The organism is Gluconacetobacter asukensis (assembly GCF_014174375.1).
Lineage (GTDB): Bacteria > Pseudomonadota > Alphaproteobacteria > Acetobacterales > Acetobacteraceae > Gluconacetobacter > Gluconacetobacter asukensis.
Map to the genome: position 1 here is coordinate 343,018 of NZ_JABEQE010000002.1, position 102,478 is coordinate 445,495.

Genomic DNA, 102,478 nt, shown 5'->3' on the forward strand with positions numbered 1-102,478 from the left:
GTCAAATGCCGAACGTGGATCTCGTGGTCCGTCATGCCGTGCGTGATCTCCCACTTCGGACATCGATAACGAAAACGTCATATTCTGTTCACGGTGAATTTCAACCCTGAGGGGTCATTTTAACGGGCATGGAACAATTACGCTCGTCAAAGGTTCAGGTTCATGGCAGTTGCGCGGCGCGCGACCGGCAGGGCGTGCTGCTGCTGGGGCCATCGGGCATCGGCAAGTCGGATCTGCTGCTGCGGCTGGTGGATTCCGGCTACGATCTGGTGGCGGATGATCGCGTGGTCCTGGAAGGCGACCGGGCATCGGCCCCCCCGGCGCTGGCCGGGTTGATCGAGGTCCGGGGCATCGGGATCGCCCGCCTGCCGTTCGTGGCGGAAGCCCGCGCGGTCCTGGCCGTGCGGCTGGTCAGGCCGGAGGACAGGCCCGACCGGCTGCCAGCAGCGGCGCACGATCCTTTGACTGGCCTGCCGGAAATCCGGCTGGACCCGGCATTGCCCTCGGCTGTGGCGCGGATCAACCTGGCTCTTGACGGTCTGGCGGGGCGTTGCAAAATTTTAACCTTCGAGCAATTGTAATCCCTGCACCTCTTCCCATGTCGGTTCTTTCAGTGTCCCATGCTTGGGGGACGGTGTCGTGAGCCCGCCTGATATCCAGGCCGCTCCCGTGCCCGAAGGTGTCCGGCCCTTGTTCAGCCAGGATTTCCCGTGACGGATTCTTCACTCGACGGAGTACCCGCGCCGCGCCGCATCCTGCTGGTCACCGGCCTGTCCGGGGCGGGAAAATCGTCGATCCTGCGTATCCTGGAAGATCTGGGATACGAGGTGATCGACAATCCGCCGCTGGGCATGCTGGACGAAATCGTGACCCGCGCCGAACAGCCGGTGGCGATCGGCGTGGACTCGCGCACCCGGGGTTTCGACGCGGCGGCCGTCATGGCCGCGCTGGGGCGCCTGCGCGTCAATCCCGGCCTGCAGGCCGAACTGATCTACGCCACCGCCGAGGAAAGCGTGCTGCTGCGCCGCTACACCGCCACCCGGCGCCGCCATCCGCTGGCGATGCGCGGCGCGGTCAAGGAAGGGATCGAGGCCGAAATCGAACTCACCGCCCGCCTGCGCGCGGCGGCCGATATGGTGATCGACACGTCGGACCTGCCGCCGCCCGAATTGCGGCAGGTGGTCGAGACGCGGTTCGCCCCCCGCAGCGACCGGCGCGGCGGCGGCCTGACGGTGGCATTGATGTCCTTCGCCTTTCCCGCCGGCCTGCCGCGCGAGGCCGACATGGTGTTCGACGCCCGGTTCCTGCGGAATCCCTATTACGTCACCGAGCTGGCGGCCAAGACCGGCCTGGATGCCGAGGTGGCGGATTATGTCGCCGCCGACCCGGATTATCCGCACTTTCTGGAGCAGATCGACGCCATGCTGGGGCTGGTGCTGCCCCGCTTCGTGCGCGAGGGCAAGAAATACGCCACCATCGCCATAGGCTGTTCCGGGGGCCGGCATCGTTCGGTCACGATCGTCGAGGCCCTGGCCGAACGTCTTGCGGAATGCGCGGGAACATGCGAGAGGCCAGCGAAGGCGCCTCGTATTGACATTGGTGCGGCGCCGTCCGATCTCCCTTCATCAGGGACGGACGAGCAGGGTGCATGGTCGGTTATCGTCATGCATCGCGAACTGGCGCGGCAAGGCAGATATCGTTGGCGATGGGCCAGCCGGCCGAAGGAGCCTGTGACGGACGTCGTGGAAGGGCGATATTCTTCATGATCGGTATGGTCCTCGTTACCCATGGCGCGTTGGGCGAGACACTCAGGCGCGCGATGGAGCATGTGGTCGGACCGCAGGAACAGCTCGCGACGCTGAATGTAGAGGCCGGGGATGACCCGGTGCTGCGACGCGTGGACCTGGAAAAGATGATTGCCGGCGTCAACACGGGCGACGGCGTCCTGCTGCTGACCGACATGTTCGGCAGCACGCCCTCCAACCTGGCCATTTCCATGATGGAGAATGCGCGGGTCGAGGTCCTGGCCGGCGTCAACGTGCCGATGCTGGTCAAGCTGGCGCAGATCCGCAACGCCCACACGCTCGAGGAATGTGCCGATCTGGCCGAAGGCGCCGGGCGCAAATACATCTCCACCGCCTCGCACCTGCCGCCGCAATGTCTGGGCGGCGCCCGGAGCTGCCTGCTGGGCGAGCAGCGGGCGGCGGTCGGCTGAGGACACATGTCCGGCACCGACACGTCTTCTGGCGGGCTTGATCCCCAGGACCCGAATGTCCTGTCCGTAACCGCCGCGATGGTCAATCGCCGGGGCCTGCATGCCCGCGCGGCCGCCCGTCTGGTGACGGTGGCCGAACAGTTCGATGCGAATGTCGAGGTCCGGCGTGGCGACCAGACGGTGTCGGCGCGCTCGATCATGGGGCTGATGATGCTGGGCGCCGGTCGTGGGGAATCCGTGACGCTGATGGCCACCGGATGGGATGCCCATGCGGCGATCGAGGCCCTTATGGCTCTGATCGAGGCTGGCTTCCATGAAGACGACTGACGGTCCCGACCAGACTTCACCCCGCCGCCGGCGGCGCCCGCGCGCCGCGGCTCCCGCGACCACGCCGCCCGAAATCCGCCTGAGTGGTGATGCCACGGTCCGGGGCATGGCCATCGGTCCGGCGATGCTGGTGCTGGAAAGCCCCGCGCCGGATATCGACGCCGCCGCCCGTACCGACAATCCGGAGCATGAGCTGGAACGGCTGGGCGAGGCGATCGAACGCTCGGTGCGCCAGATCGAACGGCTGCGCGACCGGCTGGCGATCCTGCCCGAGGACGGCCAGATCGAGATTGGGTCGCTGCTCGAGGTCTATCGCCGGATGCTCGGCCCGTCGCGCCTGCAACGCGGGATTCACGAACGCATCGTCCGCGACGGACGCACGGCCGAACTGGCCGTCCGCGAGGAGACCGAAAGCCTGGCCCAGGCCCTTCTGCGTGACGGGGCCGAAATCGGCGGCGAAGACGCGGCCGCCGCCCAGCGCCGCGCCGGAGAGTTTCGCGAAATCGGCCAGCGCCTGGTGCGCAATCTGGGCCGTACGCCCTTTCGTTCCTTCAGCGCGATGCCCGCGGGTACGGTGCTGGTGGCCGAGCAGTTGCGCCCCGCCGACGCGGCGCTGATCGATCCCTCGCGCATCGTCGCGGTCGCGACCGAGGAGGGCGGATCGACCGACCACACCGCCATCATGCTGCGCGCACTCGGGATTCCCACCGTGCTGGCCGCCCATGGGCTGACCGCCCATGCGCGCGACGGGGCGACCATGGTGGTGGACGGCACGACCGGCCACGTGGTGATCGATCCCAGCGCGGAGACGCTGGAGGCCGCGCGGCGCGGGGTGGCCGACCATGCGCGCGAACGCCAGGCGCTGGGTCGCCTGCGCCGTCTGCCCGCCCGCCTGTCCAGCGGCGAGAAGCTGCAATTGCAGGCCAATCTGGAACTGCCGGCCGAACTGCCGCTGATCGCCCAGTCCGGGGCCTCGGGCATCGGCCTCCTGCGCACCGAATTCCTGTTCATGAATGCCGCAACCATGCCGGACGAAGACCGGCAGGCGGCGATCTATGCCGAGATCATCGGCACGATGGCGGGCGACACGACCACGATCCGCGTCGTGGACTGGGGGGGCGAGAAGCATAGCGAAGCCCTGGAGCGCGCCGGGCTGAACCAGGAAGGCGATACCATCAATCCCGCGCTGGGGATGCGCGGGCTGCGCCTGCTGCTGCGCTATCCCGCGGTGCTGGAAACCCAGTTCGCCGCGATCCTCAAGGCCTCCGTCGCCGGACCGGTGCGGGTGATGCTGCCGATGGTGACGGTCGTGCCCGAACTGCGCGAGGCACGGGAGATCTATCATCGCGTGGCCCGCCGCCTGCGCCGCAAGGGCGTCCAACTGGGCGACACCCTGCCACCGCTGGGCATCATGGTCGAAACCCCGGCAGCGGCCATCATGGGCGACGCTCTGGCGCAGGAAGCCGAATTCCTGGCCATCGGCACCAACGACCTGACGATGTACACGCTCGCGGTCGATCGGGGCTCGGCGGAGGTGGCGCCGCTCTATCACCCGCTTCATCCGGCCGTGCTGCGCCTGATCCAGGCCGCGACCGAGGCCGCGCTGCGCCAGTACCGCCCGATTTCGCTCTGCGGCGAGATCGCGGGCGACCCGCGGGTGGTGCCGCTGCTGATCGGGCTGGGCCTGCGTTCATTCTCGATGACGGCTTCGGCCGTGCCCCGGGTCAAGAAGGTGGTGCGCGCCCTGTCCTTCGAGGATTGCCGCCGCCTGGCCCACCGGGTGATGGAAGCCTCGGACGTGACCGAGGTGACGGGCCTGATCGACGATTTCGCCGCCGGGACCTGAAGGCGATGGACCGGCCATCCGGCACCGTCCGGACCATGGGCCTGCCCTGGCGGGACCCGGACGATGTGCTGTGGGCATGGCGGGACGAGCCCTGGCTGGCCTGCCTGGACAGCGGTGGCGAGCCCGGACCCCGCGCGCGCTGGATCATCCTGTGCCGCCATCCCGTCCATGTGCTGGACTGGCGCACCGGGTCCGGTACCGATCCTCTCGCGGCGCTGCGCGACCTGCTGGCTATGGCACCGGTCGCGGATGCCGGGCCATGGCCGTTCGCCGGCGGGGTGATCGGCTTCGCCGGTTACGGCGTGGGGCAATGGGCGGAAGGCATCGCGACCCGCCATGCAGCCGATCCCACCCGGCCGGACCTGGCGGCGGCCCTTTATGACCACGCGGTGCTGTTCGATCGCGCGCAGCACCAGGTGCATCTGGCGACGATCCGTCCGGACCCGGAGAGGTTGTTCGCCGCATTCCATGCCGAATGGGCCGCGCTGCCACCGGCCCCGCCGCCGGCAGCCCTGCCGCGCACCATGTTCGTTCCCGACCGCACGCCGGGACAATATGCCGCCGCCGTGGCAGCGGCAGTGGAGCGGATCGCGGCCGGCGAGATCTTTCAGGTCAATATTACCGGCCGGCATGTCGCCAGACGGCCGCCGGATCTGGCCGATATCGACATCTACCGGGCGCTGCGCCGGGCCTCGCCGGCTCCGTTCGGTGCCTGGCTGGCCTGTGGGGGCGCATTCAGCCTGCTGTCGGCCTCGCCCGAGCGGTTCGTGCATCTGGGGCGCGACCGGGTGGCCCGCACAAGGCCGATCAAGGGCACCCGTCCACGCGGCACCACGCCGGAACTGGATGACATCCAGCGGGCGGAACTGGCCGCCGACGACAAGGAGCGGGCGGAGAACCTGATGATCGTGGACCTGATGCGCAACGATCTGGGCCGCGTGGCGCGGATCGGCAGCGTCGGCGTGCCGGAACTGCTGTCGGTCGAAACCTTCGCCCATCTCCACCATCTGGTCTCCGAGGTCGCGGCAACGCTGGCGCCAGGACAGGATGCCATCGACCTGCTGCGTGCCTCCCTGCCGCCCGGATCGGTGACCGGCGCCCCGAAACATCAGGCCATGCGGCTCATCGATGAATTGGAGGCTTCGGATCGTGGGCCCTATTGCGGGATCGTCTTCCGCATCGGAACCGACGGTGCCATGGACAGTTCAGTCATCATCCGTGCCCTGGCCGCGACCCCCGACACGATCGTGGCGGCGGCGGGCGGCGGGATTACGATTCTGTCCGACCCCCAGCGGGAATATGCGGAAATGTGCCTGAAGATCGCCCCCCTGCTGGCCCTGTTCGGCGATCGTCCGGCCGAGCCTGCGCCATGAATGTCCTGTGGCTGGACGGCCGGCTGGTCCCGCGGCACCAGGCACGGATCGACCCCGCCGATCGCGGCCTGACGCTGGGCGACGGGCTGTTCGAGACCATGCGTGTGTCCGGCGGCCATATCGCCCATCTGCCCCGCCATCTCGACCGGCTGCGGCGCGGTGCCGAGATGCTCATGTTTCCGGCACCCGATCTGGATGCGATCGAGGATGCGCTGGGCCAGGTGGTGCGCCGGAATGCGTTGGACGAGGGCGCGTTGCGCCTGACACTGACGCGCGGCTGCGGCCCGCGCGGCCTGCTGCCGCCCCCGCGCCCACAACCAACGCTCCTGATCGTGCCCTTTCCCTCCGCCCCCGCGCCAGGGCCGGCGCACCTGATCATCAGCTCCCGCATCAGGCGCGATGCGGATTCCCCCCTGTCACGGATCAAGAGCCTGAATTACCTGCCCAATATCCTGGCCCGGCTGGAAGCCGAACAGCGCGGAGCCGATGACGCACTGCTGCTGAACGGCGCCGGCCGGGTGGCCGAAAGCACCGTCAGCACCGTACTGGTCGTGAACGGAGGGGTTGTGCGGACCCCCCCGGTCACGGACGGCGCACTGCCCGGCATCGCCCGTGCTGTGCTACTGGCGGCAGGCATGGTTCAGGAAGCCCCCCTGACGCTTGACGATTTGCTGAGAGCTGACGGCGTGATCCTGGTCAACAGCTTGTCGGTGCGCCCCGCTGTCAGCCTGGATGGCACCGTGCTGGCCTGTCAGTTGGAACTGACCGAGGCTATTCGTGCGTGTGTGAGGGCCTGAAGCACGAGAGCATCATGTCCATGCCGCAATCAGGCCGTTCGCTGCCTTGCCCGTACGGTGAGCGCGTGGAATCATCGTTTTAACTACGGACCATGTCGCGCAATTCATTGGATGGCGACTTTATTACAGAGGTAAGATATGCAGAATACCGACCATAATGAGAATATGAAAAACATTATTTTAAAAAGAACAACTATTGAATCAAAAAAAGAACCTCCATACGATGATATTGAAAATACAAGATCAGGAAATATCTGGAAAAACATACCGGGTGGCCATAAATGGCTAGATTATTTCAAGATATATGACAAGGAATTTTCCAGGTTCGTAAATACCAAACCTCGGGTTCTTGAGATCGGCGTCTACCGGGGAGCGTCGTTGAGATTGTGGAAGAATTTCTTTGGTGAGGGGAGTTTCATCCTCGGGATCGATCTCAACGAGCAATGTCTTAAACATCAATCGCCAGACGAAAATATATTCGTGGAAATAGGGGATCAAAGTAATCAAGATTTTCTGAAAGATATTATTAACCGTTATGGACCGTTTGATATCATTATCGATGACGGTAGCCATATGGCATCCCATCAGATCATATCTTTCATGAGTCTGTTTTACGAAGGACTGAAAGTAGGTGGCATCTATCTCGTCGAAGATCTTGAGTGTATGTATTGGGGATCTACAAACACGTATAGAGATTTGCCATCGACATCGGTTGATTTTTTCAAGAAATTGATTGATTTTCAAAATGAAGTTTTTTCAAGATATAGTTGCAATGATTTGTCAATAAATAGTGAAGATTTCAAAAATCAAGTTGATGTTATCAATATATCAAAATTCCTATATAGCGTGACTTTCTATCAAGGTGTCGTGGCTATTGAAAAAGAAGAGAAGAATCCACCAAGGGTTCTGCATATTTAGGGCGCGTCCTGACGGCGACAACGCTTATCAGGGTATCGCTGCAGTACGGACTCGCTGACGATCAGCGGCATGGATCGCGACGCGTTGCGTGGCGATCCGTGCCGACTGTGTTTTTTGATAACGTCCATCCGTGCCGCCACGAAATTCCCGTCTTCCGCCCAGTGGACGCGAAGCCCGCCGACATGAAACCGTCATAGAATTGTTGCCCCCCAGGACCCGGTTGGATTAAGGACGCGGGCTTTCCTGCCCGCCCCATCCTGAAAGGCCGCCCCCGCGATGACCCAGACGCCAGTGCCGGTCCGCCGTGCCCTGATTTCCGTTTCCGACAAGACGGGGTTGCTCGACCTCGCCCAGGCCCTGGTGGCACATGGGGCTGAGATCCTCTCGACTGGCGGGTCGGCCCGCGCCCTGCGCGAGGCCGGGGTGCCCGTAACCGAAGTGTCGGACCATACCGGCTTTCCGGAAATCCTCGACGGCCGGGTCAAGACGCTGGTGCCGCAGATCCATGGCGGCATCCTGGGCCGTCGCGACCTGCCGGCGCACGTCGCGCAGATGGAACAGCACGGGATCGCGCCGATCGACCTGGTCGCGGTGAATCTCTACCCGTTCGAGGCCACGGTGGCCTCCGGCGCCGGCGCCGAGGATTGCATCGAGAATATCGATATCGGCGGTCCGGCGCTGATCCGCGCCGCCTCCAAGAACCATGATCACGTCGTGGTGCTGACCGACCCCGCGCAATATGGCGCCATCATCGCGGCGCTGTCGGAAGGCGGCACCACGCTGGAGGCCCGGCGCGCGCTGGCGGGTGCTGCCTATGCCCGCACCGCCGCCTATGACGCCGCGATCGCCGCCTGGTTCGCGGCCCAGCGCGGCGACGCGCTGCCCGAGCGCCTGACGGTGGCAGGCCAGCGTCGCGAAAGCCTGCGCTATGGCGAGAACCCGCACCAGCAGGCGGCCTTCTACGCCGATGGCAGCAAGCGCCCCGGCGTGGCCACAGCGCGGCAGATCCAGGGCAAGGCACTATCCTACAACAACCTGAACGACACTGACGCGGCATTCGAGGCGGTGGCGGAATTCGACGCACCGGCGGTAGTGATCGTCAAGCACGCCAATCCGTGCGGCATCGCGACTGCCGACAGCCTGTCGGCGGCATGGGACCTGGCACTGCGCTGCGACCCGGTCTCGGCCTTCGGCGGCATCGTCGCTTTGAACCGGACGCTGGATGCCGAGGCCGCCGCACGCATCGCCGCGATCTTTACCGAGGTGATCGTGGCGCCCGACGCAACGGACGAGGCGCGGGAGATCCTGGCCCGCAAGAAGAACCTGCGCCTGCTGCTGACCGGCGCGATGCCCGACCCGGCCGAGGGCGGGGTGATCATCCGCTCGATCGCCGGCGGCTTCCTGGCCCAGACGCGCGATAATGGCCGCATCGTCCCCGGCGAACTGAAGGTGGTGACGCAGCGCGCCCCCACCGAGGCCGAGATGGCGGACCTCATCTTCGCTTTCCGCGTGTGCAAGCATGTGAAGTCGAACGCCATCATCTACGCCAAGGACCAGGCCACGGTCGGGATCGGCGCGGGGCAGATGAGCCGCGTGGATTCCGCGCGCATCGCCGCGATCAAGGGGGCGGAAGCGTCGCGCGCCGCAGGCCTGGACCAGAAGCTGACGGCCGGCAGCGTGGTGGCCTCCGACGCCTTCTTCCCGTTCGCCGACGGGCTGGAGGCCGCGATCGCGGCAGGGGCCACCGCAGTGATCCAGCCTGGCGGGTCGATCCGCGATGACGAGGTGATCGCCGCCGCCGACCGTGCCGGCATCGCCATGGTGTTCACAGGTATGCGTCACTTCCGGCACTGATCCTCTTCCTCAGGGGATTGTCGCGTCGGCCGGGATGGATTTCAGTATCCAGCCCGGCCGAACCGTACCGGGACGACATGACAAAGACGATCAGGCAGAGACGAGAGCAGGCATGGCGAGTTTGCGGCATTCCCACCTTCTTCCGGCGGTGGCCGGCCTGTCAGCCCTGATCGCCGGACCGGCGATGGCGGCCAGCCAGCCGGTCTCGGCCTATGATTTTTCCCCTCTGCCGGTCACCACCGGCACGGTGGCGCATTATCTGCCGACGCCGGGCGGCGATATCGACGGGCTGATCCTGACCGACGGCACCGAAATCCTGTGTTCGCACGAACTCGGGCTGGCCGTGGCCAGCCTGGTCAAGCCGGGCGAGAAGATCTCGGCGCGCGGCTTGCGCGGTCGCGACCTGCCGATCGTCCGCGCCTACGAGATTGAGGACCAGCGCGGCCGCGCGGTCGAGGACGCCGAGACAATTTCGGCCCGGCTGCCGGTCACCACGTCCGGGCCCGATATCGTGGTGGACGGCACGGTGCGCGCACCGCTCTACAGCCTGCATGGCCGGCTGGTGGGCGCGGTCATGCAGGATTACAGCACGGTTCATCTCGCCCCTGCCGAAGCGGCGCGGCTGACCGCCTGGCTGAAGCCCGGCCAGACCCTTCATGCGGTCGGCAATGGCAGCACCAGCGCGTTGGGAACCGCCATCGATGCCCGCGAGATCGGCCCGTCGATGGAGCAGACCATCCATGTCGCCCCGGCGGCCGCGCCGGTGGCCGGCCCCTTCCCCGGCAGCGCGGCCTATGATGAAATCCCGGGCGGCAGCGTTCATCCGTAAGTTATTTATGCAAAAATAGCGCCTCTGCTATTCGTTTTTCGCATTTATAGGGTGCCGTCCGTGCCCTTGGGGGCGTGCATGCCGGGAACTGTCACCCATTCCGCGCGTGACAGACCAAGGGCGCCTCTTTTCCGTGTCCTGAAACAAAAGCGTTTGCTTGACAGGTTTCTGCCGCGTCGTTAGCTAGCGCCTGCACCCGCCTGGAGGTGTAAAAATTGGGTAAGGAAACGGACAGCTCCCGTCAGACCTTCGACAGGCGCCTGAAGCAGGCCATGGATCGGAACAATCCCGACCGGGCGGCCGAGGCGGCGTTGCAAGGCAGCGATATAACCACCGTGGGCACTGTTCTGCGGGCCGGCACCGAAATGGTGGCGGGCCTGGCGGTCGGGGTCGCGATGGGATGGGGGCTTGATCGATGGCTGGGCTGTCGCCCGGTATTCCTGATCCTGTTTTCGTTGCTGGGCGGGGCCGCGGGCGTACTGAATGTCTGGCGTCTGGTCAGGCCACAGGATGCCCTGGAGGACAAGCCGGGCCCGCACGCGGGGCCGGAGCGGTAGAGGGAAGACGAAGTTGGCGGCCGGATCCACCATCGACGCATTGGGTCAGTTCGAGCTCCATCCCGTTCTGGGTGGCCTGGGCGAGGCGCTGCGTTTCAGTCAGTCGCCCCTCATGATGATCGTGGCGTCGGTCGCGGTGCTCGCGTTCCTGTATGTCGGCATGCGTCCCAAGGCCGTGGTGCCCGGGCGCCTGCAGGCCGCCGCCGAAATCTGCTATGATTTCATTCACAACATGGCCGTGGACACGATCGGTCCGGAAGGGCGCGCGTTCTTCCCGTTCGTCTTCACGCTGTTCTTCTTCATCCTGGCCGGCAACTATCTGGGCCTTCTGCCCTTCTCCTTTGCCTTCACCAGCCATGTCGCCGTCACCGTCGCGCTGGCGCTGATGGTGTTCGTGCTGTCGGTGATCGTTTCGCTGAAGGCGCAGGGCGCGAAATTCTTCGCGCATTTCATGCCCGCCGGCGCGCCGGTCGCGCTGGCGCCGCTGCTGGTGCCGATCGAAATCCTCTCGTTCCTGTCCCGTCCCGTGAGCCTGTCGATCCGTCTGTTCGCCAACATGGTGGCCGGTCACGTGATGCTGGAAATGTTCGCCGCCTTCACGATCATGCTGGCCGGGCTCGGACTGATCGGCGATGCGCTCGCCGTCGGTCCCGTGGTCATCAATGTCGCGCTGATGGCGCTCGAATTGCTGGTGGGTGCGCTGCAAGCCTATGTCTTCGCGATCCTCACCTGCATCTATCTGCGGGAGGCGGTCGCGCACTGACCGCGGCGCCGCCCCAGCCCTTTTGAACGCCTGAACCAAACAAGGAAAGCCTCGCTATGGACATCGCTGCAGCCCGGGAAATTGGTGCCGGTATCGCCGTTATCGCCCTCGCCGGCGTCGGCATCGGCCTGGGTAACATCTTCTCCACGCTGGTCAGCAGCATCGCCCGCAACCCCGCCGCGCGCCCGCACGTGTTCGGCCTGGGCATGCTCGGCTTCGCCCTGACGGAAGCCGTGGCCCTGTATGCCCTGCTGATCGCCTTCCTGATCCTGTTCGTCTGAGACCGGAGACCAACGTGGCACGTTCCGCGGCCTCAAGCATCCGCCGGGTGGCGTCTCTCCTGACGCCGCTCGCGCTGGCCTTGCCCGTGATGGTAATGGCCGCGCCGGGCGCGCGGGCCGTGGGCATGCCTCAGCTGGATTTCTCCAACCCCCTCGTCATCGGCCAGGTGGTCTGGGGCGCCGTGATCTTCCTGGTGCTGTACCTGCTGCTCAGCCGGTCGGCGCTGCCGAAGGTCGAAGCGGTGCTGACCAGCCGCCGCCAGACGATCGACAACGATCTGGATATCGCCCGTCGCGCCAAGGCCGAAGCCGACAGCGCGGTGGACGAACTGCACCTGGCCCGTCGCAGCGCGATGGCCGAGGCCCAGGCGAATGTCGACAAGGTGATCGAGGACGCGCGCCTCGCCGCCCTGCGGCAGACCCAGGACATGAACGCCCGCCTGGCCACCGAGATTCACGAGGCGGAAACCCGCGTTGCGGCCGCCCGGACGGCGGCCCTCGGGTCGCTGCGCCAGATCGCGGACGAGACAGCGCAGGTGCTGGTGCGCCAGGTGACTGGTACGTCGGTGCCCGCCGATGTGGTGGCCCGGACGGTCGATCACGCCGCCACGGCGCGCGGCCTCTGATCGCGACACAGTAAGGAACAGGTTCAAGACCATGCTGCACGAACCCCGTTTCTGGACGGCCGTCGCCTTCTTCCTTTTCTTCGTCCTGTTCGGCAGGAAGATCTGGGCACCGCTGGCCACCGCCCTCGACGCGCGGGCCGAGCGCATCCGCGCCGACCTCGACGAGGCCGCGCGCCTGCGTCGCGAGGCCGAGCAGATGCTCGAGGATGCCACGCGCGAGCGTGAGACCGCGCTGGCCGAGGCCCGCGCCCTGGTCGAGCATTCGCTGGCCGAAGCCAGCCGGATTGCCGAGGATGCGCGGCGCGAGGCCGAAGCCGTGGCCGCCCGGCGCGAGCAGATGGCACGCGACCGTATCGCCGCCTCCGAGCGCAGCGCGGTGCGCGAGGTCCGCCAGGTTGCGATCGACGTGGCGGTCCAGGCCACGCGCGACGCGCTGGCCCTGGCACTGCCGGCCGAGACCGGGCAGCAGATCGTCGACCGTTCGATCGCCGACCTGCCGGCCGCCCTGTCGCATCGCGCCGCCTGAGCAGGACCGGTTTACTGGCCGCGCCCTCCAATCCTGACCGTTCCGAACCGCTCCTGTCCATTGTGGCGGCGGTTCTGAACGAGGTGGAAAATATCCGTCCGGTCTGTGTCGAACTGGCCGAGGCCGCGCGCGCACTCCCTCCCTGCGAAATCATATTCGTCGATGACGGCAGCACCGACGGCACGGTCGAGGCCCTGCTCGCGGCCCGGGCCGAAGGGGTGTTGCCGGATTTGCGTATCCTCAGCCACGATCGTCGGCTCGGCAAATCCGCGGCGGTGCGCACCGGGGTCGAGGCCGCGCGCGGCCAGTGGGTCGCCACCCTCGATGGTGACGGGCAGGACGATCCCATGGAAATCGTCCGCATGCTGGACCTGGCGCTGAAGGCTCCGGGGCCAGCGCCTCTGGTGGTCGGCGTCCGCCTGCGCCGGCAGGACAGGCTGTCGCGTCGCCTGGCGACACGCTTTGCCAATGGATTGCGTCGGCGTCTGCTGCGGGACGGGTGCCCCGATACCGGCGCGCCGCTGAAACTGTTCCGGCGCGCGGACTTCCTGCGCCTGCCGCAATTCGAGGGCGTGCATCGCTTTCTGCCGGCCCTGTTCGGTCATTACGGCACACCGCTGCTCTGCCAGCCGGTTCGCCACCGCAACCGGCTGCACGGATCGTCGAAATACACCAATCTGAATCGCGCGGTGGTCGGAATCCGGGATCTGCTCGGCGTGATATGGCTGATCAACCGCACGCGGTTGCCGCGCCAGGTCACCGAACGGTAAGAACCTGTTTCAACAGGTCCGCCGGCGGTAGCCTGACGGCACCTTCCTGTGCTCCGATGCGCGAAAGCCCCCGTCAGACGCATGGTTCGCGCTCACCATAAGGGGCTTTTGAAACAGGCTCTAATCGGTGCCGTGACCGGCGCGGTCCGGCACCCTCGACCGGGCACTACCCTGTCCCGATCCTTCCCGAGGAGACGTGCCGGATGACACGGCTGACCGTGCGTCATTATCTTCTGCTCGCTCTGGGCGCCTTCCTGCTTCTGCTTCCCGGGCGGGCAAGCCTGCCGCCCCTGGACCGTGACGAGCCCCGTTATATGGAAGCCAGCGCGCAGATGCTGCGCAGCGGCGATTTCATCGATGTCCGTTTCCAGGACAAGCCGCGCTATCTGCAACCCGCTGGAATCTACTGGCTGGAGGCCGCCTCGGTGGCCGCCACCGGCACGCTGGAACAGCGCGCGGTCTGGGCCTACCGCATTCCCTCCCTGTTGGCGGCCACCGCCTCGGTGGTGCTGACGGCATGGATCGGCGCCACCTTGTTCGGCCCGGTCAGCGGGCTGCTGGCGGCTTCCCTGCTGGCGGTGTCAGTCCTGATGACGGCCGAGGGCCGCATGGCCACCATCGACAGCACCCTGCTGCTGACGGTGCTGCTGGCCGAAGCCGGCCTGCTGCGTGCCTATCTGGATCGCGAACGCGAACGGGACACGCCCGTTTCGGCGGCCCTGCTCTATTGGGCGGCATTGGGGGCGGGCCTGATGCTGAAGGGCCCCGTGGTCCTGATCCCCGGTTTCGGTACGCCGCTGGCCCTGGCGCTGGTGGAGCGGCGCATCGACTGGTGGCGCCGGCTGCGGCCCGCGTGGGGATGGCTGGTGATGCTGGCGATCGTCCTGCCCTGGTGCATCGCGATCGGTGTGGTCAGCCATGGCGATTTCTTCTCGCGCGCCGTCGGCACCAACTTCCTCGGCAAGGTTGCCAGCGGGCAGCAGGCACATGGCCTGCCGCCGGGTTATCATCTGGCGGTCTTCGCCCTGGCCTTCTGGCCGGGGTCCATCTTCGCGGCGATGGCGCTGCCCTTCATCTGGGCCCGGCGCCATGCGCCGCCGGTGCGGTTCCTGCTCTGCTGGATCGTGCCGCACTGGCTGGTGTTCGAGGCGATCGCGACCAAGCTGCCTCACTACGTTCTGCCCACCTACCCGGCGATCGCCCTGCTCGTGGCGGCGGCCATCCTGACGACGCAAGACCGCTGGCACTGGCCCGCGTCGCGCCTCGCGCGCGCGGGGCTGGCGCTGTACGGCGCGCTGTGGCTGGCGGTTGGCGTCGCCCTGTCCGTCGCCGGGCCGGTGCTGCTCTGGCGGCTGGAACATGGCGTCGTGCCGGCCTCGCTGCTGGTGCCCGTGGGCGCATTGCCGCTGCTGGCAGTCGCCTCCTGGCTCCTGTTCCGTGGTCGGGCCCTGCAGGCCGCCATGTCGGCGGTGGCGGCGGCGACCATCATCCATGTCGGCCTGTTCCTGACCGTGATTCCGGCCTTGAAGACAATCTGGCTCAGCCCCCGCCTGGCGGCCCTGGTCGACGATTACCGGCCATGCCCCGATACGCTGGTCGTCTCGCCCTCATTCTCCGAGCCCAGCCTGGTTTTCCTCGTGGGGCAGAACACCGTCCTGGTCGGCCCCAGGGAGGCGGCGGACGTGCTGCGCGACAACCGGGCCTGCGGCCTGGCACTGGTGGACCGGAAGGACGAACCGGCATTCCGCGACCGCCTTCACGCGGATGGGCTGGATGTGATCGAATTCGGCCGGGTGGCCGGGTTGAATTATTCGACGGGAAAGCATCTTGATATCGGCCTGTTCGGCCCGACGCCGCCGTGAAGGAAGAATGTTCTTTTTTGAAAAAAAGAACCAAAAAACTTTGATTCGTTCAGGAGCCTTGTGCTTGCGACAGAAGATGTCCCTGAACGGATAAAAGTCTTTTTGCTTCTTTTTCTTCAGAAAAAGAAGAAAGAGAGAACCAACGTACATGCCCTCCCTGTCCCGCCTGCTGATGATGGTGCCGCTTCTGTTCCTCAGCCTGCCGGCGGCACGGGCCGACGCGCCGGAAACGGTGACGGTGATCCTCGACTGGTTCCTCAATGCCGATCACGCGGCCCTGCTGGCTGCCGATTATAGCGGCGCCTTCCGCCGGCACGGGCTACAGGTGCGCCTGATCGCACCGTCCGACCCCGGATCGCCGGCGCGGCTGGTGGCGGCGGGCCAGGCCGATCTCGCGGTCTCGTACGAAACCCAGCTCGGCATGCTGGCCGACCAGGGCATTCCGCTGGTCCGGGTCGGTACGCTCATCGACACGCCGCTGGATACGCTGATCGCGGCCCCCGGCCTGACATCATTGAAAGACCTGAAGGGCAAGACGATCGGGATCTCGATGGCCGGGGTCGATGACGCGGTGCTGGCGGCGATGCTGGGGTCGGTCGGCCTGTCGCTGTCCGACGTGCGACAGGTCAACGTCAATTTCCAGCTTGAACAGGCCCTGATGTCGCATTCGGTCGACGCGGTGATCGGCGCCACCCGGACCTATGAACTGATCGACCTGCGACAGAAGGGGTTCGCTCCGGTCGCCTTCTACCCCGAGGAACATGGCGTTCCGCTGAATGACGAGCTGATTTTCCTGGCCCCGCGCGATCATGCCCGTGACGGGAAGATCGTCCGGTTCATGCAGGCGCTGGAGGAAGGCACCAACGCCCTGCTGAACCACCCGGACGAGATCCAGGCGCAGGCGGTGCATGATCATCCGGAGCTGGACACACCCCTCAACCGCGCCGCCTGGACGGCGACGCTGCCGCGCGTCTGCAAGCAGCCGGCCCTGCTCGACGGGCGGCGCTATCGGACGTTCATGGATTTCCTGCGCGCCCAGGGCGTGGTGCATCGCACGCTGGACCTGTCCACCTACGCCATGGACCCGACCGACAGCACGCCATAACAACGGGCGGCCCGAGCAAATCCGGGGAGCGTGCGGCGGTTTCTCGTCAGGGGACGGCCCGCCCCAAGGACAGAGCCAGCCGGGGGGCCGCTCATCCAGGGCTGGGCGTGCGGCGTCGAGGATGACGCCGGATGGATGGACAACCATCCGGATCCGGCACAGGCCGGATCATATGCCCGCCATCAGGCAGGCATGCAGGCCACGGTGCGGGTCACAAAGGGACCGGCCGCCGTGGCCGCCGCATCAGGCGACGCGGTCGGCGACGGCGGTGGCCACCATCAGCATGGCAACGATCGGCAGAAACGCGACCAGCGGCAGGAACGACGCGACGTTCATCGAGCTGGCGACGAGGTTACCTATTTCCTGAATAAACATTATCCGAAATCCTATGGGTTGGTGTTGGGGCGGAACCAACACCGAAATTCGGCCGCTCGCAATACAAAAGAAGATGAGACCAGATGGCTAAAAAACGCATAGTAACCGAACGATGAATATTCTGTTCACTTCGTAAACAGTGCGCTGTTTATTTCGGTGGGTCAGAAAAACGAATCGGGTCAATTTTGGTGATTTTTTGTGCGGGGCACGTACGGGCAGCCAGGGAGTCCGACAAATAAGGCTACAAAATAGGCAATTTGCCTATTTTGTAGCCTGTCGCATTTTTAATGAGGAAATCGGGCTGCTGTCAGGCCGGGGTATTCAGCCTTTCGGATGGGCGGATCGTGCCCACGATGTGGTCATGCGCAGGCCGTGCCAGGCAAGCAGGCTGTCGCACAGGAACGAGGCCAGCGCCCCGACGGTGCAGACCAGCGCCATGCCGAACATCACCACCAGCCACGACGCCACCGAGGAATCCCGCAGACTGCCCAGAAACAGCACGAAGGCAGCGCCGCAGGTCGACGCGCCGCCGACGGCCCCCAGCAGGATCGATGCATCCAGCAGCAGGGTGCGCCGGTGCAGATGCCGGATATGCTGGCGCAGATGGCGGCGCCCCGTCGGCGCCTTTGTCGTCTCCAGCGTTTCGTTGGCCTTTTCGATATGGTCCGACACCCGGGCCAGCCGGGTATTGAACAGGTTCAGCAGCGTTCCGATTCCGGACAGCATGAAGATCGGCGTCAGCGCGGTCTGGATCAGGTGGGCGACGCTGTCGATCGGTTCGTCGGGCAGGATTCCGGGGAAGGGGGACACGGAGACTCCTTTTACTCTGCTTCTGCGCCTGTGGTCGGGGGCGGACGGCGGGGGACAATGCGTGTTGAAACCGGTCGGGGCGCCGGATGCAACCGAAACCGCTTGCCCGGGGCTGCCGGACGCGCCAGCCTCGCTGCCGGGAGAAAGGCCGATGTCTCATAATTACGCAACACCCATGACGCCGGAACGACGCCTGGCCCGCCTGCTGTCGCGCATCCCCGAGGATCGGATGGTGCGTATCGAGCGCCTGCCGGGCGCAGCGGGGGCCCCGCGCTGGCGCGCCGCGATCGGCGAGGCGGGCAGCACCGACTGCCCGGCAGAGCAATGGAGCGCACCGTTCGATACGATGGCCGATGCGCTCGATGCCGCGTGGAAAGCGGTGCGCCCCCCGGCGGACCGCAGCCGGGGGGCTTGAGTTCCGGCAGGCGACGCCTATGGTATCGCGCGTGAGTTTTTCGGAGCGGCTGTTCGTGGATTGTCCGGCATGACGGATCATGGGGGGCAGGAATCGGCGACCTGGACATTGACCTTGTCCTGCCCCAACCGGCCGGGCATCGTGGCGGCCGTCGCTACCACCCTGTATGAAGCCGACGGCAATATCATCGAAGCCCAGCAGTTCGATGATACCGAAACCGGCGTGTTCTTCATGCGTGTCGTCTTCACCGGCCGGGCCGATGCCGAGCGCACCGAATGGCTGCGGGCGCGGCTGGATGCCGTGGCATCGCGTTTCCGCATGAACTGGACGCTGCATGACCGCGCGGTGCGCCGCCGGGTCCTGCTGATGGTCTCGAAATTCGACCATTGCCTCGTGGACCTGCTCTATCGCTGGCGGATCGGCGAACTGCCCATGCTTCCAACTGCAATCGTTGCGAATCACCCGCGCGAGACCTATGCCCATATCGACATGGGCGACATTCCCTTCCACTATCTGCCGGTCACGCGCGACAACAAGGCAGAACAGGAAGAAGAATTGTGGAGCCTGGTGCAGCGGACCAATTCGGAACTGGTGGTACTGGCCCGCTACATGCAGGTGCTGTCGGATTCGCTGTCCGCCCGGCTGTCAGGGCAGTGCATCAATATTCACCATTCTTTCCTGCCGGGCTTCAAGGGCGCGCGCCCCTATCATCAGGCGCATGCGCGCGGGGTAAAACTGATCGGCGCCACGGCACATTATGTGACGGCGGACCTCGATGAAGGGCCGATCATCGAACAGGATGTCGAACGTGTCAGCCACAGCGATACGCCCGATGACCTGGTGCGCAAGGGGCGGGATATCGAACGGCGGGTCCTCTCGCGCGCCGTGCGCTGCCACCTGGACGACCGGGTGATCCTGAATGGTACCAAGACGGTTGTGTTCGGAGACTGATCGCATTTCCACCGTAGATTGGTAGGCAAACGATATATTTTCTTAATATTTTTTTGTTGTGGTTTTCGGGTTCGATTGCCGCGACACGGTGCGGAAGGCATTGGGGCATGCACGTACGATTTGGGTTTTGTAATTGTTTCTCGACAGAGATCTGAATCGGGTGACTGGCCGTGATGTTGCGGTCCCCGCTCTGGGGATATGCGCCCATGTCTGAGCATTTCGTCTGCCTTCTGGACCCGGCGGAGCGCGTCACGGGCTGGACGCGGGACGCCGAGCGGCTGACCGGCCACGCGGCCGACGATGTCATCGGCAGCCCCTTTGCCGATCTGTTCCTCGTCACCCCTCGCGCTCCGGCCCCCGACGCGCATGCGCCTGGCGGCCATGCGGGGCTGTTCATCCGCCAGGATGGCCTGCATCTATGTGTGCGTGTCCGCCGCCATGCCCTGTCCGGCACGGCGGCAGAGTCCGATGTGCCGGTGACGGTCGCGATCTCGCAGGACGATCCGGGCGCTGTGGCCCAGGCGGAGTCGGACCTGCCGGCGACACTGGACGCGCTGCCGGATGGCGTCGCGCTGTTCGATGCCAGTCAATGCCTGTCATATTACAATGCACGCTTCGGTGCGCTGGCCGGTCTGGCGGAGGATATCCTGGAGCCGGGCGGGCCCGCCCGAACGATCCTGGCCGCGCTCTGCCGTGCGGAATGGAACATGGCAGAAGCGGCGCGGCCCGTCGTGCCCGAAGGCTGGTCGACCGAAATCCTGCGGCTGGGCCGCACATTGGCCCTGTCCTGGATCGGGCTGCTGGACGGGCGGTTCCTGTTGCTGTGCCGGGACGTCACCGATCTCCGGCGGCTGGAAAATCGCGCGCGCTTCCTGGAACAGCATGACGACCTGACGGGCCTGGCCAATCTCCAAGGGCTGCGCCTGCAACTGGGCGCGCTGTGCGAACGGGCATCCGAACCGTTTGCGATGCTCTATTTCGACCTGTTCGGCTTCAAGCGCGTCAATGATTCGATGGGCCACGCGGCGGGCGACGAATTGCTGCGGATCGCCGCGTTGCGGGTCCGGCGCACGGTGGGGGTCGGTGATATCGCCGCCCATATTCGAGGCAACAAATTCGCGCTGATCTTTCGTTCGGAACAGGGCGACCAGGCGATCCGCCGGTTTGCCCGGATGCTGCGCAGTGTCCTCTCCCGCCCCATGTCGGTCCTCAAGCATGAGGTGACGGTGGGGGTCGCGATCGGGGTCGTGCGTTTCCCGACCGATGGCGACGACCGCGACACGCTGATGGCAAAGGCCGATGTCGCGCTCCATTGCGCCAAGGGCGGCAGCGATGACGGGATCTGTTTCTACGATCCGGAACTCGACACGCTGCGCCAGCGGCGCATGGACCTGGAACGCGACCTGCACCACGCGCTGGCGAGAGAAGAATTCGTATTATTCTACCAGCCGTTCCTCAATGTCAGCAGCGGGCGCATCGTCGGGGTCGAAGCCCTGATCCGCTGGCGGCATCCGCAACAGGGTCTCATCCCCCCCAACGATTTCATCCCGGTGGCCGAGCGGATGGGCCTGATGCACGAAATCGGCGCCTGGACGCTGGAGACGGCATGCCGGCAGGCGATGAACTGGCCGGACAATATCATGGTCTCGATCAACGTATCGGCGGCGCAGTTCCGTCATGACGGCCTGGTCGACAATGTGGAGACGGCGCTGCAACGCACGGGCTGCCCGCCATCGCGCCTTGAGCTCGAAATCACCGAAACCGCGATGATCGACGACGTACCACGGGCCGCCTGCGTTCTGAATCGCCTGCGCGAGCAGGGGATACAGATCGCGCTGGATGATTTCGGAACCGGCTATTCGTCGCTCAGCTTCCTGCACAGCCTGCCCTTCACGCGGATCAAGATCGACCGCAGTTTCGTCAACGACCTGCATAAGGGCGACAGCGACGGCGCGGCGATCGTCCGGGCGATTACCAGTCTGTGCGGAAGCCTGAATGTCGTCGCCACGGCCGAGGGCGTCGAGACGCAGGAACAGTTCGATTACCTCAAGGGGGTCAATTGTTCCGAAATCCAGGGCTACCTGATCAGCCGGCCCTGCCCGGCGGACGAGATCGGGCCGTTTCTCGAAAAGATCAACCAGCCCAATCGGTCGCACTGACTGCGCGTCTTTCCAACGCGCTCCAGCACGATCACCTTGGGGCGTCCTCGGCGGGTTCCGGCCGCAGGCCGCAATGGCGCAGGTAATCGCTGGGCGTCAGCCCGGTCAGGGCGCGGAAACGGGCCGTCAGGTGGCTGTGGCTGCTAAATCCGCATAATTCGGCGATCTGCGCCAGCGGTGCGCCTTGGCGCAACAGGTGTTGGGCGCGTTCGATACGCAGGCGCGTCAGGAAATGATGCGGCGTTTCGCCATGCGTCTGGCGGAAGGCCCGCGCGAAGTGAAAGCTGCTGAGTCCTGCCGCGTCCGCCAGATCGTCTAGGCAGAGCGGCTGGTCCATCCGCGCATCGATCAGGGCCCGGACCCGGCGGGACGCCGCCTGCGACAGCCCGCCCCGGTGCGGCATGTCCGGCCTGCGGTCGGTCATGTGCGCCAGCAGATAGGTCATCAGGTCCGTCCCGGCCTGTGTGACCGCCACCCTGTCCGCAGGCTGGGTCCAATGGCGTGACAGGATCGTCGCACGCACCCGTGCCTCGATCCTGGCATCGCGGAAATAGGCGTCGTCACGCAGCGTGACGCGGGCGGGGTCCATGCCGAACAGCTCGACCGTCGCGCGATCGAAGGCCCGCGGGGCGATATAGAGATGGAACATCCGGATCGGCCCGGATACATCCCAGTCGCTGGTCGAGCGCGCGGGCATCAGGCACAGGTCGCCCGCGCCGTTGCTGCATTTCCAGCTATTGCCCAGACGTTTCCGAAACCCTTCGCCATGTTCCAGATACAGGCTCAACGTATGGTGGTTGGGCGTGTCGTACCGGGTCTGGGCGACCTCGTCGCGATCCCAGACCGCGACGGCCAATCCCTGGCCGACATGGGCCGCCGAACGCAGGATCGCGCCGGTCGCATGCAGGGTGCGGACAATCGTCAGGTCGGCCAGGGCGGTCATGATGGATGGGGCAGGCAGGGCTGGTGGCGGAAGGTGAGCGGATCGGACGGTCGGAGCCGCCTTCCCTGACAATAGACCGCGATCGGCGCCCGCGCGCTATGCCGGGATGCAGGAAAGCGCAGGATTCTGACAGTCGCCCCACGCGGCGATGATGGCGGCCCGATAGAATGCCCTTTTTTAGGGAGAGGGAACCGCATGCTGGGCCTGCTGTTTTTATGTGTCGTGCTGATCTGGGGCACGACCTGGTTCGCCATCCACGTGCAGGTCGGCGTTACCGTCCCGGGGACGGCGATCTTCTGGCGGTTCCTCATCGCTTCGGCGGCGATGGGCGCGTGGCTCTTCCTGTCCGGCCGGCTGCGCCCGGTCGCATGGCGGACGCATCTGTGGCTGGCCCCGATGGGGGCATGCATGTTCTCATGCAATTTCCTGGCGATCTACGCGTCCGAGACGTATCTGGCCAGCGGCACCGTTTCGGTGATCTTCAGTGTGGCAACCCTGTTCAACACCTTGAACCAGTGGCTGTTCTTCCGCCTGCGTCCCAGCGCCCGCAGCCTTGCCGGCGGCTGTATCGCCATCGGCGGTGTCGCATGCCTGACCGGGCTGGGCAGCGTGGGCGGCATTTCGCAAACCGGCGCGGCCCTGGCGCTGACGGGGACCTTCCTGTTCTCCTGCGGCAATATCCTGTCGCGCCGTGTGGCGATGGCGGGGGTGGACCTGCCCAACGCGGTCTTTCGCGGCATGCTCTGGGGTTGCGTGGTTCTGGGGCTTTCCCAGGTCATTCGCGGGGAATCGCTGGCCGGCTCGACCGACCCGGCCTGGATCGCGGCCCTGCTCTATCTCGCCCTGCCCGGATCGGTCGTCGCCTTCCTGGCCTATCTGCATCTGGTCCACCGCATCGGCGCCGATCGCGCGGCCTATACTACCATCCTGTCCCCGGTCGTGGCCCTGCTGATCTCGATCCTGTTCGAGGGCACGCAGTGGACATCGGGCATGACGCTGGGGGTTGGGCTGGTCCTGCTGGGCAATCTCGTGACCTTTGCCCGGATGGACCCGGAGAACTTTCGTTCTTTTTTGCAAAAAAGAACCAAAAAACTCTGATTCGTTCAGCAGTTTTGTGCCGGGGACACGCGATGGCCCAAAACGATTAAAAGTCTTTTTGCTTCTTTTTCGGAAGACAAAAGAAGAGACCTTCACTCCACCGCCCGAGGAACCGACTGCCCCCGCGTCAGGTCGGCAATCCGGGCGATTGCAGTGTCCATTTCCCCTTCGGGCACCGCAATCACCAGCCTGGCGCCCTCCGCGTCGAACGCCTCTTCCTCCACCACCGCATCCAGCGATGGCAGGCGCGCCTGCAAAAGTGCCAGATCGCTGAAGCCGCAATGAAAGACCAGGCGTGTGCGCCGCACGATCGGCACGCGCGGCGCCAGGCGCAGGCATTCCGCCGCCGTGCCGCCATAGGCGCGGACCAGCCCGCCCGCACCCAGCTTGATGCCGCCGAACCAGCGCGTAACCACCACGATGGTATTGTCGAAACCCTGCCCGTCGATCACCTGCAGGATCGGCCGGCCGGCCGTGCCGCCGGGCTCGCCATCATCGTCGCTGCGATAATCCTGCCCGATGCGATAGGCCCAGCAATTATGGGTGGCATCCAGGTCCGACACGGCGCGGACAAAGGCCAGGGCTTCGGCCGGTGTCGTGACCGGCGCGGCCTGCGCCAGGAACAGGCTCTTGCGCACGTCCCGTTCCAGGCGGGCAGGTTCGGCCAGCATCACCAGGCCGTCGGCGCTCATGCCTCCTCGCCGTCCGTGCCGCCAAACAGGGCCACCAGATCGCCCAGATGGCCGATTTCATTCAGGTGCAGCCCTTCGGGCGCGACCAGCCGCGTATTGCCGCGCGCGATGCGCCGGGGCAGGAAAGCGGCATCGAATCCCAGCTTCTGGGCCTCCTTCAGCCGCGCATCGACCTGCGCCACCTGCCGGATTTCGCCCGACAGCCCGATCTCGCCGAAATAGACGGCGCCGGCATGGGTCGGCTTGCCGGTGGCGGCCGAAACCAGCGCCGCCGCCACCGCCAGGTCGGCGGCCGGCTCCAGCACGCGCAAGCCGCCCGCGATGTTCAGATGCACGTCCATGCCGTGCAGCTTCAGCCCGCACCGCGCTTCCAGCACCGCCAGCAGCATGTTCAGGCGCGACGTATCCCAACCCACCACCGCGCGGCGCGGCGCGGAATCGCCCGATTTGGGCGACAGCAGGGCCTGCACCTCCAGCAGAACCGGCCGCGTGCCCTCGATCCCCGCAAACACCGCCGATCCCGCGATATTCCCCCGCCGTTCGGCCAGGAACAGCGCGGAAGGGTTCGGCACCTCGACCAGTCCCTGGTCGGTCATGGCGAAGACGCCGATTTCGTCCGTCGCGCCGAACCGGTTCTTGGCGGCGCGCAGAATGCGGAACTGGTGGCCCCGATCGCCCTCGAAATACATCACCGCGTCGACCATGTGCTCCAGCACGCGCGGGCCGGCCAGGGCGCCTTCCTTGGTCACATGCCCGACCAGAATCAGGCTGAATCCCCGCTGCTTGGCCAGACGGATCAGCTCGAACGCGGTGGCGCGCACCTGGCTGACCGTGCCGGGCGCGCTCTCGACCGATTCCAGCCACATGGTCTGGATCGAATCGATGACGACCAGCGCCACGTCGGGTTCGCTCTCCAGCGTGCCGGCAATGTCGGTCACGTTGATCGCGGCGGCAATCTCCAGCCCCGGCGCATCCAGCCCCAGCCGGCGCGCGCGCAGGCGGATCTGGTCCACCGCCTCTTCGCCCGAAATATATTTCACCCGCCGACCGGCGGCCGCCAGCGCACAAGCCGCCTGCAACAGCAGGGTCGATTTGCCGATTCCCGGATCACCGCCCACCAGCACGACGGAGGCCGGCACCAGCCCCCCGCCCAGCACGCGGTCCAGCTCGGCCATCCGCGTGCCGATGCGCGGCGGCGGCTCGGCAGTGCCGGCCAGGCTGACGAACGCCACCTTGGCCCCACGGGCGCGACGCGGCGCGGCGCCCCCGGTGGCGGCAGGCTCCACTGCCTCCTCGACGATGCTGTTCCACGCGCCGCAGCTTTCACACCGCCCGGCCCATTTGGGAAAGACGGCGCCGCAGGACTGGCAGACATAATGGGCGGAAGGACGGCGGGCCACGGTGACTCCGGAAGGAAGGGAAGTCGGTTCTTTTTTACAAAAAAAAGAACCAAAAAACTCTGATTCGTTCAGCAGCCTTGTGCTGGGGACATGCGATGCCCCTGAACGGATAAAAGTCTTTTTGTTTCTTTTTCTTCAGAAAAAGAAGAACTCTTCACCGCCGCAGCTCCATACTGATCGGCCCCTCACGCCGCCCATGGGTAAACTGGTCCACCATGGGGTTGCCGCTGTTCAGCAGCGACGCCGCCGGCCCCTGCCAGATCAGCTTGCCCTTGTAGAGCATGGCCGCCTGGTCGCCGATGCGCTGGGCGGATGCCATGTCGTGCGTGATCGCGATCGCGGTCGATCCCAGCTTGCGCACGCAGTCGACGATCAGCCCGTCAATCACAGCACCCATGATCGGGTCCAGCCCGGTGGTCGGCTCGTCGAAGAACAGGATGTCGGGCTGGCCGGCAATGGCCCGGGCCAGGCCTACGCGCTTCTGCATGCCGCCCGAGAGTTCGGCCGGCGACAGCGCGCCGACCGACGGGTCCAGCCCCACCTGTTCCAGCACCCGGCCGGCCGTAGCGCGGGCTTCGGCGCGGCTGGGGCGCCTGCCATGCCGCCGGCCGGCCGCCAGCAGGCCGAAGGCGACATTCTCCCAGACGCTGAGGCTGTCGAACAGGGCCCCGTTCTGGAACAGCATGCCGATCGTCTCGATCACTTCCTCGCGCCGCCGGGGCGGCAGCGTCAGCACGTTCACGCCGTCGATCTCGATCGTGCCGGCATCGGCCGGGATCAGGCCCAGGATGCAGCGCAGCAGGACCGACTTGCCGCTGCCCGACCCGCCGATGATCACCATCGAGGTCCCGGGCATGACGTCGAGGTCGATCCCGTCGAGAACAACTTTGGGCCCGAATGCCTTGCACAGGCCGCGAATGCGGATCTTGGGCGTGGATTGGGTCATTGCGAGAAGAACACGTCGGTCAGGAGGTAATCGGACGCCAGCAGCAGGATCGACGCCGCCACGACGGCGGCGGTGGTGGCCGACCCAACGCCCTGCGCGCCGCCACGGCTGGTATAGCCATGATAGCAGCCCATCAGCGTGATCAGGAAGCCGAACACCGCCGCCTTGGCCAGCCCCACGGTGACATCGATCGTCTTCACCGCCGCGAATGTCGCGGCAATATAGGCCGGCGCCGAGAAATCGAGCTTGACGACCGATACGATGAAACCGCCCATCACACCCAGCATGTCCGCCACCAGGACCAGGCAGGGCAGGGCGATCGTGCCGGCCAGCAGCCGGGGCGTGACCAGATATTTCATCGGGTTGGTCGACAGGGTCGTCAGGGCATCGATCTGGTCGGTCACGCGCATGGTGCCGATTTCGGCGGCCATCGCCGCCCCCACCCGTCCGGCCACCATCAGCCCGGCCATCACCGGCCCCAGTTCACGGGTAACGGCCAGCACGACGATGCCGGCGATCGCGCCTTGGGCATGATACTGGGCGAAGCCGGTATAGGATTGCAGGGCAATCACCCCGCCCGAGAACAGCGCCGTCAGCGCCACCACGGGCAGCGAGAAGAAGCCGATCTCGATCAGCGCGCCAAAGAAGATCCGCCAGTAGAAGGGCGGCCGGACCAGATGCGACAGGGCCGTCAGGCCGAACAGGGTCAGGGCGCCGGCGGTCCGGACCAGGTTCAAGGCGGCACGCCCCAGCGCCGCGATGAAATCGAGCACGGCGTTCACGCGTGGGGCAACCGGCCGGCCGACCGGACAACATGGGCGGATCGATCCATCATGTCTTCTGCCGTAGCGCGGCATGGCCGGCGCGTCAAAGGAAGGGCAAAGCAGGCACTGCCAAAAAAAACGGCGCACCGAAGCGCGCCGCCGTAGTTTAGGGAGGAAACGTCCATGAAGCGCGTACCAGTACTGCTTCGACTCTATCTCATGATCGTGAGGACGGCCCGAGTCAAGGAAATTGTGCGATGCAATATATTGCCCCCCGCTTCAAACGCGCCGGTCACTCCGCGGCGGCGGCATGCCGCCGGTGCCACAGCATGCAGGCCAGCATGCCGGCAATGCCACCCGTCATCGTGGCGGCCACCGGCACGGCGCTGCTCAGCGGCAGATAGCCCAACAGTACGCCGCTCAGCGATCCGATGGTGAATTGCAGGGTGCCCAGCAGCGCCGAGGCGCTGCCGGCATGGTGCCCATGCCGGGTAAAGGCCAGCACCGTGGCATTCGGGTTGACGAAGCCCAGCGAGCCGGTGATCAGCCCGATCATGGCGCAGACCAGAAACGGGTGGCGCGGTCCGGCAAGGCCGGCAATGGACAGGATCAGGAACAGCCCCGCCGACAGCGTGATCGCCACCACACCCCGCTGCATCAGCACATGCGGCGCGATCCGGTGGACCAGCCGGCCGTTGATCTGGGCGCCGGCGATGAACAGCGCGGCATTCATGCCGAAGAACAGGCCGAATTGCTGCGGGGTGAAGGCCAGGATCTGTTCGAACAGGATCGGCGCGCTGGCCAGGTAGGCGAACATCACAAAGGCCGAGAACCCCAGCAGCAGCGCCGCCGAGAGGAACATCGGCTCCCGCGCGATGCCCACATAGCGCCACAGCACCGTGGTCACCGACAGCGCGATGCGCCGCTCGCGCGGCAATGTGTCCGGCAGGGTCCAGGCAATGGCCACCACGCCCAGCACGCCATAGAGCGTCGCGAACCAGAAGATCCAGCGCCAGTGGCCGACCGACAGCACCAGGCTGCCCAGGCTGGGCGCCAGGATCGGCATCAGGCCGAACACCAGGGTCAGCTGGGCCATGATCCGCGCACCCTGGGCGCCGGTCGCGATATCGCGCACGATCGCGCGCGGCACCACGACGCCGGCCGATCCGCCCAGCGCCGCCAGAAAGCGCCAGATGCAGAACATGTGATAATCCGCCGACAGCGCGCAGCCGGCCGAGGCGATGCTGAACAGGGTCAGTCCGCCCAGCAGCGGCACGCGCCGCCCCAGCCGGTCCGACAGCGGCCCCTGCGAGAACTGCCCGATCGCCAGCCCCGCGAACCAGGCCGCCAGCGTGATCTGCGCCGATCCGGGGCCGCCGCCCAGTTCGCTGTCCACCGCCGGAAAGGCCGGCAGGTACATGTCGGTCGCCAGCGGCCCGATCGCCGTCACCAGTCCCAGCAGGATCACCAGCCACGCGGGCAGCGAACCGACGGGAATGCGATGGCGATAGGCAAGGGCGGAGGAGGAACTGGAAAACGACATGGGGAATGCGCAGTGAACCCGAATGGCAAGGGGACCGTATGTCACGGTTTCCGCGCCGCATGTCCATTGCATTCGGCACACGTGACGCCGCGCAGAGACATGGCAGACACGCGCCGGCGGTTGGATTGGCGGCCGCGACCCGCTATGTCACCTCCGCTGTCTCAGCGCCTGTAAACCACTCCGCATAAGGTCCCTCCGATGAGTGATACGCCCCCCGATCGCCTGTCCGCCAATGCCGAAAGCCCGTTCCACGATGCAGCCCTGCTGGAGCGCGGGATCGGCGTGCGCTTCAAGGGGGTCGAGAAAACGAATGTCGAGGAATATTGCATCAGCGAGGGCTGGGTGCGGCTGGCCGTCGGCCGGACGACGGACCGGCGCGGCAACCCGATGACGATCAAGCTCCAGGGCCCGGTCGAAGTCTGGTTCAAGGACAAGGAATGATCCTGCCGGCCGTCCGGCTGACCTCCGAAATTCGCCTACGCACTTCGCAGGCAAGAGACTAGGATCGCCCTCCGTACGGATACCAGCGTAAGGAGACATCCATGGCCCCGACCCAGACGGATATTCCGGACAGCGACCGCTTCACCGTCGTCATCGTCGGCGGCGGGGCGGCGGGCCTGACCGTCGCCGCGCGCCTGCGCCGTGCGCGGCCCAACCTGTCGATCGCGGTCATCGACCCCGCCACCACCCATGCCTACCAGCCCGGATGGACATTGGTGGGGGCCGGCGTCATGGCCCTCAAGGACACGCTGCGGCAGGAAGGCGGGCTGATCCCCAAGGGGGTACGCTGGCTGCGGGCGGCCGTCGCCTCTTTCACCCCGGAAGAGAATATCGTCACCCTGACCGACGGCCGGCATATCTTCTATCGCCGCCTGGTGGTCTGTCCCGGCCTGCAACTGGATTGGGGCAAGATCGACGGCCTGGTCGACACGCTGGGCCGCAACGGCGTGTGCAGCAATTATTCGCGCGACACGGTCGAATATACCTGGGCCTGCATCCAGTCGCTCAAGGGCGGGACTGCGCTGTTCACCCAGCCTCCCATGCCCATCAAATGCGCCGGCGCACCGCAGAAGATCGCCTATCTGGCCTCCGACCACTGGCGGCGCGAGGGCGTGCTGAGCCGCATGAAGGTGGAATTCGATGTGGCGGGCGATGCGCTGTTCGGCGTGAAATATTTCGTGCCGTCGCTGCAGGATGCCATCGACTATTACGGCATCGACCTGCATCTCAAGCATAATCTGGTGGCGGTCGACGGGCCGAAGCGCGTGGCGACCTTCGCCGTCACCGCACCCGACGGCAGCAGCAGCATGGTCACGCGCAGCTTCGACATGCTGCATGTCACCCCGCCGCAGAGCGCGCCGGATTTCATCAAGTCCAGCCCGCTCGTCAACGCCGCCGGCTGGCTGGATGTCGATGCCACGACCCTGCGCCATGCGCGTTTCGACACCGTATTCGGCCTGGGCGACGTCATCGGCACCAGCAACGCCAAGACGGCTGCCGCCGCCCGCGCCCAGGCGCCGGTGGTGGTCGAGAACCTGCTGGCCTCGCTCGACGGCCGCCCGCTGGCGGGGGCGTATGATGGCTATGGCGCCTGCCCGCTGACCGTATCCTACGGGCGGGTGGTGCTGGCGGAATTCCTCTATGGCGGCGTGCCGGCCCCCAGCTTCCATTACGACCAGCGCAAGCCCAGCCGCTTCGCCTGGTTCCTCAAGACGAAACTGTTTCCGCAGCTTTACTGGAACATGATGCTGACCGGCCGCGACGTGCAACTGCCGCACAAGTCGGTCAAGGACGCCTGATACTGTATCTGTTCCCTCTGGAACGCGCGCTCGCTCGCCTGAACGAAGGCTGGGTGCGGCATGTCGCGCATCCTGATGACGAACAGTTGCGGGACGGCCTGATCCAGCGTTTCGCATTCACCTATGAATTGAGCCATAAGGCATTGAAGCGGTTCCTGGAAGAAAACGCGGCCTCGCCCGAGGAATATGACCGGATGGGTTTTCCGGACCTGGTCCGTTCCGCCAACGAGGCAGGCCTCCTCAGGAGTTCCTGGGCGGAATGGAGCGTGTTCCGCAAGATGCGGAACCTGACCAGCCACACTTACAACGAGGCATCTGCAAAGCAGGTCGTGGCGATCATTCCAACCTTCAGCGAGGAGGCGGGGTTCCTTCTGGCCCTGCTGAAGGACCGCGTGCCGTGACGGTGGAACCCGTCATGTCGTCGGTCGAGCGGGCCGTGGTCATGCGGATATTGGACGAGATCGTGCCCGAACGGGAGGTGCGGGCTTTCGGGTCGCGCGTGACCGGAAAGGCCAAGCCCTATTCCGATCTCGATCTGGCGGTCATGGGCGACGAACCGTTGCCCCTGGCGACGCGCGCCCGGCTGGAGGAGGCGTTTACCGACTCGATCCTGCCTTGGAAGGTCGATGTGCTGGACTGGGCATCGACCGACGAAGGCTTCCGGGGAATCGTAGAAAGGGAATGTGTGGTCTTGAAGGAGAAGAATCCCAAGCCGTAGGGCGGTCTCCCGTCTACCGCTCGTCGATCGCCCGCTTGGGCAGCAATGCCGGTACGAAGATCAGCGTGGCCAGCAGGGTGCAGGCCAGCGATAGCAGCAGCAGCCTGCCCATGCTGGCGGTGCCCGGATGGTGCGACGCCGCCAGCGAACCGAAGGCGGTGCTGGTGGTCAGGGCCGAGAACAGCACCGCCCGCGCCGTGGGGCTCGACAGCGGCGCCCGCACGCCCGCGCGCCAGTTCATCACGAAATAGATGTTGAACGACACACCCACGCCCAGCAGCAACGGCAGGGCGATGATGTTCGCGAAATTCAGCTGTTCCGGCACCATGATGATCAGGATCACCGTCATCAGCGCCGACAGCAGCAGCGGCGCCAGCACCAGGGCCATGTCCAGCACGCGGCGCAGCGCCACCAGCAGGATCACCGCGATCATGCCGATAGCCGACAGCGCGGCGAAGACGAAGGCCCGGACCATGGTGGCGGCGCTCTCCACCACGTCCACCGCCGGGCCGCCGGCATCGGGCGCGACGCTGGTGATTTGGGTGACGTAGCGGCGCAGGTCGGCATTGCTGTCCATGCCCGCCTTGGGATGCACCGAGACGATGGCGCGGCCGTCGGGCAGCAGATAGTCCTGCCGGATCGACGGCGGCACGTCATCCAGGGTCACGGCATGGGCCCCCAGCATCTGGCGCAACTGGTCGAGCTGCGCGGGCAGGAAGCGGACCAGCGCGGTATTGGCCGCCATCAGCCGCTCGTCCGGCGCGTGCGACAGCCGATCCAGCGCCGACTGGATACGGCGCAGCGGGTCGTGCGGGTCCAGCCGGTCCAGCACGGCGCCCAGATCATGCGCCGCCTTGGCGGCCGAGGCGCGCAGGGCAGCGGCATCCGGCGCCGGGCGCGGGTTGGGCACCACCAGCGTCGGCAGCAGGATCGACGCCGCATCCTGCACCATCGCCAGCTTGGGCGTCTGGTCGGCAGGGACCAGCGTGCCCAGCCACATCGCATCATCCACCATCGGCAGGCGCGACAGGCGGTCGGCCAGCGTCTGGGCCTGGTTCAGGTCGGGCACCAGAACCTCCGCGCCATAGGGCGAGGATTGCGGGTCCTTCATCAGCAGCTTCAGGGTCAGCATCCCTTCGGAATGCGGGTCCTTGGTATGCAGCGGGTCGGCATCGAAGGTCAGCACCGGGATCAGGGCCGCCCCCAGCACCGCCAGAAAGGTGAAAACGCTGAGGATCTGGGTGCGATAGACGCGCACCGCGCGGTCCGCCGGCCGGGCGAAGGCAAAGCCCGCCACCTGCTGGTCGAGCGGCGGATGGAACAGCAGCAGCAGCGCCGGCAGCAGCGTGACGGTGCAGATAAAGGCGATCAGCATGCCGAAACCGGCGATCAGCCCCAGCTGCGCCACCCCGACAAAGGCGGTGGGCGTAAAGGCCAGGAAGCCGGCCATCGTCGCCATGGCGGCCACCAGGATCTGGTGGCCGGTTTCCTCGCCGGTATGTTCCAGCGCCGTCCGGATCGGCGGAATCTGGCCCGAGGGCAGGCGCTGGGCGCGGAAGCGCACCGAGAACTGGATCGCGAAATCAACCGCGATACCCACGAACAGCACCGCGAAGGCCACCGAGATCAGGTTCAGCGTCCCGACCGCCAGGGCGGCAAAACCGGTCGTCAGGATCAGCCCCACGACCAGCGTCACGACGATGGGCACGATGATCCGCCAGCTGCGCACCGCCAGGAACAGCCACAGGGTGACCAGCACCAGCGACCCCACAAGCCCTGCCACCATGCCCTGGGCAACTGTGGCGAATTCCTCGTCATTGATCTGCACATCGCCGGTGATATGGACCCGCGCATGGCCCGAGCGCACGAATTCCAGCCCGGCGATCGCCTGGCGCATCGCGTCGCTGGCCTCACCCCCCGGCTGGAACGATCCGTAATCCAGGCGCGGCCGGGACACGACGAAGACATATTTACCGGCCAGGTCGGCCAGGCTGCCAGCCAGCATCCGCTCCCACGACAAAGGCTGGGGGGTGCCGTCGGCGGCCTGTTCCAGCGTGTTGGCAAAGCCATTCAGCGCCGGCTGGAAACTCTTCAGGTCGGCCTGCCCCTGCGACACGCCCAGCGCGATCAGCGACAGCGCGTCGAACAGGCCGCGCCCCGACGGATCGGCCGCCAGGCCGCCCAGGAAGGGTTGCGCGGTCACGGTCGTATCCAGCACCGAAGCCAGGCTCTTCTGGTCCAGGAACAGCAGCCCGTTGCGCACCAGATAGGGGTCGTCCTGCGGGATCGTCACCGACATGAAGTGTTTGGTGTCATGGCGCAGCCGTTCGGCCAGTTCCCGCGCTGTAACCTGCGCCTCTTCCGGCAGGTCGGCGTCGATGACCGCCACCATCTGGTCCTGGTTCTGGGGAAACAGGCGCGCCAGCTCGTCCGACCGCTGTTTCCACGGCAGGGTGGACGAAAACATCGTCCCCGTATCGGTCGTGACCCCCAGCCGCTTCATACTGCACAGAACCGCTCCCCCGACCAGCAGCGCGAACAGCACCAGTGTGAGCACGGCATGGCGGGCACAGACCGCCACCAGGCGACCGATCGGAATGGACGGCATGATTCGTAATTCAGCCCTTGAGATGCGGACGGCGCGACTGCAACGAAGGCGATGCCACGCGATGGGGGATCGTTTGACCCATGATGACGGCCGGATGCAAGGCGCATGTTCGGCATGCCGCCTTGCCCGTCAACGCAGGTGAAGTCGTTTCGGAACGCGCCAGAGCCTCAGGGCAGAAGAAAAACAACAGGTTAAGGCAAGGTGTGGCCCCAGGGCCGCGCCAGGACCATCAATGGCCCGGCAGGCCGACGCCATGGTCCAGCTTGCGGGCCGGCCCCTGCCAGTGGGTTTCCATCCACTGCCAGCCGGCCAGCGCCGGCAGGCCCCAGGCAATCTCGCGCAGTCGCTTGATCAGCGACAATCCGATGGAAACCGCCGGCGGCAGGCCGCACAGGCTGCCGATCAGGATGAACCCCCCTTCGGACACGCCCAGGGCACCCGGCACGGCAAAGCCCACCGATTTGGCCGCCTGTCCCACGCTTTCAATCACGAAACCGTGGGCAAGCGAGCGATCCTGGCCCATGAAATGCAGGATCAGACACACCTCGACCGCCCCCAGCGACCAGGCGACAAGCTGGGCGAAACCCGCCCGCACCGCATGGCCCGGCGCCGTGTACAGCCCCATGATCTCGCCATGCAGGCCGCGAATGCTCTCGACCCCCGTCCAGCCCAGATGGGCGGCAATGCGCACCAGCAGCCGCTCGACGACCGAAACCGCGCCCAGGCACTGGCTGCCCAGGAACACCGCCCCCAGCAGCAGCGCGACGCCCGCGCTCTCCACCAGTTCGTCCGTCACCGATGACCGCTTGACCAGGCACAGCAGCAGCCCCAGCCCCAGCAGGGTAAAGATCACCTGGCTCAGCAGTTCGATCGTCAGGTCGCAGATCGTTGCCGCCGCCGCCCGGCGCAGGCCGGGCCCGCGCCGCGCCAGCAGCCGGGCAGAGATCACTTCGCCCCCCACCTGGGCCACCGGCAGCAGATTGTTCACGCCCTCGCGCACGCAGCGCAGCGCCACATAGTCCCGCAGCTTCAGCTGGGGTTCATCCCGCCCGGCGATGATCTGCCACGACCGGGCGGAGAGCAGGACCTGAATGGCATGAAACACGATCGCGGCCAGGATTCCCCAGCCGCCGACCATGACCAGATGCAGGATGGCATGCGCGCCGAAGCGGGACAGCAGCCAGAGCGTGAGCGCCATGCCGAACAACCCGGCGGCCAATGTCACCAGCTTCATCCCGTGCCCCCGCGTTCCGGCCCTGCCAGACCCTGTGCCGGCCTCCGCCGGCATGCGGGGGTAGCGTATCAGCCCTTGATTTTGCGTATCAAGGCCAGACTTTCCACACAGGCCGCCGCAGCCTCGCGTCCCTTGTTATGTTCGTCGTCGCGCGACCGCAGAAAGGCCTGCTCGTCGGTGTAGGTGGTCAGCACGCCGAACGCCACCGGCACTTCGGTGGCCAGCGAGGCCTGCATCAGCCCCACCGCGGCGCCCAGGCTGATGAATTCGAAATGGGCGGTATCGCCCTTGATCACGCAGCCCAGGCAGATCACCCCCTCGTACCGCCCGGTGCGGGCCAGGGTCTGGGCCAGCAGCGGCAGTTCATAGGCGCCGGGGGCATACAGCACATCCTCGTCCGCGACGGTGATGCCGTGCTCGCCCAGCCATTCCAGCGCACCATCGCGCAGGCCGTGGGTCACCGTCTCGTTGAAGCGGCTGACCACGATCGCCAGGCGCGGCGGCCGGGCGAAGGTGAGGTCGGGCGAGGTAGAGGGCTTGTTGGTGCTCATGGTCCGTTTCTTACTCCGCCGCTGCGTCGATCGCGGCAAAAAGCTGGTGCCCCATGCGGGTGCGCTTGGCATCCAGATAGGCGCGGTTGAAGGGGTTGGGCGCGATTTCCAGCGGCACGCGCTCGCGGACGGCAAAGCCATGCTGCTCCATCGCCGTGACCTTGGCCGGGTTGTTGGTCATCAGGTCCAGCGTCCGCACCCCCAGCGCGCGCAGGATCGCCCCGGCCGCCGTCCAGTCGCGCGCATCGGCCTCGAAGCCCAGCCGGTGGTTGGCATCCACGGTGTCCAGCCCGCGATCCTGCAAGGCATAGGCGCGGATCTTGTTGGCCAGGCCGATGCCCCGTCCTTCATGCCCGCGCAGATACAGCAGCACCCCGCTTTCGGCCGCGCCGATGCGCGCCAGCGCGCCCTGCAACTGGGCGCCGCAATCGCAGCGCATCGAGCCCAGCGCATCGCCGGTGACGCATTCGGAATGCAGCCGCACCAGCGGCACGGCGCCGCGCCGGCCGGGGTCGCCCTTCACCAGCGCGACATGCTCCGTCCCGTCAGCGGCACGAAAAGCGTGGATCACCAGGTCTTCGCCGCCATAGATGCTGGGCAGCGCGGCCTGTGCCACCTTCTCGATCCGTGCTTCCGACGTGGCGGTAGCAGCGGCCTCGCGCTCCCGCAGCCAGTCCACCAGTTCCGCGATCGACAGGATCGGCAACTGGTGGCGTTCGGCATATGGGCGCAGGTCGGACATCCGCGCCATCGACCCGTCCTCGTTCATGATCTCGCAGATCACGGCGGCAGGCGCCCGGCCCGCCAGGCGCGCCAGCTCGATCGACGCCTCGGTGTGGCCGTTACGGGCCAGCACCCCGCCGGGCACCGCGCGCAGCGGAAAGATATGACCGGGCGAGACCAGGTCGGCCGGTCCGGCATCCGGCGCCACCGCCGCCTGGATGGTCCGGGCCCGGTCGGCGGCGGAAATGCCGGTATCCACGCCCTCGCGCGCCTCGATCGAGACCGTGAAGGCGGTCTCGCGCGGGCTGGTGTTCACCCGCGTCATCATCGGCAGGCCAAGCCGCTCGACCAGTCCGGCCTCCAGCGGCAGGCAGACCAGTCCGCGCGCATGCGTGACCATGAAATTGATCGCGGCGGGCGTGACCAGATCGGCGGCCATCACCAGGTCGCCCTCGTTTTCCCGATCCTCGTCATCGACCAGGATCACCATGCCGCCCGCGCGGATCGCCTCGATCGCCGTCCGCAGCGTCGGGCTCATGACCGGTACTGACATAGTGTCTCCACATATTTTGCGATCACATCCACCTCGACATTTACCGCGTCGCCGGGGGCAAGCGTGCCCAGGCTGGTATGGGTCCAGGTGTGGGGAATGATCATCAGGGCCACGGGGAATTCGTCCGGCCCGGCGTCCGCCGTGCCAGCCGCGCCGATCTCGTTCAGCGTCAGGCTGATGCCGTCCAGGGTGATCGATCCCTTTTCGACCAGATAGCGGCGTAGCGTCATGGGAATGGCAAAGACCACCCGCCGCGCCTCGCCGGCCATTTCGACCGACACCAGGCGCCCGGTGCCGTCCACATGCCCCTGCACGATATGGCCCGACAGCCGGGTGGCCGGGGTCACGGCACGTTCCAGGTTCACGCGCCCACCCTCGGCCAGGCGGCCCAGGCTGGTCCGTTCCAGCGTCTCGATGCTGATGAAGAAGGACGCATTCCCCGCCGCGTCGAATGCGGTGACGGTCAGACACACGCCGTTGACCGCGATGCTCTCGCCCATCGACAGGTCGCCGATGCCGGTCGCGATCGCGACATGCAGCGCGCGGTCGCCACGCCGGGCCTGCGTGACGGTGCCCAGATGTTCTATGATGCCGGAAAACATGCTTCCCCTTCAGGCGCCGTCAGCGACGCCGCCAGTTCCGGGAACAGGCGCAGCGGCGTGTCCGTCCCCATGCGAACGGCCACGTCCAGCCGCTCGGTCCCATCCGGGCCGACCCCGATGGTCAGCCAGTCATCCCACAGCCCCGCCGCGCGCAGCGCCGCCAGCAGGCCGGGCCCGGCCTCGACCAGGGCCCACAGCACACCCGCCGCGCCCAGCATCTCGGGCAGGCGGGTGATGTCATCGCAGATCCATACGTCGAATCCCCGCGCGGCCGCGCTCGCGCGCCAGTCCGCCGGTACCCGGCCCTTGCGGTCGCAAACAGCCAGCAGACGGGGCGCACGGTCCGCATGATCGGCCACCCGGCGCACATCCAGCCCCGGCCGGTCGGCCAGCACGGTGCCGCTGCCGGTCACGATCGCGTCGGTCGCCCGCCGCAGCCGGTGGGCCAGCGTCAACGCGGCATCCGATGTAAAGGTGGTCTGCCCGGCGGGCGGGATCATGGAGCCGGAGGCATCCACCGCCTGCTTGACCGTCAGCCACGCCCGCCCGGTGCGCGACCAGTGGGCGAACGGCGCGATCAGCGCCCGGCACGCGGCGGCCGGTTCCGCACCCTGGTCCAGCACGTGCACGGCACATCCCCCGGCACGCAGGCGGTCGATGCCACCGCCGGCGACACGCGGATTGGGGTCGGCCACGCCCACCCACACGGTGCGGATCGGCGACGCCAGGATGGCTTCCGAACACGGGCCGGTGCGGCCGGTATGGTTGCAGGGTTCCAGCGTCACCACCGCGATGGCGGCGCGCGCCATCAGTCCCTGTTCGGCACATTGGCGCAGGGCCAGGGCTTCGGCATGCGGCATGCCCGCGCGATGATGGGCGGCGATGGTCAGGATGTCGCCATGCCGGTCGAGAATGGCGCAGCCGACGGGGGGATTGGGGGCGGTGGCGCCCACGAACCGCGCGGCCTCGTCGATCGCGGCGCGAAAGGCGCGCGCGATCAGCGGCCACGCAACAGGGCAGGGCAGGGCGGCAGGCACGGATCGGCCGGGCGGGGCATGCCCCGCTCCATCAGACTCCGCATTGACCGCAGACATAGCCAAAACCAATGGTCCCATCCAGCGGACGGACCCGGGGCACACCAGCCCGACGACACGCCACGAATGGCGCGCCTTGCGGACATCGTTCTCTCTCATCCGGACTATGACCGTCGGCTCCGGAATCACACCGGATCTGCTGTCCCCGCCCGGCCACAGGGCCAGACGGGCGCTCGCGGGCTTATGCGCGGCACGATGGCCGGGCGCAATTACCGCCGGTGGGGATTTTCACCCCGCCCCGAGAACGTCAGTTCAGCCGGCTACAGGAACCGGCACATCGACAGTATTGGGCAAGGGCCCGCAGGAATGCAAGAGGCATGCCTGCGGGCGCCTCCGCCCGACGGTTATCGTTCCGACGCGCCGGTCGAGTGGGTTATCGCCTTCTGCGACGCATTGGCCCCCCGCGACACGTCATGCCCGACCGAACTGACGTCCTGCCCGGCACCGCGCATCGTATTGCAGGCCGACAGTCCGGCCGACAGGCCCAGCATGGCGACGACCAGCAGGGCGGTACGGGCCATGCCGGAAGCGGGGAAATGTGACTGGTCCATGGAAGCCTCCCTCATGGATTGATATTACTCAAGAAACCCAGGTGACGGCCGAGAGTTCCCGATCGCTCTCCGGCCCGGCCGCAACCCCCTGGCGGATGGAGCATGCCGAGACGATGAGACATTCCGGACGACGGACGATCCTGCAGACAATGCTGGCCGTGGGCGGGGCAGGGCTCGCGGCCGGCTGCGCCAGCCCCCCATCCGGGCGGTTCGCTGCGGTCGACCGGCCGGCGAGCGGTTCGTCTACAGCGACATCAATTTCATCACGCTGGGGCTACTGGTCGAGCACCTGTCACATCAGAGCCTCGCCCAGTATGAGCAGACCCGCATCCTCTCTCCGCTGGGCATGGCACACTCATGCTTCCTCCCGCCCCCCGCCTGGTACCCCACCATTGCCCCCACCCAGTTCGACGAACATGGCGCGATGCTGCGCGGTATCGTCCATGATCCCACGGCCCGGCGCATGGGCGGCGTGGCGGGCCATGCCGGGCTGTTTTCCGACGCCGCCGACATGACCGTCTATGCCCAGGCCCTGCTGGACCGCCGGGCTGGCCGCCCCAGCGCCTTCCCTCTGAAACCCGAAACCCTGGTACTGATGACCACGCCGCAGCAACCGCCCGGCAAGGATGATTTGCGGGGACTGGGCTGGGATATCCGCACGCACTATTCCTCGCCCCGGGGCGATGTGTTTCCCGTAGGTTCGTTCGGTCATACCGGCTTCACAGGCACCTCGCTGTGGATGGATCCCGACAGCGACAGTTTCGTGCTGATCCTCACCAACCGGGTGCATCCGTCGGGCGGTCACAGCATCGTGCGCCTGCGTCACGATGTTGCGACCGAGGCCGCCCGCGCCCTGCTGGCGCACTGACAGCGGATCGCCTGACACCATATCCCGGTTCTAACGGCATCCCTCTCGATGGAGAATTCCGATGGCTTCTTTCACCATCACCCCGCTCATTCTGGCAGGACGTACATGACGACCTCTCCTGATCCGACCGGTGATATCCTGCCGCCGCCTCCCGGCTTCGTTCCCCTGCCAGACTCCCTGGCCAGTGGTTTCAATGTCGCAAGCGGTGGCTTTCTGGTCGCTCAGGAAGCGGGCGCGCTGATTGGCGGTTTTCGTGTAACCGCTGCGTGCTGCAATCGGGCGGGCTTCTGTCATGGCGGCAGGCTGGCGACCGTGTGCGATATCTTCCTGGCGCTGGCGGTCGTCTTTCGGGAGGATCTGCGCGACGATTTCTTGCCCACCGTGTCGCTGACGATGGATTTCATGGCGCCGGTAGCCCGGGGTGTCTGGGCCGAATTGCAGGCGGACACGCTGCGCATCACCCGCAGCCTGGTCTTCGCGCAGGGGCTGGTAACGGTGGATGGCATCCCGGCCGCGCGTGCCAGTGCCGTCTATCACCGCACCCCGCCCGCCCGCGACAGTGCGAATTCCATGGGCGCGATCCTGCGCGCCCTTCTGTAATGGGACGCCGCCTTTAGTGGGCTGCGGTAACCGTCGTGGGGTCGAACGCACGATTGAGCAGCAGGGCCAGGCGGACTCCCGCCTTCTTCAGCTGTTCCGTGACGACACCGCGCGCCATGGCGTCATATCCCGGCGGCAGGGCCATGGGGGCGGCGTCCTGCTGGCATCCCGGAGGTGAGCCGAGGCTGTATGCGTCAGCGCGGGCCAGTTCGAAATTCTCCAGGACCCATGCCTTCGGATCGCCCTGTTCCCATCCCTGTTTCTGGCCGGTGGTGATTTCGTGGAACAGTTGCTCGGCCAGGTGCTGCGCATTCGGATCGACTTCCGACACCGCCACGGTATCCCAGTAGCTGTGCAGGTTGACGGTGCGCGGGCCGCCCAGTGCCAGACGCACGCAATTGCCGCCCTTGTCGTGATTGTCGGCCGCATGCAGCGGCTGATGCATGTCCGCCACGAAATGAACGACATATTTCAGCGCCAGAGCGCGTTCGTCCGGGCTGGTCGCCGGATCGGCGAGTTCATGTTCGAAGGCGTCCAGACGGTCGATGACGCAGTCCTTTGCCGGCCCGGCGCTGGCGGGCACCGAGGAGGCAGGAAAGCCATGGCAGGCCGATGCCAGGTCGGGATGATCGATCTCGATATCGACGAAGTGCCACTCCCCGGTTTCGGGATGCGTGCGGCGCCAGACATCCGCCCAGACCGCGCGTGACATCAGGTCGGACCCGGTGAGGGTGTCATGGTCGCTGGCCAGGATCGTATCGACGGTGTGTCGGCTGGCGGGCGTCAGGTAATCCCAGGCCAGGGCCGCGATCACCTGATGGCCCTCGACGCCCCATGCGCCGGCTTTCTGCGGCACGGCCAGAAATCCCAGCAGCAGCGAAGCCGCCCCGATCACGCCCATGCCCGCGCGCCTGCTATTTCTCCACACCCGGTCGGCCATGCTTCCCCCTCGCCGCTTTCACCCGTCCGGTGCCCACCGCCGGAAGGTGGCGGTACTCTGCCATGCCCGCTCGCCCTCTGGAACCGCATCCGGCTCTTGTCATGGAGATGAAAAAAATCGCTCAAGGGGGGTTGTCGTTTCCCGACCTCTCGGTTAAACAGCGCCCCACGACGCACCCGTAGCTCAATTGGATAGAGCACCAGACTACGAATCTGGGGGTTAGAGGTTCGAGTCCTTTCGGGTGCGCCATTCTCCTTAAAAATCAGATGCCTGGTTCTCGGTATTCGAGGGGTGGACTCTTGCGGGCTTCGCCGGTCTCATGCCCGGGAAGGGCGTGGCACGCGTGAGGCGGAAGAAGGGCGAGGTCCGATGTTCTTCGTGCTCAAGGCGGCATTGTCCGGCATCATCATTGCCGTGGTTTCGACCGTAGCGCGACGGTATCCTGGCTTCGGCGCCCTGATCGCGTCACTCCCGCTGATTTCGATATTGGGCATGCTCTGGCTCTGGCAGGAGACCCGGGACCCGGTGCGGATGGAGGCCCATGTCAGTGCCACCTTCTGGTATGTCATCCCGTCGCTGCCGATGTTTCTGCTGATTCCGTGGATGATGCGGCATGGCCTCCCTTTCTATGGCGCGCTGGCAGTGGGATGCGGTGTTACAGTATTGCTTTACGGACTGAGCGTGTGGTGCGCGGGACGAATGAGTATAGGCTTGTAAGAACGAAATGCTGCGCTGATTTCTTGTCTTTCTGAAGAAAGGCAAAAAAATTCTCGAATTACCTGAAATTTTTGATTCTTTAAAAAAGAATATAATACTGCCATCATGACCCAATCCGGCATCGTGGATATTCATAATATTCTCTATAGATGCCTTGGGTATTGGAAAAAATCGGCATGATCTGTCGCCGAGCTTGTGTCCGGAAATGGTGGCGGAATAGGGCGCCCTGAAAAGAAATGTGTGCCATAATGAAACGAGCCGCGGTCGTTGCCATGGTCGCATTTGCGCTGTCAGGTTGCGCGTATTCTGCTGCTCGGCACGATGACCCTCGTGCTGTCCTGTTTCGTCACGTGGATGGGGACCCCTCCGTGGACGGGTCTGCCGGCATGGCGGACGACGGCAAGATGCATGGCCAGGTCACGTTGGGCGTGGCTTCAGGTTCCGGCCGGGGTGCGGTACCGATGAGTTCCGCCAATGTCACGAATGTATTGCCTGGCGTCAGCATCGGGGAAACGTTGTGGGGGCGGTAGGGTTGCGATGGGTATGAGGGAGGACGCCAGATGGCAGGCAACAGGGTCCCTGGTCTATCGGGATGGCGAACGGATGGGCACGCGGCGGGCCGGACCTGGCGGCCACCCATCGGGGCGCAACCGCGAAGCACCTCATGACGAACAGTGATGACGATCGGCGCTTTTGCCACCAGGCGGACCTGACCGATTGTGATTGCGAACCTATCCATTTGCCGGCTCATATACAGCCCAATGGCTGTCTGCTGGCATTCTCCGAGTCCGGGCATTGCCTGACCCGTTTCTCTGAAAACGCGGCCGTCGGTCTGAATCTGCCGGCGCTTCGGATCGGCATGTCCCTCGGGGAATGCGTCGGGGCGGCCGAGGCCTCGATCCTGGGCTTGCCGTTCTGCAAGCATGTTGGCCGGCCGGCTATCTGCTTCGATGTCGAACTGCCGACCGGCCTGCGCCGGGACGTTACCGTTCACCGCACGGGAGACGAAATCGTCATCGAGTTCGAGGCGCCGGCGCCAGCAAGGCTTCACGCGCATCTGGCCGCGCAGCAGCGCATGGTCCTGGAATGCCTGCGCGACCCGGCGGATGTTCGGACCCTTCTGGAAAACGCCGCCACGGCGCTCCGCGAGGCGTTCGACTATGACCGCGTGATGATCTACCGCTTCGCTCCGGACTGGTCGGGCCAGGTCGTGGCCGAAGACCGGAAGGACGGACTGGAGAGTTTTCTCGGACAGCATTTTCCCGCCAGCGACATGCCCGTGCAGGCTCGGGACCTCTACAGGTGGCTGCTGATCCGTGTCATCGGGGATGCGCTGCTCCCTTCCGTTGCGCTGGTCGAGGAGGCCGGACTGGCAGCGCTGAACATGTCGTTCATGCATCTGCGCGGCATTTCGCATGTCCATTACGAATATCTGGCCAACCTGGGGGTACGCGCCTCCATGTTCCTTTCGCTGATCGTCGATGGCGCCCTGTGGGGGCTGGTTATCTGCCATCATTACACGCCGCGTGGGATGTTCATGGCGGAGCGGATCGCGGCGAAAATGCTTGGCGAATATCTCGCCCTGCAGATCATGGGCCTTAACCGTTCCCGGAGGCTCAGCCTGGTGCGCGATGCGCATCTGTTCTTTTCCCGCCTTATCAGGGACGCTTCGGGTACGGCGGGCCTTGCCCATTATACCCATGGCCACCTGCCTGAACTGCTGAAGCTCCTGCCCTGTGACGGCGGTGGTCTCTGGAAGGATCGGCAGTGGCACATGTCAGGACTTGCCCTGCCGGAAGCCGATATTCGGATGCTGCTGGAGCATGCCGGAACGGCCACGACCAACCAGATCTGGTACACCGACAGCCTGACCCGTGACTGTCCGGGCTTTGCGCCCACCGTGCCCGATCTCTGCGGCGCCATGATCATCCCCGTGTGGCCGGAGCAGGAGGACTGCCTGATCCTCTTTCGTCGCGAGATCATCCAGACCGTCAAATGGGGTGGCGACCCGGCCGGGACCTATCAACCCTGCTTTCGCGGTCCGCGCTTTCCCCCCCGCAGCGGTTTCGAGGTCTGGACCGAGGAAGTCCACGGCCGCTCCGCGAGTTGGACGGCCGACGATCTTGAACTTGCAGCGCAGTACCGTTCCGCGCTGATGGAAGTCGTCGCCCGTGCCAGCCAGCAAAAGCTGCAGGAACGCACGCAGGCGGAAGCCATGCAGCGCATGCTGAACGACGAGTTGAACCATCGCGTCAGAAACATTCTGGCCGTCATTCGTTCCCTTGTCTCCCGCCTGCCGGAAGAGGGCGACACTGCTGCCAGCTATCGCGAGATAATCGGGAAACGCATCCACGCCTTTGCCAACGCCCATGATCTTGCTGTCGGCGGCAAGGCGGGAACCTCGTTGCGGGATCTTCTGACCATCGAGCTTGCGCCCTATCGCACCGGCACGAACCCGGTCTCGCTGAGCGGGCCCGACATCCGGCTGAATGGGCGTGCCTTGACCTTTCTCGCGCTGCTGTTTCACGAGCTGACCACCAATGCCGTCAAATATGGGGCGCTTTCCGTGCCTGGCGGGGACCTGCAGGTGACCTGGCAGCAGGATGCCCCGTCCGAGAGTTGCGCGATCCGCTGGCAGGAACGGGGTGGCCCGCCGGTCCGGCCGCCTGAACGGTCGGGCTTCGGCAGCCTGCTGATCGACCGCGCCATCAGCCATGACCTCAAGGGAACGGCGAGCCGTCATTTCGATCCGGAAGGGGTGAGCCTGGATATTCGCCTTCCGTTGGCCGCCATCGTGGAACGTCTGCCCGCCGGCGCTCTTTCTTCTGCTGAAAAGCGGAATGAAGAATCGGGGCCCGCCACCTTGAAAGACCAGAGCATCCTTGTCCTGGAAGACGAATTCATCATCGCGATGGAGCTGGAAGACGTGCTGGGGACGGAGCATGGGGCCCGCGTCCACATCGCGTCGACGCTTCAGGCCGCCTTCGATATCCTGAACAATCACGCGGTCGATCTCGCTATTCTTGATGTCAATATCGACGGGGAGAGTTCCCTGCCCGTCGCGCGGGCCCTGTCCGAACGCGGGATTCCGTTCCTGTTCGCCACCGGCTACGGGTCGGCATCGTCGGCGATTGAAGCGTTTCCGGGCGTTCCGGTCCTTGCGAAACCCTATACGATGTCCAGCGTTGTCGCTGCTCTGGGTAACATGATGCGTCGCGGTGCCTGACGGAGACCGTTGCGGCAGTCTTGTTCTTTTTTGAAAAAAAGAACCAAAAAACTTTGATTCGTTCAGGAGCCTTGTGCTTGCGGCAGAGAATGTCCCTGAACGGATAAAAGTCTTTTTGCTTCTTTTTCTTCAGAAAAAGAAGATATCCTTAATGAGGGGCATCCAATGCGAATCCTGACGTTCCTGGCCATAGCGGCCATGGCGGTCTCGCTCTTGGCTTGCGAGGAGCCACGCCACGACGGTCGGCGCGGATATCACGGCGATCGTGGCGGCGGATGGGGTGGTGGCGGATACCGCCAGGATTCCGGCGGCGATGGCCGTGGCGGGTATGGTGGCGGCGGAAGACCCGGCGGCTATTGAGAGCCGCCGGCGGGCTTTCAATGCCTGTCGGTCAGGGCCAGCTTGAGGCCGAAGCCCATGAAGATGCAGCCGGTCAGGCGATCGAGCTGCCGCACGACGGCGGGGCGTGAAAGAATGTGGCTGAACGGAACCGTCAGGGCGACGAGCAGGGACAGCCAGGACATGGACATGACGACCTGGAGGCCCGCCAGCACCAGCGAGAACAGAATCACGTTGACGCCGTGGGGAATGAATTGGGGCAGGAACGTGATGTAGAAAATCCCGACCTTCGGGTTGAGGATGTTGCTCATGAAGCCCTGCCGGAAGCCGGCGGCGGGTGACAGTTTGCGGGTTGCTTCGGTGGCGTCCTCCGAAAAACCCGTGCGCGGGCACAGAAGCATGCCGATCCCGAGATAGAACAGATAGGCGGCACCGGCCCATTTCACGATATTGAAGGCGAGCGTCGAGGCCGCGAGCAGCGCCGTCAGCCCGAACGCCGCGCTGACGCCCCAGACCAGCAGCCCGCCCGTGATCCCCAGCGATGCGCCCAGCCCGCTTTTTGCCCCCGATATGGTCGAGGTGCGCAGGACGGTTGCCGTGTCCAGGCCGGGTGACATCGTGAAAATGGCCGCCGATACCGTAAAGGCGGCCAGGGACATGGTGATGGTCTGCATGGACGTCTCGACGGGCTTCGCCCGGTTGCAGGAAGGGAAACGATATTTCGGATCGGGTGACGATCCTGATGGTTACGACGGCGGGTATCCGCCTTCGTGGACCAGGTCCAGATCGCCGAAGCGGGTGAATTCGCCCTCGAAGAACAGGTGCACGGTGCCGGTGGGGCCGTGACGCTGTTTTTCCAGAATCAGTTCGGCCCGGTTGTGCGCCAGGTCCATCTTGCGTTGCCAGTCTTCCAGCGCCGTCTGGTATTTTTCGGTCGAATCGTAGGCCGTTTCCTTCGGCTGGCGCTGTTGCAGGTAATACTGGTCGCGATAGACGAACATCACCGCGTCGGCGTCCTGTTCGATCGAGCCCGATTCACGCAGATCCGACAGCATCGGCCGCTTGTCCTCGCGGCTTTCGACCTGGCGCGACAGCTGGGACAGCGCGATCACCGGTACGCTGAGTTCCTTGGCGATCGCCTTCAGTCCCTGGGTGATCATGGAAATTTCCAGCACGCGGCTTTCCGGCCGCGTGCCCACCGAGGGGCGCATCAGCTGGAGGTAATCGACCACCACCAGGCTCAGCCCCTTGGTGCGGGCCAGCCGGCGGCAGCGCGTGCGCATGGCCGACAGCGAGATGGCGGGCGTGTCGTCGATATGCAGCGGCAATTGCGCCAGTTCACGCGTGACCTGGACGAAGCGGTCGAATTCCCTCTGCCCGATCTCGCCCCGGCGGATGCGTTCGCCCGATACGCTGGCCTGTTCGGACAGGATACGGGTGGCCAGCTGCTCGGCCGACATTTCCAGCGAGAAGATCGCCACCGACCCTTTAGGCTGGGTGCCGGGCGGCGCGTCCTGGGCCTCGCGCATCAGGGCGCGGGCGGCGCTGAAGGCGATCTTGGTGGCCAGCGCCGTCTTGCCCATGGCGGGGCGCCCGGCCAGGATCAGCAGGTCGGACGGGTGCAGGCCGCCGGTCTTCTTGTCCATGTCGCGCAGGCCGGTCGTCAGGCCCACCACGTCGCCGGTACGGTGGAAGGCCTTTTCGGCCACGTCCAGCGCGTCGGCCAGGGCACGGTCGAAGCTGGTGAAGCCGCCATCCTGCCCCTTGTCGGTGGCCAGGCGGAACAGCGCCTCTTCGCCCGCCGCGATCTGGTCGACGCCGTCCAGTTCCGGACGGGCGCCGAAGGCGTTGTTCACCACGTCCTCGCCGATTTCGATCAGCTGGCGGCGCACCCAGGCATCGTGGATCACCCGGCCGTAATCGCCGGCATTGATGATGCCGACCATCGCCGTCAGCAGGCGGGCCAGATAGGCCATGCCGCCCACCGGCTCCAGCACGCCGGAATGTTCGAACTCGCCGCGCAGGGTGACCGGGTCGGCCAGTTGCCCGGCCTCGATCCGCCGCGCGATGGCATCGAAGATCCGGCCGTTCACCGCGTCGGCGAAATGGGCGCCGGTCAGGAAGTCCGACACACGCTCATAGGCGCGGTTGTTGGTCAGCAGCGCGCCCAGCAGGGCCTGTTCCGCCTGCATGTTGGCGGGGGGCTGGCGTTGGGTCAGGCCCAGCAGGGAGCCGTCCCCGGCGCGGGACTCGGTCTGGGGTGTATCGATCTGGTTCACCCGTCCATCCTAGCAGACAGGAGGGTGACGACACAGGGGCCGATGCGTGACGGCATGGTCGACGAAAGATTCAGCCTTCGAAACTGGCGACGAAGCCGGGGAGGCCCTTCTGGCGTGCTGTCTGGAGCCGGGCCGCGACCAGGATCGACCGGGCCTCGGCAATCGCCTGGTCCAGGTCGGAATTCACGATGACGTGGTCGAATTCCTGCCAATGGGCGATTTCGTCGCGGGCCGCCGTCATGCGCTTGGCGATTTCCTCCGGATGATCCGAGGCGCGGCCGTGCAGCCGTCGTTCCAGTTCCGCCAGAGAGGGCGGCAGCACGAACAGGCTGATCACGTCGTGGGGCAGTGCCGCGCGGATCTGCCGGTGGCCCTGCCAGTCGATATCGAAGACCATGTCGCGCCCTTCGGCCAGGGCGGCCTCGACCGGGCCGCGCGGGGTGCCGTAGCCCCGGCCGAACACGGTTGCCCATTCCAGCAACTCGCCGGTCGCGGCCATCTGCTCGAACTGTTCCATGGTGCGGAAATGATAATGCACGCCGTCGCTTTCGCCCGGGCGGGGCTGGCGGGTGGTGACCGAGACGGAATGCAGCAACTGGGGCTCGGCCGCGCGCAGGGCGTTGGCGATGGTCGATTTTCCCGCACCCGAGGGCGCCGAGATCACCAGGCAGACCCCGCGCCGCGCCACCTGCGGCCGGGCGGACGGGCCCTGTCGTTCCCTGCTGGGCGTCATCGGCATATCCCTCTCGATCCTGGTCCGTTCCGATACAGTTCCGCGCCGGCCCGGCACGGATTTGCGGTCTTTTATCAGGCAGTCTCTATTCTGGCGAATATGAAACGGGACATGATTCTGATCACCGGGGCCTCGTCGGGCATCGGGCGGGCGATCGCCCTTCAACTGGCGGCCCCAGGGGTTGTGCTGCATCTGGGCGGTCGCGACGCGGGCCGGCTGGATGCGACGGCGCGGGACTGCGCCGCGCGTGGCGCGCGGGTGCTGACCCGGCGCCTGGATGTGCGGGACGCGGACGGCATGGCGGCCTGGATCGGTGGGGCCGGGCCGCTGGACCTCGTCTTCGCCTGCGCCGGCATCACCGCCTCCACCCAGCCGCGGCCCGCCGGCGCGCCGCACGAGCCTGCCGGGCAGGTGCGGCGGGTGCTGGACGTCAATCTGGGCGGGGTGATCAACACCGTGCTGCCGGCGCTGGACGTGATGGGCGGGCAGGCGTCGGACGGGCAGGGGGTGCGCGGGCGGGTCTGCGCCATTGCCTCAGTCGCCGGGCTGGTCTCGTTTCCCGGCACGCCGTCCTATTGCGCGTCGAAGGCGGCGGTAGACCGGTTCATGGTCGCGACGGGGGGCAATGTGGCGGGTGACGGCATTCTGCTGACCAGCGTCTGCTGCGGGTTTGTCCGCACGCCGATGGTGGCGGCCAACGATTTTCCGATGCCGGGCCTGACCGAGGTCGATGAAGCTGCCGCCGCGATCCTGCGCGGGGTCGCGGCCGGCCGGCGGCGGATCGTCTTTCCGTGGTGGCTGGTGGCCGGGTCGCGGCTGATGGATCTGCTGCCGCCGCGCTGGGCCGAGGCTTATTACAATCGCCAGCCGGCCGGCCAGGCCGGGTCGATGCCCGAGACGGGCGGCATGTCGTCCTGACGGACGGCTTGCCACCGGTGTGGGTTCACGCCACGATTGCCGCGGCGTCATCATGATCGGGGGTCCGGACTGTTGCCGATGTCCTTTCTGCGTCCCCCTTCCATGGAGGAGCTTGGCGCCGCCGCCGTTTCCCGCCCGGTCGCGCCCGAACGCAAGACCATGCCCATCGACCGGGTGTTCTGGAGCCATTTTTCGCCCAATCTCGGCCCCGGCGGCTGGGTGACGGGGGCGTTGCTGGTCTCGCTGGGGCTGGATTTCCGCTTCGGCCTGCTGGCGATCGTGATCGGCAATGTGGTCGGCGCGCTGCCGGTGGCGCTGGCCGCCGCGATCGGGCCGCCCACGGGACTGACGCAGATGGAGGCCTCGCGCCGCGCGCTGGGGCGGCTGGGCGTCCGTCCGCCGGCCTTTCTCAACTGGATCTACTGCGTCGGCTGGGACGCGGTGAACAACGTGCCCGCTGCCACGGCGCTGATCGCGTTCCTGTCGATCGTGGTTGGTGCCGCGCCGCCCTTCTGGCTGGCGCTGGGCGTGCTGGCCGCGCTGCAGATGGTGGCCAGCATCTATGGCCACGACATGGTGCAGGCGTTGCAGAAATATCTGGGCGCGGCACTGCTGGCGGCCTTTACGGTGATCGGGCTGCAATCGGCCTGGCATGGGGTGGCGCTGCCGCATGCGGCGCATCCGCCCGCGCTCGCGACCATGCTGCTGGCGGTGGCGATCCTGGCCAGTTTCAACCTGTCCTGGGCGTCCTATTCATCGGACTATACGCGCTACCTGCCGGCGGAGACCCCGCCGGGGCGGGTGGTGTGGCTGGCGCTGGCCGGGTTGCTGGGCTCTGCCGTGCCGTTCCAGATCCTTGGCCTGCTGACGGCCGCCAGCATCGCCGAGCCGTCGCCGACGGCGGTGATTGCCAGCCTGCAGCACGCGGCGGGCCCGCTGGGGCCGATGGTGCTGGCCGTCATTGCCCTGTCGTCGATCACGGGCAACGCCTTCAACGACAATACCGCCAGCTACAGCCTGATTTCGGCCGGCGTGCATATTCCCCGGGTCCTGGCCGCGATCGTCACCGCCCTGCTGGGCTATGGGCTGGCGGTGGCCGGGGCCGGGCGGTATGCGGCGCTCTATACCGATTATCTGGTGGTGACGATGTACTGGATCGCGCCATGGATCGGAATCGTGCTGGCGGACTGGTATTTCGGCGACCGCACGGTGCATCCGGTTCCTCCAGGCTGGACGCGCGGGGCGACCATCTTCATGATCGTTTCGGTGGCGACCATCCTGCTCTTCTCGACAAGCCAGCTTTATACCGGTCCGGTCGCCCGATGGTTGGGCGGGGCCGATATCGGCTATTATGTGGGCTTCTTCGTCGCGGCATTGTGGTACGGCCGGAGCGGGGCGCGCCCTCGGGGGGTGGAAAGCTGATGCACAGGCCGTCGTCATCCGCTATGCGCATTCCCGTATGAACCCCTGCCGTCCTTTTATTCTGCGCCCGGTGACGACGACGCTGATCGCGCTCGCGCTGGTGCTTGCGGGTCTGTTCGCCTACCGCGCGCTGCCGGTCGGGGATCTGCCGAACATTTCGGTTCCCGTCATCTATGTGGTGGCGACCCAGCCGGGGGCCTCGCCGCAGCAGATGGCGACGTCGGTCACCACGCCGCTGGAACGGCGGCTGGGCCAGATTGCCGGCATCAGTTCGATCGAATCGGATTCGACCGACAGCACCGCCTTCATCCTGCTGACCTTCGACGACAGCCGGAACATCGACGGCGCGGCCAACGACGTGCAGGCGGCATTGCGCGCGGCGATGCAGGACATGCCGACCACGCTGCAGCTGGTGCCGCAATACTGGAAGGCCAATCCGGCCGACAATCCGATCATGATCATGGCGCTGACGTCGGACAGCCGGCCGATGGCCGATCTGTACGATGTCATGAAGACGCATCTCCAGCCGATGCTGTCGCAGATCAAGGGCGTGGGCTGGATCGAGATCGCGGGCAGTTCGGCCCCGGCCGTGCGGGTGGAGATGAATCCCTACCCGCTGTTCAAATACGGAATCGGCTTCGAGGATATCCGTTCGGCCCTGGCCTCGGCCAACGCCAACACGCCCAAGGGCTATATCGATGTCGGGCCGCAGCGCTACACGATCGCGACCAACGACCAGGCCCGGCATGCGGCGGAATATCGCGACCTGGTGGTGGGGTACCGCGCTGGGCGGCCGGTGCGGCTGGCCGATGTTGCCTCGGTCGTCGATGGGGTGGAGAACGAGCGGCAGAGCGGTTATTTCAGCGGGCATCGCGCGGTCATGGCCGTTATCCGGCCGCAGCCGGGCGCCAACGTCATCCATGTGATGGACGAGATCCAGGCCCGTATCCCCAGCATGCAGGCCGCCCTGCCGTCGGGCATCACGCTGATACCGGGCATGGACCGGTCGATCACCATCCGGGCCTCGCTGACCGATACGCAGGTTACGCTGCTGATCTCGGTGCTGCTGGTGGTGGGGGTGGTGCTGGTGTTCCTGCGCGCGCCGCGTTCGACCCTGATCCCGGCGGTGACGGTCCCGATCTCGCTGGCGGGTACGCTGGCGGTGATGTACCTGCTGGGCTTCTCGCTGGATACGCTGTCGCTGATGGCGCTGACGATCGCCACCGGCTTCGTGGTTGATGATGCGATCGTGGTGGTGGAGAACATCGCCCGCCACATGGAAGACGGGATGCCGCGCCACGAGGCCGCGCTGCTGGGCTCGGGCGAGATCGCCTTTACCGTGCTGTCGATCACCATCGCCCTGGTCGCGGTGTTCCTGCCGCTGCTGCTGATGCCGGGCACGCCGGGCAAGATCTTCTTCGAATTTGCGATGACGCTGGCCACTGCCGTCACGGTCTCGCTGTTCCTGTCGGTCACGCTGACGCCGATGATGTGCGGGCTGTTGCTGGATGTGGCCCATGGGGCGCCGCTGCCCGCCGATGCGTCGGCGCTCCGGCGGGGCCTGCGCCGCCTGTCGGACGGGTTCGAGGCGGTGTTCGAGGCGATTTTGAACGCCTATGTCCGCTCGCTGGACCGCGCGCTGCGGCATCGGTGGCTGATCCTGGCGACCCTGCCGCTGAGCCTGGTGGCGACGGTGGCCATTATCGTCGTGATGCCCAAGAACATCATCCCCAAGGAGGATGTTGCGCTGATCGTCGGCTATTTCCGGGGTGACGAATCCGGGTCGTTCCAGAAAATGGACGAGAAGATCCGTGCCGTCAGCGCCGCGATGATGGCCGACAAGGATACGGAATCGGTGGCGGCCTTCTCGGGCGATACGCGGGTGGAGGGCCAGGCCTTCGCGCAGCTGATCGGCAAGCACGAACGCAGCGACGGGCCGGACGAGATGATTGCCCGCGTGCGCGAGCGCCTGAAGGGGCTGGCGGGGGTGCGGCTGTCGCTGTTCTCGGCCGGGGATGTGAATGGCGGCGGCGGCCGCCAGCAGCAGGGTGCCTATCGCTACGTCCTGCGCAGCGACAATGCCGAGCAGATCTATGAATGGACGCCGCGCATCGTCGATGCCCTGAAGGGCAGCAAGGTGATGACCGACATCACCACCAACCTGACCGACCATGCGGTCGCGACCCATGTCGACATCGCCCGCGATACGGCCGCGCGCTACCTGGTGACGCCGCAGCTGGTCAGTCAGGCGCTGTTCGACGCCTATGGCCAGCGCAGTGCCTCGAACATTTCCACTCCGCTGGCCACCTATCATGTGGTGATGGAGGTGGCACCGCCCTATCGCCAGTCGCCCGACATCATGCAGGCGTTCCGGGTTTCGACCTCGGGCGGGACCGCCGGGGGCGGCACGGTATCCAACACGGTACGCGTGCCCACCCCCGATACGGGCAGCACGTCGAAGGCCACGTCGCTGAGCCAGCAATCCTTCCGCAACGCCATCGCCAACCGCCTGGCGGGCGGGGCCGGGGCCTCGAGCGGGTCGGCCGTGTCGTCCAGCATCGAGACGATGGTGCCGCTGCCGGTGGTGGCCGCGATCGGGGAGCGCCCGACCTCGATCTCCGTCGGGCATCGTGACGGCTTCGTCTCCGGTGCCATTTCCTTCAACCTGGCCAAGGGGCGGTCGCTGGACGAGGCCACGGCGGAAATCCGTGCCGCGATGGTCAGGCTGCATGTGCCGGCTTCGATCCAGGGCGGCTTTACCGGCCAGGCGGCGCAATTCCAGACCGCGCTGATCAACGAGTTGCTGGTGTTCCTGGCCGCGCTGGCGACGATGTATGTCACGCTGGGTATTCTGTACGAAAGCTATGTGCATCCGCTGACCATCCTTTCCACCTTGCCGTCGGCGGCGGTGGGGGCGGTGCTGGCGCTGTGGGTGACCGGCGAGGAATTCTCGCTGATCGCGATGATCGGGGTGATCCTGCTGGTGGGTATCGTGAAGAAGAACGCGATCCTGATGGTGGATTTCGCGCTGCATGCCGAGCGTGACGGCAGCATGTCGCCCGAGGAGGCGATCCGCGAGGCCTGTGCCAAGCGTTTCCGCCCGATCCTGATGACGACGCTGGCCGCTGCCTTCGGGGCGGTGCCGCTGATCCTCAGCGGTGGCTACGGGATCGAACTGCGCCGCCCGCTGGGCATTGCGGTGGTCGGCGGGCTGCTGATGAGCCAGCTTCTGACGCTCTACACCACGCCGGTCGTGTATCTGCTGCTGGAGCGTATTCGGGCGTGGGTATCGCGTCAGGCTTCGCGCCGCTGGCGGGGGCATATTCGGCCGGCTGATATGCGGAATCGGCCGGTTGGATAAGAGGTTCTTCTTTTTCTGAAGAAAAAGAAGCAAAAAGACTTTTGTTCGTTTTGGGCCGTCGTGTGGCCCAGCATAAAAACTCCTGAACGAATCAAAGTTTTTTGGTTCTTTTTTTTCAAAAAAGAACGAAGACTATGCCGGGATCGGCAGGGGAGCGGGCGGCTCGGCTGGTCCGGCCATGTCCTGCAATTGCCGGCCGAGTTCGGTCTTGAACACGCTGCGGGCGATCTCGCGCAACTGGTCGCAATCGATGAAGCCCATGCGGAAGGCGACTTCGGCGGGTGACCCGACCAGCATGCCCTGCCGGGACTGGATGGTCTGCACGAACATGCCGGCCTGGAGCAGGGCGTCGGGGACGCCGGCATCGAGCCAGGCGCAGCCCCGGCCAAGCTTTTCGACCTGCAGCGAGCCTTCCTCGAGATAGATCCGGTTCAGGTCGGTGATTTCCAGCTCGCCCCTGGGCGACGGGCGGATCTGCCGGGCGAAAGTGCTGACGCGGGCATCGTAGAAATACAGGCCGGTGACCGCCCAGTGCGAGACCGGATGGGTGGGTTTCTCGACCAGGGTGCTGGCGCGGCCCTCGGCATCGAAGGTCACCACGCCGTAGCGTTCGGGGTCGCGCACCTGGTAGGCGAACACCGTTGCCCCGCTGTCGCGCCTGGCCGCCCCTTGCAGCAATACGCTGAGATGGTCGGCGAAGATCAGGTTGTCGCCCAGCGCCAGGGCGCAGGGGGCGCCGGCCAGCCAGTCCTCGGCGATCAGGAAGGCCTGGGCGATGCCGTCGGGGCTGGGCTGGGCGCGATAGCTGAAGCGCACGCCATATTGCGCCCCGTCGCCCAGCAGGCGCTGGAACTGCGGCAGGTCGTCGGGCGTGGAGATGATCATGATGTCGCGGATGCCGGCCAGCATCAGCGTCGATAGCGGGTAGTAGATCATCGGTTTGTCATAGACCGGCAGCAACTGCTTGCTGGTCGCCAGCGTCATGGGGTGCAGCCGCGTGCCCGATCCACCGGCCAGCAGGATGCCCTTCATCCCGGTTTCGGTCGTGCGGTCGTTTGCCGCCGGGATGTTCGCGCGATAGGGGTGCAGGTGCGACAGGTTGGTCATCGGGGTGGGCTCCGATCCGGGGTTCCGCATGGTTCGCTCTTTTCCTGGTGGTCGGTGACGCGATTGCCGCGCCGGGGGCCTGCGCGCATAATGATGATGGCAACAGGGATTTGTGAGTGCTCGCCGAACGATTGACCCATGACCTGGCCTGCGTCCTCGAACGTCCCGACCTGCGCGTGATCGCGGGTGGACGGCGCATCGGGCTGGATACGGCGCTGGCCGGGCCGTTCGTGGTGCGGGCCGACGGGATGGTGGTGCTGGGGGCGCCGTGCCTGATGGCGCCGGCCTGTGCGCCGGTCGTGTTGCGTCATGCGCTGGAACTGGCCCGGCTGATCGAGGCCGTGCCCGAGGATGCGGTGCTGGCGGGGCTGTGCGCGGCCCGGACGGCCGCGCTGTTCGCGGAACTGGATGGGCCCGAGGGGGCGCCCGGACCGGACTGGCATGCTGGCATGGCGGCTGCCAATCCGCCGGGCATTGCCCGGTTGCAGCAGATCTGGGGCGAACTGGCGCCGTTGCAGCCGCCGGTTGCCCAGGAATGTGCGGGGGAGGGGGCATTCGACCGGCTGGCGGCCCGGCTGGAGGCATTGTGGCCGCTGCTGGGGCCGGCGGAAAAGCTGATGGCCGAAGGTGGCGATGCACGGCTGGCGATCGACCCGGCGACCGGGCTGAATCATTACGGCTCGTCCCACCGGCCGCGGCCTTGGGCTGTGACCTATGCGTCCTCCACCGCGTCCTCGGTGTCCGAGCGCGGGTTTGCGGGGGCCGAGGCGGCGCGGGTGCGGCTGGTGCAGGGTGGTCTGACGGGGAAGGGGGCAGAGGTCCGGGCCGGCATGGTCGCGGAGGTTCGTCGCCGGATCGCGGAGCATTACGGGATGACCGGGGCCGAGGGCGTGGTCCTGGCGCCGTCGGGGACCGATTGCGAATTGTATGCCCTGGCCCTGGCGATGCTGGGTTCTGGTGGACATCCGGTCAGCAACATCCTTCTGGCCCCCGAGGAAACCGGGAGCGGGGTACCGTTAGCGGCAAAAGGTTGCCATTTCGCGAACGACACGGCGTTGGGCGCGCAGGTACAAAAGGGCGGGCTGATCGCGGGGTTCCCGGCGGAAACGCTGCTGCTGTCCGTGCCGCTGCGCCGGCCGGATGGGGCGGCGCGCACGGGGGCCGAGATCGACCGGGATTGTATCGAACTGGCGCGGCGGGGCTGGCGGACGGGGCGGCATGTGCTGCTGCACCGGCTGGACCTGTCCAAGACCGGGCTGCTGGCGCCGGGGCTGGAGATGCTGGACCGGCTGGCCGATGCGGCCCGTGCCGACGGCGCGGCGGTGCCCGATATCGTGGTGGATGCCTGCCAGGCGCGGCTGGACCCGGCGCGGGTGCGGGCCTATCTGGACCGGGGCTGGATGGTGATGGTCACCGGGTCCAAATTCTTCACCGGGCCCCCTTTCTGTGGTGCGCTGCTGCTGCCGGAAAATGTGGCGACGCGGCTGCGCGGCGGGGGGCTGCCGCCCGGTCTGGCGGAGTACTGCCATCGCGCCGCGTGGCCGGAGGCGCCGGCGGCGCAGGTGCTGCCGGTGGGCGAGAATGTGGGGCTGATGCTGCGCTGGTATGCCGCGCTGGCCGAAATGACGGCGCTGCGGGAGATTCCGCGCCCGGTGGTGCGGGCCCGGCTGGCGCGGTTCCTGACCGCGCTGGAAGCGGCGATCGATGCCGACCCGGACCTGCGGCGCCTGCCGGTGCCGCATCCGGCGCGGCCGCCTTTGGCCGATGCGTGGGATGATCGGGGTACCATCCTGAGCTTTTTCGTGCGCGATCCGCTGGCGGCGTCCTCGTCCGGCGATGATGTCGTGCCGCTGGCGTTGGAGCCCGCGCGGGCGCTCTATCGCTGGCTGAATGCCGACCTGTCGCGGGTGGTGCCCGAGGGGGCGGATCGTGCCTTGGCGGGTCTGCTGTGCCATGTCGGCCAGCCGGTGCCGCTGCCGCACCCCATGCTGCGTGGCGGGGTGGCGGGGGCGCTGCGCCTGTCGGCCGGGGCGCGGCTGGTTTCGGGCGAGCCGTCGCATGACGGGCTGGTGCCCGATCTGCGCATGGATCGGGAAATTGCCGATGCGCAGCGGGTTCTGGCCAAGATCGGGCTGATCCTGCGCTATTGGGAGACGCTGGCGGCGGCAGACCCGGTACAGACCTATGCGCCGCTTCCGGCTATGGAGACAGGATCACCCGTCCCCCTGCCCTGATAGGACCGGCTTGCATGAACCAGAATCACGGTCATTTCCTCGACACCCCCAAGCTGACGGATGGTGTCACCCGTTTCTGGCTGATCCGTCATGCGGTGGTCGAGGAAAATGCCCGCATGCGGGTTTATGGCACGCTGGATGTGCCGCTGTGCCCCGACAGCCTGGTGGCGCAGCGGGGCATGTATGAGGCATTGGCCGCGCGCCTGCCGCAGAATGCGCAATGGTTTACCTCGCCGCTGGGGCGCACGCAGCATACCGCGCGCACCATTCAGGACGCGGGATATGGCGCGGTGGACTGGACGGTGGAGCCCGGATTCACCGAGCAGTCGCTGGGTGAATGGCATGGGCTGCGCCATCATGAATTGCTGGACCAGTTGAAGCTGGCGCCGCATCTGTTCTGGTCGGTCGCGGCCTCGGAACGGCCGCCCGGCGGCGAGAGCATGCTGGAGGTCTGTGCCCGCGTGGGCGAGACGATGGACCGCATGGCCGAGGCGCACGCGGGCCGGAACATGGTCGTGGTCAGCCATGGCGGGGCGATTCGCGCGGCGCTGGCCCATGCGCTGCGCGTGCATGCGGATACCGCGCTGCATTTTTCGATCCAGAATCTTTCCCTGACGATCATCGAGCGCTTTCCGGAAGCCTGGCGCATCGTGGCCGTCAACGAATTGCCGGGAGTCTGAGAACCTGTCTGCACATGCGCGCTGGCGGCGATCCGACGCGCGTTTTCTGCGCTTCGCGGCGGACGGCGCATAAGGCCATTCCGCTTCGGTGGGCGAAAACACATGGCGGGCGCGGCCCTGCGGACGGTCGCGCTCGCCAGCCCACATGTGCGGACAGGTTTTGACGGGCTGTCTCTAACCCTGCCCGGCGTGGCGGTTTTGGCCGCCGATCAGTGCATGGAGGACCTCGAACATGAATTCATCCGACCGCCAGGCCGTGCGAGGCACGGCTCTGCTGAACGATCCGTTCCTGAACCGTGGGACCGCCTTCACGACCGCCGAGCGCCGGGCCCTGGGCCTGGAGGGCCTGCTGCCGCCGCAGGTTGAAACGCTGGAGCGGCAGGCCGAACGGGTGTTGCAGCATCTGGACGCCAAGCCGACCGATCTGGAGCGCTATATCTACCTCTCCGCGCTGGTCGATCGGAATGAGACCTTGTTCTACAAGGTGCTGATGTCGGACCCGGCGCGCTTCGTGCCGATTGTCTATGCGCCGACGCTGGGCGAGGTCTGCAAGTCGTTCAGCCATCTCTATCGCCGCCCTCGGGGCATGTATATCAGCCTGGACATGAAGGGGCGCATTGCCGAGGTGCTGCGCAACTGGCCGGTGCCGGATGTGCGCTTCCTGTGCGTGACCACGGGCGGGCGCATTCTGGGGCTGGGCGACATTGGCGCCAACGGGATGGGCATTCCGATCGGCAAGTTGCAGCTTTATACCGCCTGTGGCGCGGTGCCGCCGCACACCACGCTGCCGGTGCAGCTTGATATCGGCACCACCAATGCGGCGCTGCGTGCCGATCCGCTCTATCTGGGCCTGCGGCGCGAGCCGCCGCCGGAAGCGGAGCTGGATGCCTTCGTCGAGGAATTCGTGACGGCGGTGCAGGAGGTGTTTCCGGCCTGCTGCATCCATTTCGAGGATTGGAAGGGCACGGACGCGATCCGCTATCTGGAGCGGTATCGCGAAAAGGTGCTGTGCTACAACGATGACATTCAGGGCACGGCATCGGTGACGCTGGCGGGGCTGGTGACGGCGCTGCGGATCAAGGGCGAGCAGTTGGCGGACCAGACTTTCCTGTTCCTCGGTGCGGGGTCTTCGGCGCTGGGCACGTCGGACCTGCTGGTGACCGCGATGGAGGCCGAGGGGCTGACAATGGCGGAAGCGCGCTCGCGCATCGTCATGATGGATGTGAAGGGGCTGGTCGAGCCTTCGCGCACCGACCTGACCGAGGAGCAGCGGCGTTATGCCCATGCGGCGGCACCCACGCGCGACCTGCTGGAGACGATCCGTCGGGTGAAGCCGAGTGTGCTGATCGGGGTTTCGACTGCCGGGGGTGCGTTTACCCAGCCGGTGGTGGAATTGATGGCCGAGATCAATGCGCGGCCGATCATCTTCCCGCTGTCGATCCCGCGCCCGGAATGCACGGCCGAGCAAGCCTATGGTTGGTCGGACGGGCGGGCGCTGTATGCCGCCGGCATCCAGTTTCCGCAGGTGATGCGCGGGGACATGGTGTTCCGGCCCGGGCAGGCCAATAATTTCTACATCTTCCCCGGTCTGGGGCTGGCGGTTTACGCGACGCGGCCGCGCCTGATTACCGGCGCGTTGATCATTGAGGCAGCACACGCGCTGGCCGACCAGGTGTCGCCTTCGGCGCAGGCGCGGGGGATGCTTTACCCGCCGCAGTCGCAGATTCTGGAAGTCGAGGTGACGTCGGCCTGCCGGCTGGCGGAGTATCTGTTCGAGAACGGCATGGCGACTGTGCCGCGTCCGGAGGACATTCGGGCGTGGATTGAGGGGATGTGTTACAGCCCGGAATATGGGGCGATTGAGCCGGTGGCAGAAGGTTGAGGCAAGCCCGCTACCTTCTGCTTCCAACAGGCTGACTCCCTGAGGTTTCTACCTTGTAGAAATTTCAGGGCCTGCCCTGAGATGGGATGAGCAAGAGGGCCGTGAACCTGCGGGTTTTATCGATTTCGGGCGCACGGTTGTATATAGCACGTATATCCAAGGTGGAGCGTGTTCTGATGTTGCGTTACCTGCTGGATGCAAATTCCTGCTTCCGGGGGTGCGATCGGTCCTTATGATCTGGTGATTACTTCGACTTGACGGCGGTACCCATCACCTCAAAATGCGCGCCACCCAGCAGGGTACCCGCTCCGATGAAAGCGCGGGCTGGCATTGGCCCCTTGAAATAGGTCCGATAGACGGCGTTGAACGCCGCGAAATCTTTAATATCAGAAGCGAAAATCTGTACCCAGACAAGGTCATCCATAGTAAGTCCAGCGTTTTCAACAGTCTTTTTGATATTATCAAGCACTATTCTGGCGCCAGCTGTCGCGTCGGCGCCCGGTTTGCCTGTAGCAGGGTCATGGTCAGTAGTGCCGGCGATATAGAGGGTATCGCCGGCTAAAACCGCACCGCTGAATGGCGGAGCACTGGTCAAACTCGCCGGCACGCCTTCGGGCGCAAAATGCTTAACCTTTGTCGCGGCTTGCGATGCGGTGGCGAACAGCATTGCAAGGAGGGTGGGAGCAACGTAGCGCATCAGGACCTCTTTGTGAGAAACGGATCACAATATAACAGGAAATAAAATTTATTGCGAATTCGTTGCGAAAGAGACTCTGGTGCAACGTCTGCAATGACGGCTTTCGGGATCGACGAAGGTGCCCGAGAACGGCGACGATGAGGTGAAAGCCGAAGTTTGAGGGCAGATGTTTCCGATCTCCAGTGTCAGATTACGAACAGGCGGCGTCGCGATGATCGGTATGGCAAACACCGGCATATGCGCGATGGCGGATGACTCGGCCGCTTTCACGGTAGGCTGGGGATGGCCTGCGGTAATTGTGTCCGGCAGGCTTTGTCCGTGAAAACTGGTTTCTCTCTCCCGGTGTCAGGTATGAGGTATAGAACAATAATCAGGACCTTACCGAGCGAAGGGTGCCATGACGAAGATGGAAGATATCGAAGCCCTTCCCATGGTACTGGGGTGGCGGCCGGATTCATTTCGTATGGTGAAGAGAGGGTATACTCCTGTTGCACGGTATGTCGTGTCGAACGGCACGCGACGGGCTTTCGTCAAGATTGCGACCACCGCGCATACGGGCATGCTGCTGCGTCGTGAGATCGCGGCCTATCAGGTGTTGCGTGATGCGCCGAGGCCGACGCTGATCGGTTATTCCATTGACCGAGACATGCCAATTTTGGCCGTTGAAGATTTGAGCGATGCGATGTGGCCGCCTCCTTGGACGGATGAGAGGGTTTCTGCCGCTGTAACAGCCATCAGGGCGTTACATGGGTTGCGCGTGGATCTGCCTTCGTTTGAAATCGTGCATGGTGGAGAAGGGAATGGCTGGCGGGCGGTTCAGGCTGATCCGCTGCCATTTCTGGCGCTGGGGCTGGTGACGGCAGACTGGTTGAGGCGGGCGCTTCCGGCGCTGATCGAGGCTGAAGCCGCCTGTTCCACAAATGGCGTTGTTCCCTGTCACTGGGATTTACGAAGTGACAATATGTGTCTTGTGAATGGAACGATGAAGTTGGTGGATTGGGCGGAAGCCTGCCTGTCCAATCCGCAGCTTGATTTGGGATTCTGGCTGCCCAGTCTTGCGTATGAAGGGGGGCCATCGCCGGAGGCCATTTTACCCCACGCTCCCGATATTGCTGCATGGGTATCGGGATATTTCGCGGCGCGTGCGGGTTTGCCGATCATTCCGAATGCGCCGTTCGTCAGACGCGTTCAACAAGAGCAGTTATCGACGGCGCTCCCATGGGCTGTTCGGGCGTTGCGGCTGTAGTGATGTCCGCTGCAGCCCATGCCCGGCAGCACTCCGGCCGAAAGCCTCCGGCGGACCAACCCGCCAGAGGCCAACGAATAAAGGTCTTTTTGCTTCTTTTTCTTCAGAAAAAGAAGGTTCTTCCTCAGTTCACTTTCGGCGGGCGGCCGTTGGCGGCGGCGACTTTGGTGCCCCATTTGACCAGGGTTTCGGTGCAGTCCGAACGGTCCAGGTCGCATTCGATCAGGGTGGGGCCGTTTGTGTTGGCTTTGGCCTGTTCGATGGCGCCCGCCAGTTCGCCGGCGGTGGTGGCGCGGAGGCCCAGGCCGTGGCCGTCTTTGGCGTTGAAGGCGGTGATGAGGCCGGCGTAGTCCCAGTTCTTGATGTAATTGTAGGGGCCGTCATGGATCTTGATTTCGATGACGTAGCCGTGATTGTTCACGAGGAAGATGATGATCGGCAGTTCGTAGCGCACCATTTGCGCGACTTCCTGCGCGGTGAGCTGGAAGGAGCCGTCGCCGACCATCAGGACGTGGCGGCGGTCGGGGGCGGCCAGCGCGCCGCCGAGGGCGGCGGGGACCGACCAGCCGATGCTGCCCCACTGCATCTCGCTTTCGACCTTGGCGCCGCCGGGCAGGGTCATGCGGACGGCGTTGAACCAGCTATCGCCGGTTTCGGCCGTGAGTGTGGTGTTGCTGTCGATCAGGGCATTGATCTGGCGGGCCATTTCATCGTTGGTCAGGCGGGCGTCGCGGGCTGCGGTGGGGATGGTGGGTTGGGGCTGGCGCGGGGTTTCGGCGGAGCCGGCGCGGCGGGGGGCGCGGGCGGTGAGGGCTTCGACATATTGACGGATGGAGAAGCCTTCGAAGACGCGGCCGTTGACGGTGATGCCTTGCAGGTCGGCCAGCAGGGTGTTTTCGGGGTTGAGCGTGGCGCGCCAGCCGACGGTGGCGTAGTCGTTGAAGATCGGGCCGAGGCAGAGGACGCCGTCGGCACCCTCGATGAGGTCCTGCGCGCCGGGAGAGCTGACTTCGCCCCAATAGACGCCGCGATAGGCGGGGTGGTCTTCGGGGAAGAAGCCTTTGGCGGCGGCCATCACCGTGACCGCGCAGCCCATGCGGTCGGCGAGGGCGGGCAGCAGGTCGATGATGCCGGAAGCGCGCATGCGGCTGCCGACCAGCAGCACCACCTTGTCGCGGGCGTAGAGGAAGCGGCCGGTTTCCTCCAGCGCGGCTTCCAGGCTGGCTTGGTCGGCGGCGGGCTCGGACAGCAGGCTGCTGACGGGGCCGGGGGCGGCGCAGGCAGCGTTGGCGAGGTTGCAGGGGATTTCGATATAGGCGGGCTTGCGCTCGCGGAGCGCTGCGCGGATGGCGTTGTCGATCTGGTGCGGGGCGTTCTCGGCTGAGAAGATCACCTCGGTGGCGCAGGTGATGTGGCGCATCATCTCGGCCTGGTAGCCGTAATTGGTGTTGCCCAGCGTGTGGTGCAGCAGGTGGCCCGAGCCGTGATCGTTGGTGTTGGGGGCGCCGGAAATCAGGATCACCGGCACGTTCTCGGCGTAGGCGCTGCCGATGGCGTTCATGGCGGAGAGGGCGCCGACGCTGAAGGTGACGATCATGGCGGCGGCGCCGTTGGCGCGGCCGTAGCCTTCGGCGCTGTAGCCGCAATTCAGCTCGTTGCAGCTATAGATCTGTTTGGTCGAGCCTTCCGCCAGCAGTTCGTCGAGCAGGATCAGGTTGAAATCGCCGGCGACGGCGAAATGGTGTTTCAGGCCGATCTGGCCGAGGCGGGCGGAAAGATATTGGCCGACTGTGGTGGTCATGGTGATGACTCCCCCGGTGGTTTCCGGGGCGACCCGTTCGTCCCGGCTGCGTGGGGGCAGACTGGAAGCGGTCGATTTTCCTGTCCAATATATGCGAACAACGTTATCCATATGTTTCAGATATGAACATTGATTTCCGCCATTTGCGCTACATCGCCGCGATTGCAGAGCATGGCAGCTTCACGCATGCGGCACGGGCGCTGCACATGGAACAGCCGCCGCTGAGCCAGCAGATCCGTGCGCTGGAGCAGGCGTTGGGGCTGAAACTGTTCGTGCGCTCGCGGCAGGGGGCGGTGCCGACCGAGGCAGGGGCCGAACTGGTGAAGCGGGCGCGTATCCTGTTGCAGATGCGGCAGGAATTCGTGGATGTGGCGACCGGGCTGGGGCGTGGCGAGCGGGGCAGCCTGCGGGTGGGGCTGGCGGGCGCGGTGTCGCTGCTGCCGCTGATTCCGGCGGCGATCCGCCAGTTGCGGCTGGCGCTGCCGCATGCGGTGATCACGATGGAGGAGAGCAATACGCCGGCCCTCTGTGCCGCGCTGACGGAGCGGACGATCGATGTGGCGATCATCCGTCCGCCCGCGCCGGGCGGGGTGTTCACGATCGAGACATTGTTCGAGGAACCGACGCTGCTGGCGGTGCCGGTCGGGCATCCGGCCGCCGGTCAGGCGACCGTGGCGTTGCAGGACGTGGCGCGTGATCCGCTGATCCTGTTTCCGCGTGCGCTGGGGCCGGGCTTTTTCGATGCCATCCTGGCGGCGTGCCAGAATGCGGGCTTTACCCCGCAACTGGGGCAGGAGGCGCCGCAGATCACGGCTGCCGTGCCGCTGGTGGCGGCGGGGCTGGGGGTGTCGATCGTGCCGGCGAGTCTGGACCAGATCCATGCCGGTGGCGCGGTATTTCGTCCCATTGCGGGGACGGCGCCGCGTGCGACGCTGGCGGTGGCGACGCGGGCCGAGGTGCCTGCGCCGTTGCTGCGTCGGTTTGTGGAGACGTTGCGCGCGCAGGTGCGGGGGACCGGGTGAAGATCTTCTTTTTCTGAAGAAAAAGAAGCAAAAAGACTTTTGTTCGTTTTGGGACATCGTGTGTTCGCAGCGCACGGGTTCTGAACGAATGGTTTCCAAAGGCGCCGCCTTTGGCGGGGTGCGGGGCAGAGCCCCGCGAGGCCTACGAGACTTCTGCCGGGCGTGGCGCCTGAAACCGGCTGATCTCGAACGGGGTGATGACGTCGGCCAGCGTGTAGCGGTCCAGCACGTCGGTCATTGCCGTCAGGGCTTCGCCCAGCACGCCGCGCAGGCGGCAGGCGGGCATCAGCATGCATTGGCCGCGCGGGTCGGTGTCCGCGCTTTCACCCATGCAGGCCAGAAGGGCCATGTCGTCTTCCATGTAGCGCACGACGGCGCCGACGCTGATGTCGCGGGCGGGGCGGGCGAGCCGGATGCCGCCATTGCGGCCGCGAATGGTGTCGATGAAACCGCCCATGCCCAGCCGGTGGATGACCTTGACCATATGCGCTTCGGAAATGCCGTAGGCCTCGGCGATCTCGCGGATCGAGGACAGCCGCTCGGTCCTGATCCCCAGATAGATCAATGCGCGGAGCGCATAGTCGGTTTGCAGCGTCAGTTTCATGGTCGGGAAGATGCGCGCTCTTGACAGGTTTTCCAACGGGTCCGAAAAGGTGCATTGATAATATACCTTAAAGGATCGATCCATGTCTGCACCACTCGACGAGGCAACCCGCGCGATCATTCGGGCCACCGTTCCGGCGCTGAAGGCGCATGGAGTGGCGATCACGACGGAGATGTACCGGCGCCTGCTGGCGCGGCCGGAAATCCGGGATCTCTTCAATCTCTCGCATCAGCGCGATGGCGAGCAGCCGCGTGCGCTGGCGCTGGCGGTGCTGGCCTATGCCGAGCATATCGACCGGCTCGACGCGCTGGGCGGCATGGTGGAGCGCATTGCCGGCAAGCATGTCGGATTGAACATCCTGCCGGAACATTATCCGTATGTGGCCGAGGCGCTGCTGGGGGCCATTGCCCATGTCCTGGGTGAGGCCGCGACGCCGGAGATCCTGGATGCGTGGGGGAAGGCCTACTGGTTTCTGGCCGATATTCTGATCGGTCGGGAAAAGCAGATCTATGAGGAACATGAGGCCGCGCCGGGGGGCTGGACGGGCTGGCGCGCGTTCCGGGTGCGGGCGCAGACGCAGGAGACGCCCGCGATCGTCTCGTTCGAACTGGTGCCGGTCGATGGGGGGCCGATCGCGCGGCACAGAGCGGGGCAGTATCTGAGCTTCCGGCTGGAGGTGCCGGGGCATGGGGCGCAGCGGCGGAATTACAGCATCTCGTCCACGCCGGGGGCGGATCATTACCGGATCAGCGTCCGCCGTGCCGAGGGGGGCGTGGTGTCGTCGTGGCTGCATGACAGCGTGCAGGAAGGCGCGGTGCTTCAGGTGGCCAATCCGGCGGGGGATTTCGTGCTCGATGAGGCGGGGGACGGCCCGGTCACGTTCCTGACGGCCGGTGTGGGGCTGACGCCTGCCATCGCGATGCTGGCCGAACTCGCGCAGGCGGGTACGGGGCGGACGATCCGCTATGTGCATGGGGCGCGGAGCGAGGATTCGGCGGCTTTTGTCGCCGATGTGGGTGGCTTTGCCGCCCGTGGGGTGGTGACGGCGGATTTCTTCTATGCGTGTGAAAGCACGGTCGCGGCAGCGGGTGGGCCCGGCATCACGTGCCATGCGGGTCGGATCGGCACCGACTGGCTGCGGCAGACGCTCGACCGGGCTGCGACCTATTATATCTGTGGTCCGGACTCGTTCATGCGGGACATGGTCGGTGCCCTGCGGGACGAGAAACTTCCGGCTGCGCAGATCCGCTATGAGTTCTTCGGGTCGGCGGCCGATCCCGCGCTGGTCATCTGATCCGTCTTGAGGCCGGACGGAAGGGAGAAGGGATAGCATGACACGCGACCATCTGCCTGACGTCCGGACCCGGCGTGTCTATGAGGCGCCGGAGCCCGGTGATGGGGTGCGCGTTCTCGTGGACCGGCTGTGGCCGCGCGGGATGCGCAAGGCGGATCTGCCGATGGATCTGTGGCTGAAGGATGCGGCGCCCAGCCCGGATCTGCGGCGCTGGTTCGGGCATGATCCGGCCCGCTGGGAGGCGTTTGAAGACCGGTATCGGCAGGAACTGGCGGCCGGCAATGCCGATGTGACGAAGCTGGTCGATCTGGCGCGGCATGGGACGCTCACGCTGCTTTATGCGGCCCGTGACCCGGCGCATCATCATGCGCTGGTGCTGCAGGGCTTTGTACGTGCGGCGGTTTCGCGCGGGCGTGGGGGGCAGGGACCTTTGGTTCAGGCCTGACGGTTCTCGAGCAGGCTGCGGCGGATGTGGCGGCCGCGTTCGATGCGGTCGACGATGAAATCCTCGTCGCCCCAGCGGATGGCGCGGGCCATGGCCTGGGCGTCTTCCATGAAGCGGGCCAGCATTTCCAGCAGGGCCTCGCGGTTGTTGAGGAAGATGTCGCGCCACATCACCGGGTCCGACGCCGCGATGCGGGTGAAGTCGCGGAAGCCCGAGGCCGCGAAATCCAGCACTTCGGAGCGGGTTTCGTCCGCCAGGTCGTCGGCGGTGCCGCAGATGGTGAAGGCGAGCAGATGCGGCAGGTGGCTGACGATGGCGCAGACGCGGTCGTGATGGGCCGGGTCCATGATCCGCGTGCGTGCGCCCAGGCGGTGCCATAGCGTCTCGATGATCGCGGTGGCCGCCGGGTCGGTCTCTTCCAGCGGGGTCAGCAGGCACCAGCGGTCGTCGAACAGGGTCGCGAAGCCTGCGTCGGGGCCTGAATATTCGGTGCCGGCCATCGGGTGAGTCGGTACGAAGGCGATGTCGGGCCGCAATGCCGGGGCGATGGCGGTGATGATCGACTGTTTGGTCGAGCCGACCTCGCTGAGGATCGCGCCGGGTTTCATGGCCGGCAGGATCTGGGCGCCGACCGATGCGATCGCGCCCACCGGCACGCACAGGATGACGCAGTCGGCGTCGGCGGCGGCCAGGATGGGATCGGCTTCCACCCGGTCGGCGATGCCCAGTTCCGCGACCCGCTGGCGGGCGGTGGGGTCGATGTCGCAGGCCACCAGTTCGGCGGCGATCGTGCCGTCCCGCTGGGCGCGGCGCAGGATCGACGAGCCGATCAGGCCGGGGCCGATGACGGCCAGTTTGCCGAAGAGGGGGGCGGGCATGGGGGGCGTGGCCGGGCGGTCGGTCATGGCGTGGATCGGTTCAGCGCGAGCGTTCGGAGGCGGGATAGGGGCCATCCTCGGGGGCGGTGGCCCGCGGGTTGCCGCGCAGGCGGCGCACCTCGGACGCCTGCCATAGCAGCAGGACGGGGATGCCGATCACCAGATCGCGGCCCCGGCGCAGCAGCGACAGGCCCAGCGAGACCGACGGGTCGATGCCGAAGGCGGACCCCAGGGCGATATAGGCGGCTTCCTGCACGCCCAGGCCGGCCGGGACCAGGAACGAGACGGACATGATGCCGCAGGCCACGCCCTCGATGGCGATGGCGCCGGTCAGGCTGAGATGTGCGCCCAGGAAATAATAGCCCACCCAGATGGCGGCGGCGCTGCCGATCCAGGCGAGCAGATGGGCGATCGCGGCTTCGGCGATGCGGCCGGGATGCGACCAGACTTCGTCCAGCTTCTGTTGCAGCGTGTCGGCGCTGCTGAGCATCGCGCTGTGCCATTGCGTGGCGATGTTGCGGCTCAGCCCGCGCGCCATGCGCTTGAGGATGGTGCCGCCATGCTGCTGCGTCCAGATGAAGCCGCCGATGCCCAGTGCCAACAGCAGCGTGCCGATGATCACCGGCTTGGCGAACGGGCTGGATTGCTGGTGCGCCACCAGGAACACCACCGCGATCAGCACGAAGACGATCTGGCCCAGCACTTCGGTCGTGAGGTCGACGATGTTGGCGCTGGCGGCCTCGGGCCAGTCGATCGACCGGCCGCCGGTGCGCGGCGAGGCGTCGGCGCCGGTCGCGCGGATGCCGATCAGGATGCCGCCGAGCTGCGAGAAGGGCAGGCAGGTCGCCGCCGCGTCGCGGACCATGCGGGCCATCGTCAGGTGCCCCAGCCCGATCTCGCGGCAGGCTGCGTGCCAGGCAACGCCCAGGATTGCATCCACTGCAAGCTGCGCGAGGATCGTGGCCCCGAATCCGACGAAGCCGATGGACAGGACGGCCTTCAGCACGGAGCCCGCGCCGAGCCATGCGGTACATCCGGTTACCAGGGCCAGTCCCAGGAAGGCCAGCAGGATCGTGAGCTTTTTCAAGGATTGACCGCACTTCGTCTGCCGCGCCGTGGCGCGGTCCGCGGGGACCGTGCCGACGCATGGGTTGGGCCTGACTTACACCAGAGGAGGGTCTGGCGCCACCATGTGGTGTCGGGATAAATGGTGCCCCGCCTTCCGCCGTCCTGGCGGCCCCCCGGGTCGTGTGGATGGAACCTGCCGGAGCATTTGATCGGATCATGACTGCCCCCACGCTTGTTACCGGCGCGACCGGATTCGTCGGTTCGGCCGTTGCTCGTACGCTGTTGCAACGGGGGCACAGCCTGCGGCTGATGGCCCGCAAGGGCGCCGACCTGACCAATATCCGCGACCTGCCGGCCGAAATGGTCGAGGGCGACCTGTCCGCCCCCGCGACCTTTGCCGATGCGGTGCGCGGCTGCCGCTATGTGTTTCACGTCGCCGCCGACTATCGGCTGTGGGTGCCCGACCCGGCGCCGATGATGACGGCGAATGTGGAGGGCACGCGGCGGCTGATGCTGGCGGCGCAGGAAGCGGGGGTGGAGCGGATCGTCTATTGCTCCTCGGTCGCGGCGCTGGGGCTGATCGGTGACGGCACGGTGTCGGACGAGGATACGCCGGTCCATGAGCATGCGGTCATCGGCATCTACAAGCGCTCGAAATACCGGGCGGAGCAGGAAGTGCTGCGCCTGGTGCGTGAGCGCGGCCTGCCGGCAGTGATCGTGAATCCCTCGACCCCCGTGGGGCCGCGCGACATCAAGCCCACCCCCACCGGCCAGATGATCCTGGATTGTGCGGCCGGAAAGATGCCGGCCTATGTCGATACCGGTGTGAACATCGTCCATGTCGATGATGTGGCGGAGGGGCACGCCCTGGCGCTGGAGCGTGGGCGGATCGGCGAGAAATACATCCTGGGCAGCGAGAACCTGGCGCTGAACGAGCTGTTCGCCATGACGGCGCAGATCGCGGGCGTGAAGCCGCCGCGCATCAGCCTGCCGCAGGAGGTGATCTGGCCGGTGGCGGTGGCGTCGGAATGGCTGTCGCGCGGGTTCGGCATCGCGCCGCGCGTGACGCGCGAGATGCTGGCCATGTCGCGGAAGAAGATGTTCTTTTCCTCCGCCAAGGCCCAGCGGGAGCTGGGTTATGCCCCGCGTCCGGCGCAGGGCGCGGTGACGGATGCGGTGGCGTGGTTCCGCCAGAGCGGCATGCTGAAATAAGACGGACGCCAAGACGATGCTCCTGCTGCTGACGGCGCTGCTCTGCGCCCTGATCTGGCTGGTTCTGATCTGTTTCCATGGCCGTTTCTGGCAGGGGGGGCCGATTCTGGACCCTGTTCCCCTCCCTGGGGCGGCCGACTGGCCGCCGGTCTGTGTGGTCGTTCCGGCCCGGGACGAGGCCGGATCGGTCCAGGCTTGTGTGGGATCTCTGCTGGGGCAGTCCTATCCTGGCCCGCTCCGCCTGATCCTGGTGGATGACAGCAGCACTGACGGCACCGGCGACCTGGCGCGCGCGGTGCCCGACCCGCTGCGCCGGCTGACCGTCGTGACCGGCCGCGAACGGCCGCCGGGCTGGAGCGGCAAGCTGTGGGCCGTTGCCCAGGGCGTGGCCGAGGCTCGGCGTCAGGTGCCGGAGGATAATGGCTACGTGTTCCTGACCGATGCCGACATCACCCATGATCCGGCCCATGTCGCGACCCTGGTGGCCAAGGCCCGGACCGACGGGCTGGACATGGTGTCGGAGATGGTGGAGCTGAACTGCGCCAGCGTGGCCGAGCAGCTGCTGGTGCCGGCCTTCGTCTTCTTCTTCGCGCTGCTTTATCCGTTCGCGCGGGTCAACGATCCGCGCAGTCGCGTTGCCGGGGCGGCGGGTGGGTCGATCCTGATCCATCGTGCCGCGCTGGCGCGCATTGGCGGCATTGAATCGCTGCGTGGCGCGCTGATCGACGATTGCACCTTGGCCATGCACGTCAAGCGCAGCGGGGGGCGGCTCTATCTGGGGCACAGCCGGCTGGCGCGTTCGATCCGGCCCTATCCGCACCCGGCCGATGTCTGGCGCATGGTGGCCCGTACCGCCTATGTGCAGTTGCGCTATTCGCCGCTGATGCTGGCGGGCACCGTGCTGGGCATGGTGCTGGTCTGGATTGCGCCGATGCTGCTGGCGCTGTTCGGGCATGGGCTGCCGCGCCTGCTGGGCGCCCTGGCCTGGGTCGCCTCGATGGCGTCCTTCGTGCCGACGCTGCGGCGCTTCCGCCTCTCGCCGGCCTGGGCGCTGCTGTTGCCGCTGGTGGCCGTATTCTATACCGCCGCCACCATCGGGTCGGCCGTCGACCATCATCGGGGGCGCGGCGTGGTGTGGAAAAGCCGCGCCTATCGTGAACCCACCGGGAACGCCCCGCCAAAATGACAGGACAGCATGTGAACGCGACCCAGAGCCGGCAGGACGCCCTGCGAACCGATCAGGACGTATGGGGGACCGAGGATGTGTCGTCCGGCAAGGGGGCGGCGGACGAGAATTTTCCCGTCGGTTCGCTGCTGATCAGCCGACGGCTGCGGCCGCATGTGCATGCCTACTACGATTTCGCGCGGGTGATCGACGATATCGTCGACAATGACCGGCTGACGCCCGAAGCCAAGATCGTGCGGCTGGATGCGATGGAAGACGTGGTGCTGGGCCGGCGTGAGGCGCCGCTGCGTCGCGATGCCCAGACGGCGGTGCGCGTGGGCCGGACGCTGGCCGTGACCGGGGTGCCGGTCGAAACCGCGACCGACCTGATCGTGGCCTTTCGCCGCGATGCGGTGAAGAACCGGTATGAATCGTGGGAGGAGTTGGCGGATTACTGCCGCTATTCCGCCAATCCGGTCGGGCGTTTCCTGCTGGGGCTGCATGGTGAGAGTGCGGCCACCTTCGGCCCGTCCGATGCGCTGTGCACCTCCTTGCAGGTGCTGAACCATTTGCAGGATTGCGCGGACGATCTGCGCACGCTCGACCGCTGCTATCTGCCGCTGCCCTGGCTGGCGCGTGAGGGCGCGTCGGTGGACGATCTGCGGGCGGCTTATGCCTCGCCGGGGCTGCGGCGGGTGATGAATGCGCTGCTGGACCGCGTGGATGCGTTGAATGACGAGGCAGGGCGCCTGCCGGGGCTGGTGCGTGACCGGCGCATGCGGCTGGAATGTGCCGTGATCGTCGGTCTGGCGCGTCGGCTGGCCGCGCGGTTGCGGCGGCAGGACCCGCTGGCCGGGCGGGTGAAGCTGACGCGCGGCGATGCCGTGGGGTCACTGGTGGGCGCGCTGCGCGTGCTTCCCTGATGGGCGGGATTTTGTCTTGGGCGGCAATCCGCCCTAAACCGCTGCTGCGGAATGAACGGATGACGGAAACGGGAAGGCGGGAATGGAATTGACGCGGGCACGCACGGTTCAGGCTCCTCCCCTGGGATGCGATCCGGCCGATCTGGCGCAGGTCGAGGCTGTGGTCAGCGCGTCGGGCACCTCGTTCGGCAAGGGCATGCGCATCCTGCCGCCCGATCGGCGCTATGGCATGTATGCCGTCTATGCCTTCTGCCGGCTGGTGGATGACGTGGCGGACGATGAAGGTGCAACCGAGGACAAGGAAGCGGGGCTGGAAGCCTGGCGGCAGCGGATTGCCGGCCTGTACGAAGGCCGGACCCATGATGCGCTGGACCGGGTGCTGGCGGTGGTGATCGCGCGCTTCTCGCTGCGGCAGGCGGATTTCGAGGCGGTGATCGACGGGATGATGATGGACGCGCGCGGCCCCGTCGTCGCGCCGGACGAGGCGACGTTCGATCTCTATTGCGACCGTGTGGCCTCGGCCGTGGGGCGGCTGTCGGTGCGGGTGTTCGGCGATGCGTCGGAGGAAGCCGATCAGGTGGCCTATCATCTGGGCCGGGCGTTGCAGATCACGAATATCCTGCGCGACGTGGCGGAGGATTCGCGGCTCGGGCGGCTGTATCTGCCGCGCGAACTGCTGACCCGTTTCAATGTGCCGCTCGACCCCGCGCGGGCGCCGCGTGCCCAGGGGCTGGAGGGCGTGTGCCGGGTGCTGGCGGGGCGCGCGCGCGACCATTTCCGCGCCGCCCATCGGGCGATGGCGCGGTGCAACCGGCAGGCGATGCGCCCGGCGCGGCTGATGGGGGCGACTTACGGCGCCATCCTGACGGCGCAGGAGCGGCAGGGCTGGCGCCATCCGGAACGGCGCGTGTCGCTGTCGCGGCCGCGCAAGCTGCTGATCGCCGCCCGCGCGCTGGTCGGATAACGCGATGGCGGGGCATGTCCATATTGTTGGCGGCGGGCTGGCCGGCCTGTCGGCGGCGGTTGAGCTGGCGGGCAGCGGCGGCCGGCTGACGGTCTACGAGGCCGGGCCTGCCTGCGGCGGGCGGGCGCGGTCCTATTACGACCGGCATCTGGGCTGTCGGATCGACAATGGCAACCATCTGCTGCTGTCCGCCAATGATGCGGTGTTCCGCTATCTGGGCCTGATCGGGGCGGAAAAGACGCTGGTTGGTCCCGACCGGCCGATCTTTCCCTTCGTCGATCTGGGCGACCGGTCGCGCTGGACGCTGGATCTGTCGCGGGGGCTGATCCCGTTCTGGCTGCTGTCGAAGCATCGGCGGGTGCCGGGCATGCGGCTGGGGGAGATCCGGTCGCTGACCCGGCTGATGCAGGCGGGGCCGGAGCAGACGGTGGCGGAGTGCCTGCTGCCGGGCATGTTGTCGACCCGGCTGCTGGAGCCGTTCGCGATCTCGGCCCTGAACACGATGTGCGAGACCGGCAGCGCCGCCCTGCTGGGGGCGGTGATCCGCGAAAGCCTGGCCAAGGGGGGGCGGGCCTGCCTGCCGCGCTTCCCTGCCATCGGCCTGTCGGAAAGCTTCGTCGATCCGGCGCTGGACCATCTGGCGCTGATGAAGGCGGAGGTGCGCACCGGGTGCCGCGTGTCGGGCATCGTGGCGGCCGATGGGCGTGTCACGGGGTTGCGCCTGCCGGATGGCGAGGTGGCGGTGGATGAGGACGATATCGTCATCATGGCGGTGACCGCGCCGGTGGCGGCCGATCTGCTGGGCGGCGTGCTGCCCGGCCTGCGCGTGCCCGATGCGTTCGAGAGCATCGTCAATGTCCATTTCCGCCTGGACCCGGCGCCGAAGCCGCTCGGGGCGCTGGGCCGGGCGCGCTTTATCGGCGTTGTCGGCGGGGTCAGCGAATGGGTGTTCGTCAAGGACGATATCCTGTCGGTGACCGTCAGCGCTGCCAACCGTTATGCCGACCGGGACAATGACGAACTGGCGGCCGTGATCTGGGATGAGGTTCGTGCCGCGGTCGATCCGGCCCTGGCACAGCCCCTTCCGGTGGACATGCCCCCCATGCGCATGGTGCGGGAGCGGCGGGCCACCTTTGCCGCAACCCCGGCGCAGGAGCGGCTGCGGCCGCCCGCGCGCACCGGGCTGGGCAACCTGTTTCTGGCGGGGGACTGGACGGCGACGGGATTGCCCGCGACAATCGAAGGTGCGATCAGGTCCGGCGCGACTGCGGCCCGTGCCGCCCGCGACCCTGTCCGGCGATGAGCCAGCCGCCGGAATTGTGAATGGCTGGCATTTTGCACAGGTCCCGCCTTGGGGGCGGGAGACAATGGAATGATGGTGAACGCGACCGATACCCTTGAACGTCCTTCCGCCGATGTCGCGGACCTGGCCGTACCGATGATCGAGATCGACCAGGCGGTCGATGCCGGGCATGCGGCGCTGGGCCGCCGGCAGAACGATGACGGGCACTGGGTGTTCGAGCTGGAAGCCGACGCCACCATTCCGGCGGAATATGTGCTGCTGGAACATTATCTGGACCGGATCGAGCCGGCGCTGGAAGCGCGGATCGGCGTGTATCTGCGGCGCATCCAGGGCGATCATGGCGGCTGGCCGCTTTATCATGGCGGCAGGTTCGACCTGTCGGCTTCGGTGAAGGCGTATTTCGCGCTGAAGGCGATCGGCGACGATATCAACGCGCCGCACATGGCGCGCGCGCGCGCCGCGATCCTGGACCATGGCGGGGCGGAGCGCAGCAACGTCTTCACCCGTTTCCAACTGGCCCTGTTCGGCGAGGTGCCGTGGCACGCCACGCCCGCGATGCCGGTCGAGCTGATGCTGCTGCCGCGCAAGGCATTCTTCTCCGTCTGGAACATGTCCTACTGGTCGCGGACGGTGATTGCGCCGCTGCTGGTGCTGGCGGCGCTGCGGCCGCGCGCGATCAATCCGCGCGACGTGCATGTGCCCGAATTGTTCGTCACCCCGCCCGCACAGGTGCGGGACTGGATCCGTGGCCCCTACCGGTCGCCGCTGGGCCGGGTGTTCAAATATGTGGACAAGGTGATCCGCCCCGGCGAGCGGCTGATCCCCGAGGCGACGCGCCGCCGCGCGATCAAGGCGGCGGTCGATTTCATCGAGCCGCGCCTGAACGGGGTGGACGGGCTGGGCGCGATCTATCCCGCCATGGCCAATTCCGTGATGATGTATCGCGCGCTGGGCGTGCCCGACAGCGACCCGCGCGCCGCGACGGCGTGGGAGTCGGTGCGGCGCCTGCTGGTGGAGCATGGCGACGAGGCCTATTGCCAGCCCTGTGTCTCGCCGATCTGGGATACCGGCCTGGCCGGCCATGCGATGATCGAGGCCGCGTCCGGCCCCGAGGGTATTCGCCCCGAAGAGACGAAGAAGAAGCTGGCCGCTGCCGCGCAGTGGCTGCTGGACCGGCAGATCCTGAATGTGAAGGGCGACTGGGCGATCAACTGCCCCGATGTGGCCCCCGGCGGCTGGGCCTTCCAGTATAATAACGATTACTACCCCGACGTGGACGATACGGCTGTGGTCGGGATGCTGCTGCATCGCGAGGGCGACCCGGCCCATCACGAGGCGATCGAGCGGGCGCGCCAGTGGATCATTGGCATGCAGAGCACCAATGGCGGTTGGGGTGCGTTCGACATCGACAATAATATGGAATTCCTCAACCATATTCCCTTTGCCGATCACGGCGCGCTGCTGGACCCGCCGACCGCCGATGTGACCGCACGCTGTGTCTCGTTCCTCGCCCAGCTCGGCCGTCCCGAGGATCGGCCGGTGATCGAGCGGGGGATCGCCTATCTGCGCACCGATCAGGAAGCCGAGGGCTGCTGGTTCGGCCGCTGGGGCACCAATTACATCTATGGCACATGGTCGGTGCTGTGCGCGCTGAACGTCGCCGGCATGTCGCATGACGACCCCGCCATTGTGCGCGCGGTGGACTGGCTGCGTTCGGTCCAGCGCGAGGATGGCGGCTGGGGCGAGGATTGCGCGACCTATGAGGGCGCCACGGCGGGCATCTATACCGAGAGCCTGCCGTCGCAGACGGCGTGGGCGACGCTGGGCCTGATGGCCGCCGGCCTGCGTGACGACCCCGCCGTGGCGCGGGGCATGGCCTATCTGGCCCGCACGCAGAAGGAAGACGGGGAATGGGACGAGGACCCGTATAACGCCGTTGGGTTCCCCAAGGTCTTCTATCTGCGTTACCACGGCTATCGGCAGTTCTTCCCGCTGATGGCGCTGGCGCGCTACCGCAATCTGGAATCCAGCAATACCCGCCGCGTCGCGTTCGGTTTCTGATCGTGCCCGGACCTGACGTGGTGCCGGCGCGCTTGGGTGTCGTGGTCGGGATGGAGGCCGAGGCCGCGTTGGTCCGCGCTGCCTTGCCTGCCGCGCGGGTCGGTATCAGCGGTGCCACCGCCGAGGGGGCGCGGGCCGCTGTCGATGAACTGGTACGGCACGGGGTGGATGCGATCCTGTCGTTCGGGCTGGCGGCCGGGCTCGATCCCGATCTTCGGCCCGGCGCGGTGCTGGTGCCCCGGCATGTGCGGCTGCCCGATGGGCGGATTCTGGCGGCGGCGCCCTCCCTGCTGGCCTGGCTGGGCGATGAGCGGCCCGACCGGGTGGGTACCGACCTGCTGCACAGCGACGACATCGTGGCGACCGCCGGGCGCAAGGGTGCGCTGTTCCGGACGACCGGCTGCGCCGGGTTGGACATGGAAAGCGGCTTCGTCGCCGAAGGTGCGGAACGGGCCGGTCTGCCATTCGCCGTTTTGCGCGTGGTGTGCGACCCGGCGGGCCGGACTTTGCCGCCGGCGGCGGTGCTGGCGCTGCGGCCTGATGGTGGGATCGGGCTGGGGGGGATTCTCCTCAGCGTTCTGCGTCGGCCTGCCCAGATTCCTGCCCTGATCGCGCTGGGGTGCGATGCGGCGCAGGCGCGCAAGCGGGCGGTGCGGGTGTTGGGGGATATCGTGCGGGGCGGGTCTTAAGGATCTTCTTTTTCTGAAGAAAAAGAAGCAAAAAGACTTTTGTCCGTTGGCATCGTACGAAGCCCGTTGGATTTCCCCTTTAAAAATCAAAAGTTTTTTGGTTCTTTTTTTCAAAAAAGAACGGGAACGCTTGCCCAAGGAACCTTGATACGGGTCAATGATCCATGCCCCAGCCGGGCGTTAGGGTACGTGGCATAGCGGACAACACAGGGAACGATGCTTCCATGGCGACGGCAATTCTTGCACTCAATGCCGGCTCTTCCAGCGTAAAGTTCACCCTGTTCCATCAGGAGCCGGGGGCCGAGGCGCGCCGCATTGCGCATGGCCAGTTGGAAGGGCTGCATACCCATCCGCATTTCCGCGCCACCGGGGCCGACGGTGCGGTGCTGGTCGACCAGACCTGGCCGGAGCCGGCCCCGGAAGGTGAGGACCCGCATCATGGCCCGGTGGCCAGCCTGCTGGACTGGGTGACGTCCCATCTGGGGGACGTGCCGCTGCTGGGGGTGGGGCATCGCGTGGTCCATGGCGGGCCCGAATATGCAGCCCCGATCCGCATCACGCCTGAGACTCTGGCGCGGCTGGACGCGCTGACGCCGCTGGCGCCGCTGCACCAGCCGGCCAGCCTGGGGCCGATCCGTGCCCTGCTGGCGCTGCGGCCCGACCTGCCGCAGATCGCCTGTTTCGATACGGCCTTCCACCACACGCTGCCCGTCACCGCGACGCGCCTGCCGCTGCCGGCCAGCTATGGGGCGAAGGGTGTGCGGCGGTATGGGTTCCATGGCCTGTCCTATGAATATATCGCCTCGTGTCTGCCCGGCCTGTCGCCGCGGCTGGCGGCGGGGCGGACGATCGTGGCGCATCTGGGCAACGGCGCCAGCCTGTGTGCGATGGCGGCGGGGCGCAGCATCGAGACCACGATGGGCTTCTCAGTCCTTGACGGGCTGGTGATGGGCACGCGCTGCGGGCAGATCGATCCGGGCGTGCTGCTGTACATGATGCGCGCCGAGGGGCTGGATGCGGCGGGGATCGAGAAGGTGCTGTACCATCAGGCCGGCCTGATGGGCCTGTCGGGTGTGTCCAGCGACGTGCGGGACCTGCAGGAGCGCGCGGCTGGCGATGCGGCCGCCCGCGAGGCGCTGGAGATGTTCACCTATCGCCTGGTGCAGCAGATCGGCGGCATGATCCCGGTGCTCGGCGGCCTGGACGGGCTGGTCTTTACCGCCGGGATCGGCGAGCATGATGCGGCCATCCGTCAGGCGGCCTGCGCCCGCCTGTCCTGGCTGGGCGTGCGGCTGGACCCGGCCGCGAACGATGCCCATGCGGCCGTGATCAGCACCCCGGACAGCGCGGTGGAAGTCCGGGTGATTCCGACGGACGAGGAAAGCATGATCCGCCGTCACGTCGCGGCCAGTCTAATGCCGGCCCGGGTCTGATGCAGGCATAGTCCCGGCACGGGCATGACGCCGGCCGGAAACGTCAAAGGGAAGGAACGAAAATGAACGAGCCCCTCTCGGAGGCCCCGTCGGTCGCGCCTCTTTCGGAAACCGAACTCGCCCTGTTCAATCGCTGGTGGCATGCCGCCAATTACCTGTCCGTCGGGCAGATCTATCTGATGGCCAATCCGCTGCTGCGCGAGCCGTTGCAACTGGAGCATACCAAGCCGCGCCTGCTGGGCCATTGGGGCACCACGCCGGGACTGAATTTCCTCTGGCTGCATCTGAACCGCATCATCCGGGCGCGCGATACGTCCGTGCTCTTCATCGCCGGGCCGGGGCATGGGGCACCGGGTATCGTCGCCAGCACCTATCTGGAAGGCACCTACAGCGAATATTTCCCTGAGGTGTCGCAGGATCTGGACGGGCTGGGGCGGCTGATGAAGCAGTTCTCGTTCCCCGGCGGCATTCCCAGCCACGCGGCCGCCACCACGCCGGGTTCGATCCATGAGGGTGGCGAGCTGGGCTATTCGCTGTCGCACGCCTATGGCGCGGCGTTCGACAATCCGGACCTGGTCGTGGCCTGCGTGATCGGCGATGGCGAGGCCGAGACCGGGCCGCTGGCGACCTCGTGGCACAGCAACAAATTCGTCGATCCCGCGACCGATGGCGCGGTGCTGCCGATCCTGCATCTGAACGGCTACAAGATCGCCAACCCGACGATCCTGGCCCGCATCGCGCCCCGTGAACTGGCGGCGCTGCTGCGTGGCTATGGCTATGAGCCGATCTTCGTCGAGGGGCATGATCCGGACCCGATGCACCAGAAGATGGCGGCGGCCATGGATCTGGCGTTCGACCGTATTGCCGCCATCCAGAAGGCGGCGCGCGGGGATGGAAAGACCGAGCGCCCGGCCTGGCCGATGATCGTGCTGCGCAGCCCCAAGGGCTGGACTGGCCCGAAGGAGATCGACGGGCTGCGGACCGAGGGCTATTGGCGGTCGCACCAGGTGCCGTTCTCGGACCTGACGCATCCGGGGCACCTGCAGGCGCTGGAGAGCTGGCTGCGCAGCTACAAGCCGGAAGAGCTGTTCGACGAATCCGGGCGGCTGTTCCCCGAGATCGCGGCCCTGGCGCCCGCCGGCACGCTGCGGATGAGCGACAACCCGCATGCCAATGGCGGCCAGTTGAAGCGCCCGCTGCGGCTGCCCGACATTGCCGATTATGCGGTTCCGGTTACCGGCCCGGGGCACGAGACCGGCGAGAGCACGCGCGTGATGGGCGATTGGCTGCGCGACGTGATGAAGCTGAACCTGGAGTCGCGCAATTTCCGGGTTCTGTCGCCGGACGAGAACAATTCCAACCGCCTGAACGCGGTGCTGGATGCTACCAACCGGGCGTGGAACGCCGAAACCTTTGATTATGACGACCATCTGGCGCGCGACGGCCATGTGATGGAAATCCTGAGCGAGCATACCTGCCAGGGATGGCTGGAAGGCTATCTGCTGACCGGGCGGCACGGTTTCCTGTCCTGCTACGAGGCGTTTATCCACATCATTGATTCGATGGTGAACCAGCATGCCAAATGGCTGAAGACCGCGGCCGAGGTGCCGTGGCGGCGGTCGATCGCGTCGCTGAACTATCTGCTGACCTCGCATGTCTGGCGCCAGGACCATAACGGCTTCAGCCATCAGGACCCGGGCTTCATCGACCATGTGATCAACAAGAAGGCCGAGTTCGCCCGCGTCTATCTGCCGCCCGATGCCAATACCCTGTTGTGGACCACCGCCCACTGCCTGCAAAGCTGGGACCGTATCAACGTGATCGTGGCCGGCAAGCAGCCCGAGCCGCAATGGCTGGGGCTGGACGATGCGATCCGCCATTGCGAGGCGGGCATCGGCATCTGGGAATGGGCCAGCAACGACAAGGGTGGCGAGCCCGACGTGGTGATGGCCTGTGCCGGCGATGTGCCGACGCTGGAGACCCTGGCGGCGGTCAAGCTGCTGCGCGAGCATGCGCCGGATCTGAAGGTGCGCGTGATCAATGTCGTGGACCTGATGACGCTGGATTCCCCCAGCCAGCACCCGCACGGGCTGGATGACGCGGCCTTCGATGCGCTGTTCACGATCGACCGGCCGGTGATCTTTGCCTTCCACGGCTATCCGCAGCTGATCCACAAGCTGATCTATCGCCGGGCGAATGCGCGGAATTTCCATGTCCACGGGTTCCGCGAGGAAGGATCGACCACGACGCCGTTCGACATGGTGGTGCGCAATCATCTCGACCGGTTCCATCTGGTCTCGAACGTCATCGACCGCGTGCCGGGACTGGCGACCCGCGCCGCCTATGCCAAGCAGGCGATCCGCGACAAGCTGGTCGATCATACCCGCTATATTGCGGAACATGGCCGTGACATGCCGGAGATCGAGGCGTGGCGCTGGTCGTAGGGCCTTATTTCAAGATTGGTGTTGAGGGTGCGTTGTGAGAATTTGAACAATCACAATGCACTCTACATCATCGGTTCCTGGAGGGTGATTCGTAATTTCGACGAGTTTGTCAGGTTGTGATTTTTTCTAATCTTCTGGAAACATCTTGAAATTCATGAAAGTCGTATCTGGCTTATAGCGAGAGGTATCAAAATCTCTACTCATATTGTAATGAATATCCAGGATGAACTCGCGTTCATGATGTGAAAGTTCGTCGATATAATCGAGTAAGAAGGCGATATAATACCGATATGAACTGATGTTTTGTGCAAAAATACTGCCGATCTGTCGGCCGTGCTCGTTGTTCCAATCCCACTGTCCTGAGAGAATCGCATTGATGGCTCCCAGCTTCGGGCCATGGAAATGCAATATCTTCGCCTCTTTATTTGCACCCCAGTATACTTTCCAATTCATCTCGAGGGCGAGTTTTTCCCACTTTCCGCGATAGAAAGTATTGTAGGCAATCTGGTCATGGAACTGATAAGTCTTTTCTTCTATATTTTTTCTTATATATTTTTCGAATTCGGGGTACGTCTCCTGAAATTTACGCACATTGATGTGCATTACCCCCGCATTGAAATAATTCCATCCGTCCTTTTTGAATTCGGGAGCGGCCATGAAATATGATGGTTCTCTTTCCAACCCAATGGGGTTTGACAGAAACAAAACATCAATATCGGAGTACAATACATAGTCATCATTTGTCGTCAGGCAGACGTTTGTTCTGAGCCAATGCCCAACGGTTGATAGATTATATTTTCCCTCATCGGACAAGCGCTTGATTAAATCATAGTATGGAAGATGTTGATCAAGTATTTCGACCCCATGTGTCTCCAGCCATTGAGTAAATTCGTTTCTTCGCCCGATATATAACATTTTAATGTCTAAATCAGAGTGTTTCCTTGCAGACAGAACGGCGAGCTTTGTGTGTAACGCAATGTCCCCGTGGGTGCCGTGTTCGTTTAAGGCAAGGTATAATTTCATTTTCTGAATCCTTTTGTTTTATAATCGTTTTTCGTTATCGATACTCTTCGTTGTGCCTTGCATGTCAGTGCGGGGGGATCTGCCATGGGTTCATCAGCACCATGGCAAGAGAGGCGACAGACAGATGCAAGGGAATGACGCACCCATTGCCGGTGGCCCGGACTCGTTCGGCTGGTGTTCCGATATCGAATGTGATCACGGGCAATTCCTGTCGCCAGAATTCGGTCAGGACAAAAGACCAGGTTTCCGGCCAGATTGCCGGCAGAAAGCCCCAGTCGCAGGGGTGGGCCCGAATCAGCGCAGGCAGTTCCTCGCTGCTGTATCGTCCGGTAATCTCGACTACGCCGGTGGCTAACAGGCGCTGGTCATCGCAGGTAAAGCCGATAATGACAAAGCGCAACGGCAGGGCATTATCCGCGATGTGCCGGGCCAGGGCGAGCAGGATATTGAATCCTTTCTCTTTGCTGATGGCGCCGATCAATAATATTCGACGTATGTCCTGCGGCGCTTTGGGAGGAAAAATGGCGGCACGAAGTGGTGTCGCCGGCTCCCACGAGGCTAGGGTCACCGAGGCGCTGGTATGGCGGCGGTATCGATGGGCGACATCCTGGCTGGGCGCGATGACGGCCTTAGCTCGCTGGAACAAATCGTCGCTCAACTCCCTCAGCAGCGATGGAGCGATGTCGTCATCGTTCTGGGAGCCCAGATCGGTGACACAGCGTTGGCAAATGTCCGGAGTCGGCTCGCCACAATATAGATCGTTGTACGATACTAATGTAATGCGCGGACAGAGCCATGAATAATCATGGAGATAGACGACATAATCGATACCGAAGCGAGATATCCGGTGAACGTCCCGGATTCCGGCACCGACATAGCTGTGGATCTCGATCCGGTCGCAACCGAGCGCGACGAAGAGCGTGCGCAGCTCCATACCATGTCGGGGCATGATGATATTCGGGTAGTCTTCCGGCAGGAAGGGTTCGATCTTCCAGCATGATTCGGCCGTACCGTCAGTATGACCGGGCGAAATGATCAGGGACATCCGTCCAGTTTCCAAGTTGTTGCATGCGCGTTCACGAACGAAACGCTGGACGCCCCCCTCCCTATCGTGGGTTATCAGTGCTGTTACAGGCCGTTCGCGGATCGTATCGCGCAGGCGGACCAGATCCAGATCGCGACGCAGGGGGGCCAGCGGATCGCGCGCCAGCCATGCCTGAATCATCCCGTCATATCCGGGATGCAGGCCGTTGAGGATCGCCAGATTGCGGCGGATCAGGTCGTTACGGACCGCGCTGAAGGATTGCCCTTCCGCATGGCCGACATAGGTGCCCAGACACGCCACGTGCCGCCATCCCAGAGCAGCAGCACGGCGGCAAAAATCATTTTCCTCACCATAGCCCTGCGCAAAAACATCCTCCCGAAAAAGGCCTGTCTGATGCAGGCACTCCGCGCGGATATACATGCAGTAGCCATGGGCAGTGGGAACGTCGATCAACGCATTGTCGTCACGGGCGGCCAATAGTTCCGCAATCTCGACGACCCTTTCATAGGATGGAATGGGATTGATGCTATCTGAGCGCGGATAGCTGAAGATGGTCGCCGCGTTGGACAAAGGCGTGGCCGTGCCGATATCGGGCGCGCGATAAACCGTGCGCTGCAGCGCATCGATCCAACGTGGCGGCGGCAGCGTATCGCTATTCAGCAAGATAACATCTTCATCTGGCGCAACGGTGTGCAGGCCGCGATTGGCCGAGAAGGTGAATCCCTTGTTCTGGGGGTTGGTCAGGACCGTTACGCCCGCCAGTTCGACGAGCGTATCGAGGAAGGCGGTAATGCGTGGGTCGGGAGAGCAGTCATTGACGATGACAACGCGATTACGCAGGTCGCGATGTTGTAAAACCCGTGTAATGCAGGTTCTGGTGATTTCATAGCCGCGATAAACCGTGATAATGACCGCGACCCGGCGGTTGGGATGAGTCGTTGCCTCAATTTCCTGTCTAGCGAAACGGGGCGTGTAAAGCGTGGGAAACGGCTGGCTGAAGGAGGGCTTCACCGGCGTGGGGTGGCCGCTGGGGAACCGGGTGGCGACCCATTCAGCCTGTGCACGAGCATAGCGCTGTCCGGCGAGGGGATCGATCGGGCTGCCGTAAAAAGCGCGGCCGAAGCGATCGGTGACGGTGACGGCTTCTGTCCGGGCGCCTTGCAACTCCTGCCAGGGAATAACGAACTCCGTGCGCGGCTTCTCGACCTGCAAGAGCGAGGCGTATATATCAGGTGGTTTGCCGGACAGGCTGTTGCCGCCTGGTTTGATTGTACCATCAAACAGCAATCGGTTTTCGCCGGCCGTCTGTATCCGAATCCTGTCGCCCGCATGCAGATTGCTGGGGTAGCGGCACCAGCCGCTTAGTCCTTCGGGACTGCCCTCAATAAAGGCTTCGAAGTTCCATATCGCGCTACTGTCGATGCTGCTGCCCAGCAGATTGCGGCCGTCCTGAAGGATATCGATGCGCGGAAGACTAGGCGGCAGATCGAACGGCGTGACATCCCAGATTTGATAGCCAGGACATTGCGCACGCAAGGCCAGGTCGACCGGTTGCTCTCGCCCGTCATGGTACAGGACGAGGCGGCCCGTCGTGTGATCGGGCAGGCCTACAACCAGTCCTCCGTCGGCCATCATGCCGCACCACCCTGGGCCGTGACTGGCGTCGGCGATGGTGCTGAACAGCGTGAAGGCGATTTCGGGAAAGATGATCGCTGTTTCGCTTAAAAGCGCATGAAGTTCGGTTGCGGCCACGTCGTGACCGCTGAAATGCATTCGTGTGATCAGCAGAAAGAAGCGGGCCAGAGGTGATCGCGTAACCATGGCCAGAAACTCGAACACCTCTGACGCGCGTGGTTCGCCCGACACCAACCGACAGAAGCCGATCCCCATTGTGATGTCACGTGCACGGGGATGCACGCGCTGTAAATATTCCAATCGAGGCAGGAGGACATCAGGAGAGAGCGAAATGCCCTGCAAATTATCATATCGATATGCCAGAATATGAATATGATGATTGCATATATCTCTCACGAATCTATCGATATATGGAGTCATAATTAGGCTATATACCTTCGATTGTATAAAAGGCCGAACTCTGCTCCACGACGAAGATGGCAACCGCAGACATATATTATCGATTGCATGTCAATGCGTGCTGCGATGTCATTGAGTCGAGCAATGACGCCAAGCATTATAATCGATCCGCGAACGGGCCCTTTTTTCCGAAGAATCTTTTTTGAAAAAGGGAAATATGTGAACAATAATGGCAGAATGAAAACGCCGCAGTATCCGCCATCTGCCACCTCATGCAAAATATCAAAAGAACACCCTTTCTAATCGGGTAGGGTAAAAAAAAAGTAAAATTTTTGAAGAAAAGGAAATTAAGAAAAAGGTAAGGAAGAAAATATATTGATTCCGTGATGGCGCGTTTAGGGGAAATCCATCATATCCGAAAGGGAGCCTACCGACGCCATCTGTCGGAGAGGAGCGTCTGTGTGAAAGAACGTCCTAAAACGCAGGCGCGTCTGCGGTGGCAATTTTTGAAGAATCATATTCAAAAAACGTACGAGTCGTCGATGCCGGGATCCTGAAGTGCGCAGGACAAAAAGCGAATGCAATGGCCGTACATTATCATTTTCGACAGATGGATCTGAGATGAAAATTGTCACGAACCGCGACGAATCCGCACCCGGCCTGTCAGCGAGAGTGTCCGGGGTTCCGTTCATTTTCGGCCCTCTCTCAGGCGATGCGCTCTCGGACAATTTCATTCTCGATAAAAGTGGACATGTGGAAGGATATGTTCACGATAATGAGAAATTCTGGGAGGCGCGTGACGGCAAGATCGTCATAATGAATAAAAACGGCCTCGCTATGTGGGAGTCCGTTGGAATAATGGAATCCGATGGGCGTATCGATAAAGTCATATTGTGCTGCCCGGCCGTTCCGGAAACGAAGTTTATTATGACGCGTAATGACAGGGTGCCAGAAGATATGTCCGTGAACCAGCCGACAGCCGAATCCAGTGTCGTGCGAGACGTCGATTATCTCTTCCCCGACGAGCTGGAAGTATCCGACAGCGGCATCAACCGCGTTCTGCTGATCGGCTCGTGCCTGACGTCGCTGTATTTCGAGGGATTCAGCGGATTATATCCGGATATGTCGTTCGACTACATACCGTATAATTTCATCAGCGAAATTCCGAACGATCCGCCGGCCCCGATCACGGAGTATAATTTTCAGTATGTGCAGATACCCCTGCGCAGCGTCATCAGCGACCGGGTGATCTGGGGCCAGAATTTTCTGAAGGCGGATTTCGGCGAGGAAATCCTGCGGGACGGATATAACGTCATCGACGCCATGCTTGAAACGGCAATGGCCTACAATATCCGGCATAAGATATTGACGTTCGTTTCCAATTTCATCGTCCCGCAGCGCAGCACGGCGCCCAGCCTTCATGACGGGTTCGGCGCGAGGGACCTGTGCTGGATCGTCACGGAACTGAATGCCTATCTCGCGAAGAAAGTGTCGGAATATGACAACGCCTATGTCGCGGACATAAATTCCGTGGCGTCTTCGATCGGGAAGCAATATGTGCTGGACGACATCATCTATTTCTATTCTCATGGCGGCGTGATCTACCAGGATTGGGATGATTTTAATGCCATTCCACGGAATGAGCCCATTCCGGATATCAGCCATGTGTATGACATAAAGAAAGAACAGTTCCTGCGCGCGGCGTTTCGCCAGGCCGAGTGCCTGTACCGAACGGTCCGGCAGGTCGACCAGGTCAAGGTCGTGGTCTTCGATCTCGATAATACGCTATGGCGCGGCCAGATTGCCGAGAACTACCGGAGCGATACCATGCCGTGGCCGCGCAGGGATGGCTGGCCCCTGGGCTTATGGGAAGCTGTTCATTATCTGCGCGCACGGGGCATCCTGGTCGCGCTCTGTTCCAAGAACGATCTCGAGCATGTCAGGGAACGGTGGGACGATGTGGTGGACCCCAGATTCATCTCGCTGGACGATTTTGCCTCCATCAAGGTCAATTGGGAGCCGAAGGCGAAAAACATCGAGGAAATATGCCAGGAATTCAACGTAAAGCCCAAGAGCGTCATATTCGTCGACGATAATCCGGTGGAGCGCGAGGCCGTTGCCTCGGCTTTTCCGGATATCCGCACGATCGGCGGAAACCCTTACCTGACCCGTCGTATTCTTCTGTGGGCGGCCGAAACCCAGATCGTCCGGATGACGACCGAATCGGAAAGGCGCGAGGAGATGATCCGGGGCCAGATCCGGCGCGAGGAAACACGCAGTTCCATGAGCCGGGAGGAATTTCTGAAGTCCCTTAGGTGCGAAGTTGCCTTCATTGAAATCAGTTCCATTCAGCAGGCCGAGTTCGGCCGTGCGATCGAACTGACGAACAAGACGAACCAGTTCAACACCACCGGGAAAAGATGGCAGTTCGAGGAGGTCTCGGGCTTTCTGGCAGCGGGCGGCCGCATATTCGCGTTCCACGTTGCGGATAAATTCACGGAATATGGGTTGGTCGGCGTCGTCTACGTCAAGGGAAGCGAGATCGTCCAGTATGTCATGAGCTGCCGCGTCCTCGGTATGGGTGTCGAGGAATTCGCGGTTGGAAAAATCGCCTCCATCATGAGAGAGCAGGGAGACAATCGCGAGATTCGCGCGAGCATCACATATACGAAGGATAATACGCCGTGCCGGAATATCTATATTCAGTGTGGATTTTCCGAGGCCGGGTCTGAAGGGGAGACAAGATATTTCTCCCTTCCCGCTGGACAGGCAGCCAGGGAGGTGACGCATATAAAGGACACTTCCTCCCTTTCCTCCGCGTCACGGCAGTCGGACTGACGTCGGTCGTTTCGGAGCGGAGTCCGTTATGAAAGATCGTTGCGTGGCGCGTTTCATGAACTGGCAGAGGACGTCCGTGCCGTGAATCAACCGGACAGAATCCTGAATCAGCCATCGCAGGCACGCCATCGTTCGGGGAACGAGATGTATAAGACCTACAGGGTTACGGACCATTTCGGGCGGCCGATGGTAGTCGAGGACGGGCACATAAAACCGGGCCGGAACCAGGAGACGGGCACCCGCATGACGCTTCTGGTGCCGGAAAGCGAGCAAAACGGCGGCTATCTGATGTTTAGCCGGGGCGGCCCGTTCTCTTTTGATTTCGACCCCTATGTGAGCAGGTTTCATTATGTCGATCTCCGTCGTGATGAGAGCGGAGCGGTTGCTCTTGTCATTCCGGGGACCGGTCTTTTCTTATCCAGTCATCCGGATGGATATTATTTCTGCGAGCGCCGTCAGGCCATGGAGTGGGAACTTTTTACGCTCGACGACATATCAATCGAAGATGAACAAGATCGGTCTTACGCCGGAAAGATCTATGAATCCATATTCAAATTCAACGAATACATAGAGGCCGGAATTGACCGCAAATATATTTCCTGTCATGAGAAGCGACTTCTCCTGGATGGGCTTCTGGCCAGCGTAAAGAAGATCGCACTGGAAACCCTGGAGGATTTTGCGGGGTATATTGTTAATGATCCGGAGTGGATTGAGGTTATTTGCGATGGCAACAGGGATGTGTGGAGTGAGAATGCGCTTCGACCCCTGATAAGGTGGCTGCGTGACCGGGATGGCTACGAGAAGCCGGGCAATCTGATAGATGAACGATATGATTTCCTGAGTTGGGGAATCGTGCCGCCTGAAGGTTTCGGCGTGCGCCCCCGTTGCCCAGTCGAAATAATCGTTCGGGCCATACGAGCGAGGGTCGAGCCCAGAAAGGATTTCTGTGTTCTGGCGACCGCCCGAAACGAGGGAATATATCTCGCGGAATGGATTTCCTATTACAAGTCGATAGGATTTGAAAAGGCATTTATATATATAAATGACTGCATCGATCATTCAGAGAGAATTCTGGCTTCCATGGAGAAGCGGAGATTCGTCTCCTATTTCGAAACTGTGTCCGGAGAAGGCGTTAATGTCCAGGGGAAGGCATATAGCCATTGCCTGTCATTTGTGCCGGAAATATTGGATTATAAATGGGTTCTGATCGTCGATCTTGATGAATTGTTTGTCTACGATAGAAGGGCCTTCGCTGATCTTAAGCAATATTTCTCTTTTATCGAGAGGCGGGAGACTGATAGCGTTGCTTTTGACTGGATTAATATTGGGAGTGGCGGCCAGATAGTGTGGCGAGACAGGCCCTTCTTCGAAAGATTTTCCCGGTCTGGCTATCATGAGGCGAACAAGATCAAGACCGCATTCAGGCCCCAGAGAGCCGCGACCTCATATCCTCATTTTCCGATTGAATATGACAATTACTCGTTTATCAGACGAAATAGCGTGGGTTCTCTTATCAGGACAAGATTGCATGAGGAGCGTCATGGTGTATTGGGAAAGCACGTAAATGACGATCCCGACAGCAGATTTGCTGTCATATATCATTATTATTTCAAATCGATCGAAGAATTTATTTGGAAATCATCGCGGAATCGCGGCGATCATCCCAAGAGCGCCGAGATACGCGATGTGGCGTTTCACGAGGAGCTTGTGCGTTATTTTCTGGAGAAGTTCGAGATCGAGGATCGCTCGACATCAGGAAATCCGTGTTTTCCAGATATCAGCCTGATCGCTGACAGGTACCATGAAGAATATGACAGTCTGATGGAGGATGATGAGGTCAGGAAGGCGGTAGGTGATAACGGCGATTTATATAGAAAGAAATTCGCCGACCTGATCTCCATAATGGTGGCCCGCAAGGCATGCTATCGCGAGAACCAACTCAAAATGCTCAACATGATCATCGACGCAGCTAGCTGCGTAGAGCAATCGTCCTAGAGTTCTACAATACGTAAAAAAGGTATGTGGTATGTCGATGGGCGCTAGAGAGAAAATCCTGATTCTCAGGACGATGTGGCCATTCCAAGGGACGCTGCCAAGAACCTTCGTGAACTATGATGTACAGGAAATTGACACTCTGGATGATGCAGCTTCATTCCCTGAGGCAAAGATTCTCCTGACTGCCCTGGTTTTGACGCATGCTCCCGATCTCGAAAGTGCCGGAAAATTCATAAAGGAGGCCGCCCGCCGCTTTTCCGTTGTCATGTTCTATGAACCAAGTTCGCAGCCCCGGACTTATCTCGCGGCGCTGGGCTATAAGAGCCATCATGAAAATTACCAGGAAAATTGTCTGATCGGTGAAATAGACTTAAAGTTCTTTAGCCGGATCGGACGAGAGACGAGTGTCTATCGGGTTGAACATTATGGCGGGGGGGCAACCTTCGATATTCGCGCGCCCTGGATTGTTCCCCTGGATCAGCCGGGCGATATCGATTTCAATGAACTGGGGCATCGGCCTAATCATCTTTTCGAGCAACCGGTTTTTGAGATGTCGGCGTTTGTGATACGTGGTTTCAATGCGTTGCCTTTTACGCCCGGCCAGGATCTGGAGTTCATCGAGGCAAAGATATTGCAGCCGCACGGTCGGGCTGGCGGGTTTTTTCTGGAGGGGTTCCAGAGTCCTCGAAGACTTGGACGCGCCCTTTACACGACACCCGCCAACCCCATCGATCTGCTCAACTACCGTGTCATTCATGAACCTGCCGTGATTGTGGACGAGGCGATCTATGATAACGACCAGCGCGCCAAGACGCTGGAAAGATGGCGCGGCATGTTCGCGTCGAAATGGCTTGACCTATCGATTAATGAATTACCGAATTGCGTCATCGGAGGTTCCGGATTCATTTTTTCCGACGGCGTGCCCGTTCACGGAAGCGATTATTTGATACCGTATCTTTATACGTCGCTCTACCAGCCCATCTGGACCGGCCTGCAACGGCCCCATCCCCGCCGCCATCTTCCGGGCGTGTCCATCATGGGTTTTAATCATCTGTATGACAATTACTATCATTTCCTGGCCGAGGCATTGAATGCGATCGCTCTTTGCCAACAGGCCATCGAGAATACATATATAGAGAAAGTATATATTATAACAGGAAAATTGAATGGCGTTAGAAGGGAGTATCTGGATATTCTCCTCGCGGGGAACGACCGCATTGAGATCATCGACCTTGATCGTGACGAGTACGTCACAACGGATCGGACGCTTTATTGCGACCATTTGCTTGGTCGCTCCGTTCCGCAGCCTGTCCTGGTCGCGGAGCGTGTGGCGTTTCAACAGAAAATTCTTGAAAATTCCGGTCTTCTTCGGATCGATCGTGGCGATCGTTTGATCTACCTATCTCGTCAGGATACGAAGGCACGTCCGATCCTAAACGAGGAGGCCCTCATCGAGCGCCTGCGCGGGTTGGGATTCGAGATTTATCTTGCCACGGGAAAGCCGGTTCGGGAGCAGATCCAAATGTTCCGCGAGGCGCGCCTTGTGGTTGCGGGACATGGTGCCGGGGTTTCGAACATGCTGTTCGCGCGGGAGGATGCTGCCCTTCTGGAACTCATCCAGGCCAGCTACCTGAATGTCGGGCCGATGCGCCTGACTCAACTGTCCGGTGCCCGTTATCATTCCCAGCTTTTTTTCGAAGAGGGCGAACATAACGGATGGTATGTCGATATTGAACGCGTTGTGCGGGCAATTGGACAATTGATGTAGAGGAAACGGGGCGGAAGCCGCCCCGGAATGGCGCACGGGACGCGGTGGCTTACTCGTGCAGGGCATCGTTCATTTCGTCGGTCCACATGGCGGATTGTGCGTTCCAGACCACATCGACGCCGGTGCGACCGTGCAAACGGCAGTCTGAACAGCGTGCATGTGCACCATCCGTCAGGCCGGAGGTCGGAAGCCTGTGCCGGGTAAAGGCTGGAAATCCGGGGAGGATTCCGTCCGAACGCATTGCCACAAGGCGGACTTCCTTCCAGCGATTGGGGGCAACGCAGACATAGTGATTGTCGGTGTCATCGGTAAATTGTCCGGCGGAGCAGGGGGCCGAGGGCGATAAGGGGGTCGACAGCCTTTCCTGGAGATATCCCCCATCCACGACCAGGCCGTCCTTGAACGTCGCCGTGCCATAGAGGGTGATGCGGTTATCATTCCGTATTTCGACGGCCGGAGTCGGATTGGGGTGTCCATGTTGCCCCGCCACGGCACCCAGCATGAGGCCGCCTGCACCGCCGAGGACGTCCGAGTCGTTGCGTCCGCCCCACAGGTTGGTGCCGATCGTCGTTCCGCGCGCTGGATAGGCAGCAGCGGCAGATAAGGTACTGTGCATGCCGGCGGAGAGGGTCGCGATACCGTCGGAGGAAAGATGCTCGTCGTCGCCGATCCGGAAGGAGGGGCGTCCGTTGATCGTGTACGTCAGGCCATCCTTGGGACTGTAGCCCAGGAGATGCCTGTTCTGACCGTCTCGGGTCCCATCGGCCGACAGGTCCAGATACATGTCCGGCTGTAGCCGGGCAAAGACATGGTAGTGTGTCGTGGGGTCGAACCGGGCTTTCGACATGTCAATGATCGCATTGTAGATATAGTCTCCCTCTTCTTCGAGGACGGTTCCGATGCGCTCATAATAGCCGTTTGACGGATCATTTGCGCCGCCGACGCTTATGATCGAGCCCAGGTCGTAGGTATAGGGGCCGAGGCATGTCCATGACAGGTCCCCATCGGTCGTGACCGCGGAGTTCCTGAAGATCCAATTCGGCTCGTCATGCCCGCTGACGGCGTCCTTGACGCCGGTCAAATCTCGTTTCGTCGGCAAGGCATAGAACATCCATTCATGCCCGTTGTCGGCCGGGTTGTTGACCGTTATCATCTGATACATGTGATAGGATTTGGCGCCAACCCAGCGTAGTCTGGGGTCACTTTTCCGGTTTATGTTATGATTGGTGGTAATCCAGAACATCTTGCGCGTCGTGGCCGTCGGATCATAGGCCGAGGATGTGTCTTCCGGACCCACGCCGCCCATATCCTCCTCGTTCATGAAGCGTCCGATACAATATACATGGTCGGCGGAGGGGGGGCAGGTGTAGGGTTGAAAATCATACATTTCCTGTATGTTGTCCCAGGACCAGTTGGTGCCATAATTTTCCGTATGGTCCCATCGATTGACGTCGAATCCCCCATAATAGTTGCGTCCCATCGAATACATGTTGAATACGGCATTGTCCGCGTAGCCGGAACTGCTGGTGGTCGTGTACGTGGAGAATTTTGCTGAAATGCTTCCCTGCGTATTGGCATTGTGGTTGTCGTTGATATGAATGAAAGAAATCATCGGCTTGTTCGATTTGTCGAGGGCGCCACTGTCGACGCGTGAAAATTCGACGTCGGAGCCATCGCCCCCAGTACCGTGCATTTCGGACGTGACGCCGTTCCCGAAATACGGTGCACCGAAGCCGAGATCGTAGATGTCGAATCCCGGACGGTGCCGGAGTCCCCCGGGAACGTCGACGAAGACCGTCGACGCCGGCGAGGGGGGAACGAATTTCGCGGATGGCCAGATACCTCCGGGGACGACAATCTTCCTACCGTCTTTATTGTTCGCAAAGACGCTGGATATAAGGATTTCGTCCGACTGCGCGTGGGCGCCGTCCAGCAGCGCGCCGGCGCGCGCGACGTTCAGGTCGTCGCCAGGAGCCGATCCGGTGCTGCCGGGCAATAGCGATACAGCGCCATCATTCGTGGCCCAGGCGGGGGGACCGGCATTTGGGTCGACTATATTTGTCGGGGTCTGGGCGATCGTCGCCGGCGGCATGGATGCGAGCAGCGCGACGAATAGGAGGAAACTGGTTGCGCGAGTCAGGGCTGCCTCCTGTCGGATTTGGGAGTCTGTTGTCTTGCCGGGCGGAGTCGTGCACGACATGCCTGCCACGCTTGATCCGTTCCCAATCGGAGCGGCCAATAGACATATTTTTAGAGAATGAGGATGCTGGTTATCCTCTGGATGACGGCACTTGAATAATCTCGTCTGACTGTCGACGAATCTATAGATGAGCCGTACAACAATGATCTGAGAACGGTCGGCCTGCCCTCATCATTGGTCTATTCGCATTAAAAAATCATGAAGGAGATATTCTGGAACTTTTCTCTCACTCTTCTTTTTCTGTCCAAGTCTGGTCCTCACCCAAGGCGACGACGGCCCGACAATTCCTTTATCTCGGTGCCGCCCTCGAAAATCCGTTCGGAAACGAATCGAGAGTCCAGGACATTGACCATCACCATCCTGCCGGATCTGTCATGACGGTACCGCGTCGTTTCCGCCGGGACGGTGGCATCAACGATGTCCGATCCGGTGAAGCATATGGCCTGCGGCATGGGCCAGATCGATCAGAAGGGAAAATTCCTGATTAATCTGTTGCATATGAGGCTCATATTTCCGAAATGCGAGACATCGAAGATATCGCTGTCCAGCATATTGAGGTCGTCAAGAGCTTCACACAGGAAATTTCTCGATAATTTGCGCCCAATACCCGAGAAATAATCCAGGAATTTCCACATATCGCCGCCATGCAATGGGCCATTCCACAGCCATATGCTTGGAATCCTGTAAGAGTCCGCAAAGACAAGACCGTGCAGGCTACTGGAAGCGATAAACTCGCATCTGGATATCTGCTCCACGATCGACCTTACATCCGGATTTGTCGTGTCTATGATAATGGAGCGGCGCGTGTTTTCATGAATTCTCTTTACCCAATCCTGTTCCAGTTGCGAGTGATGCGGAATGATGCCCCAGGAATAGTCCTTTCGTCCGGTTTGCTCCCACATGGCCGAAACTAGAATGCCAGGGTCCCCGAATGGAACGCTGAGCGGGTTGTAGATATAGTTGGAAAAAAGACTATAGGTCAGCGGCCCCCGCAGAGCACTCAGCAGATATTTTTCCTGATTGAGCAGGACATCCGCTTCCAGAGAGCCGGTTCCCCAGACAACATAGGGACTTTTTCGGCTGGCCGTCTCCCATCCTTTTGTAAAAGACAATACACTTCCGACCGCCAGAAGATCGGCATCTTCCAGCGGAGCATGAATCACTCGCTTTCTGGAGATGAACTCAACGACCTCTCTGCTTATTTCATCCCCCATATTGTAGAAAGATTCGCATCTCCACCAATATAGCTTTATATACCTGACCATCGCATTATTCCTTTATTTTTTCCCGTCACATCACGGGGCGTTCAGGATTCCATCAATGGTTTCGGCATAGGTGCCACGATCGTTCTCCGTGGTGATCCGGGCCTGCAGGTTATAGCGCAGCCGGGCCCACAGTGCCGGATTGCCGTATGCATTTGCGATGACGCGGAGGAAGTCTACCTCGTCCCCGGTGCGGGCCTGCAGGATTTCGTGGCCGTCCTGCCAGCCCAGTTGCCGGCACAGAATGTCCGAGGCGACGGCGGGGAGGCCGTGGGCGGCGGCCTCGTGGAGCTTGTAGGGGATGCCGGCCGCGTAGCGGGTGGGTGCGATGAAGAGGCGGGCACTGTCATAGAGCGGCGCCAGGTCGGCATGTTCGCCGAGATAGGCGATGCGCGGCGATCGTGGCAGGCCGACCAGTGAGGCCGCAGGCCCGATATGGCCGGCCACCAGCAGTTTCGCGTCGTCGGGCAGGACATGCTCCAGCATCGGCCAGAGATGGGTGACAAGCCATTCGAGAGAATCGAAGTTCGGTGAATCGCGATGATGAATCGAACCGACGAAGAGCAGCCCGGATCGCTCTTTCCAAGGCCGGGGACCCGGTCGCGGGGTTTGCAGATGGCCCAGCACCGGGACGCCGGTGAAGCCATGGTCGGTCAGCAGGCGTGCGTCGAGCGCGTTGACGGCGACGATCCGGCTGGCGACGAACAGGCATTCGAATTCAGCGCGCAGGCGATCCGCCAGATCGGGCAGTCGATCCTCGGGGATGCCGTGCAGCCTGTCCTTCTGCTCGTCGCGCACCGAACTGACGGCTTCGGTATCCGCGACCAGCATGGTCCTCGACATCAGATGGGCGGTTCGCTCGATCACCGGGACCAGCCGGCGGACATTCTGGGTACGGGACATCCAGATCACGTCATAGAGGCCGGCCCGCTGCGCCAGGAAGGCGTCCAGGTCGGGCAGGTCCCGGTCCCATATGATTTCCACCGTGTCAGGGAAGGCCGTGTAGAGATGGCTCGGATGAACAAGCGGCTTGAAGATCGGGAAGATGGTGACCGCGTGCCCCGCCTCCGCCATCGTCGTGACGATATCGTTGGCGCGTGAGAAGCCGGACCCATAATTCCTGAGGGGGATTCGGTCGTCGATGAACAGGATACGTCGGGCGCCCGAGCGGGACGGCGATCGGGCGGTATTGGTATTCAGCTCGGACCTGACCAGCTTGCGCGACAGGTAATCGGTATGGCGGCCCATGAAGATAAGCCGGTTGCGATTGATGTAGCTTGCCCCCGAGGTGAGGTCCGACGAGCCATATTCGTAATGGATCGCGGTGACCGACGGGTCGTAGACGATTTCGTGTCCCGATTTCCAGACCCGGACGCAATAGTCCGTTTCCTCGTAATAGGCTGGAATATAGGCTTCGTCGAAACCGTCCAGCTGCCGCAGCAGGTCGGCTCTGGTGAACAGGCAGGCACCGGAGCAGGAATCGGCCTGGCGGACGAAATTCGCCTCGGGGATGTCGGGGCTCTTGCCGCGCATGTAGCCGGCGACGCTGCCGTCGCGGAAGATGATCGTGCCGGCTTCCTGAAGCATCCCGTTGGTGCGGACAAGTTTCGCGCCGACGACGCCGGTCCGGGGATGGTGGCGGAACCGCTGCAACGCGGCTGTAATCGCGCCCGGCTGGATTTCGGTATCATTGTTCAGGAACAGGACGACGGGGGCTTCGACATGGGCAATGGCGGCATTGCAGGCACGGACGAAACCGATATTGCCGGGAAAGTGCAGGATCGTGGCGCCGGTGACATAGCGTTGGAGGTCGCGTGTCTCGTCTTCCGAACCGCCATCGACCAGAATCAGGTGGAGGCCCCCGCCGTGCGATGCGCGCAGCGCCGTCAGGGCATTGATGGTCATGTTGAAATTATTGTGCAGGGCCATGATGATGCTGACATCCGGCCGCTCGTACGAGAAATCGAGCGGCCGGCGGGCCGCATTGATCGACAGGACGCTGCACTTTTTCTCGAACGCGTATTTCGTCGCGGTTTCCGCCAGCTCAAGAGCGGCGTCGACATCGGGGGAGACGCCCCGATCGCGGCAATAGGAGACGAAGATATCTGGCCGGCGGCCGTTCCGTAGCAATGCCTGGACGTAGGGGGAGTGGCCGTACTGGTCCAGGTCCACATCCGGATGCGGCTGGCGGCGTTCCTTCACCCCGTAGAGCAGGAAATGCTCGTATCCGCTGTTGAACTGTCCCGAGGCGATGGCATCGCGGATATCGGGATTGGATTCAACGTAGAACCGTTCTGAAAAATACGGGCATGGATCGTAGTGACCGTGGTTCTTGCCATACAGGTAGTGATGAAGGATCGAGCGCCATTCGCCACGTCGGATGGCGTCCAGGACCTCCGGATAGGATGTCATGTACCAGTCTGTGTCGAACCAGGCACTGTTTGAATATCCGGACTGGTGCGCCAGGTAATGGCGGAACGGTGTCCTGACGATCTCGTCCGATGTCGATTTTATATATTCGAACGGGCTGAAGAACCAGGACCCGCTGCGGAATTCGGCATCGCCGGTGCGGAGGTAATGGTCGTAGCCGTTACGCAGGCCGGTGTCGTTGCGCAGCAGGCGGCCGATATCGGGATTGGCAACGACATAATACTCCTCGTTGAACAGCCAGTGCGGGCTCCGGTCGCGATGGCCGATTGAGCGATAATGCTCGAACCCCGATACGTACCGTTTTTCGGCGATCGCCTGGCGCACGTCGGGATAGCGCGCGACATAATAGCATTCGTCGAAATACGGATTGGGCGAATAACCGCAGATGCCGGCGAGCCGCGGCAGGTCGCCGATTTCGTCGGGCTTGTCGGTCCCGACGACGTCCCTGATCTCGGGGTAGGTTGCTTTCATCCAGGCGAGATCGAAATGATCCCATGAAGGGGCGGGCGACGATATGTGGTCTGGCATGGAGCGCGCCCTGTCAGATGATTGTCGGCAGAGATCCGGGCGCATCGTGATTCGTGTTCCATCCCGTGGCGGCGCGGGTACCGGTCCTGGCGGTGCTCATGCCTGCGTTGGCAGCGGGCGCGGAGCCTTGGGATGGCGGTAGCGCATGATAATTTCGAGGTCGTAATGTGACTTGAACGCCTCGGTAGCGGTGCGCGAGACCTCATGAACCCGGTATTGGCAAAGGATTTCCGGCAGGAAGACGACATCGATGCCATGGTCGATGAATTTGAGCCAGAAATCATAATCCTCCCAGCCCTCTTCGATATGGGAGAAGCCGCCGACCCGGGACCAGGCCGACTTTTCGATCATGGCCATGATGTCGACATAGTTGTTCTTGTACATCCGTTCGACGTCCCAGAGGTCGGCTACGCCCACCTGGTTGCGGGTGCCGAATTCAACAAGCTGGGAATAGACGACCTGCGCGCCCGAACGGGTCATGCAGGCATGAAGCTTCGCGATGGCCGACGGCATGATCATGTTGTCGGCGTCCATGATGAAGAGCGTGTCGGACGGACAGAATTCTATGGCCGTGTTCCGGGATGCCGACGGCCCCTGGTTGATGACGTTGCGCAGCAACCGCGTCGAGACGAAGCGCTGCTTGTTGCTCGCCATCCAGTCCATGATGGTCGTCACGGAATCGTCGCGCCTGGAATTGTCGTCGATCACCACCAGGCTGAGTGGACCGTGAGTCTGGGCGGCGATCGAATCCAGGCAGGCGACGACATATTGTTCGTAATTATAATTGGTGACGATGACCGAGACATGGTCGCCATTGATGCTCCGGCGGCGCGTGACATGCTCGAAAAGGATTTCGGGCTGCGGTTTCCACGGCTTGTCATGCATCGATGCTGGTCCTCTGCCATATGGTTCCGATAAATCTGGCGATGTCGTTGATCTTGGATTTCTGGAGCTTCCGGTCGCTGAAGAGATGGAGGCAGGCATCCTGGATCTGCTGCGCGCGCGCGCGGCCGTCCGGCGTATCGAGCAGCCAGTTGATCAGGTGCGGCATATGACGTGGCGTTTCCGTCAGGAAATGGACGCCGCTGCGGTAGAGCGGCGTCGGCAGGCAGTCTTCCGTGACCACGACGGCGCCGCGTGCCGCACCTTGCTTGATGATGCGGTGCCATTCGAAATAGGGGTCGTCGTTGCGATGGATATTGAGGCAGATCTTGCTGTTCTCGGCGACATAGAAGGGCATGCGGGCCAGAATTTCGCTGGTGCCTTCCATCCGGATCGGGTCGTGCTGTTTGCGGTAGTAGAGAAAGCAGGTTCGCTCTGCCAGGGCGGCGGCATTGCGGGTGAAGAATTTCTCGCGCTTGGCGGAGGCATTGCCGAAGAAGCTGATGTCGATGCTGCGTTCCGCAATGGGCCTTTGTGTCGTGCCTGCCGTCTCTCGCTTCGCATCGTCGGGCAGGACGCGGAAAAGCGCATTGCTGCGGTCCTGTTCCGGAACCCTGGTTGGCGCGCTGTCGGGAATCGGGTCGAAATGGAAGCTCGGAATGCCGATCCCTTCGAAAAATTCCACGTTCTGGTATAGGAAGTCGATCACACCGGCTGACATGAGAAGATAGATCAGGCCACGGCTGAACCATGGAGTCTGGGGCTGTTCGGTATTGACCATGATCGACGAGCCGAGGATATCGTCGCGCTCCCAATGCTTCGCGCCGTCGAGGAAGAAGAATTCGTGCGGGGCGCAGAACAGGCAGAGGTCCGGCTTTGCATGCAGGGGGGTCTTCTCGGTTTCGAGCGTGGCATTCAGGCCGACCGATTGCAGATAGGCGACGAGATCTTCCGCGATATCCTTGATGAAACAATTGCCGTCGGTGTGATAGAAGACGCCCACACTGCCAGGTGCAGGTTGATTCCTGGCTGGTCGGGCACCGGGCTGATAGGTGGGGGTCTCATCCATCTTCATGCCGAGAATCTCGGCGATTCGCATCTTCGAGAAGATCGTGCGGCCCTCGGGAATGCCGTAGAGTATGGCATGCTGATGGGGCAGAAGCGTGGAAGTCTCGATATCCCGATTGAGAGTTTTATAATCACTGTCGGAATAAAAAGGAAATTTCTCAAGTCTCTGCGTCGCCAGGGACAGGGCGGCGCGATCGAATTTTTCGAGCAGGCCCCGATCGGAATAATCGTGGCCGAGATTGTTCCTGATATAATGAAGGAATGATGGTTCGTCGGGCGCGATCTCGCGCCTGAACTGATGGGTATAGGCCTGGTTATTATATTTTCTGTTGGGATTTCGTGCCGGTTCGTGGATGCCGTATTTGACGTAATGAACCAGGGGCAGGATATCCGAATCCCTGAGGTCGGGATTGCTCCTGACGTAGAATTCTTCGTCGAACAGATTGAAATGCAGAATCAGGTCGTAGAGATAGATTTCGAATGACGAAAGGACGACTGCCGCATTCTCGGGGCTGTACCGATTTCGCCTGACCAGGTCGAGGAATGGGTTGCCTTCGACATGTTCGAGACGAAAATCGGCGATATATTGTTGTGCGTCGAATTGGGGGTATGGCTTGCGATGGGTTTCGTATTGGCCATGCTGGATGTAGTGGAAGAGCGGATCGATCTGGCTTGCGGCAACGTCGGGATTGGCGGCGTTGTAGGCCGCATCGTCGAAGAGTCCCGATTCCTTGATCAGGACATAGAGCGTGCTGTCGTCTGTCATCAGGTCCCATCCAACAGGGGGTCTCATGGTGGAAGATGTTGACGGCTGTTCGTCCCTTTTCCCGGCATCGGCATTGCCGGGAGGCACGAGAGGCATCGAAGATCGGATTTGCCGCACCAAAGATAATCACGCGGATTATTATCGTCCGCATGCCGCTTTATCGGCAGATTTGAAATGAACGCGGCGAGTTTATAGCGTCATTTTGAAATAACTCCTTAATTTCATTAAAAAGACGTTTTGGTATATTGTTGTCCCGGAGTTCTGTTTTCGGGATGTTATGTGGACATTGTGAATAAATTTATAATGGCGACGCGGAGAGTGTGAACGATTCGCGTCCGGACTCATTCCTGCGCCGGCAATGCGGTCACGCAGGGAGTCGTGCGCCATCCGGCCGGTCGGACTTCGGGCGCTTCTGTCTTGCGGTATTGATGACGGGTCTTGACCGTGGGGTGCAGGATTCTGTCCTGCGCCCCGATCTGGCGATCTGCAAGGACCGCCAGCCTTCGGCCGCGATCCAGAGGGAACCAGTCGCGGCCGGCAGGCACCAGGGGAGGTCCCTGTTATTCCTTGAAGGCGCGGGCGATGATGTTCTGCTTTTCCAGCGAGACGGGCAGCGTGGTGGCGGTGACGGCCACGCCCTGCCAGCCCGCACCCATGGCGGTGTAGAGGTTGACCGCATCCTGCAAGCGCTCCAGCCGCGCCTCGGCCTCGGCATTCTCCGCCGCCAGGGCGGTGCGCTCGGTCGTCAGCACCTCGAGGAAGCCTACGAGGCCGGCGCTGTAGAGCTTGCGCGCGCGGTCGCTGGCCAGCCGGCTGTCCTCGGCCGCGCGGTGCAGCAATTCGGTATGTTCCACATCGTCATGCCAGGCCGCCATCGCGTCCTCGACCTCGCGGAAGGCCGTCAGC

At 63.9% G+C, this 102,478-nt stretch carries 85 protein-coding genes, 1 tRNA gene, 1 pseudogene and 1 riboswitch; of the genes and pseudogenes, 54 read left to right on the forward strand and 33 right to left on the reverse strand.

Features of this window, described 5'->3' with window-relative positions; all coding sequences use genetic code 11:
* Nucleotides 1-128: 128 nt before the first annotated feature.
* The 18 genes from HLH35_RS03920 (at nt 129) to HLH35_RS04005 (ending at nt 16,649) form a co-directional block, all read left to right on the forward strand.
* Nucleotides 129-581: an HPr kinase/phosphorylase gene (locus tag HLH35_RS03920; RefSeq protein WP_182977870.1), complete on the forward strand. Its 453-nt coding sequence runs from the start codon at nt 129-131 to the stop codon at nt 579-581.
* Nucleotides 582-710: 129 nt separating this feature from the next.
* A complete protein-coding gene (gene rapZ, locus HLH35_RS03925; RefSeq protein ID WP_182977871.1) occupies nt 711-1,766 on the forward strand; it encodes an RNase adapter RapZ in 1,056 nt (351 codons plus the stop codon).
* A complete protein-coding gene (locus HLH35_RS03930; RefSeq protein WP_182966274.1) occupies nt 1,763-2,215 on the forward strand; it encodes a PTS sugar transporter subunit IIA in 453 nt (150 codons plus the stop codon). The genes rapZ and HLH35_RS03930 overlap by 4 nt, the downstream gene beginning before the upstream one ends.
* 6 nt (nt 2,216-2,221) lie before the next feature.
* Nucleotides 2,222-2,542 carry an HPr family phosphocarrier protein gene (locus HLH35_RS03935; RefSeq protein ID WP_182966272.1) on the forward strand — a complete coding sequence of 107 codons (321 nt, stop codon included), beginning with the start codon at nt 2,222-2,224 and terminating at the stop codon, nt 2,540-2,542.
* The gene (gene ptsP, locus HLH35_RS03940) at nt 2,529-4,388 is read left to right on the forward strand and encodes a phosphoenolpyruvate--protein phosphotransferase (RefSeq protein ID WP_182977872.1); all 1,860 of its coding nucleotides are present in this window, start codon (nt 2,529-2,531) and stop codon (nt 4,386-4,388) included. Before HLH35_RS03935 ends, ptsP begins: the two co-directional genes overlap by 14 nt.
* Before the next feature lie 5 nt (nt 4,389-4,393).
* Nucleotides 4,394-5,761, forward strand: a complete 1,368-nt coding sequence (locus HLH35_RS03945) for an anthranilate synthase component I family protein (protein WP_182977873.1) — start codon at nt 4,394-4,396, stop codon at nt 5,759-5,761.
* Nucleotides 5,758-6,558 (forward strand): aminotransferase class IV, encoded by an 801-nt coding sequence (locus tag HLH35_RS03950; protein ID WP_182977874.1) that lies wholly within the window; start codon nt 5,758-5,760, stop codon nt 6,556-6,558. Before HLH35_RS03945 ends, HLH35_RS03950 begins: the two co-directional genes overlap by 4 nt.
* Before the next feature lie 138 nt (nt 6,559-6,696).
* Nucleotides 6,697-7,476: a class I SAM-dependent methyltransferase gene (locus HLH35_RS03955; protein WP_182977875.1), complete on the forward strand. Its 780-nt coding sequence runs from the start codon at nt 6,697-6,699 to the stop codon at nt 7,474-7,476.
* A gap of 276 nt (nt 7,477-7,752) precedes the next feature.
* Complete coding sequence (gene purH, locus HLH35_RS03960; RefSeq protein WP_182977876.1) at nt 7,753-9,330, forward strand: bifunctional phosphoribosylaminoimidazolecarboxamide formyltransferase/IMP cyclohydrolase; 1,578 nt, start codon at nt 7,753-7,755, stop codon at nt 9,328-9,330.
* Between the two features lie 112 nt (nt 9,331-9,442).
* A complete protein-coding gene (locus HLH35_RS03965; protein WP_182977877.1) occupies nt 9,443-10,159 on the forward strand; it encodes a hypothetical protein in 717 nt (238 codons plus the stop codon).
* A gap of 215 nt (nt 10,160-10,374) precedes the next feature.
* Nucleotides 10,375-10,716, forward strand: a complete 342-nt coding sequence (locus HLH35_RS03970) for an AtpZ/AtpI family protein (RefSeq protein ID WP_246384811.1) — start codon at nt 10,375-10,377, stop codon at nt 10,714-10,716.
* Nucleotides 10,717-10,729: 13 nt separating this feature from the next.
* Complete coding sequence (locus HLH35_RS03975; RefSeq protein WP_182977878.1) at nt 10,730-11,479, forward strand: F0F1 ATP synthase subunit A; 750 nt, start codon at nt 10,730-10,732, stop codon at nt 11,477-11,479.
* Nucleotides 11,480-11,535: 56 nt separating this feature from the next.
* Nucleotides 11,536-11,760 (forward strand): ATP synthase subunit C family protein, encoded by a 225-nt coding sequence (locus HLH35_RS03980; RefSeq protein WP_012224283.1) that lies wholly within the window; start codon nt 11,536-11,538, stop codon nt 11,758-11,760.
* Between the two features lie 14 nt (nt 11,761-11,774).
* Entirely contained in the window at nt 11,775-12,386 is a 612-nt protein-coding gene (locus HLH35_RS03985) for a F0F1 ATP synthase subunit B family protein (RefSeq protein WP_182977879.1), read from the forward strand.
* A gap of 31 nt (nt 12,387-12,417) precedes the next feature.
* A complete protein-coding gene (locus HLH35_RS03990) occupies nt 12,418-12,912 on the forward strand; it encodes a F0F1 ATP synthase subunit B family protein (RefSeq protein WP_182977880.1) in 495 nt (164 codons plus the stop codon).
* A 14-nt stretch (nt 12,913-12,926) separates the two neighbouring features.
* Nucleotides 12,927-13,682 carry a glycosyltransferase family 2 protein gene (locus HLH35_RS03995; protein ID WP_182977977.1) on the forward strand — a complete coding sequence of 252 codons (756 nt, stop codon included), beginning with the start codon at nt 12,927-12,929 and terminating at the stop codon, nt 13,680-13,682.
* Nucleotides 13,683-13,885: 203 nt separating this feature from the next.
* Nucleotides 13,886-15,544 (forward strand): ArnT family glycosyltransferase, encoded by a 1,659-nt coding sequence (locus tag HLH35_RS04000; protein WP_182977881.1) that lies wholly within the window; start codon nt 13,886-13,888, stop codon nt 15,542-15,544.
* Nucleotides 15,545-15,692: 148 nt separating this feature from the next.
* Nucleotides 15,693-16,649, forward strand: coding sequence for an ABC transporter substrate-binding protein (locus tag HLH35_RS04005; RefSeq protein ID WP_182977882.1), 957 nt, complete (start codon nt 15,693-15,695; stop codon nt 16,647-16,649).
* Between the two features lie 243 nt (nt 16,650-16,892).
* Here HLH35_RS04005 and HLH35_RS20155 read toward each other — a convergent pair whose 3' ends face one another.
* Both HLH35_RS20155 and HLH35_RS04010 read right to left on the reverse strand, forming a co-directional pair.
* Nucleotides 16,893-17,024: a hypothetical protein gene (locus tag HLH35_RS20155; protein WP_275943815.1), complete on the reverse strand. Its 132-nt coding sequence runs from the start codon at nt 17,022-17,024 to the stop codon at nt 16,893-16,895.
* Nucleotides 17,025-17,345: 321 nt separating this feature from the next.
* Nucleotides 17,346-17,834: a DUF2721 domain-containing protein gene (locus HLH35_RS04010; protein WP_182966250.1), complete on the reverse strand. Its 489-nt coding sequence runs from the start codon at nt 17,832-17,834 to the stop codon at nt 17,346-17,348.
* 151 nt (nt 17,835-17,985) lie between these two features.
* Between HLH35_RS04010 and HLH35_RS04015 the strand changes: the two genes are divergently transcribed.
* The 3 genes from HLH35_RS04015 to HLH35_RS04025 all read left to right on the forward strand — a co-directional run bounded on the left by HLH35_RS04015 (nt 17,986) and on the right by HLH35_RS04025 (nt 21,359).
* Complete coding sequence (locus HLH35_RS04015; RefSeq protein ID WP_182977883.1) at nt 17,986-18,249, forward strand: hypothetical protein; 264 nt, start codon at nt 17,986-17,988, stop codon at nt 18,247-18,249.
* A gap of 69 nt (nt 18,250-18,318) precedes the next feature.
* Complete coding sequence (purU, locus tag HLH35_RS04020) at nt 18,319-19,200, forward strand: formyltetrahydrofolate deformylase (RefSeq protein ID WP_182977884.1); 882 nt, start codon at nt 18,319-18,321, stop codon at nt 19,198-19,200.
* Between the two features lie 206 nt (nt 19,201-19,406).
* Nucleotides 19,407-21,359, forward strand: coding sequence for a putative bifunctional diguanylate cyclase/phosphodiesterase (locus HLH35_RS04025; RefSeq protein ID WP_246384812.1), 1,953 nt, complete (start codon nt 19,407-19,409; stop codon nt 21,357-21,359).
* A gap of 31 nt (nt 21,360-21,390) precedes the next feature.
* Here the strand turns inward: HLH35_RS04025 and HLH35_RS04030 are convergent, their stop codons facing one another.
* The gene (locus HLH35_RS04030; RefSeq protein WP_182977885.1) at nt 21,391-22,302 is read right to left on the reverse strand and encodes a helix-turn-helix domain-containing protein; all 912 of its coding nucleotides are present in this window, start codon (nt 22,300-22,302) and stop codon (nt 21,391-21,393) included.
* Between the two features lie 195 nt (nt 22,303-22,497).
* Between HLH35_RS04030 and HLH35_RS04035 the strand changes: the two genes are divergently transcribed.
* On the forward strand, nt 22,498-23,400 hold the full coding sequence (locus HLH35_RS04035; RefSeq protein ID WP_182977886.1) for a DMT family transporter: 903 nt from the start codon (nt 22,498-22,500) through the stop codon (nt 23,398-23,400).
* Between the two features lie 92 nt (nt 23,401-23,492).
* On the opposite strand, the gene HLH35_RS04040 is transcribed toward HLH35_RS04035, so the two are convergent.
* The 5 genes from HLH35_RS04040 to HLH35_RS04060 form a co-directional block, all read right to left on the reverse strand.
* Nucleotides 23,493-24,092, reverse strand: a complete 600-nt coding sequence (locus HLH35_RS04040) for an IMPACT family protein (RefSeq protein ID WP_246384813.1) — start codon at nt 24,090-24,092, stop codon at nt 23,493-23,495.
* Nucleotides 24,089-25,492, reverse strand: a complete 1,404-nt coding sequence (radA, locus tag HLH35_RS04045; protein WP_182966240.1) for a DNA repair protein RadA — start codon at nt 25,490-25,492, stop codon at nt 24,089-24,091. The genes HLH35_RS04040 and radA overlap by 4 nt, the downstream gene beginning before the upstream one ends.
* Nucleotides 25,493-25,646: 154 nt before the next feature.
* On the reverse strand, nt 25,647-26,438 hold the full coding sequence (locus HLH35_RS04050; protein WP_182977887.1) for an ABC transporter ATP-binding protein: 792 nt from the start codon (nt 26,436-26,438) through the stop codon (nt 25,647-25,649).
* Nucleotides 26,435-27,220 carry an MlaE family lipid ABC transporter permease subunit gene (locus HLH35_RS04055; protein ID WP_182966236.1) on the reverse strand — a complete coding sequence of 262 codons (786 nt, stop codon included), beginning with the start codon at nt 27,218-27,220 and terminating at the stop codon, nt 26,435-26,437. Before HLH35_RS04055 ends, HLH35_RS04050 begins: the two co-directional genes overlap by 4 nt.
* A gap of 274 nt (nt 27,221-27,494) precedes the next feature.
* Nucleotides 27,495-28,745: a multidrug effflux MFS transporter gene (locus HLH35_RS04060; RefSeq protein WP_182977888.1), complete on the reverse strand. Its 1,251-nt coding sequence runs from the start codon at nt 28,743-28,745 to the stop codon at nt 27,495-27,497.
* 198 nt (nt 28,746-28,943) lie between these two features.
* Here HLH35_RS04060 and HLH35_RS04065 point away from each other — a divergent pair, with 198 nt between their 5' ends.
* The 4 genes from HLH35_RS04065 (at nt 28,944) to HLH35_RS04080 (ending at nt 31,262) form a co-directional block, all read left to right on the forward strand.
* The gene (locus HLH35_RS04065) at nt 28,944-29,186 is read left to right on the forward strand and encodes a DUF3297 family protein (protein WP_182977889.1); all 243 of its coding nucleotides are present in this window, start codon (nt 28,944-28,946) and stop codon (nt 29,184-29,186) included.
* Between the two features lie 101 nt (nt 29,187-29,287).
* Nucleotides 29,288-30,544 carry an NAD(P)/FAD-dependent oxidoreductase gene (locus HLH35_RS04070; RefSeq protein WP_182977890.1) on the forward strand — a complete coding sequence of 419 codons (1,257 nt, stop codon included), beginning with the start codon at nt 29,288-29,290 and terminating at the stop codon, nt 30,542-30,544.
* A 17-nt stretch (nt 30,545-30,561) separates the two neighbouring features.
* Entirely contained in the window at nt 30,562-30,945 is a 384-nt protein-coding gene (locus tag HLH35_RS04075) for an HI0074 family nucleotidyltransferase substrate-binding subunit (protein ID WP_275944210.1), read from the forward strand.
* Entirely contained in the window at nt 30,942-31,262 is a 321-nt protein-coding gene (locus HLH35_RS04080; protein ID WP_338029286.1) for a nucleotidyltransferase family protein, read from the forward strand. The genes HLH35_RS04075 and HLH35_RS04080 overlap by 4 nt, the downstream gene beginning before the upstream one ends.
* 13 nt (nt 31,263-31,275) lie before the next feature.
* On the opposite strand, the gene HLH35_RS04085 is transcribed toward HLH35_RS04080, so the two are convergent.
* The 7 genes from HLH35_RS04085 to HLH35_RS04115 form a co-directional block, all read right to left on the reverse strand.
* Nucleotides 31,276-33,870 (reverse strand): MMPL family transporter, encoded by a 2,595-nt coding sequence (locus tag HLH35_RS04085; RefSeq protein ID WP_182977891.1) that lies wholly within the window; start codon nt 33,868-33,870, stop codon nt 31,276-31,278.
* A gap of 229 nt (nt 33,871-34,099) precedes the next feature.
* Nucleotides 34,100-35,104, reverse strand: coding sequence for a lysylphosphatidylglycerol synthase domain-containing protein (locus HLH35_RS04090; RefSeq protein WP_182977892.1), 1,005 nt, complete (start codon nt 35,102-35,104; stop codon nt 34,100-34,102).
* Between the two features lie 68 nt (nt 35,105-35,172).
* A complete protein-coding gene (gene ribH / locus HLH35_RS04095; protein WP_182977893.1) occupies nt 35,173-35,655 on the reverse strand; it encodes a 6,7-dimethyl-8-ribityllumazine synthase in 483 nt (160 codons plus the stop codon).
* A 10-nt stretch (nt 35,656-35,665) separates the two neighbouring features.
* Entirely contained in the window at nt 35,666-36,916 is a 1,251-nt protein-coding gene (gene ribB, locus HLH35_RS04100) for a 3,4-dihydroxy-2-butanone-4-phosphate synthase (RefSeq protein WP_408870091.1), read from the reverse strand.
* Nucleotides 36,913-37,533 carry a riboflavin synthase gene (locus tag HLH35_RS04105; protein WP_182977895.1) on the reverse strand — a complete coding sequence of 207 codons (621 nt, stop codon included), beginning with the start codon at nt 37,531-37,533 and terminating at the stop codon, nt 36,913-36,915. The genes ribB and HLH35_RS04105 overlap by 4 nt, the downstream gene beginning before the upstream one ends.
* A complete protein-coding gene (gene ribD / locus HLH35_RS04110) occupies nt 37,515-38,570 on the reverse strand; it encodes a bifunctional diaminohydroxyphosphoribosylaminopyrimidine deaminase/5-amino-6-(5-phosphoribosylamino)uracil reductase RibD (RefSeq protein ID WP_338029287.1) in 1,056 nt (351 codons plus the stop codon). Before ribD ends, HLH35_RS04105 begins: the two co-directional genes overlap by 19 nt.
* A 140-nt stretch (nt 38,571-38,710) precedes the next feature.
* A riboswitch (FMN riboswitch) is annotated at nt 38,711-38,877 on the reverse strand.
* 94 nt (nt 38,878-38,971) lie between these two features.
* On the reverse strand, nt 38,972-39,178 hold the full coding sequence (locus HLH35_RS04115; protein ID WP_182977897.1) for an entericidin A/B family lipoprotein: 207 nt from the start codon (nt 39,176-39,178) through the stop codon (nt 38,972-38,974).
* 211 nt (nt 39,179-39,389) lie between these two features.
* On the opposite strand from HLH35_RS04115, the pseudogene HLH35_RS04120 reads away from it, so the two are divergent.
* Both HLH35_RS04120 and HLH35_RS04125 read left to right on the forward strand, forming a co-directional pair.
* Nucleotides 39,390-40,046, forward strand: a pseudogene (locus HLH35_RS04120) (serine hydrolase domain-containing protein); the annotation flags it as partial.
* A gap of 105 nt (nt 40,047-40,151) precedes the next feature.
* On the forward strand, nt 40,152-40,646 hold the full coding sequence (locus tag HLH35_RS04125; protein WP_182977898.1) for a PaaI family thioesterase: 495 nt from the start codon (nt 40,152-40,154) through the stop codon (nt 40,644-40,646).
* Nucleotides 40,647-40,659: 13 nt separating this feature from the next.
* Here HLH35_RS04125 and HLH35_RS04130 read toward each other — a convergent pair whose 3' ends face one another.
* Nucleotides 40,660-41,547 carry a S1/P1 nuclease gene (locus HLH35_RS04130; RefSeq protein ID WP_246384814.1) on the reverse strand — a complete coding sequence of 296 codons (888 nt, stop codon included), beginning with the start codon at nt 41,545-41,547 and terminating at the stop codon, nt 40,660-40,662.
* A gap of 211 nt (nt 41,548-41,758) precedes the next feature.
* Between HLH35_RS04130 and HLH35_RS04135 the strand changes: the two genes are divergently transcribed.
* The 4 genes from HLH35_RS04135 to HLH35_RS04150 all read left to right on the forward strand — a co-directional run bounded on the left by HLH35_RS04135 (nt 41,759) and on the right by HLH35_RS04150 (nt 45,889).
* Nucleotides 41,759-41,835: transfer RNA gene (locus HLH35_RS04135), tRNA-Arg, on the forward strand.
* A gap of 120 nt (nt 41,836-41,955) precedes the next feature.
* On the forward strand, nt 41,956-42,303 hold the full coding sequence (locus tag HLH35_RS04140; protein WP_182977900.1) for a DUF3147 family protein: 348 nt from the start codon (nt 41,956-41,958) through the stop codon (nt 42,301-42,303).
* Nucleotides 42,304-42,967: 664 nt separating this feature from the next.
* The gene (locus HLH35_RS04145; protein ID WP_246384815.1) at nt 42,968-45,529 is read left to right on the forward strand and encodes an HWE histidine kinase domain-containing protein; all 2,562 of its coding nucleotides are present in this window, start codon (nt 42,968-42,970) and stop codon (nt 45,527-45,529) included.
* Nucleotides 45,530-45,694: 165 nt separating this feature from the next.
* The gene (locus HLH35_RS04150) at nt 45,695-45,889 is read left to right on the forward strand and encodes a hypothetical protein (RefSeq protein WP_182977902.1); all 195 of its coding nucleotides are present in this window, start codon (nt 45,695-45,697) and stop codon (nt 45,887-45,889) included.
* A gap of 17 nt (nt 45,890-45,906) precedes the next feature.
* Here the strand turns inward: HLH35_RS04150 and HLH35_RS04155 are convergent, their stop codons facing one another.
* The 3 genes from HLH35_RS04155 to gmk form a co-directional block, all read right to left on the reverse strand.
* Nucleotides 45,907-46,542, reverse strand: coding sequence for a LysE family translocator (locus HLH35_RS04155; RefSeq protein WP_246384816.1), 636 nt, complete (start codon nt 46,540-46,542; stop codon nt 45,907-45,909).
* A 72-nt stretch (nt 46,543-46,614) separates the two neighbouring features.
* Nucleotides 46,615-48,138: a replicative DNA helicase gene (locus tag HLH35_RS04160; protein ID WP_408870092.1), complete on the reverse strand. Its 1,524-nt coding sequence runs from the start codon at nt 48,136-48,138 to the stop codon at nt 46,615-46,617.
* Nucleotides 48,139-48,217: 79 nt separating this feature from the next.
* Nucleotides 48,218-48,880: a guanylate kinase gene (gene gmk / locus HLH35_RS04165; protein ID WP_182977904.1), complete on the reverse strand. Its 663-nt coding sequence runs from the start codon at nt 48,878-48,880 to the stop codon at nt 48,218-48,220.
* 99 nt (nt 48,881-48,979) lie between these two features.
* Here gmk and HLH35_RS04170 point away from each other — a divergent pair, with 99 nt between their 5' ends.
* The 3 genes from HLH35_RS04170 (at nt 48,980) to HLH35_RS04180 (ending at nt 54,581) form a co-directional block, all read left to right on the forward strand.
* The gene (locus HLH35_RS04170) at nt 48,980-49,798 is read left to right on the forward strand and encodes an SDR family NAD(P)-dependent oxidoreductase (RefSeq protein ID WP_182977905.1); all 819 of its coding nucleotides are present in this window, start codon (nt 48,980-48,982) and stop codon (nt 49,796-49,798) included.
* 78 nt (nt 49,799-49,876) lie between these two features.
* Complete coding sequence (locus HLH35_RS04175) at nt 49,877-51,220, forward strand: purine-cytosine permease family protein (protein ID WP_246384817.1); 1,344 nt, start codon at nt 49,877-49,879, stop codon at nt 51,218-51,220.
* A gap of 37 nt (nt 51,221-51,257) precedes the next feature.
* Nucleotides 51,258-54,581, forward strand: a complete 3,324-nt coding sequence (locus tag HLH35_RS04180; protein WP_182977906.1) for an efflux RND transporter permease subunit — start codon at nt 51,258-51,260, stop codon at nt 54,579-54,581.
* Between the two features lie 132 nt (nt 54,582-54,713).
* On the opposite strand, the gene rfbA is transcribed toward HLH35_RS04180, so the two are convergent.
* Complete coding sequence (gene rfbA / locus HLH35_RS04185) at nt 54,714-55,613, reverse strand: glucose-1-phosphate thymidylyltransferase RfbA (RefSeq protein WP_182977984.1); 900 nt, start codon at nt 55,611-55,613, stop codon at nt 54,714-54,716.
* Nucleotides 55,614-55,804: 191 nt separating this feature from the next.
* Between rfbA and HLH35_RS04190 the strand changes: the two genes are divergently transcribed.
* The 3 genes from HLH35_RS04190 to HLH35_RS04200 all read left to right on the forward strand — a co-directional run bounded on the left by HLH35_RS04190 (nt 55,805) and on the right by HLH35_RS04200 (nt 60,484).
* A complete protein-coding gene (locus HLH35_RS04190) occupies nt 55,805-57,922 on the forward strand; it encodes a hypothetical protein (protein WP_182977907.1) in 2,118 nt (705 codons plus the stop codon).
* Between the two features lie 14 nt (nt 57,923-57,936).
* Entirely contained in the window at nt 57,937-58,602 is a 666-nt protein-coding gene (locus HLH35_RS04195) for a histidine phosphatase family protein (RefSeq protein WP_182977908.1), read from the forward strand.
* Between the two features lie 232 nt (nt 58,603-58,834).
* Nucleotides 58,835-60,484 (forward strand): NAD-dependent malic enzyme, encoded by a 1,650-nt coding sequence (locus tag HLH35_RS04200; RefSeq protein WP_182977909.1) that lies wholly within the window; start codon nt 58,835-58,837, stop codon nt 60,482-60,484.
* A gap of 244 nt (nt 60,485-60,728) precedes the next feature.
* Here HLH35_RS04200 and HLH35_RS04205 read toward each other — a convergent pair whose 3' ends face one another.
* Nucleotides 60,729-61,181: a RidA family protein gene (locus HLH35_RS04205; RefSeq protein WP_220790515.1), complete on the reverse strand. Its 453-nt coding sequence runs from the start codon at nt 61,179-61,181 to the stop codon at nt 60,729-60,731.
* 397 nt (nt 61,182-61,578) lie between these two features.
* Here HLH35_RS04205 and HLH35_RS04210 point away from each other — a divergent pair, with 397 nt between their 5' ends.
* Nucleotides 61,579-62,427 (forward strand): aminoglycoside phosphotransferase family protein, encoded by an 849-nt coding sequence (locus tag HLH35_RS04210; protein ID WP_182977910.1) that lies wholly within the window; start codon nt 61,579-61,581, stop codon nt 62,425-62,427.
* A gap of 124 nt (nt 62,428-62,551) precedes the next feature.
* Here the strand turns inward: HLH35_RS04210 and HLH35_RS04215 are convergent, their stop codons facing one another.
* Entirely contained in the window at nt 62,552-64,228 is a 1,677-nt protein-coding gene (locus HLH35_RS04215) for an alpha-keto acid decarboxylase family protein (RefSeq protein WP_182977911.1), read from the reverse strand.
* A 128-nt stretch (nt 64,229-64,356) separates the two neighbouring features.
* Here HLH35_RS04215 and HLH35_RS04220 point away from each other — a divergent pair, with 128 nt between their 5' ends.
* Entirely contained in the window at nt 64,357-65,250 is an 894-nt protein-coding gene (locus HLH35_RS04220) for a LysR family transcriptional regulator (RefSeq protein ID WP_182977986.1), read from the forward strand.
* A 142-nt stretch (nt 65,251-65,392) separates the two neighbouring features.
* On the opposite strand, the gene HLH35_RS04225 is transcribed toward HLH35_RS04220, so the two are convergent.
* Nucleotides 65,393-65,854: an Rrf2 family transcriptional regulator gene (locus tag HLH35_RS04225; RefSeq protein ID WP_182977912.1), complete on the reverse strand. Its 462-nt coding sequence runs from the start codon at nt 65,852-65,854 to the stop codon at nt 65,393-65,395.
* A gap of 82 nt (nt 65,855-65,936) precedes the next feature.
* Here HLH35_RS04225 and hmpA point away from each other — a divergent pair, with 82 nt between their 5' ends.
* Both hmpA and HLH35_RS04235 read left to right on the forward strand, forming a co-directional pair.
* The gene (gene hmpA, locus HLH35_RS04230; RefSeq protein WP_182977913.1) at nt 65,937-67,148 is read left to right on the forward strand and encodes an NO-inducible flavohemoprotein; all 1,212 of its coding nucleotides are present in this window, start codon (nt 65,937-65,939) and stop codon (nt 67,146-67,148) included.
* Between the two features lie 37 nt (nt 67,149-67,185).
* Nucleotides 67,186-67,593, forward strand: a complete 408-nt coding sequence (locus HLH35_RS04235) for a DUF488 domain-containing protein (RefSeq protein ID WP_182977914.1) — start codon at nt 67,186-67,188, stop codon at nt 67,591-67,593.
* On the opposite strand, the gene HLH35_RS04240 is transcribed toward HLH35_RS04235, so the two are convergent.
* Nucleotides 67,584-68,498 carry a prephenate dehydrogenase/arogenate dehydrogenase family protein gene (locus HLH35_RS04240; protein ID WP_182977915.1) on the reverse strand — a complete coding sequence of 305 codons (915 nt, stop codon included), beginning with the start codon at nt 68,496-68,498 and terminating at the stop codon, nt 67,584-67,586. The two genes, HLH35_RS04235 and HLH35_RS04240, sit on opposite strands and share 10 nt — an antisense overlap.
* Nucleotides 68,499-68,511: 13 nt before the next feature.
* On the reverse strand, nt 68,512-69,558 hold the full coding sequence (locus HLH35_RS04245; RefSeq protein ID WP_182977916.1) for a lysylphosphatidylglycerol synthase domain-containing protein: 1,047 nt from the start codon (nt 69,556-69,558) through the stop codon (nt 68,512-68,514).
* Between the two features lie 197 nt (nt 69,559-69,755).
* Here HLH35_RS04245 and hpnA point away from each other — a divergent pair, with 197 nt between their 5' ends.
* The 9 genes from hpnA (at nt 69,756) to HLH35_RS04290 (ending at nt 81,733) form a co-directional block, all read left to right on the forward strand.
* Nucleotides 69,756-70,751 (forward strand): hopanoid-associated sugar epimerase, encoded by a 996-nt coding sequence (gene hpnA, locus HLH35_RS04250; RefSeq protein ID WP_182977917.1) that lies wholly within the window; start codon nt 69,756-69,758, stop codon nt 70,749-70,751.
* A 16-nt stretch (nt 70,752-70,767) separates the two neighbouring features.
* A complete protein-coding gene (locus HLH35_RS04255; protein WP_182977918.1) occupies nt 70,768-71,937 on the forward strand; it encodes a glycosyltransferase in 1,170 nt (389 codons plus the stop codon).
* Nucleotides 71,934-72,839 carry a squalene synthase HpnC gene (gene hpnC, locus HLH35_RS04260; RefSeq protein WP_182977919.1) on the forward strand — a complete coding sequence of 302 codons (906 nt, stop codon included), beginning with the start codon at nt 71,934-71,936 and terminating at the stop codon, nt 72,837-72,839. Before HLH35_RS04255 ends, hpnC begins: the two co-directional genes overlap by 4 nt.
* Before the next feature lie 82 nt (nt 72,840-72,921).
* A complete protein-coding gene (gene hpnD / locus HLH35_RS04265) occupies nt 72,922-73,803 on the forward strand; it encodes a presqualene diphosphate synthase HpnD (RefSeq protein WP_182977920.1) in 882 nt (293 codons plus the stop codon).
* Nucleotides 73,804-73,807: 4 nt separating this feature from the next.
* Complete coding sequence (gene hpnE, locus HLH35_RS04270) at nt 73,808-75,106, forward strand: hydroxysqualene dehydroxylase HpnE (protein WP_182977921.1); 1,299 nt, start codon at nt 73,808-73,810, stop codon at nt 75,104-75,106.
* Nucleotides 75,107-75,241: 135 nt separating this feature from the next.
* Nucleotides 75,242-77,167 carry a squalene--hopene cyclase gene (gene shc, locus HLH35_RS04275; protein WP_246384841.1) on the forward strand — a complete coding sequence of 642 codons (1,926 nt, stop codon included), beginning with the start codon at nt 75,242-75,244 and terminating at the stop codon, nt 77,165-77,167.
* Nucleotides 77,168-77,217: 50 nt separating this feature from the next.
* On the forward strand, nt 77,218-77,856 hold the full coding sequence (locus tag HLH35_RS04280; RefSeq protein WP_182977987.1) for a nucleoside phosphorylase-I family protein: 639 nt from the start codon (nt 77,218-77,220) through the stop codon (nt 77,854-77,856).
* Between the two features lie 224 nt (nt 77,857-78,080).
* Complete coding sequence (locus tag HLH35_RS04285; RefSeq protein WP_182977923.1) at nt 78,081-79,289, forward strand: acetate/propionate family kinase; 1,209 nt, start codon at nt 78,081-78,083, stop codon at nt 79,287-79,289.
* A 62-nt stretch (nt 79,290-79,351) separates the two neighbouring features.
* Nucleotides 79,352-81,733: a phosphoketolase family protein gene (locus HLH35_RS04290; protein WP_182977924.1), complete on the forward strand. Its 2,382-nt coding sequence runs from the start codon at nt 79,352-79,354 to the stop codon at nt 81,731-81,733.
* Between the two features lie 126 nt (nt 81,734-81,859).
* On the opposite strand, the gene HLH35_RS04295 is transcribed toward HLH35_RS04290, so the two are convergent.
* Both HLH35_RS04295 and HLH35_RS04300 read right to left on the reverse strand, forming a co-directional pair.
* Nucleotides 81,860-82,756 carry a glycosyltransferase gene (locus HLH35_RS04295; protein WP_182977925.1) on the reverse strand — a complete coding sequence of 299 codons (897 nt, stop codon included), beginning with the start codon at nt 82,754-82,756 and terminating at the stop codon, nt 81,860-81,862.
* A 64-nt stretch (nt 82,757-82,820) separates the two neighbouring features.
* Nucleotides 82,821-85,832: a glycosyltransferase gene (locus HLH35_RS04300; RefSeq protein WP_182977926.1), complete on the reverse strand. Its 3,012-nt coding sequence runs from the start codon at nt 85,830-85,832 to the stop codon at nt 82,821-82,823.
* A 966-nt stretch (nt 85,833-86,798) separates the two neighbouring features.
* On the opposite strand from HLH35_RS04300, the gene HLH35_RS04305 reads away from it, so the two are divergent.
* The 3 genes from HLH35_RS04305 to HLH35_RS04315 all read left to right on the forward strand — a co-directional run bounded on the left by HLH35_RS04305 (nt 86,799) and on the right by HLH35_RS04315 (nt 92,436).
* Nucleotides 86,799-88,673 carry an HAD-IIIC family phosphatase gene (locus HLH35_RS04305; RefSeq protein ID WP_408870093.1) on the forward strand — a complete coding sequence of 625 codons (1,875 nt, stop codon included), beginning with the start codon at nt 86,799-86,801 and terminating at the stop codon, nt 88,671-88,673.
* A gap of 243 nt (nt 88,674-88,916) precedes the next feature.
* Entirely contained in the window at nt 88,917-90,668 is a 1,752-nt protein-coding gene (locus HLH35_RS04310) for a glycosyltransferase family 2 protein (RefSeq protein WP_182977927.1), read from the forward strand.
* A 31-nt stretch (nt 90,669-90,699) separates the two neighbouring features.
* Nucleotides 90,700-92,436, forward strand: coding sequence for a glycosyltransferase family 61 protein (locus tag HLH35_RS04315; RefSeq protein WP_182977928.1), 1,737 nt, complete (start codon nt 90,700-90,702; stop codon nt 92,434-92,436).
* A 49-nt stretch (nt 92,437-92,485) separates the two neighbouring features.
* On the opposite strand, the gene HLH35_RS04320 is transcribed toward HLH35_RS04315, so the two are convergent.
* The 6 genes from HLH35_RS04320 to HLH35_RS04345 form a co-directional block, all read right to left on the reverse strand.
* The gene (locus tag HLH35_RS04320; RefSeq protein WP_182977929.1) at nt 92,486-94,636 is read right to left on the reverse strand and encodes a hypothetical protein; all 2,151 of its coding nucleotides are present in this window, start codon (nt 94,634-94,636) and stop codon (nt 92,486-92,488) included.
* A 464-nt stretch (nt 94,637-95,100) separates the two neighbouring features.
* A complete protein-coding gene (locus tag HLH35_RS04325; protein WP_182977930.1) occupies nt 95,101-95,850 on the reverse strand; it encodes a polysaccharide pyruvyl transferase family protein in 750 nt (249 codons plus the stop codon).
* An 81-nt stretch (nt 95,851-95,931) separates the two neighbouring features.
* Nucleotides 95,932-98,856, reverse strand: coding sequence for a glycosyltransferase (locus tag HLH35_RS04330; protein ID WP_182977931.1), 2,925 nt, complete (start codon nt 98,854-98,856; stop codon nt 95,932-95,934).
* A 96-nt stretch (nt 98,857-98,952) separates the two neighbouring features.
* The gene (locus tag HLH35_RS04335; RefSeq protein ID WP_182977932.1) at nt 98,953-99,741 is read right to left on the reverse strand and encodes a glycosyltransferase family 2 protein; all 789 of its coding nucleotides are present in this window, start codon (nt 99,739-99,741) and stop codon (nt 98,953-98,955) included.
* Nucleotides 99,734-101,572 (reverse strand): CgeB family protein, encoded by a 1,839-nt coding sequence (locus HLH35_RS04340; protein WP_246384818.1) that lies wholly within the window; start codon nt 101,570-101,572, stop codon nt 99,734-99,736. Before HLH35_RS04340 ends, HLH35_RS04335 begins: the two co-directional genes overlap by 8 nt.
* A 560-nt stretch (nt 101,573-102,132) precedes the next feature.
* The coding region (locus HLH35_RS04345; RefSeq protein ID WP_182977933.1) for a TolC family protein at nt 102,133-102,478 on the reverse strand (346 nt) is incomplete at its 5' end.

Bases quoted from the DNA above. Each gene is read 5' to 3' on its own strand.
- HLH35_RS03920 (WP_182977870.1), top strand. From the start codon at position 129: ATGGAACAATTACGCTCGTCAAAGGTTCAGGTTCATGGCAGTTGCGCG.
- HLH35_RS03930 (WP_182966274.1), top strand. From the start codon at position 1,763: ATGATCGGTATGGTCCTCGTTACCCATGGCGCGTTGGGCGAGACACTC.
- HLH35_RS03935 (WP_182966272.1), top strand. From the start codon at position 2,222: ATGTCCGGCACCGACACGTCTTCTGGCGGGCTTGATCCCCAGGACCCG.
- ptsP (WP_182977872.1), top strand. From the start codon at position 2,529: ATGAAGACGACTGACGGTCCCGACCAGACTTCACCCCGCCGCCGGCGG.
- HLH35_RS03945 (WP_182977873.1), top strand. From the start codon at position 4,394: ATGGACCGGCCATCCGGCACCGTCCGGACCATGGGCCTGCCCTGGCGG.
- HLH35_RS03950 (WP_182977874.1), top strand. From the start codon at position 5,758: ATGAATGTCCTGTGGCTGGACGGCCGGCTGGTCCCGCGGCACCAGGCA.
- HLH35_RS03955 (WP_182977875.1), top strand. From the start codon at position 6,697: ATGCAGAATACCGACCATAATGAGAATATGAAAAACATTATTTTAAAA.
- purH (WP_182977876.1), top strand. From the start codon at position 7,753: ATGACCCAGACGCCAGTGCCGGTCCGCCGTGCCCTGATTTCCGTTTCC.
- HLH35_RS03965 (WP_182977877.1), top strand. From the start codon at position 9,443: ATGGCGAGTTTGCGGCATTCCCACCTTCTTCCGGCGGTGGCCGGCCTG.
- HLH35_RS03980 (WP_012224283.1), top strand. From the start codon at position 11,536: ATGGACATCGCTGCAGCCCGGGAAATTGGTGCCGGTATCGCCGTTATC.
- HLH35_RS03990 (WP_182977880.1), top strand. From the start codon at position 12,418: ATGCTGCACGAACCCCGTTTCTGGACGGCCGTCGCCTTCTTCCTTTTC.
- HLH35_RS04000 (WP_182977881.1), top strand. From the start codon at position 13,886: ATGACACGGCTGACCGTGCGTCATTATCTTCTGCTCGCTCTGGGCGCC.
- HLH35_RS04005 (WP_182977882.1), top strand. From the start codon at position 15,693: ATGCCCTCCCTGTCCCGCCTGCTGATGATGGTGCCGCTTCTGTTCCTC.
- HLH35_RS20155 (WP_275943815.1), bottom strand. From the start codon at position 17,024: ATGTTTATTCAGGAAATAGGTAACCTCGTCGCCAGCTCGATGAACGTC.
- HLH35_RS04015 (WP_182977883.1), top strand. From the start codon at position 17,986: ATGTCTCATAATTACGCAACACCCATGACGCCGGAACGACGCCTGGCC.
- purU (WP_182977884.1), top strand. From the start codon at position 18,319: ATGACGGATCATGGGGGGCAGGAATCGGCGACCTGGACATTGACCTTG.
- HLH35_RS04025 (WP_246384812.1), top strand. From the start codon at position 19,407: ATGTCTGAGCATTTCGTCTGCCTTCTGGACCCGGCGGAGCGCGTCACG.
- HLH35_RS04030 (WP_182977885.1), bottom strand. From the start codon at position 22,302: ATGACCGCCCTGGCCGACCTGACGATTGTCCGCACCCTGCATGCGACC.
- HLH35_RS04035 (WP_182977886.1), top strand. From the start codon at position 22,498: ATGCTGGGCCTGCTGTTTTTATGTGTCGTGCTGATCTGGGGCACGACC.
- HLH35_RS04040 (WP_246384813.1), bottom strand. From the start codon at position 24,092: ATGAGCGCCGACGGCCTGGTGATGCTGGCCGAACCTGCCCGCCTGGAA.
- HLH35_RS04050 (WP_182977887.1), bottom strand. From the start codon at position 26,438: ATGACCCAATCCACGCCCAAGATCCGCATTCGCGGCCTGTGCAAGGCA.
- HLH35_RS04060 (WP_182977888.1), bottom strand. From the start codon at position 28,745: ATGTCGTTTTCCAGTTCCTCCTCCGCCCTTGCCTATCGCCATCGCATT.
- HLH35_RS04065 (WP_182977889.1), top strand. From the start codon at position 28,944: ATGAGTGATACGCCCCCCGATCGCCTGTCCGCCAATGCCGAAAGCCCG.
- HLH35_RS04070 (WP_182977890.1), top strand. From the start codon at position 29,288: ATGGCCCCGACCCAGACGGATATTCCGGACAGCGACCGCTTCACCGTC.
- HLH35_RS04085 (WP_182977891.1), bottom strand. From the start codon at position 33,870: ATGCCGTCCATTCCGATCGGTCGCCTGGTGGCGGTCTGTGCCCGCCAT.
- HLH35_RS04090 (WP_182977892.1), bottom strand. From the start codon at position 35,104: ATGAAGCTGGTGACATTGGCCGCCGGGTTGTTCGGCATGGCGCTCACG.
- ribH (WP_182977893.1), bottom strand. From the start codon at position 35,655: ATGAGCACCAACAAGCCCTCTACCTCGCCCGACCTCACCTTCGCCCGG.
- ribB (WP_408870091.1), bottom strand. From the start codon at position 36,916: ATGAGCCCGACGCTGCGGACGGCGATCGAGGCGATCCGCGCGGGCGGC.
- HLH35_RS04105 (WP_182977895.1), bottom strand. From the start codon at position 37,533: ATGTTTTCCGGCATCATAGAACATCTGGGCACCGTCACGCAGGCCCGG.
- HLH35_RS04115 (WP_182977897.1), bottom strand. From the start codon at position 39,178: ATGGACCAGTCACATTTCCCCGCTTCCGGCATGGCCCGTACCGCCCTG.
- HLH35_RS04125 (WP_182977898.1), top strand. From the start codon at position 40,152: ATGACGACCTCTCCTGATCCGACCGGTGATATCCTGCCGCCGCCTCCC.
- HLH35_RS04130 (WP_246384814.1), bottom strand. From the start codon at position 41,547: ATGGGCGTGATCGGGGCGGCTTCGCTGCTGCTGGGATTTCTGGCCGTG.
- HLH35_RS04140 (WP_182977900.1), top strand. From the start codon at position 41,956: ATGTTCTTCGTGCTCAAGGCGGCATTGTCCGGCATCATCATTGCCGTG.
- HLH35_RS04145 (WP_246384815.1), top strand. From the start codon at position 42,968: ATGACGAACAGTGATGACGATCGGCGCTTTTGCCACCAGGCGGACCTG.
- HLH35_RS04150 (WP_182977902.1), top strand. From the start codon at position 45,695: ATGCGAATCCTGACGTTCCTGGCCATAGCGGCCATGGCGGTCTCGCTC.
- HLH35_RS04155 (WP_246384816.1), bottom strand. From the start codon at position 46,542: ATGCAGACCATCACCATGTCCCTGGCCGCCTTTACGGTATCGGCGGCC.
- gmk (WP_182977904.1), bottom strand. From the start codon at position 48,880: ATGACGCCCAGCAGGGAACGACAGGGCCCGTCCGCCCGGCCGCAGGTG.
- HLH35_RS04170 (WP_182977905.1), top strand. From the start codon at position 48,980: ATGAAACGGGACATGATTCTGATCACCGGGGCCTCGTCGGGCATCGGG.
- HLH35_RS04175 (WP_246384817.1), top strand. From the start codon at position 49,877: ATGTCCTTTCTGCGTCCCCCTTCCATGGAGGAGCTTGGCGCCGCCGCC.
- HLH35_RS04180 (WP_182977906.1), top strand. From the start codon at position 51,258: ATGAACCCCTGCCGTCCTTTTATTCTGCGCCCGGTGACGACGACGCTG.
- rfbA (WP_182977984.1), bottom strand. From the start codon at position 55,613: ATGAAGGGCATCCTGCTGGCCGGTGGATCGGGCACGCGGCTGCACCCC.
- HLH35_RS04195 (WP_182977908.1), top strand. From the start codon at position 57,937: ATGAACCAGAATCACGGTCATTTCCTCGACACCCCCAAGCTGACGGAT.
- HLH35_RS04200 (WP_182977909.1), top strand. From the start codon at position 58,835: ATGAATTCATCCGACCGCCAGGCCGTGCGAGGCACGGCTCTGCTGAAC.
- HLH35_RS04205 (WP_220790515.1), bottom strand. From the start codon at position 61,181: ATGCGCTACGTTGCTCCCACCCTCCTTGCAATGCTGTTCGCCACCGCA.
- HLH35_RS04210 (WP_182977910.1), top strand. From the start codon at position 61,579: ATGACGAAGATGGAAGATATCGAAGCCCTTCCCATGGTACTGGGGTGG.
- HLH35_RS04215 (WP_182977911.1), bottom strand. From the start codon at position 64,228: ATGACCACCACAGTCGGCCAATATCTTTCCGCCCGCCTCGGCCAGATC.
- HLH35_RS04225 (WP_182977912.1), bottom strand. From the start codon at position 65,854: ATGAAACTGACGCTGCAAACCGACTATGCGCTCCGCGCATTGATCTAT.
- hmpA (WP_182977913.1), top strand. From the start codon at position 65,937: ATGTCTGCACCACTCGACGAGGCAACCCGCGCGATCATTCGGGCCACC.
- HLH35_RS04235 (WP_182977914.1), top strand. From the start codon at position 67,186: ATGACACGCGACCATCTGCCTGACGTCCGGACCCGGCGTGTCTATGAG.
- HLH35_RS04240 (WP_182977915.1), bottom strand. From the start codon at position 68,498: ATGACCGACCGCCCGGCCACGCCCCCCATGCCCGCCCCCCTCTTCGGC.
- hpnA (WP_182977917.1), top strand. From the start codon at position 69,756: ATGACTGCCCCCACGCTTGTTACCGGCGCGACCGGATTCGTCGGTTCG.
- HLH35_RS04255 (WP_182977918.1), top strand. From the start codon at position 70,768: ATGCTCCTGCTGCTGACGGCGCTGCTCTGCGCCCTGATCTGGCTGGTT.
- hpnC (WP_182977919.1), top strand. From the start codon at position 71,934: ATGACAGGACAGCATGTGAACGCGACCCAGAGCCGGCAGGACGCCCTG.
- hpnD (WP_182977920.1), top strand. From the start codon at position 72,922: ATGGAATTGACGCGGGCACGCACGGTTCAGGCTCCTCCCCTGGGATGC.
- hpnE (WP_182977921.1), top strand. From the start codon at position 73,808: ATGGCGGGGCATGTCCATATTGTTGGCGGCGGGCTGGCCGGCCTGTCG.
- shc (WP_246384841.1), top strand. From the start codon at position 75,242: ATGATCGAGATCGACCAGGCGGTCGATGCCGGGCATGCGGCGCTGGGC.
- HLH35_RS04280 (WP_182977987.1), top strand. From the start codon at position 77,218: ATGGAGGCCGAGGCCGCGTTGGTCCGCGCTGCCTTGCCTGCCGCGCGG.
- HLH35_RS04285 (WP_182977923.1), top strand. From the start codon at position 78,081: ATGGCGACGGCAATTCTTGCACTCAATGCCGGCTCTTCCAGCGTAAAG.
- HLH35_RS04290 (WP_182977924.1), top strand. From the start codon at position 79,352: ATGAACGAGCCCCTCTCGGAGGCCCCGTCGGTCGCGCCTCTTTCGGAA.
- HLH35_RS04295 (WP_182977925.1), bottom strand. From the start codon at position 82,756: ATGAAATTATACCTTGCCTTAAACGAACACGGCACCCACGGGGACATT.
- HLH35_RS04310 (WP_182977927.1), top strand. From the start codon at position 88,917: ATGACGCTTCTGGTGCCGGAAAGCGAGCAAAACGGCGGCTATCTGATG.
- HLH35_RS04315 (WP_182977928.1), top strand. From the start codon at position 90,700: ATGTCGATGGGCGCTAGAGAGAAAATCCTGATTCTCAGGACGATGTGG.
- HLH35_RS04320 (WP_182977929.1), bottom strand. From the start codon at position 94,636: ATGTCGTGCACGACTCCGCCCGGCAAGACAACAGACTCCCAAATCCGA.
- HLH35_RS04325 (WP_182977930.1), bottom strand. From the start codon at position 95,850: ATGGGGGATGAAATAAGCAGAGAGGTCGTTGAGTTCATCTCCAGAAAG.
- HLH35_RS04330 (WP_182977931.1), bottom strand. From the start codon at position 98,856: ATGCCAGACCACATATCGTCGCCCGCCCCTTCATGGGATCATTTCGAT.
- HLH35_RS04335 (WP_182977932.1), bottom strand. From the start codon at position 99,741: ATGCATGACAAGCCGTGGAAACCGCAGCCCGAAATCCTTTTCGAGCAT.
- HLH35_RS04340 (WP_246384818.1), bottom strand. From the start codon at position 101,572: ATGACAGACGACAGCACGCTCTATGTCCTGATCAAGGAATCGGGACTC.